98 protein-coding genes and 1 pseudogene (1 of these 99 cut by a window edge) are annotated in these 115,343 nt (G+C 35.5%); 73 read left to right on the plus strand and 26 right to left on the minus strand.

The genetic code is table 11. From position 1 onward, the window contains the following. Positions 1-86 precede the first annotated feature (86 nt). From EZ449_RS03530 to EZ449_RS03635, 23 genes are all read left to right on the plus strand, one after another. Positions 87-422 carry a hypothetical protein gene (locus EZ449_RS03530; protein ID WP_131556581.1) on the plus strand — a complete coding sequence of 112 codons (336 nt, stop codon included), beginning with the start codon at positions 87-89 and terminating at the stop codon, positions 420-422. A gap of 12 nt (positions 423-434) precedes the next feature. Next, positions 435-845, plus strand: a complete 411-nt coding sequence (locus tag EZ449_RS03535; protein ID WP_131556582.1) for an energy transducer TonB — start codon at positions 435-437, stop codon at positions 843-845. Positions 846-857: 12 nt separating this feature from the next. Beyond that, entirely contained in the window at positions 858-1,412 is a 555-nt protein-coding gene (locus EZ449_RS03540; protein ID WP_131556583.1) for a hypothetical protein, read from the plus strand. 108 nt (positions 1,413-1,520) lie between these two features. After that, positions 1,521-1,733: a hypothetical protein gene (locus tag EZ449_RS03545; protein ID WP_131556584.1), complete on the plus strand. Its 213-nt coding sequence runs from the start codon at positions 1,521-1,523 to the stop codon at positions 1,731-1,733. 2 nt (positions 1,734-1,735) lie between these two features. Further along, positions 1,736-3,049: a hypothetical protein gene (locus EZ449_RS03550; protein ID WP_131556585.1), complete on the plus strand. Its 1,314-nt coding sequence runs from the start codon at positions 1,736-1,738 to the stop codon at positions 3,047-3,049. Between the two features lie 849 nt (positions 3,050-3,898). After that, positions 3,899-5,137, plus strand: coding sequence for a hypothetical protein (locus tag EZ449_RS03555; protein WP_131556586.1), 1,239 nt, complete (start codon positions 3,899-3,901; stop codon positions 5,135-5,137). Positions 5,138-5,290: 153 nt separating this feature from the next. Further along, positions 5,291-5,734: a hypothetical protein gene (locus EZ449_RS03560; protein WP_131556587.1), complete on the plus strand. Its 444-nt coding sequence runs from the start codon at positions 5,291-5,293 to the stop codon at positions 5,732-5,734. Between the two features lie 12 nt (positions 5,735-5,746). Then, a complete protein-coding gene (locus tag EZ449_RS03565; protein ID WP_225872216.1) occupies positions 5,747-6,595 on the plus strand; it encodes a VanW family protein in 849 nt (282 codons plus the stop codon). Between the two features lie 265 nt (positions 6,596-6,860). Then, positions 6,861-7,841 carry a hypothetical protein gene (locus EZ449_RS03570; protein WP_131556588.1) on the plus strand — a complete coding sequence of 327 codons (981 nt, stop codon included), beginning with the start codon at positions 6,861-6,863 and terminating at the stop codon, positions 7,839-7,841. Positions 7,842-7,847: 6 nt separating this feature from the next. Further along, complete coding sequence (locus EZ449_RS03575; protein ID WP_131556589.1) at positions 7,848-8,291, plus strand: hypothetical protein; 444 nt, start codon at positions 7,848-7,850, stop codon at positions 8,289-8,291. Positions 8,292-8,482: 191 nt separating this feature from the next. Then, complete coding sequence (locus EZ449_RS03580) at positions 8,483-8,704, plus strand: hypothetical protein (protein ID WP_131556590.1); 222 nt, start codon at positions 8,483-8,485, stop codon at positions 8,702-8,704. Positions 8,705-9,124: 420 nt separating this feature from the next. Then, complete coding sequence (locus tag EZ449_RS03585) at positions 9,125-10,363, plus strand: ATP-binding protein (protein WP_131556591.1); 1,239 nt, start codon at positions 9,125-9,127, stop codon at positions 10,361-10,363. Positions 10,364-10,528: 165 nt separating this feature from the next. Further along, positions 10,529-11,035, plus strand: coding sequence for a hypothetical protein (locus EZ449_RS03590; RefSeq protein ID WP_131556592.1), 507 nt, complete (start codon positions 10,529-10,531; stop codon positions 11,033-11,035). A 51-nt stretch (positions 11,036-11,086) separates the two neighbouring features. Further along, positions 11,087-11,632: a hypothetical protein gene (locus tag EZ449_RS03595; protein ID WP_131556593.1), complete on the plus strand. Its 546-nt coding sequence runs from the start codon at positions 11,087-11,089 to the stop codon at positions 11,630-11,632. 46 nt (positions 11,633-11,678) lie between these two features. Further along, entirely contained in the window at positions 11,679-12,212 is a 534-nt protein-coding gene (locus EZ449_RS03600; RefSeq protein WP_131556594.1) for an SMI1/KNR4 family protein, read from the plus strand. 214 nt (positions 12,213-12,426) lie between these two features. Next, positions 12,427-12,594 carry a hypothetical protein gene (locus tag EZ449_RS22570; protein WP_165499686.1) on the plus strand — a complete coding sequence of 56 codons (168 nt, stop codon included), beginning with the start codon at positions 12,427-12,429 and terminating at the stop codon, positions 12,592-12,594. After that, on the plus strand, positions 12,588-13,706 hold the full coding sequence (locus EZ449_RS03605; RefSeq protein ID WP_131556595.1) for an outer membrane protein assembly factor BamB family protein: 1,119 nt from the start codon (positions 12,588-12,590) through the stop codon (positions 13,704-13,706). The genes EZ449_RS22570 and EZ449_RS03605 overlap by 7 nt, the downstream gene beginning before the upstream one ends. Before the next feature lie 412 nt (positions 13,707-14,118). Next, the gene (locus tag EZ449_RS03610) at positions 14,119-14,385 is read left to right on the plus strand and encodes a hypothetical protein (RefSeq protein WP_131556596.1); all 267 of its coding nucleotides are present in this window, start codon (positions 14,119-14,121) and stop codon (positions 14,383-14,385) included. After that, a complete protein-coding gene (locus EZ449_RS03615; protein ID WP_131556597.1) occupies positions 14,382-14,663 on the plus strand; it encodes a hypothetical protein in 282 nt (93 codons plus the stop codon). Before EZ449_RS03610 ends, EZ449_RS03615 begins: the two co-directional genes overlap by 4 nt. A gap of 29 nt (positions 14,664-14,692) precedes the next feature. Further along, positions 14,693-15,163 (plus strand): hypothetical protein, encoded by a 471-nt coding sequence (locus tag EZ449_RS03620; RefSeq protein ID WP_165499687.1) that lies wholly within the window; start codon positions 14,693-14,695, stop codon positions 15,161-15,163. Further along, positions 15,160-15,585, plus strand: coding sequence for a hypothetical protein (locus EZ449_RS03625; protein ID WP_131556599.1), 426 nt, complete (start codon positions 15,160-15,162; stop codon positions 15,583-15,585). The genes EZ449_RS03620 and EZ449_RS03625 overlap by 4 nt, the downstream gene beginning before the upstream one ends. A 28-nt stretch (positions 15,586-15,613) precedes the next feature. Further along, a complete protein-coding gene (locus EZ449_RS03630; RefSeq protein WP_131556600.1) occupies positions 15,614-16,066 on the plus strand; it encodes a hypothetical protein in 453 nt (150 codons plus the stop codon). A 528-nt stretch (positions 16,067-16,594) separates the two neighbouring features. Further along, entirely contained in the window at positions 16,595-16,768 is a 174-nt protein-coding gene (locus tag EZ449_RS03635) for a histone H1 (RefSeq protein WP_131556601.1), read from the plus strand. 78 nt (positions 16,769-16,846) lie between these two features. Here EZ449_RS03635 and EZ449_RS03640 read toward each other — a convergent pair whose 3' ends face one another. Then, positions 16,847-17,944, minus strand: a complete 1,098-nt coding sequence (locus EZ449_RS03640; protein ID WP_131556602.1) for an AI-2E family transporter — start codon at positions 17,942-17,944, stop codon at positions 16,847-16,849. Positions 17,945-18,306: 362 nt separating this feature from the next. Between EZ449_RS03640 and EZ449_RS03645 the strand changes: the two genes are divergently transcribed. The 5 genes from EZ449_RS03645 to EZ449_RS03665 all read left to right on the plus strand — a co-directional run bounded on the left by EZ449_RS03645 (position 18,307) and on the right by EZ449_RS03665 (position 26,662). Then, positions 18,307-19,470, plus strand: a complete 1,164-nt coding sequence (locus EZ449_RS03645) for a hypothetical protein (RefSeq protein ID WP_131556603.1) — start codon at positions 18,307-18,309, stop codon at positions 19,468-19,470. Positions 19,471-21,192: 1,722 nt separating this feature from the next. Beyond that, positions 21,193-22,863, plus strand: a complete 1,671-nt coding sequence (locus tag EZ449_RS03650; RefSeq protein WP_205942936.1) for an arylsulfatase — start codon at positions 21,193-21,195, stop codon at positions 22,861-22,863. Between the two features lie 110 nt (positions 22,864-22,973). Further along, entirely contained in the window at positions 22,974-24,689 is a 1,716-nt protein-coding gene (locus EZ449_RS03655; protein WP_131556604.1) for an arylsulfatase, read from the plus strand. A gap of 14 nt (positions 24,690-24,703) precedes the next feature. Beyond that, complete coding sequence (locus EZ449_RS03660; protein ID WP_131556605.1) at positions 24,704-25,543, plus strand: alpha/beta hydrolase; 840 nt, start codon at positions 24,704-24,706, stop codon at positions 25,541-25,543. Positions 25,544-25,657: 114 nt separating this feature from the next. Next, on the plus strand, positions 25,658-26,662 hold the full coding sequence (locus EZ449_RS03665) for an LLM class flavin-dependent oxidoreductase (protein ID WP_131556606.1): 1,005 nt from the start codon (positions 25,658-25,660) through the stop codon (positions 26,660-26,662). A gap of 66 nt (positions 26,663-26,728) precedes the next feature. Here the strand turns inward: EZ449_RS03665 and EZ449_RS03670 are convergent, their stop codons facing one another. Next, positions 26,729-30,046, minus strand: coding sequence for a patatin-like phospholipase family protein (locus tag EZ449_RS03670; RefSeq protein ID WP_131556607.1), 3,318 nt, complete (start codon positions 30,044-30,046; stop codon positions 26,729-26,731). Between the two features lie 344 nt (positions 30,047-30,390). Between EZ449_RS03670 and EZ449_RS03675 the strand changes: the two genes are divergently transcribed. After that, the gene (locus tag EZ449_RS03675; protein WP_225872217.1) at positions 30,391-30,843 is read left to right on the plus strand and encodes a VOC family protein; all 453 of its coding nucleotides are present in this window, start codon (positions 30,391-30,393) and stop codon (positions 30,841-30,843) included. Between the two features lie 66 nt (positions 30,844-30,909). After that, the gene (locus tag EZ449_RS03680; protein ID WP_131556608.1) at positions 30,910-32,055 is read left to right on the plus strand and encodes a serine hydrolase domain-containing protein; all 1,146 of its coding nucleotides are present in this window, start codon (positions 30,910-30,912) and stop codon (positions 32,053-32,055) included. Between the two features lie 94 nt (positions 32,056-32,149). Here EZ449_RS03680 and EZ449_RS03685 read toward each other — a convergent pair whose 3' ends face one another. After that, positions 32,150-32,371 (minus strand): DUF3606 domain-containing protein, encoded by a 222-nt coding sequence (locus tag EZ449_RS03685; protein ID WP_131556609.1) that lies wholly within the window; start codon positions 32,369-32,371, stop codon positions 32,150-32,152. 206 nt (positions 32,372-32,577) lie between these two features. Here EZ449_RS03685 and EZ449_RS03690 point away from each other — a divergent pair, with 206 nt between their 5' ends. From EZ449_RS03690 to EZ449_RS03710, 5 genes are all read left to right on the plus strand, one after another. Continuing rightward, positions 32,578-32,751 carry a DUF3606 domain-containing protein gene (locus EZ449_RS03690; protein WP_205942937.1) on the plus strand — a complete coding sequence of 58 codons (174 nt, stop codon included), beginning with the start codon at positions 32,578-32,580 and terminating at the stop codon, positions 32,749-32,751. Between the two features lie 12 nt (positions 32,752-32,763). Then, a complete protein-coding gene (gene ligD, locus EZ449_RS03695; RefSeq protein WP_131556610.1) occupies positions 32,764-35,463 on the plus strand; it encodes a DNA ligase D in 2,700 nt (899 codons plus the stop codon). A gap of 50 nt (positions 35,464-35,513) precedes the next feature. Further along, entirely contained in the window at positions 35,514-35,810 is a 297-nt protein-coding gene (locus tag EZ449_RS03700; RefSeq protein WP_131556611.1) for a Dabb family protein, read from the plus strand. Between the two features lie 168 nt (positions 35,811-35,978). Next, positions 35,979-36,176 (plus strand): hypothetical protein, encoded by a 198-nt coding sequence (locus EZ449_RS03705; RefSeq protein WP_131556612.1) that lies wholly within the window; start codon positions 35,979-35,981, stop codon positions 36,174-36,176. 28 nt (positions 36,177-36,204) lie between these two features. Further along, positions 36,205-36,594, plus strand: a complete 390-nt coding sequence (locus EZ449_RS03710) for an RICIN domain-containing protein (RefSeq protein ID WP_205942938.1) — start codon at positions 36,205-36,207, stop codon at positions 36,592-36,594. Between the two features lie 179 nt (positions 36,595-36,773). Here EZ449_RS03710 and EZ449_RS03715 read toward each other — a convergent pair whose 3' ends face one another. Together EZ449_RS03715 and EZ449_RS23445 are read right to left on the minus strand one after the other, a co-directional pair. Continuing rightward, a complete protein-coding gene (locus EZ449_RS03715) occupies positions 36,774-38,864 on the minus strand; it encodes a TonB-dependent siderophore receptor (RefSeq protein ID WP_394347119.1) in 2,091 nt (696 codons plus the stop codon). Next, positions 38,841-39,164, minus strand: a pseudogene (locus EZ449_RS23445) (carboxypeptidase-like regulatory domain-containing protein); the annotation flags it as partial. The pseudogene EZ449_RS23445 and the gene EZ449_RS03715, both read right to left, overlap by 24 nt. A gap of 174 nt (positions 39,165-39,338) precedes the next feature. On the opposite strand from EZ449_RS23445, the gene EZ449_RS03720 reads away from it, so the two are divergent. Further along, on the plus strand, positions 39,339-40,499 hold the full coding sequence (locus EZ449_RS03720) for a DUF3095 domain-containing protein (protein ID WP_131556614.1): 1,161 nt from the start codon (positions 39,339-39,341) through the stop codon (positions 40,497-40,499). Positions 40,500-40,519: 20 nt separating this feature from the next. On the opposite strand, the gene EZ449_RS03725 is transcribed toward EZ449_RS03720, so the two are convergent. The 3 genes from EZ449_RS03725 to EZ449_RS03735 all read right to left on the minus strand — a co-directional run bounded on the left by EZ449_RS03725 (position 40,520) and on the right by EZ449_RS03735 (position 42,029). Continuing rightward, complete coding sequence (locus EZ449_RS03725; RefSeq protein ID WP_131556615.1) at positions 40,520-41,461, minus strand: cation diffusion facilitator family transporter; 942 nt, start codon at positions 41,459-41,461, stop codon at positions 40,520-40,522. A gap of 28 nt (positions 41,462-41,489) precedes the next feature. Beyond that, positions 41,490-41,696 carry a hypothetical protein gene (locus EZ449_RS03730; protein WP_131556616.1) on the minus strand — a complete coding sequence of 69 codons (207 nt, stop codon included), beginning with the start codon at positions 41,694-41,696 and terminating at the stop codon, positions 41,490-41,492. A 147-nt stretch (positions 41,697-41,843) separates the two neighbouring features. Beyond that, positions 41,844-42,029, minus strand: coding sequence for a hypothetical protein (locus tag EZ449_RS03735; protein WP_131556617.1), 186 nt, complete (start codon positions 42,027-42,029; stop codon positions 41,844-41,846). Between the two features lie 129 nt (positions 42,030-42,158). On the opposite strand from EZ449_RS03735, the gene EZ449_RS03740 reads away from it, so the two are divergent. Beyond that, positions 42,159-42,374: a hypothetical protein gene (locus tag EZ449_RS03740; protein ID WP_165499688.1), complete on the plus strand. Its 216-nt coding sequence runs from the start codon at positions 42,159-42,161 to the stop codon at positions 42,372-42,374. A 304-nt stretch (positions 42,375-42,678) separates the two neighbouring features. On the opposite strand, the gene EZ449_RS03745 is transcribed toward EZ449_RS03740, so the two are convergent. Then, positions 42,679-43,767: a fatty acid desaturase family protein gene (locus EZ449_RS03745; protein ID WP_131556619.1), complete on the minus strand. Its 1,089-nt coding sequence runs from the start codon at positions 43,765-43,767 to the stop codon at positions 42,679-42,681. Positions 43,768-44,042: 275 nt separating this feature from the next. On the opposite strand from EZ449_RS03745, the gene EZ449_RS03750 reads away from it, so the two are divergent. Together EZ449_RS03750 and EZ449_RS03755 are read left to right on the plus strand one after the other, a co-directional pair. After that, positions 44,043-44,717, plus strand: coding sequence for a competence protein CoiA family protein (locus EZ449_RS03750; protein WP_225872218.1), 675 nt, complete (start codon positions 44,043-44,045; stop codon positions 44,715-44,717). A gap of 108 nt (positions 44,718-44,825) precedes the next feature. Continuing rightward, positions 44,826-45,224: a LytR/AlgR family response regulator transcription factor gene (locus EZ449_RS03755; RefSeq protein WP_165499689.1), complete on the plus strand. Its 399-nt coding sequence runs from the start codon at positions 44,826-44,828 to the stop codon at positions 45,222-45,224. A 50-nt stretch (positions 45,225-45,274) separates the two neighbouring features. Here the strand turns inward: EZ449_RS03755 and EZ449_RS03760 are convergent, their stop codons facing one another. From EZ449_RS03760 to EZ449_RS03770, 3 genes are all read right to left on the minus strand, one after another. After that, entirely contained in the window at positions 45,275-45,862 is a 588-nt protein-coding gene (locus tag EZ449_RS03760) for a DUF4142 domain-containing protein (RefSeq protein ID WP_131556621.1), read from the minus strand. A 67-nt stretch (positions 45,863-45,929) separates the two neighbouring features. Then, positions 45,930-46,130 carry a hypothetical protein gene (locus tag EZ449_RS03765; RefSeq protein ID WP_131556622.1) on the minus strand — a complete coding sequence of 67 codons (201 nt, stop codon included), beginning with the start codon at positions 46,128-46,130 and terminating at the stop codon, positions 45,930-45,932. A gap of 211 nt (positions 46,131-46,341) precedes the next feature. After that, complete coding sequence (locus EZ449_RS03770; protein ID WP_131556623.1) at positions 46,342-46,593, minus strand: hypothetical protein; 252 nt, start codon at positions 46,591-46,593, stop codon at positions 46,342-46,344. Between the two features lie 145 nt (positions 46,594-46,738). On the opposite strand from EZ449_RS03770, the gene EZ449_RS03775 reads away from it, so the two are divergent. Continuing rightward, positions 46,739-47,566, plus strand: coding sequence for an ion transporter (locus EZ449_RS03775; RefSeq protein WP_225872219.1), 828 nt, complete (start codon positions 46,739-46,741; stop codon positions 47,564-47,566). 36 nt (positions 47,567-47,602) lie between these two features. Here the strand turns inward: EZ449_RS03775 and EZ449_RS03780 are convergent, their stop codons facing one another. Then, positions 47,603-47,920 (minus strand): hypothetical protein, encoded by a 318-nt coding sequence (locus tag EZ449_RS03780; RefSeq protein ID WP_131556624.1) that lies wholly within the window; start codon positions 47,918-47,920, stop codon positions 47,603-47,605. 220 nt (positions 47,921-48,140) lie between these two features. On the opposite strand from EZ449_RS03780, the gene EZ449_RS03785 reads away from it, so the two are divergent. Together EZ449_RS03785 and EZ449_RS03790 are read left to right on the plus strand one after the other, a co-directional pair. Then, the gene (locus EZ449_RS03785) at positions 48,141-50,024 is read left to right on the plus strand and encodes a glycoside hydrolase family 97 protein (protein WP_225872228.1); all 1,884 of its coding nucleotides are present in this window, start codon (positions 48,141-48,143) and stop codon (positions 50,022-50,024) included. Between the two features lie 128 nt (positions 50,025-50,152). Next, positions 50,153-50,749 (plus strand): FMN-dependent NADH-azoreductase, encoded by a 597-nt coding sequence (locus tag EZ449_RS03790; RefSeq protein ID WP_131556626.1) that lies wholly within the window; start codon positions 50,153-50,155, stop codon positions 50,747-50,749. A gap of 49 nt (positions 50,750-50,798) precedes the next feature. On the opposite strand, the gene EZ449_RS03795 is transcribed toward EZ449_RS03790, so the two are convergent. Further along, positions 50,799-51,161, minus strand: a complete 363-nt coding sequence (locus EZ449_RS03795) for a response regulator transcription factor (RefSeq protein WP_131556627.1) — start codon at positions 51,159-51,161, stop codon at positions 50,799-50,801. A 280-nt stretch (positions 51,162-51,441) separates the two neighbouring features. Between EZ449_RS03795 and EZ449_RS03800 the strand changes: the two genes are divergently transcribed. Next, positions 51,442-51,756 carry a hypothetical protein gene (locus EZ449_RS03800; RefSeq protein ID WP_131556628.1) on the plus strand — a complete coding sequence of 105 codons (315 nt, stop codon included), beginning with the start codon at positions 51,442-51,444 and terminating at the stop codon, positions 51,754-51,756. 297 nt (positions 51,757-52,053) lie between these two features. Here EZ449_RS03800 and mnmA read toward each other — a convergent pair whose 3' ends face one another. Further along, on the minus strand, positions 52,054-53,145 hold the full coding sequence (gene mnmA / locus EZ449_RS03805) for a tRNA 2-thiouridine(34) synthase MnmA (RefSeq protein ID WP_131556629.1): 1,092 nt from the start codon (positions 53,143-53,145) through the stop codon (positions 52,054-52,056). 355 nt (positions 53,146-53,500) lie between these two features. Between mnmA and EZ449_RS03810 the strand changes: the two genes are divergently transcribed. From EZ449_RS03810 to EZ449_RS03820, 3 genes are all read left to right on the plus strand, one after another. Further along, complete coding sequence (locus EZ449_RS03810; protein ID WP_205942939.1) at positions 53,501-55,786, plus strand: GH92 family glycosyl hydrolase; 2,286 nt, start codon at positions 53,501-53,503, stop codon at positions 55,784-55,786. Between the two features lie 157 nt (positions 55,787-55,943). Continuing rightward, entirely contained in the window at positions 55,944-56,615 is a 672-nt protein-coding gene (locus EZ449_RS03815; protein WP_131556630.1) for a response regulator transcription factor, read from the plus strand. A 2-nt stretch (positions 56,616-56,617) separates the two neighbouring features. Next, positions 56,618-57,901 (plus strand): sensor histidine kinase, encoded by a 1,284-nt coding sequence (locus EZ449_RS03820; protein ID WP_131556631.1) that lies wholly within the window; start codon positions 56,618-56,620, stop codon positions 57,899-57,901. Between the two features lie 27 nt (positions 57,902-57,928). Here EZ449_RS03820 and EZ449_RS03825 read toward each other — a convergent pair whose 3' ends face one another. Then, positions 57,929-60,613, minus strand: a complete 2,685-nt coding sequence (locus EZ449_RS03825; protein WP_131556632.1) for a gliding motility-associated C-terminal domain-containing protein — start codon at positions 60,611-60,613, stop codon at positions 57,929-57,931. A 53-nt stretch (positions 60,614-60,666) separates the two neighbouring features. Further along, positions 60,667-61,383 (minus strand): hypothetical protein, encoded by a 717-nt coding sequence (locus EZ449_RS03830; RefSeq protein WP_131556633.1) that lies wholly within the window; start codon positions 61,381-61,383, stop codon positions 60,667-60,669. 312 nt (positions 61,384-61,695) lie between these two features. On the opposite strand from EZ449_RS03830, the gene EZ449_RS03835 reads away from it, so the two are divergent. Then, a complete protein-coding gene (locus tag EZ449_RS03835) occupies positions 61,696-63,891 on the plus strand; it encodes a B12-binding domain-containing radical SAM protein (RefSeq protein ID WP_131556634.1) in 2,196 nt (731 codons plus the stop codon). A 140-nt stretch (positions 63,892-64,031) separates the two neighbouring features. On the opposite strand, the gene EZ449_RS03840 is transcribed toward EZ449_RS03835, so the two are convergent. After that, complete coding sequence (locus EZ449_RS03840; RefSeq protein ID WP_131556635.1) at positions 64,032-67,259, minus strand: amidohydrolase family protein; 3,228 nt, start codon at positions 67,257-67,259, stop codon at positions 64,032-64,034. Between the two features lie 72 nt (positions 67,260-67,331). On the opposite strand from EZ449_RS03840, the gene EZ449_RS03845 reads away from it, so the two are divergent. The 8 genes from EZ449_RS03845 (at position 67,332) to rplT (ending at position 76,136) form a co-directional block, all read left to right on the plus strand. Then, positions 67,332-69,224, plus strand: coding sequence for a RecQ family ATP-dependent DNA helicase (locus EZ449_RS03845; RefSeq protein ID WP_131556636.1), 1,893 nt, complete (start codon positions 67,332-67,334; stop codon positions 69,222-69,224). Between the two features lie 93 nt (positions 69,225-69,317). Beyond that, on the plus strand, positions 69,318-70,625 hold the full coding sequence (locus EZ449_RS03850) for an MFS transporter (protein WP_131556637.1): 1,308 nt from the start codon (positions 69,318-69,320) through the stop codon (positions 70,623-70,625). A gap of 21 nt (positions 70,626-70,646) precedes the next feature. Further along, positions 70,647-71,384 (plus strand): (Fe-S)-binding protein, encoded by a 738-nt coding sequence (locus tag EZ449_RS03855; protein WP_131556638.1) that lies wholly within the window; start codon positions 70,647-70,649, stop codon positions 71,382-71,384. Between the two features lie 275 nt (positions 71,385-71,659). Beyond that, on the plus strand, positions 71,660-72,559 hold the full coding sequence (locus EZ449_RS03860; RefSeq protein WP_131556639.1) for a hypothetical protein: 900 nt from the start codon (positions 71,660-71,662) through the stop codon (positions 72,557-72,559). Between the two features lie 413 nt (positions 72,560-72,972). Continuing rightward, entirely contained in the window at positions 72,973-74,898 is a 1,926-nt protein-coding gene (thrS, locus tag EZ449_RS03865; RefSeq protein WP_131556640.1) for a threonine--tRNA ligase, read from the plus strand. A gap of 16 nt (positions 74,899-74,914) precedes the next feature. After that, entirely contained in the window at positions 74,915-75,484 is a 570-nt protein-coding gene (infC, locus tag EZ449_RS03870) for a translation initiation factor IF-3 (protein WP_123206119.1), read from the plus strand. Between the two features lie 29 nt (positions 75,485-75,513). Then, a complete protein-coding gene (rpmI, locus tag EZ449_RS03875; protein ID WP_131556641.1) occupies positions 75,514-75,714 on the plus strand; it encodes a 50S ribosomal protein L35 in 201 nt (66 codons plus the stop codon). Between the two features lie 77 nt (positions 75,715-75,791). Beyond that, on the plus strand, positions 75,792-76,136 hold the full coding sequence (rplT, locus tag EZ449_RS03880; protein ID WP_029285460.1) for a 50S ribosomal protein L20: 345 nt from the start codon (positions 75,792-75,794) through the stop codon (positions 76,134-76,136). 101 nt (positions 76,137-76,237) lie between these two features. Here rplT and dnaB read toward each other — a convergent pair whose 3' ends face one another. Beyond that, complete coding sequence (gene dnaB / locus EZ449_RS03885; protein WP_131556642.1) at positions 76,238-77,800, minus strand: replicative DNA helicase; 1,563 nt, start codon at positions 77,798-77,800, stop codon at positions 76,238-76,240. A 198-nt stretch (positions 77,801-77,998) separates the two neighbouring features. Here dnaB and rlmB point away from each other — a divergent pair, with 198 nt between their 5' ends. Both rlmB and EZ449_RS03895 read left to right on the plus strand, forming a co-directional pair. Continuing rightward, positions 77,999-78,769 carry a 23S rRNA (guanosine(2251)-2'-O)-methyltransferase RlmB gene (rlmB, locus tag EZ449_RS03890; RefSeq protein ID WP_131556643.1) on the plus strand — a complete coding sequence of 257 codons (771 nt, stop codon included), beginning with the start codon at positions 77,999-78,001 and terminating at the stop codon, positions 78,767-78,769. Between the two features lie 64 nt (positions 78,770-78,833). After that, positions 78,834-79,583: a DUF5995 family protein gene (locus EZ449_RS03895; RefSeq protein ID WP_131556644.1), complete on the plus strand. Its 750-nt coding sequence runs from the start codon at positions 78,834-78,836 to the stop codon at positions 79,581-79,583. Here the strand turns inward: EZ449_RS03895 and EZ449_RS03900 are convergent. Together EZ449_RS03900 and EZ449_RS03905 are read right to left on the minus strand one after the other, a co-directional pair. Continuing rightward, positions 79,580-80,671 carry a mannose-1-phosphate guanylyltransferase gene (locus EZ449_RS03900; protein WP_131556645.1) on the minus strand — a complete coding sequence of 364 codons (1,092 nt, stop codon included), beginning with the start codon at positions 80,669-80,671 and terminating at the stop codon, positions 79,580-79,582. The genes EZ449_RS03895 and EZ449_RS03900 overlap by 4 nt on opposite strands. Positions 80,672-80,685: 14 nt before the next feature. Beyond that, positions 80,686-81,654, minus strand: a complete 969-nt coding sequence (locus EZ449_RS03905; RefSeq protein WP_131556646.1) for a KpsF/GutQ family sugar-phosphate isomerase — start codon at positions 81,652-81,654, stop codon at positions 80,686-80,688. Between the two features lie 91 nt (positions 81,655-81,745). Here EZ449_RS03905 and recQ point away from each other — a divergent pair, with 91 nt between their 5' ends. From recQ to EZ449_RS03920, 3 genes are all read left to right on the plus strand, one after another. Continuing rightward, entirely contained in the window at positions 81,746-83,935 is a 2,190-nt protein-coding gene (gene recQ / locus EZ449_RS03910) for a DNA helicase RecQ (RefSeq protein ID WP_131556719.1), read from the plus strand. 99 nt (positions 83,936-84,034) lie between these two features. Further along, entirely contained in the window at positions 84,035-84,847 is an 813-nt protein-coding gene (gene kdsA / locus EZ449_RS03915; RefSeq protein WP_131556647.1) for a 3-deoxy-8-phosphooctulonate synthase, read from the plus strand. A 2-nt stretch (positions 84,848-84,849) separates the two neighbouring features. Continuing rightward, entirely contained in the window at positions 84,850-85,566 is a 717-nt protein-coding gene (locus tag EZ449_RS03920) for a YqjF family protein (protein ID WP_131556648.1), read from the plus strand. Between the two features lie 62 nt (positions 85,567-85,628). Here the strand turns inward: EZ449_RS03920 and EZ449_RS03925 are convergent, their stop codons facing one another. From EZ449_RS03925 to EZ449_RS03940, 4 genes are read right to left on the minus strand one after another with little or no spacing between them, the layout of a single operon-like run. Continuing rightward, positions 85,629-86,450 (minus strand): amidohydrolase family protein, encoded by an 822-nt coding sequence (locus tag EZ449_RS03925; protein ID WP_131556649.1) that lies wholly within the window; start codon positions 86,448-86,450, stop codon positions 85,629-85,631. A gap of 11 nt (positions 86,451-86,461) precedes the next feature. Then, on the minus strand, positions 86,462-86,791 hold the full coding sequence (locus EZ449_RS03930; protein WP_131556650.1) for an L-rhamnose mutarotase: 330 nt from the start codon (positions 86,789-86,791) through the stop codon (positions 86,462-86,464). Next, complete coding sequence (locus EZ449_RS03935; protein ID WP_131556651.1) at positions 86,792-87,646, minus strand: fumarylacetoacetate hydrolase family protein; 855 nt, start codon at positions 87,644-87,646, stop codon at positions 86,792-86,794. Between the two features lie 30 nt (positions 87,647-87,676). Further along, on the minus strand, positions 87,677-88,441 hold the full coding sequence (locus EZ449_RS03940; protein ID WP_131556652.1) for an SDR family NAD(P)-dependent oxidoreductase: 765 nt from the start codon (positions 88,439-88,441) through the stop codon (positions 87,677-87,679). A gap of 369 nt (positions 88,442-88,810) precedes the next feature. Between EZ449_RS03940 and EZ449_RS03945 the strand changes: the two genes are divergently transcribed. The 7 genes from EZ449_RS03945 (at position 88,811) to EZ449_RS03975 (ending at position 103,703) form a co-directional block, all read left to right on the plus strand. Further along, positions 88,811-91,555: an alpha-d-galacturonidase gene (locus EZ449_RS03945; protein WP_131556653.1), complete on the plus strand. Its 2,745-nt coding sequence runs from the start codon at positions 88,811-88,813 to the stop codon at positions 91,553-91,555. Continuing rightward, positions 91,555-93,108, plus strand: coding sequence for an MGH1-like glycoside hydrolase domain-containing protein (locus EZ449_RS03950; protein WP_205942940.1), 1,554 nt, complete (start codon positions 91,555-91,557; stop codon positions 93,106-93,108). The genes EZ449_RS03945 and EZ449_RS03950 overlap by 1 nt, the downstream gene beginning before the upstream one ends. 16 nt (positions 93,109-93,124) lie before the next feature. Beyond that, positions 93,125-94,720: a glycoside hydrolase family 28 protein gene (locus tag EZ449_RS03955; protein WP_225872220.1), complete on the plus strand. Its 1,596-nt coding sequence runs from the start codon at positions 93,125-93,127 to the stop codon at positions 94,718-94,720. A gap of 2 nt (positions 94,721-94,722) precedes the next feature. Beyond that, on the plus strand, positions 94,723-97,533 hold the full coding sequence (locus EZ449_RS03960) for a glycoside hydrolase family 95 protein (RefSeq protein ID WP_131556654.1): 2,811 nt from the start codon (positions 94,723-94,725) through the stop codon (positions 97,531-97,533). A gap of 18 nt (positions 97,534-97,551) precedes the next feature. Further along, positions 97,552-101,046 carry a malectin domain-containing carbohydrate-binding protein gene (locus EZ449_RS03965; RefSeq protein ID WP_131556655.1) on the plus strand — a complete coding sequence of 1,165 codons (3,495 nt, stop codon included), beginning with the start codon at positions 97,552-97,554 and terminating at the stop codon, positions 101,044-101,046. 98 nt (positions 101,047-101,144) lie between these two features. Beyond that, positions 101,145-102,713, plus strand: coding sequence for a sodium:solute symporter (locus EZ449_RS03970; protein WP_131556656.1), 1,569 nt, complete (start codon positions 101,145-101,147; stop codon positions 102,711-102,713). 57 nt (positions 102,714-102,770) lie between these two features. Next, positions 102,771-103,703, plus strand: a complete 933-nt coding sequence (locus EZ449_RS03975) for a dihydrodipicolinate synthase family protein (protein WP_131556657.1) — start codon at positions 102,771-102,773, stop codon at positions 103,701-103,703. 247 nt (positions 103,704-103,950) lie between these two features. Here the strand turns inward: EZ449_RS03975 and EZ449_RS03980 are convergent, their stop codons facing one another. Next, positions 103,951-104,820 carry an AraC family transcriptional regulator gene (locus EZ449_RS03980; protein WP_131556658.1) on the minus strand — a complete coding sequence of 290 codons (870 nt, stop codon included), beginning with the start codon at positions 104,818-104,820 and terminating at the stop codon, positions 103,951-103,953. Positions 104,821-105,183: 363 nt separating this feature from the next. Here EZ449_RS03980 and EZ449_RS03985 point away from each other — a divergent pair, with 363 nt between their 5' ends. The 6 genes from EZ449_RS03985 to EZ449_RS04010 all read left to right on the plus strand — a co-directional run. Next, entirely contained in the window at positions 105,184-105,864 is a 681-nt protein-coding gene (locus EZ449_RS03985; protein ID WP_131556659.1) for a DUF3826 domain-containing protein, read from the plus strand. A gap of 469 nt (positions 105,865-106,333) precedes the next feature. Further along, complete coding sequence (locus EZ449_RS03990) at positions 106,334-109,489, plus strand: SusC/RagA family TonB-linked outer membrane protein (protein WP_131556660.1); 3,156 nt, start codon at positions 106,334-106,336, stop codon at positions 109,487-109,489. A 10-nt stretch (positions 109,490-109,499) separates the two neighbouring features. Then, positions 109,500-111,395 (plus strand): RagB/SusD family nutrient uptake outer membrane protein, encoded by a 1,896-nt coding sequence (locus tag EZ449_RS03995; RefSeq protein ID WP_131556661.1) that lies wholly within the window; start codon positions 109,500-109,502, stop codon positions 111,393-111,395. Positions 111,396-111,442: 47 nt separating this feature from the next. Further along, positions 111,443-112,429, plus strand: coding sequence for a hypothetical protein (locus EZ449_RS04000; protein WP_131556662.1), 987 nt, complete (start codon positions 111,443-111,445; stop codon positions 112,427-112,429). A 387-nt stretch (positions 112,430-112,816) separates the two neighbouring features. Then, entirely contained in the window at positions 112,817-114,472 is a 1,656-nt protein-coding gene (locus EZ449_RS04005) for a pectate lyase family protein (protein WP_131556663.1), read from the plus strand. 1 nt (position 114,473) lies between these two features. Further along, positions 114,474-115,343: the 5' portion of a polysaccharide lyase domain-containing protein gene (locus EZ449_RS04010; RefSeq protein ID WP_131556664.1), read on the plus strand. It continues 762 nt past the right edge of the window; 870 of the gene's 1,632 nt are visible here — the first part of the coding sequence; its start codon is at positions 114,474-114,476; its stop codon lies beyond the right edge, outside the window.

Consider the following 115,343-nt stretch of genomic DNA (forward strand, 5'->3'; position numbering starts at 1 on the left):
CAACGCAGTAAAGCGCATGGCAGGGCTGCACAAACCGATAAAATAGTGAACTTTCATTTCTAAAAAAAGAAAAATTAAATCATAACATGCACACCAAGCTAAAACCCATTTTACTGTTAAGTTTCATTCTCGTTTGCCATACTGCGTTTGCCCAATCGAAAAAACTAGTTAAAAGTTTTAAGCTTGGTGCTGTAGGTTATGGTTTGTACGAAAGCCAAAAACTCTCAAAATCTGTAACAGATACTACTTTTTACCTTGTATATCGTGTGGGCAAAGTAAAAATGGTTGCCAAAGAAATTAAAGCAGTTTACCATAAAAATTTTGGCGATACATTGGTGTCTTCAACCTATAAAATCGATAAAAATTCGATTGTTTTTTATCAAGATACTTGGAATGCTTTTTATCATCGCATTTACACGTAAAATAAAAGTGGCTTGCTAAGCTTTAAATCTAATTTAGTACCTGTGGTACAAGCACCATCGGCGCCTGTTACGGCATCACCTGTTTCTGCACCAGATTATGGTAATACAGGTCATCCAACCGAGGTAGATATTATGCCCGAATTTCCTGGTGGGATGACTGCCTTGAGAAAATACATAAGCAATAATCTTCAATATCCAGACGAGGCGCAAGAAAACGAGGTCTCGGGAACGGTTTATGCAAAGTTTGTAATTACCAAAGATGGCAGCGTTGCAAACATAGAAATAGAAAGGAAACTGGGTTACGGTTGCGACCAAGAAGTAATTAGAATTTTAAGAAGAATGCCCAAATGGAGCCCTGGAAAATTGAAAGGCAAAGCGGTTAATTACCTGTATAGGATGCCGATAAGGTTTGCTCTGCAATAAAATTAAAACATAATGGTTATACTTAAAAAGATTTTCAAGGTTTTTGTTATTCTCATTTTTGTTGTAATTGGCATCGGTCTTTTATTGGTCGCTTTTGTTTGGGGCTCGATGAAATGGAATAGACATTCGAAAGAAAAAGAAGCTATTCGTTATCAAAAAGAAGTATGCGACACCATAAAAACAGTAGACGGGAAATTTGAAATAAAGTTTTTGGATTTTAGTAAAAAAGAGCTTAATAAAATTCATTTTTACCTGCAACAAGATAAACTATTGGTAAAAGATACAGTAGTAAAAGTAGATTTTAAAAACAACACATATTCAAATAGTGTAATATTTCCATTCAAAAATTTTAACATCAACGACCGTATTATCGTAGAAATTGGTAAAAGATATTTTATTCTATCGGGTATAAAATACAAGGCTTATTACAATTACGGCATGTTTGGACCAGTGGGCAATCGCGATTGCAAAAATGAAGGTTTCGAGACCATAAATGGCGAACCGGCGGGCTTCGGGACTTTAGTGAAAGAATTTGGATTGTTAAATTATCAATTGCCGCCTTGGTAAAGGGTTATGGAAATATAAAGAATATGCTTGATAATTAATAGTTCTATTTTTGCACGATATCTGCTATGCAATTTTAACACAATCCGCATCATCATACCAAAAAGAGAAATGAAAAAACTAACGTTCATATTCACCTTAATTTTGTCTTTCGCCAACCTATTTTTTAAAGCCAGCGAATGTTACCATTACCACACTATAAAGGAGAGCAAGTTGGTGCGCTTAGCTGGTAAAAACTATTTGCAGGTCACCATAAAAGATCCAGATAATATTACTTACGTATCACAACAACGTTACCTCATAAAAAACATAAATCACCATTAACAATGGTTTTTGATGATGAAAAAGCCTTGATAGTTAGAGACAATCAATTTTATTACTTGGTGGCCAAAGAATTACCTTATGAAAAGCCAATAGTTGCTCAAAAAATATGCGTAGTTAGTCCGCTCGTTAAGGTAAAAAATAGCCGATTGATACGTTTTAATCGCAAATGGCACTACATTATACCCAACAGTTTTGTTAAGCAAGGCTTTGATGATGTGTTGTTAACCAAATTACCTACAGATTTTAAAATTGTGTACAGCATTAATCGTGATAAGGGAGCCAATTATTTAATTAAAAGCAACAAGCAGGTAGCTGGGGTAAACATCAGTATCGATTATAAAAACAATGCTTACAGCTACAATCCCATACCAAAATTAAATCCTCTTTCTACAGTTTTTACTTCAGCCCAAGATGATGTAGATGATAATTTTTTGCGAGATGACCGCAATTTCTACCTTATAAATTACGATTTGAATTTTAGAGACGTTACGAGCCAATTTATTAAAGAGAAAAAGACTGGCTTTAATAAAATGAGCATCAATTTCAATAGTTTTCACGAAGCCATTTTTAGCGATGGCAGTAATACTTTATGGATTTATTTTAAAGACGGAATTAGTTTAAGCGATGGTACCGACCCAAATTTTATGCCGATAGAGGCTAAATTTTTAAATGCTGATAACAAAATTATTGTTTACGACGGAAAATATTATACTGATGGTTGGGCAGCTGCAAACGAAGTTGATAACGTAGATTTAAGCAAGGTAAATGATAAAGCAAGTTTGGTTTTGTTACCCGACGGTCCTTATGCTGATAAATATCAATGTTATCGGATAGAAAATTACTGTTTATTGCCCGATGGTCCCTTGCCAGCTATCGATAAAATGCAAAAACTGTCTGCAATTTCATCTTATGGTTCTTCTATGCCGGCTTTGCGGGTAAGCCAAAATTTTATTTATAGGGAAGAAAACACCGATAGCATCAGTCATACGTCTGCGGTAAAATTTTTAGTAAAAGCCTATGCTTTTGATGATAAGATACTGATAGAAAATAAGCTGATAGATAATCCCGCAAACCGCGAAAAAATGGTTTTTATAGGTGCATTGGCCAATGTAATTGTGCCTTGCGATGGCGGAAGAGGACAAAATCATGCAGTAATAGTAAAATACCGCTATTTTTTTAAAAATGATAAAACCATTTATACCTATTACAGTAGCGAGAATAACTTGCAGGTTTTAAGCGATTGTAAACCAGGCGAAATTAAGGTTGATAATTTTGATGACCTACAAAAATTGGCAAAATTGATTGTGAAAAAATAGGTTAACAGCCTTTAAATTATTAAAAAATGACTAAGCCTTGGTTTATTAAACATTTTGGAGCGGTAACAGCTTTGCCCATTTTATTTTTAATAATGTGCTTAAATTTCTTAGAAATTAATTTCAGATATAACAATCAGTCGTGTTTACGAAATGGGATTGAGTTAATGGTTTTGATGGTATTCAGCTATTTCATCGTTAAAAAACTGTATAAAAAGTACCCAAAAGCAATATTGTTATATTTTGTCATTTCTCTATTCTTAGCACCAAACCTTTTCATCAGTTTTACCCATTCGTGGCTGGTAAATGCGCTTAAAAATGCTTACGAACCCAACAATGACTTTTTATGGGTTATCATTTTGCCTCTATCACTTGTTTTTGCATTGGCTTGGAGTTTTATGTTCGATTTATTTAAAAACAAATGATACTATTTCTGCTCTTCTTTATTTTGCCCTTACCGCTTCTTATTTGGCTTTTTATTAGGAGCAAAAGCCGAAGAACCAAGTGGTTTCTGGTAGATTTGTTATGGTTTTTTTTGAAAAACAAAGTTAATGCTCATCGGTTTATCCAGCCCTGCTATCCTTTCTGCCGTTTTTGTTACAAGTAAATTGAATTGACATTTAAACGGCATTCATCCTATCAGGTTTATTTAACTTAGGTTCATTCAAAAAATTCAGGTTTCTCCTCAAATTATCGGGTATAACTTAAATGGTTGCGATGTACTGAAGCCATTTCTGTTTTTCTACTTCTATCCCTATAGGGAATAGCGAATAATAATTCAATCCCAGCGAATTGTAATCGAAGTTTGTAAATTCTTAATAAATGATTTACTTGTATCATCAATTAGTATAAATGAAAAACTTATTAATATTCACCGCAGTCATTTTATTTTTTTTTAGCTCTTGTGCCCAAGAGAAAACAAAGGAGAAAACCATTGCCGATGGCCAAACCAAGCAAAATGCAATTGACCAGCTGATAGAGAATATAAATATTTTCAAGTCAATGTTAATTCATGAGAAATTCGAGCCCGAAACCATTGGTGCTAATAATCAATATCATGATTATGAAACCATTACACAAAAAGTATTTGATAGAGACCATATTACATTTTCTTATCAATACCCAAATACCCAAATTGTAATTGAGTATCCTAAATTTGATGTAGAAAATATATTGGCTAATGGATATGAGTTTACAACAGATTTTGATAATCATATTAAAGCCCCAAAAATTACACCTACAACCATTTATTATGCTGATGGAACAGTTACAAACGCAAAAGATTTAAATGTAAAACAACAAACCCAACCAATTAGCGATTATGAGTTTTACATAAAGGGATATAAGGTGATTAAAGCAATTATTTATGCTGTTGAAACTAATTTTTACAAAGAAAAAGAATACGCCATTACCAATGAGAAGCAGGTTTTGGTAACGCCACTAGGTAAAATTGAAGTGAGGACTTTTAAAAAAAATGGGATAGCCTTAAAAGTGCCCGGTTTATTAAAAGACAAGTTAAAAATTTTAGCCCAAGATAAGAGCAGCAAATATTTGAGTACGATTGGTACTTATTACGGAAATACTGAAGATTTAGATATTGAGTTAAAAATGTTTATTGATAAACTCGAAAAAGTAAAAGAACAATTAAATCAAGGTAAAATAAATTACAAAGAAGTACTTGAAAATTATTCGTGGAAGAAAGTTAGCGATGAATTAAATACAAAGAAAAAAACTCTTCTATTAGGTCAATCTTTTAGTGCCGAAATTAGTAAAGTCAAATTGATGGTATTAGATACTACTGAAACAGAACAAAAAATTTATCAACTGACATCAGTTAAACCCTTATTGAATAATGGAAGAACAAGTTTGATAGGCCAGCAGGAAAAATTTGGGTATGCTATTGCACAAGATGTCTCTAAAAAATTTGGGGTAATTGATTTGCAAGGTAATTGGCTGATTAAGCCTACTTTCTATGAATTATCATTAACTAATAGACAGAACATTTTTAGCGGTAAAAAAGAAAATGCAGACCAGTTTAATGATTATCTGTTAAATAAAGAGACTAAAATCTTAAGCGTAATAAAAGAATAGCTACATAAAGGACGCTATAATGAATAAATAACTTAAACTTCCTGCAAATTTCAATTGAAACTACAATGCCTTTTTCTTTTATCAATGATGCACATGCAGATTTTGCCGAAACTCTGGGTAGAGATGATTTTTACAAAGATTTATAATAACATTATGAATAAAATTTTTTGTTTGATATTATTAGTTTTATTAAGTGCTTGCCATCAACGAGTAGCAAAAACGGAGGGTATAAATTTTAATGAATGCAATTTTTATTATGAAAACCAAAACAAATGGATTTCTACAACTAATGATGCAAAACAGTTTTTAGAGCTAGATAGTGCATTATTAACCAACCCAACCTATGTAAAACAGTTAGACAGTACATACAGCAAAAAGGCGCAATATATTTTCATCATTGGCGGAGGATATTTTTATGCACAAGCTAAAGAAATGAAAGCGGAAATTAAGCATGACACGTTGTACATCATCTGGAATGAACCTAACGGAATGTGTCCTCCAACTGGGGAGAGAAGTCAAACCAATATGTGTTTGGAAATTGATAAGGTTTTATATCCTAATTACAAGAATTTTAAAATTGTAATATCACAGCAATAAAAGTTTACCCAATTGAAACAAAGAAAATTACTTAGTCAGCGGCACCCGTTTTTATATTTTTTGGCTGTTTGGGCAAGGCGATTAAAACGCCAATTGGAATGGGTTTTTGATGGTAAAAAATATGCAAAATCCAAAACTGATGCTAAACTAGAATTCAGAATTAAAAAACACCAATCAGTTTTACTGAAAAAGCTTGGCGAAAATAACGAGCAGCTGCAATTGAACAAAGTTACAAATCTTAAAATTGCTGCAGCGAAAATTAATGGTATCATTATTAAACCTGGCGAAACATTTTCTTATTGTAAATTGGTGGGTTTGCCTACCAAAAAGAAAGGTTATCTATTGGGAATGGAGCTATCATTCGGCGAAGCAAAAGCAGGCATTGGTGGCGGAATTTGCCAAATTTCTAACCTTATCCATTGGTTGGTTATTCACAGTCCGTTAACGGTTACCGAACGCCGCCACCATTCTTTCGACCCTTTCCCCGATGATGGCAGAGTTTTGCCTTTCGGCAGTGGTGCAACTGTTTTTTACAATTATATCGATTATCAGTTTATAAACAACACCGAGCATAATTTCCAAATCAATTTATGGTTTACCGATAAGTGTTTGGAGGGCGAATTGCGAATAGATACCGAATTGGATTATGCTTATCACGTAATAGAAAAAGAACATCAGTTTTTAAAAATAAACGGACAGTTTTATCGCAAGAATGAAATTTGGAGAGATAAACTACTCAAGTTTGAGGGCGGTAAAATCGTTGCAACAGAGCTGATAATGAAGAATTTTGCAAGGGTTACTTATGAGCCAGAAAATTATGAGGAAGTAGATGGCGAAACCAATAAGAACCTCACCCTTTGAAAGTCTGTGGTTTTGGCTTGCACAATGCATCCTCCGCCGTGGCGGAAGGAAAAAAGACTGTACCTCAAACCTATAGGTTTAACCTACTTACCAAATCACTCTCTTTCAGTAGAGGAATAGTATAAAAAATGCCTGACTACCATCCTTAACAAGGTGAGGTTAGGTTGAGGTTTTTTAACGAATTGTAACCCAAACCCAGCGAATTGTAATTGGTGTAAATTGTTGTTAAGCGAAATTGTATGTTTATATAAAACATCGCAATTTTATGAAAACAAAAATATTTATTTGGGCAGTTTTCTTAGTTTCTGGATTTATCAGCAAACTTTATGCACAAGATTTCTATCCTGGAAATTTGCGTTCTATTGTTTATACCGATAAAAATAATGAAATTAAAATAAACGATTTTTACGTTAATAAAAAAGGCTTCTTGTGGTTAAACGATAGCACTTATGCTAAAAAAGATTTGTCAGAATTAATACAAGTCACTTCAAAAAATACCGATAAATTTCTAGAGGTTCGGGTAGATTATTATCTCAAAAACAACAATTTGGAACGTTTTATTAATCGTACCGCAAACAGGGGCTTGGATAAAACTGGTGTTGATAAATTTGAAAAAACCGATAAAGAACATTATTATAAAATTGAAGTAAAGAGAGGAGTTTTATTTGATAACAGAAAATACAATTTAATTGGTTTTACGCAACGCGATGAGGTAAATGTGGCAAAGCAAGCAACAAATAAAAAGCCCGAAAATAAGTTTGATTACAATTCAAGTTATCCTTTCCAAAATACAAGTTGGTATCTAGACACAAAAAAGGTTGATATTAAAAATAAATATGAAGATAAAAGCAAGTACATCATCTCGCTTGCAGAAGATAAAACTTCCGATGTTAAAATTGAGTTTTTGGATGATACTAATTTTAAACTAACCTTTGGGCCACCTCAAAAAAAGCAAATTTTAACGGGTAATTATAAATTATACTCGCACAATATGGGCAGTGGCTACAAAGGGGTTTATTTGAGCATAAATAATCCACCAAAAAAGCCTAAAACCAAACCTGGATATAAAGAAGCAGAATTGATAATTAATTATGCTGACACCCCAAAAAATACTGAAAACTACTTTAGATTTTGGCTTGGCTCTTTTGATTTTGAGTTAAAATTAGAAAACGGAAATCGCATTAGTTTAACCCGAGATGCGTACAATAATCCGCCAATTGACCTTGCTCCAGCTTCTATTAACTAACTGAAAATGAAGAAATTAGATCTTGAATATTTCTGTGGATTGATGTTGCTACTGTCGTTTTCAACAACTGTTAAGGCTAGCGAATGTTATGAAAATGGAACCAGCTCAACATTTAAAATCTTGAAAAAGAATGATGGAGTTTACTATCAATTTACCCAGAAAGACCAAAATGGTTTCAGCTATGTTAAACAGCAAAATGTGCTGCTAAATTATATTGATGTTTCAACTTATAAAGCCTTGGGCGAAGATGAAAGAACTTTGATGTTTAGCGATAAAAACGGTTTTTACATCCTCCCAAAATTAGAACAGTACGATAAACAATCTGTTACTTATTTTAAAATTTTAAATGCAAATGCCAATCAGAAACAAATTAATGGCAGGCTATTTTTAATTAACGGCAAATGGAACTATTTAAACGCCTACGGAAAACAAGTTACCAAAATCGTTTAAATGAGCTGCCCCCAAACATCACTAATATTAAAAGTTATAGTAGTGGGTTTTATGTAAAAAGCGATAAAAACGTTTTTGTAATTAGTATTGATGATGCTTCATCGCCAAAATATAAAGTTGAGATTGTACCCGGTTTAAACCCTGCGACAACAGTTTATTATGCTTGTAACGAACTATAAAATGAAGATTATTTGGCAGATGTTAACCATTTTTATTCTATCAGGAGACAAGGAGATTTTAATGACCTCACACCACAAATTTTGGCTTTAGGTTTAAAAACCAACATGAACAAGCTAAAGCTTATCGATGCAAACTCTCCATTTTGGCATTTAAATGGGCAACTGCTTAAAAAAAGGGAGGGCACTTCAATTGAGGGCAGAAATCCACTAACTGGCTTTATTATCAAACTTTGAGAGCTTACAAATGTGTGTGCTATATAAAACTGAATGGGAATAGTCGAGTTTAAAAGGTTGTAATAATTTAAAACTAGGCTAATTTTTGATGGGTTTTCGACATTGGCTCAACATCCTCCGCTGCCGCGAATAGGAGCGAACAAAAAAAAGCTATTTCTTTTAATAAGACAGAGGCTTTCAACGAATAATAACTCAACCTCAACGGATTGTAATTGGTTTAATAAATTTCTTCAGGAAATCTTAATTGATAATAAAAACCAAAACTTGCTATAGTTTTGCATTAAATATTTGCGAACTACATCGATATCGAAAATTATAGAATGCCCGATTTATGAGGTTGTTAATAAATTATGGGAGTTTCAAATTATCGAAACTTGCAATTTTATCAAGTTTCGATAATTTATTATCTATCTTTATCTAATGGAAAACTTCACGGAGCGAAAGGAGTATGTTAGCAAACTACTCTCTTATAAAGATAAAGACTTAATAAAAGTTGTTAGTGGCTTGCGCAGGTCTGGTAAATCTACTTTGCTAGAATTGTATCGTGAAGTTTTACTAAAGCTTGGAGTAGGAAAACGACAAATTCAATTCTACAATTTTGAATTGCCCGAAAATTTTGTAGGCAAAAATTGGGACGATATTTACTTTGATATTAAAAAAAAACTGCAAGTTGATAAACTGAACTATATTTTCTTAGATGAGGTTCAAAATATTCCACTTTTTGAAAAATTAGTAGATGGACTTTTCGCCACTAAAAATGTGGATGTTTACATTACAGGGTCAAACGCTTTTTTGTTGAGCAGTGAATTGGCTACATTATTAAGCGGTCGATACGTCGAAATTTCTATTTTACCCTTTTCTTTCAATGAATATTTAGTAGCAAGAAGAATTGATACAAGTAACAAATATTTAAATTACGAGCTTTTATTTTTCGACTACGTAAATGAAACCTCATTACCAAAAGGGGTTGAGTTACGTGAGGGTGGATATGATAAAATTTATGAGTATTTAGAAGCCATTTATGCAACCATCATTGAAAAAGATATTACACAACGCCATCAGATAAACGACAAGAGAGCATTTGGAAATATCGTAAAATTTATAGCATCTAACGTGGGGAATGCACTATCTCCAAATAACATTTCAAACACTTTGAAACAAGATGGACAAACTATCCATCACGCCACTGTTGAAAGATATTTGGAATATCTGACAGCTAGTTTCGTGTTTTACAAAGTTAACCGCTTCGATTTGAAAGGGAGAAAGCAACTAGCAACACAAGAAAAGTATTATTTGGTGGATATGGGTTTGATGAACATTTTTGCTGGCAAAGAACGCACCACCGACAGAGGACATATTTTAGAAAATATTGTATACTTAGAATTGCTTAGGAGAGGTAATAAAATATGGACAGGCACGAGTAGAAACAGCGAAGTGGACTTTGTTTGCAAAACCAAAACAGGCGATATCGAATATTATCAAGTTACTTGGCAAATGGCAAACGAAAAGACAGTAGAACGTGAGTTGGGAGCATTAGAAAAAATCAATGATAACTATCCAAAATTTCTACTCACTACAGATGGGTTTACCCAAAGTAGAAGTGGGGTAAGACATTTAAATGTTTTTAATTGGTTGCTTGATACGATTGAAGAAGTTTAATAGCTGGCTAAAACAACGGTCATCTTTTTTAACGAATAATAATTCAAGCCCAACGGATTGTAATTGGTTTAATAAATTACATCAGGAAATCTTATTTTTAATTATTGCTCAGAGTAACTACAAAGCTTTGCGAATAACCCATTAAACATTTAAATCAATTCACTTATGACTTTTGAATTTTCGGATGAAGACGGTTTTATATCCGTTGTAAATACAAACAAATATCAAGGCTTTGTAGATGATGATTGGCAATTTGACCAGTTGCTCAATCATTTTGTGAACCAAATGAATGACCACAATATAATTGTTTGGGCAAGCAATGAAGATGGTGGCAACGAATGGAAAATTGATGTTTTAAACCAGCCATCATCAAATAAAGAATTTAGTAATTTTAGCTTTCCTATTAGCGTAACAAATGGCAGTTTATATCTGGTTTCTTATAATGATTTAACCATGGCTGCACAATTTGAAGATGAAGTTCTTCCGTCAAAATATAATGCTCATCTTAAAATTGACTTATCAAATGGTTTGTACAACGTTACTGTGAGGCAAATGTTTAACCCTAAAAACCTAGATTATGAAGCGGAGATGGTTCATTTTGAACTCATTTTTATTTTGACAACTGAAGCTGCCGAGCAAAAAGCAAACAACGTGTTTTGGTATACAGCGTAAGACCTTTGGTATTAAACTGCTAAATAAATTTATCCAACTAGAAATGATAATATGGAAGACAGAACAATAGCATTGATGACAAAATATCTTGATGGAGATTATAAAGTTTCGCCAATGGCACCGCAAAAATCGACAATTCAAGATATTAAAAACGTAGAAAAAGAATTAGACATCAATTTTCCAGATGAATATATTGCCCATTTACTGGGTGAAAATGATGAGGTTTTAGGCAGCAGAGGGATATTTATAGAAGTTAAGGAAGAAATTTGGAGAAGACCAAAACTTTACGATGTTGCGCCGTTTTGGAGTTTTTTATATGGTTTCCATACGTTTACAGCTTTTAAACAAAGTGAGGATTGGATGAACCTTGAATTTGTTGGTAAAAACTTTTTTGCAGATACTGGGATAAAAGCGGTGCCAATTTTAAAAATTTTAACTGATGCAGATGTGTATTGTGTTGGCGAAAACAAGCAAATTTTAAAATACAATCACGAAGAAAATTTAGTAGAAGATACAAATATGAATTTTTGGGAAATCTTTGAATTTGAATTAAAAGAATTAAGAGATAGAAAAGAATTAAAATTGAAGCAAAAATAAAATAACATACCTCTAAACGTGATGCTAACCTTTAAGAACCAATGTTATGCTAACCATTAAATCTAGTTCCGAAATTATAAATGAATTGCTTTCTGATAAACAAGCAATAAGGAATTTCCCCAAATCCTTAACTTTTCCTTTCAACAAATTATACATTGATTTAACAACTCAAATTAGCACTACCGAAATTTCATCAGAGTGTATTTTGTTTGATAGTGTAGCAGCAGTTAATGAAACCAAAGAATTTGTTGACCCAGATTATTGGATAGAAAATTATCCCAAAGCCGACATCGATAAATTTTGGGTTTTTGCACAAAACGGTCAAGGCGACCTTTGGCTTTTTGACAGGGAGGATAACATTTATTTTTACGACCATAATCAGGCGCAAATGGCTGATGAAAACTTTTTAAACCTCGATTTAAATTTCGAAAAATGGTTGCGATTTGCTGATTTAAACAGACAATTAGACCAAATTTATGATATTGAAAATGAAATTGATGAAGAACTAAAAGTGGAATACAAAACGAAACTCAATGAGTTAAGCAAAGCTTTGTTAGCTAAGTATCCATTCGATATTTAAACTGATGTTAAAGCCTTGACGTTTGCTTTAGGTTAACAGATTATCAATTGGATGGTTAATTAATAAAGAAGCTCAGGAAGCCATTGTTAGAAATTACCAAAACGAAGTTGCAAAACTGCTTAAACAAGAAAAAGCGACTATAAAAATTGGTTTATGTTATGCTGCTCCTTTACAGAAATCTGATGGAGACACAGAAATTGCAAGAGTTACGGCCATGGTTTCGGCATTTAATAAGGAGCGAGGAAACTTGGGCAATATTCAGGCGCCGCTGGGTGTAATCTATGATTTCGTAAAATATCAATCAGACCCGAATACTTGGCATTTGGCCGATTTTAGTCAAAGTATTCCGTACGATTATAAACTAAATAAAGACAGATGGTAAGATTTGCATTTCTTTTGCTGCTAAGTTTAGCTTTAATTTCTTGTGCTAACAAAGATGAAAAACCCAAGAACATATTGTATTTAACCACAAGCGCCAATGATGTTTACGCTTTTAACATAGCTAACAAAAAGTTATTATGGCATGCCGATGCTTTTGATAAAGTAGAAAATGACGAGTTAAATTTTTTCACGCTTGATGATAAATACTTAACCAAAACCTATTTAGATGGCGTTATTATTCAATATGATAAAACCAATGGCAACAAAGTTTGGGAATTGAAAGACACCGTTGCTGCTGATGTCGATTTATATAATTATGATTTTAATGAGGTTGCTTTTCGTTTGTTTTATCAATATCCGTTGGTGGTAAAGGGTAATATTATTTTTGGCAACAGCCACGGAGAAATAAAATCGATAAACCTAAAAACCAAAAAGGTAAATTGGGTTTACCATAATCCGAATACAATATATTGCAGCCCCGTAGTAATAAACAACTTGGTGTACGTAAATCTTAATGGCAGTATGATTGCGCTTGATATTAGAAACGGCAAAAAAGTATCGGCAGTAAATTATGATGATAATGAGCCTGTTACTAACGAAGTGCTTGTAGATGGTGGCAATATATTTACGCTTAGTCAATACAATTTATTGTCTGTTATGTCGCCTCAATACAATTTGTTATGGGAATATAAAGCTGATACAACTTCTCAAAGTATTACTCACAACATGTTAATTACCGATGATGCAGTTTATTTTGGTGGTTCTACTTTGTTTGCTGTAAATAAAAAAGATGGTAAACTGCTTTGGAAAACTGAGATGTATAAAGAAAATGGCCGATTGCTTTCTATTGCACAATGTGATGATGGCGTAATTGTAAGCAAAAGTAACGAATTGCTAAAAATTGATGACGATGGCAAAATCATCGCTCGTAAAAAATTGGCTGTAGAGGCCTATGGCTTACTTTATAAATGCAATGATAGGTATTATTACGTTTGCCAAAATGGAGTGATGTACAGTATAGATAAAGATTTGCATCAAGATGAAGTTTTTTACAAGGGCGTAAATATAGACCCAGAACACAGGGTGGATAACACCTATATGTATGCGGACTAAAATAGTGATTATATGTTTTAATGGATGGCAATTTTAGTATGTACGCTTTAGTTTGCCTAACCAAGAAGCACCTAATTCGGTTTTTTAAACCCGACAAAAATGGAAATACTTTTTGTTATACTTACACTCATTAGCTGTAAATGCTTTAACAAAAAGATTGAAATGTATGGTGGGACTGTTGAAACCCATAAGCACAGAACCTTGCTTTTCATAAAAGAAAAATTGAGAATTGTAGTCCAAATTCGAGCGTACTGATGGCTCCAATAATTACAAACCCCAATCAATAATCGACATAAATATTACGAATAATAACTCAAACCCAGCGTTCCGATAGCTATCGGAAAGTAAATGGAGTAAACATTAACAGGCCTCAAATTGTAATTTAGGTAACATCAATTAAAAACTATAGACCATGAAATACACTTTTTTAATATTCGCAAGTTTAATTTCTTTTGCAACATTTGCCCAAAAGAAACCAACGAAAAAAAGTTTACCACCCCCAAGTATCATGCCGCCGCCAGCTATAGTAAGGGAGAAAGAGCAGTTACAAGATATCAGAAATCCATTTGCTGATGAAATTTCTTTCAGCTGGAAAAATTTACCAGATACCCTCACAACCATTACCACTAAAGATATTTTCGAAAAAACCTACACCTTTCGCAATTATGGTAAAATGTGAGGGTGAGCACCGTTTATCCAGGAAGTGATTTTAAATACAAAAAGCCAAATAAGGGAGAAGTTGAGCTGGCGCAAACCTTAAAGATAAATTACAAAGATTATAAAAATGTAACCATAACCGGCAACAGCATCAAGCTTGTGAGCGATGATGGTAAAGAGACGGTAAATCTGCAAATTACCAAAAAAGGCAATCAGTTGGTTAGCCTAAAAGAAGCTGGCTCGAGCAAAACTTTTGTGGTAACTGAAAGATATGCAGGCGAACCTACTATCGGATTTTAATTATATTCTTTTTAAAGCAATTAATCATTATGGAAAAATTACTTTTTAGCTCCTTAAATGGCTTAAAATATTTTCTCATCAGTATTTTACTTATTTCATGTTCGCAGTTAAATCAATCTCAACCCATGGAAAAAATACAATATATCTCCATTACATCTTGGGGTGGCGAACGTGGCTATCATCGTTCGCTACAAATTACATCAGATAGTTTATTTTATGAGTTTGGTTCTGCTGTAGATACTGTTAATAATATAAATATCAAGAAAATTAATAGTCATTATAAATTGGAAGATTTTATTGCTGTTAATGAATTGATTAACTTCTCTAAAATGCAAAGTGGTGAAAGCAGACAGCCAGTAGATGGAACTGATACTGAAATCACAATTAAAACCGATACTACCGAGTTTAAAGTAACTAACGCTGGAAATAATAACTTATGGCATAGTGTTATGGAAAAAATGAATGCCATTATTGAAAAAGAATTTAAAAAAGAGATATGAAATTTTTATGCACGATTTTGATTTTATGCTTTGCCATCCCTGCATTTTCACAAACAGGGAAACTGTTTAAGGGAACAATTAACAATTCGAAAATAACATTGTATTTGCAAGGTATGGATGAGGGCACACATGTCGATAAAATTTTGGGTGGCTATAAATACGATAGCCAAAGACAATACATTTTGCTTAACGGATATGCAAATAACAAAGGCAATATTGTTTTGGTAGAACAGGCAAGCCCTAATTTTTCGGGAGTGTTTTTGGGTGCGATAACAGGAAGTCAAATTAAAGGAAAATGGTTAAGCGCCGACCAAACAAAAAATTATCCTTTTCAACTGCAAGTAATTAAGGCAACCCAATCGCAAAAGGAGCTGTTTGATAAGGCCATCATCAAAAAAGCAAATGAATTTAGCGGCTATTAAAACTGGGTTAATTATAAGATAGATGATTATGAAAAAGTACATCGCATTATGTCTGATCACAATTTTCGTTTTTTGCGCATGTAAGCCAAAAGCTAAACCTGTAAAAGTTATGATGGACAAACAGGATAAAATAATTGAGCAGCAATTAATTGGTGAGTGGGCAGTAGTTTCCTCTTGGAAGGATAGCGTTTTAACTTTCAAAAATAAACTCGATAAAACTTATAAACAAGAAATTTTTCCAAGTTACAATACTATATTATTTAATGCTAAAACAGGTGTGATTAATGTAGAAACTTATGGCGAATTTGGTTGCGGAATGGCTGCGGTTCAAAACTTAAATATGAAACCTATAAAATGGTCTGTTACTAATTCAAAGCTGCATTTAAAAGGAATTTATAGCGATTATTCTGGCGAAAATAGTATCGACAGTTTTTATAAAATAAATAGAACCAATGAGGTGTTGACGTTAACTAAAATATAAATAGGTGGGTGACTAAAAACATTAAATACTTATAAAATGAAACTTAAAATATTATCGATTTTCTGTTCTATTTCGCTTGCTGTTTTGCATTAATTTTCTTCCTTAATAAATACGTGGTAAATATCCGTCCCCATAAAATTACCACAATTGGGCTCTGGCTTTTAACAGTACTAACTGTTTCAGGTAGCTTTATAATTGCCAGTGGCGATAATATTTATTACCTGGTCAGGCCATTTGATATCGAAACCAAATCGGCAGGCATTCGGTTTATTTGGGATAATTTTTAGCGAATTGTTGGTTGTCATTTGATGAACATTTGTATTAATATTAGGGAAACCAACGATAAATAAAAAATGATCATTTATAATTTGAATACTTTTCCTCTAACAATTCTAAAACCATTATAAAAAAAAAGTTTAAAAAACGTTTCTACTGCACCGGGATAGGGAATTTAATTTATATTCGCAGCTTGTATTCTTTTGAAAAGCAGAAGAACCAATCAATTTTTAATAATTAAAAAGAGAAAAAATGGAAAAGTTTGAAAAACTGAAAGAGGTTGTAGCAGGTATCGAAGCTGATGCAGCAAAGTTTTACGATGCTGGTAATGCAGCAGCTGGCACACGTGTTAGAAAAGCAATGCAAGATTTGAAAGTACTTGCACAAGAAATCAGAGCGGAAGTTACTGAAAAGAAAAACGCATAAAAACAGTTTGACTGTTTTGGGAGGATGAGCCCTGACTATGGTCAGGGCTTTTCTGTTTTTTACATATTTATTTAACGATTATATCTTTTCGGATAGCGCTGGCTTTTTTCTACGCAAGCGTTTCAACTGGCCCATGTGCTCTGTTGGGATATTATCTCCTAAGAGTTTTCCCCAAGGTTTCAGCCCGTCAATCCTATCGAAAACAATTTTAAGTACAGCAATAAAGGGAATAGATAAGAACATACCTGGTACGCCCCATAATGCGGCGCCAAGTAACACGATTACAATTGATATGAGCGCATTGATCTGAACTTTTGAGGATACTATTCTAGGTACAAGAATGTTATTGTCGATAAATTGAATTAGTGCATAAGCTGCGATAATTAATAACTGAGTTGTAAAACCATCCTGTGTTAAGGTGGCCATAAGTACAGGAAGCGCAATAGCAATAATTCCGCCAATGTATGGAAGCAGGTTAAGTATTGCGCCTATAACCCCAATTAATATTGCATTTTGAACACCTAAAATCAATAGGGCCGAAGAATTTAAAACAGCAACAATTCCTGTTTCGATCAATAATCCAACAATATAACTTTGAATAGCGGCCTTGGTTTCTGATAAAATTTCACCAACCTTTTTTTGGTTCTCCTCAGAAAAAACCTCATAAAGAAAATTAAGGATCAGCGTTTTATACAGCATAATCAGAAACGTATAAACTGGAATAAGGAATATTACACTTAAAACGCCTAAAGCACCGCTTAAGGTTTGGCCGATTATGGCTTTACTATTATTAGCGGCCTCATTTACCATTTGAACCTGTTTTTGGGTACTAATACCAAATGTTTGTTCGAGCCACTGCTGAATAATAACCAGCAATTCAGAAAGTTTTTGCTTCATTGCTTCAACGTTATCAAAGAAATGCGCAATCTGTGCAGAAAGAAAGTAAGCTAATCCAGCTACAATAAGTATCGCAATAATCATTGAAAGTAGAATAGAAACAATTTTTGGCAAATGGCGCTCGAGCCTAGTAGATAGTGGATTAAGCAATATCGCGATTAATGATGCGAATGCAAGTGGAACCAGTACATCCCTAAGCACACTTAAAATATAAATAGAGATAACAAGGCCAAGCAAAATTATAGGCGCCTTTATAAAAAATGGGTAGTTTTTATTCATGATCAATAAATGGTTCAGCTGCTAACAAAAAATGAAGCATAAAGTTCTATTTTTTTTCCAATAATAAAATATGACTTCCACTTCGAAATAAAAAAATAACTATTAAAAATCTCAAATGTTGAATTTGATTTCTTGATAAAATTCACTCATTCAATTTATAATTCCACTGATGAAATTTTATAGAACTCAATATTTTAACGAATTAGATGTTTGGGGAATAAAATTTAGATAAAATGATGTAATTTTTAGTTCATTTGTAGAATCAGCGTAAAAAGATAGTGACACAGGTTTAATCTAGTAGGTAATTTCCCGCAACTGTTATATTTGATATCTCAGAGCTTAGTTATTTCCTCGAAAAATTTATGAATTCAATCATTTGCGCAAAAGAAGTCGCAGAAACGACTAATAATCGTTTTGAGCGAGAAGTTTATGAGTTTTTGCGGGAATGGATTTTGAATCATGAAGATAGAATCTTACTTCAGTTCGACCAACCAGTGGATGAATATTTGGTAAATGATGCCTTGCGAGATTTTTTCCTTAATACACAACATCCAATTCAGAAATTATTAACAAATCCTTTTATTGCTAGCCATTTAGGTCGGTGTGTTGAAAGTGTTTATTTTGATCCAATCAGTGGAGATCCATTATTGGCAGCCACAGAACAGCGGATTTATAATCTGGCTCGTAGGATGGATAGTCAACAAATGCATGTACCATTTCGATCGGTTCATCCCAATAAACAAACTGAAGCTGGAGACACTGCAAACATCAGCACTTATCCGCCAAATTCAGAAGAAATTCGTTACAATAGCGGTAATCATTTTACCAGCCGACCTGCAAACACGAATGTTTTCGATGAAAATAGCAAGCGATGTGTTGCTAAATCAGATGGCAATTTGCATGTACTATTTAAACGTGGTTTTTTAGAGGAGCGATTACATGATATAAAATCTCTTACAGCCGAACTACACGATTCGGGTGAAACAGACTTACAGTTTTTTGTAATCTACAGTAGGCATTCATTCGAGGAAGGGCATTTTGGTACTTCTCTTGTAGTAATGGATCCAGCAACTCCCGACTATCCAAAACGTGTAATGGTTTGTGATACATTGCTAAAGGATTTACCTCATCATCCGCGTTGGTGGAATCATTTTATAGCAGAATATTCTAATGTATTTGGCGATGCAATCTCAGAGATTGTGGAAGATCTATCGCACCCGCTGCAAAAAGTTAATATAAAAGGCGATGATCCTTTTCGACATGATTGGGATTGCCCTTACTACGCAGCAAGTATGGCAAATGCGCTTGCCGATTTAGTTAAGAACAATTCGATACTCTTATTAACTGGAAGCGTAGTTGATATTCATGATGCGATGAAAGATTTAATGGAAGACTACTATCATCCAAATAGAGAAATTAAAACGAGAGCTGTTATTCAGCAAGTTAACAGACTAAAACGTTGGAAAAGTGGCCGTGAAGTTATTATGGATTTAGTATCGGAGATGAGCAACAAGGCCCGTTGGTAAATATGAATAGATTGAATAATTGTGATGTAAAACTTTATCGTTCACTGGCGAAAAAGCAAAATCGCTATTTAACAAATTAAAAATTCTGATCCTCATCCAATCTCAGAGGTCGATACTTTTGATCTATTGCCCCAATTTTATTGATCCATCAAATAAATAGGTCTAATAAAGATCTAGTCCAAAAATATTTTCATCCCTAATTGCCATTTGATGCGATTTTTACTCTTAGAATATTTTCTTTGAATTAATTTTGAGCTTTTTAAATTTGGCTACCACTATTGTTTTCACCAAAAAAAATTTTTTTACGATTTAATATTCATTTTAAGAGTATTATCTGCTATTCGGCACGTTAATCTTATTTTTTTCTGATAAAAAGTTGAGTTAAGTCATATAAATACTAATTATTTGAAAAGTTACTTGTATTGTTTTAAAATTTATTATAATAATAGTTAGTTTTGTAATAGTCATTCAAGTTATCCTTATATCCCTATTATCATGTTACCAATATCCCCAATTGTTAATACATGCCCCGCATGTCCGAAATGTAAAAACCAAGAAACCAGTAGGGTTCCAAGAGGGTTTATTTTTAAAACTATTTTGCCTTGGATCTCTATAAAGCGTTTTAAGTGCTATCGCTGCTTTAATAAGTTTTACATCATGTAAAGCAGAAAACAACTATTTATAGGTATTATCAGTGAGAATATTAAATAAGAATACTTGCGATGTTGATGCGTACTTAGCGTTAATCAATTGTTTCGTCTAAAGATTGAATTAATTCATCTGCGTTGGTGAAGTGTTATTATAGAAAAGGAGATAGTTTTAAGCTATCTCCTTCTTTTTTTTCAGAGATTAAAACCCCGAAAATTAAAGGTCTGCAATCCTGTAGAGCCATATAATTTTAAATCTAAATCGTCCCGTTGATTTAATTTTATGTAAATGTACAAATACAACAGCGAGTTATTATGATATGTTTAGCCCTTTTTTGTTTAAATTGATAAATGTCAATATTATAAACGTAATTATCTGATAATGAGTTATTATTTGGCGTTATTATTCTGATTCAGTTTAATATTTCAGTTATTGTTTTTTTTGTTAAAATTGATACACTACTGGATAATGCAATTATTCAAATCTAATAAATCGCTAGATTGTATATATTGATCTACAAGGCTATGGAGGTGTAGCATTAACATCATTATCTAATTCGTTGGTTTACCAACTACCCAACGATTGCTCATGCATTTATAACATTTGTATCGTTTAAATTCAAGAAAGAAGAGCAATTTTTTCATCAAGAATGTACGAGGAATACGTTCAACGTCTGAATAATCTCCCTTACCACAAGGACATAACCGTACCTGATTATTGATAGCTGTTAAATGGCTTTGATTGTTTTGCATGCGTAGTTGCTAATCTTAAGAAGTTAAGGATAGGGACGACCTTTGATTAAATTTAAAGAATTAAAAATTATTTTGAAATAAGTAGTAAGTAAAATGTGAAGTTTCAATCTAAATATGTAAACCTAGCATCATCATCTAAACCTATGAGTTGTTGCATCGGTTTAAATTGCTATTTCGTTGTTCGTTTTGCCAGTTAAGATCTTCCCAGATTCTAATTCATAAATCATATTCATTATGAATTCTCAGTTTAAAATTCGAATTTAGATTTTAGTCAATCGATATTTTGTTACTGCAATAATGAAATATTCCAAATCATCCTTTTATGAAAATGAATTCCAAAAAACTTACTGCATTTGCAGCAATTATATTTTTTTTTCTATCGAGCTTTTCTATTATCTTAATTAATGTTAAAAGGGATAAACCGAAAACTGCTAATAAAAAGCCCAATATTTTGCTCATTATGGCCGATGATATGGGCTATTCGGATATTGGCTGTTATGGAAGTGAAATCAAGACGCCAAACCTCGATAGATTAGCCCAGAAAGGAATTCGATTTAAGGAGTTTTATAATGGCGCAAGATGTTGCCCAACTCGAGCATCGTTAATTACAGGTTTGTACCCGCATCAAACAGGTATTGGGCATATGAGTAATGATCCTGAAGATAGCACGGCCTTTAATTATGGCACGCCGGCGTATCAAGGTTATCTAAATAAAAAGTGTGTTACCATTGCTGAAGTCTTAAAGTCTTCGGGGTATGAAACCTTAATGTCGGGAAAGTGGCATTTAGGTTATCATGGAAAGGAGAAATGGCCACTGCAACGAGGCTTCGATAAATACTATGGAATTTTAGCTGGCGCAACCAATTATTTTAATCCATCGGGGGCGAGGGGATTAACCTTAATGGATGAAGTTGCAGAACCAACGGGCCAGAACTATTACACAACTGATGCCTTTACAGATTATGCAATACAATTTATCAAGGAAAATCGGCAGCAAAACACCAAACCATTTTTTATGTATTTGTCTTACACCAGTCCTCATTGGCCTTTAAATGCATTTAAAACCGATATTGATAAATACCGTGGTAAATATAAAATGGGTTGGAACAAACTGAGAACAGAGCGTTTTGCCCAGATGAAGAAAATGGGTATTATCGATCAGAATGTGAAATTGAGTTTGCAAGATGGTGCAGATTGGGATAAACTTAGTGATGAACAAAAAGATGAAATGGATTATCGAATGGCGATTTATGCAGCCCAAATAGATAGAATGGACCAAAATATCGGTAGGGTTTTAAGTGAGCTAGAAAAATCAGGGCAGTTGGATAATACCTTAATTATGTTTTTATCAGATAACGGTGCCTGCGCTGAGGGTGGAAACTTAGGAATGGGCTTAAAGGAAAACCTAGGAACTAAAAAGGGTTATGCATTAAGCTACGGTCAATCGTGGGCCAATGCGTCGAATACGCCATTCCGAAAATTTAAACATTGGGTTAATGAGGGTGGCATTAGCACGCCACTCATTGTTTCTTGGCCAAAATCAATAGCAAAAAGCCTAAATGGAAAATTTGCCAATCAATATGGTTTTCTGCCAGATATTATGGCGACCCTAATAGATGTTGCTGGAGCGAAATACCCAACAACTTATCAGGGAAACAACATTATGGCACTCGAGGGCAAAAGTTTAGTTCCGGCAATTTTGGGTAAAGAGCAAACGATTCATCAAGAGCCGATATTTTGGGAACACGAGGGAAATTCCGCAGTTCGTTTAGGTAATTTTAAATTGGTAAAGGAATTTAAGAATGTTAATACAGACCGATGGGAACTGTACGATCTTGCTAAAGACCGTTCTGAAGTAAATAACCTTGCGACTCTAATACCCAAAAAAGTAAAAGAACTTTCCCAAGCATATGGTAAATGGGCTAAAATGGTTGGTGTTTTACCTTACGATGAAGTGCTTAAATTTAGAAAGAATAAGCAAAAAAAGGAATAACTGCTCCACAAATCAAAATCGTAATTAAATAACTTTTTTGTGAAAATTGCAGTTGTTAAAACGATTTAGTTATTTTCGTTAAATGTATGATGAGATACTTATTCCTTAAAATGAAATCAAAAAAAATATTCCTATCACTTGCCATTCTATCAGGATCAGCACTAATTATCTTAAGTGCCTTTGATAAGATTACAACAAAAAAAAATACTGAAGTTAAGCCAGAACGACCAAATATCGTAGTTATTTTGGCTGATGATTTGGGTTTTTCTGATGCTGGCTGTTACGGTGGAGAAATTCGAACTCCCAATTTAGACTTCCTTGCAAATAATGGTTTGCGCTATAGGGAGTTTTACAATACCTCGAGGTGTTGTCCAACAAGGGCCTCATTACTAACAGGTTTATACAACCAACAGGCTGGAATTGGTAAAATGACTGAAGCAGAAGATGAGCCTGGTTATATTGGCAGATTGGCTGATAACTCCGTAACTATTGCTGAGGTTTTAAAAACAGCTGGTTACAATACAGCTATGTCTGGTAAGTGGCATGTTTCAAATACTATTGTCCAAAAAAATCCAAAAGAGCAATTGGATTGGCTTAATCATGAAAAAGATTATGGAGATTTCTCTCCAATTAGTCAATATCCAACAAGCCGTGGCTTTGATAAATTTTTTGGCACCATTTGGGGTGTTGTAGATTTTTTTGATCCATTTAGTTTGGTTAACGGAACAAAGCCAATTAAAACAGTTCCCAAAGATTACTATCAAACCGACGCCATTAACGATACAGCAGTTGCTTATATTAATTCGTGGAAAAAAACCAACAAGCCATTTTTTCTTTACGTTTCTCAAAATGCACCACACTGGCCATTACAGGCAAAGCCAGAAGATATTGCAAAATATAAAGATACTTACAAAGGTGGTTGGGATGTTATCAGAGAGGCGAGGTATAAGAAAATGGTTAAACTAGGACTTATAGATTCAAATACTACAAAACTTTCTAAGCCAATTGATCGAAACACCACTTGGGCAAATAATCCCGATAAAGTTTGGGATGCCGAAGCTATGGCCGTACATGCTGCTATGATTGATAGAATGGATCAAGGTATTGGAAGAATTATTGATGCATTGCGTAAAACTGGAAAGTTAGATAATACCATAATTGTTTTCCTATCAGATAATGGCGCCAGTCCTGAAAATGCAGCTGCTTACGGACCAGGTTTCGATCGTCCAAGCGAAACACGAACAGGATCTCCGATTATTTATGCAACAAAGAAACAAGCAATACCTGGCCCTCAAACCACCTATAGTTCAATTGGTAGGGTGTGGGCAAATGTAGCGAATACGCCTTATCGTTACGCAAAAGAGCAATCTTTTGAAGGTGGAATTCATACACCTATGATCGCGTTTTGGCCAAAAGGGATAAAAGCTAAAAAGGGAGGTTACAGTAATCAGGTCGGTCATGTAATGGATTTTATGAAAACTTTTGTTGATTTGGCTGGAGCAAAATATCCAACAAACTTTAGAGGAAAGGATATTCTCCCTACAACAGGTATAAGTTTAGTTCCATCTTTTGATGGTAAACAAAATGCGGGGCACACAAATTTATTTAATGAGCATTTTGGTGCACGATATGCGAGATCTGGAAGTTGGAAATTAGTCTCGCTTAGTGGCGATACCACTTGGCATTTATACGATCTATCCAAAGATAAATCTGAAGTAAATGATCTTGCCGGCCAAAATCCCGAAAAAGTTAAGGCACTCGAAAGTTTATGGAAACAATGGGCAAACACTAACCAAGTGTTTCCAAAACCCGGGGCAAAGAAATAATTTAACTATCAAGAATGAAAAGATACCTATTTTTAGCAGCATTTTTATTTTGCTGTCTTACTTCCTTTAATACTGTATTTGCGGCAACAGTTGATACTGTTTTAACTCAAAGCAAGATAATGAGGAAAGATATTAAGGCTGTAGTGATAAAGCCTGCAAGTTACAGCGCTGATAAAAAATTCCCTACACTTTATCTTTTACATGGTGCTGGTGGAAAATATTCAGAATGGTTAAATAAAACACCAGATAGGGAAACTGTGAAACGCTTATCCGATGCCTATGGAATTGTAGTGGTTTGCCCCGATGGAGGAGCTACAAGTTGGTATTTTGATAGCCCAGAAGATTCTACTTATCAATATGAAACTTATATAACATTCGAATTGGTGGCTTATATCGATAGCCATTACTCAACTATAAAAGATCGAACGGCTAGGGCTATAACTGGTTTAAGTATGGGTGGCCATGGTGGATTATACTTAGGTTTTCGACATCAAGACGTTTTTGGTGCCTGCGGAAGTATGAGTGGAGGTGTAGATATCCGACCATTTCCAGAGAACTGGGATATTTCAAAGCGTTTAGGTAAATATAGCGAACATCCAGATCGTTGGGAAACAAACACAGTAATAAACTTAACACACCTTTTAACACCAAATAAGCTGGCTATCATTATAGATTGCGGAAACAATGACTTCTTTTATAAAGTAAATGTTGATTTACATGACAAACTGCTAGATAGAAATATTCCACACGATTTTATTATTAGACCAGGTGGTCATACTTGGGAGTATTGGGACAATGCCATCAATTATCAAATGTTGTTCTTTAGCAGGTATTTTAATAGGTCAAAATCGTAGTAATGTCATTCTAATCTTTTAGTGTTGGCTAAAGGTCATTTGTAGAAAGATAAGGTGAATTTAGATTTTCAAAGGATATTTTTGTGGCAATAGATTATAAAATCTTATTTATCCATGGAAATCTCCTCATTAAAAAACATACCTTACTCCGTACTCGATCTCGCAACTGTTTTAGATGGATATACTGCTGCCGATACTTTTAAAACTAGTCTTGAGTTGGCTCAACAATCTGATGCTTTAGGCTATACACGTTATTGGTTTGCCGAGCACCACAATATGGCTGGAGTTGCCAGTTCTGCACCATCATTATTAATCGGTTTTATTGCTGGCGGAACGACCAGGATTAGAGTAGGTTCTGGTGGTATCATGTTACCAAATCATGCTCCACTAATTGTAGCAGAGCAATTTGGTACATTGGCATCGCTATATCCAAACCGAATAGATTTAGGTTTGGGTAGAGCGCCTGGAACTGATCAGGTAACGGCAATGGCGATAAGAGGAGAGAATTTTAATTCTGCACATAGTTTTCCGCGAGATGTAGATAGGTTACACCAGTTGTTTTCGGTTGATAATCGATATTCGACCGTTAGGGCAATTCCGGGCGAGGGGTTAACTATTCCAATCTGGATATTAGGTTCTAGTACCGATAGCGCAAGATTGGCAGCAGAAAAAGGCTTACCCTATGCCTTTGCAAGTCATTTTGCGCCCGCTTATTTCGAACAAGCAATATCCATTTATCGCAATAATTTTAAACCCTCTCAATTTCTAGAAGAACCTTACGTTATGGCATGCGTAAATGTAGTTGCTGCCGATACCGATGCAGAAGCAGAACGTTTATCGAGTTCGGTAAAACGTATGTTTTTAGGGGTAATAACAGGAAAAAGAGAATTGCTAAAACCAGCCGTTGAAAACATTAATCAGCATTGGGATCAGTTAGAAAAAGAAGCTGTTGAACAAATGTTATATTATTCTTTCATTGGTGGCAAGGATACGATTAAGCAAAATTTAGAAGAATTTGTTTCTAAATATGGTGTTAATGAAATTATGAGTACATCTCATATTTATAATCACCAGGCAAAATTACATTCTAATAAACTTTTTGCCGAGGTTATGAATTAATGTAATCTCGCTAATCATCATTAATCAGAATGGAACCTAAAAATGTATAAATTCGGTTCCATTCCTTTAGGTTATTTGATGGATATCCTTTATCGATTGATAGCCAAGCTTACGGTAACTTTCGAATTGCGCTTCATCAAAAAATTGATCTCCTGTTGATTGCTGCGGAAATTTATCATTGGCCAGGTAATATTGGCGGATATCTACACTTTCCTTGCCTGTTAGAGCCGTTTTAACATAAATTATTTTTCCCGATGGTATTTCATCGCCGGGGTATCTAACTGTACCTTCAACCGTATGGCTTTCTACAAAACCAGTATCCTTATTTTTTTCGATAATCTTTGTCAGGTTTATTTTAATCTCTACACCAAAATCTATCCTACAGCGACGAATTGCATTTGCCAAACCCTCACATGTTGCTTGCACATCCTCTTCAGCATCGCAAAGCAAAATGTAACTACATCTTCTACGCACCAGCTCATAAATACCCATGTTGTCAAAATGGCCACCATCAGAGAGGCAAACGTAATCCTTATTAATATCTGATTTTCCAATCATATCATAAATTAAATATGCTAATCCGGAAGTTGGATCAGATCTTTTCCATCTACCTAGTCTTGTATTTCCAATCCATCGGCCCAAGCGAACATTAAAAATGGTAAGCAAGAAAGCTGTTGGTGCCGATGAATGGTAGCCCATGTTTGGATTTACGGCTGCTCCAGAAACGGCCATTGCAGTACCCAGAGTTGGTCCGTCTGGTTCCGAAAAATCTTTGGTGGGCCGGTAACCATATTGAAATATTCCATTCCTGGTATCAGCTGCGGAACGTGTCGAACTGAAGTCGTAACCACAGTAAAGTGGCGAAAAGGTAAATGATTCTGCCTTGCGATCTTGTCTGTCCAACTCCGATACCGTAGAAGCATTTAGCGCTGTATTTAAAATTGGATATGGCCCTTCGTAACCATTTCCTGCTGTTAATGAAGCTATTTTAATATCATCCTGATTATCGAAACCTGTAAAATTATTGGCTGTACTTTCCCTGTCTGTTCTTCTTCTAGTGGCACCAAGATAAGCCCTAGTTAGCCTATTTCGATAAAAATGATGCAGGCTAAATTCATTTACACCAAGGCGATAACTGAAAAACATGGTGATGACGAATAAGGCGATAGTCAAGATAAAATACCTTAATTGTTGCTCCTCATCAGAATGTTCATGCATTCCAATCAGTTTTCTAAAAGCATCGAGTGCTGTTGAACCGAGTAGTAAAAAGCCAATCATAAATAAGTATGGTGCAAAGCGTATAAATATTTCAGTAAAATTTAGTCCGCTATTTTGCTTGCTTTCGGCGGTGGATTTTGATTTAAAGGCTAGCTTTACAGCTACGCCAATAATTGCCCCCCAGCCACCAAATATTGCTGGTACCAAAACTGAATATTTTGAGTAATAGTAGCTCAAGGCATCGGGCAGAACTAGTGCCCCTGCTGTTATAATAATCCAAATTAAGATGAATCTGTGAATTACTGCACCCAATCTGCCCCACCATTCCCTTCTTTCATCTGGAAATAAGTTTCCCATTAATAACATTCTGATGATTACACTAAGGGTGTAAGTTTCTAATATCAAAGGTAGTCCCAAAATGAAAATTAATTTTTGCGGTAAATATTGGATCACAGTACTAACTTCCTTTAACATTGACATTATTTGCCAGCAAATGGTAAGCAAAAATGCACCAAAGCAACTTGCTGCGGCAGATGAGATAAATACCCAAAGCCAAAACCAGGCTTGTTGGTTGGCAAACCTACTTCTTAAATAATATCGACCGAAAAAAGCTAGGATTAACATTGCGATTAAAGCTGCCAACGCTGTCGGATAAATGATGGTATTTTTATCAAAACTTGCTGAGTTTAAAAAGGGTAACTCGCTTTTCATCCATGCGCTAATTAAAAAGCTCGATGCTGCGGCCCAAAATAAGAGTAAGGCTGGCATGTATTTGCTCGAACCGAATTTGTATTTACTTGGTGGTGCATATTCTCGATCGTATAGGCGCATTCCTGATGAAGTAATGGCAGCACCGATGCATAAGATTAGAAATGTCCACCAGAAGAGTTGTTGAAAATGAAAGTTATTGGTGAAACTGATATTGTTCCAAAATTCGAAAACCAGTGCAATTGCCGATAACATCGAACAGAGCAATAGTACTAAAATGGCCTGATTAATTAAAGTGTTTCTTAACCAGGTTAATCCCATGGTCCAAGAATCAGCAGACATGATCCCTGTATTTGGCGAAAGGTAATTGCTATACATCCTTAACCACCTAATTGGGCGAACTTCTTCTGCCATTGGATCGGCAGATTCCCTAGAATTTAAAAGCAAGCTTAATTGATCTATTGAACCTACTCTTTTGAGCCAGGAAATAAACCATGAACCGATGTAGCCACCACCAGATACCGTAGAAATAAAATCGTAAGAATGCAGTTGTTTCATTTCCGATAATTTTTGCAATACACCAAGGTTAAATGTAGCAGATCGAATTCCACCTCCGGAAAATGCAATTCCCCTTAACTTCATTTGTTTGGCCCGTTCTAGCGGATCGGAAATATCATTAATCTTTTTTGCAGCTAAAGCAGAGAGGTTTTCTGGTAAAAATTTCCTCAGTGTTCTTGACTTATCAACCTCATCCAATTCTTGATTAAGTAAGCTTTCAAATGGAACGGCAACTTCCTCTAATTCTAAAGCAGCCATCAATTTCTTTTCATCTTCTAAAAACTCAATGGCTTTCGCTTTTCTATCCTTAGTAGGGTTGTTCCACCATTTGGTATAACTTATTTCGTTTCGAATGTATTTATCTTCCTTTTTCTCCTTAAAACGGGTAGCTCCATTTCCCCAAACCTGATATAATCTTTGATTATAGGCGTTTGCTTTTTCTGCTCCTAGTGCCAAAATAACTAACAAGGGCATATACTCTAAGGCATTTGTAAGCGCTGTTCTGTGCTGTGGATATTGATATAATATTTTTCTAAAATGTTGTCGCCAGGCATAAGGATTATCGGGAGTATTTAAATTTTCATTTTTTACTACCTGTTTATTTGTCGTAACCGACTGATCTTCTAATTCATACACCTCGATTATTACCTTAATCTTCGAGAAGAAAAACGATACCACAACATCTTCATTCTGTGGACAATTCCACATCAGTACATTTATACGTTTAATAACACCAATGTTAACAGATTTGGCCTTGTAAGGTTCCGAATTTAGATCTAGAAGATTAATGGAAACCTGAGTAGAACTGATGTTGGTTTCCAAGCCGATTAATTTGCAAACATCTTGATAAACGCATAGAAATGAAACCGCATGCGAGCTTAGATCGGTAAAAATATCCATAATTATTTTAGATAGGAGATGATGAATAACCAGTTAAGAATGGATTTCCGAGATAAATATTTTACAGCTAACTGGTATTGCGATAATTTCGGCAGATTAAAAAGTAGAACTTAGTTTTAGTTCCTCGTTTGTTATAGTTAAAGCTAATAAACAAAAACGGAATAACGAAATGATTTTTTTGATCAATAAATTGTTAATCAGTATTTTACATTGTTTGTAAACTGGTGAACAATTTGCCATACAGCGAAAGTGAGGATATTGCCTATCTCCTAAATTATATTAATGTTTTAAGTAAAATATCTAAATCATTTGCAGTTCTTGCATTATAAAGCTGATATTTAAGCATGAGAAAAATATTCCTATTGGCTGTAATTCTAATTTTTTCACTTTTTTTTAAAAAATCCATGGCACAAAATACTCCGGCAGTATTAAATCATATTGCAGTTTATGTAATTGATTTAAATAAATCGACCACATTTTATGAAAGTGTTTTCAATCTTAAAATAATTCCTGAACCTTTTAAGGATGGCAAACATACTTGGTTCTCTTTGGGTAGTGCTGGTGCGCTGCATCTTATCCAAGGCGCTAAAAGCAATCTAGTTTTCGATCGCAATGACCATCTATGTTTTAGTGTCCCATCAATCGATGATTTTATTAAAAAATTACAGGTTAAGGCAATCAGTTTTGAGGATTGGGGCGGAAAAGTAGGTGCAATTAATCATCGGGTAGATGGTGTTAAGCAGATTTATTTTAAGGATCCTGATGGGCATTGGCTGGAGGTTAACGACGCGAAGTAAATTTTTTACTACGCATAAACTTCTTCGTTAATCAAAGCTTATATTTAAATCTTATCCCATTGTTTTATGAAAGTTTACCTTTTGAAGTCTTATCTCCTCCCTGTTTTATTCATTTTAACTACAGGATTTGCACAAGCACAGCAAGAGCAGGCCGAAGCCGATTTCAAATCTATTATGCAAAAGTTTAGTGCCGTTGGTACCTCGGTTGCAATCGTAAAAAAAGGTAAAATTATTTACACTCACTCTTTCGGGGCCAAAGATCTAGACAATAAAACTCCACTTACCGATCAAGACATCTTTAGAATTGCATCCATATCAAAATCATTTTCTGCTACCTCAATTATGCAATTGGTAGAAGCTGGCAAACTTTCGGTTGATGATGATTTTGGTGATTTGGTGGGTTTTAAAATTAGAAATCCAAAATTTCCTGATCAAAAAATAACCTTAAAAATGGCGCTCTCGCATACTTCCAGTTTAAATGATTCTCAGGGTTATTTAAATCTTGATTTAATTAATCCAGAAAAAAACCCAAACTGGGCTAAGTGTTATAATGATTATGCACCAGGGAGTAAGTTTAATTATTGCAACCTCAACTTTAACCTAATCGGTACCATTATAGAAAAAAAATCTGGTGAGCGTTTCGATAATTATGTAAAAAATCATGTGCTTAAACCACTTGGACTTTATGGTGGTTATTGCATTGATTCTTTAGACAGCACTCGTTTTGCAAAGCTATACGAATACCATACCGATACAAAGAATTTTACAATTGCATCGGCTGCTTATGCACCCCGCAGAACTGAAATCGAAAATTATGTAATGGGATATAGTACACCCATTTTTTCACCTACAGGTGGTATGAAGATTTCGGCAACAGATTTGGCAAAGTATATGATCATGCACATGAATTACGGCACCTCAAATGGTGTGAGAATTATATCAAAAAAAAGTTCCAAACAAATGCAAACAGCACTTTCACCAGATGAGGGTTACGGTTTTGCAATTCGCAGTGCCAATAATTTTATTCCAGGTGTTAAATTAAAAGGCCACACAGGTTCTGCGTATGGCCTTTATAGTACAATGTTTTTTAATCCAAAAGAAAAGTTTGGTATTGTTGTTATAACAAATGGGATAAATGCGACTTATACCGATGACTTTCCTGATTTTAGCAGGGCAGCAGTAAATAGTTTATACCAAAATTTTATTAAATAAAATACCCATGCCTTAATTATTGGCAATGGATTTCAAATCAAACAGTCTTAGTATTGTAGTAGTTCAGTTTCAAACTAAACCTTATATTACATTACTATTGATTCGCAAATTGTTGATAATAGCTTCCAGACTTTATTTTCTCTAAGCTTAAATATTCTTTTAATCTAGAAAATTCCATGCTTTGAACAGCTTTTATAGCTGATTTTAATTTTTCGCTTGTTACACCAAGCCTTGTAGCCCAGTAATTACGATCTTGTTCATCAGCAATTTCGATAAATTCTTTTCTGGCGTTCATTGAGGTTAGTTGCTGTTCCATAAGTTTATATATTGGCTGTTCTATACAACAATTATTTAAGCAATTTAGTTTTGTTGCTTTTAAGTTTTTTTAAAATAAATAAATGAGGTAAAAAAAAATTATAATTTAAATATTTAGCTGAAAGGTTTTAATATCCGTTTACATAACGGCTGTTAAAACCTTTTTTGCTATCAAACTGTTTTAAAAGCGTTATAATCAAAATAATTATGGATGATAAACAAAAAACAGGTGGTGCTGATCGATCTCGAATCAACATCAATGAGGCCTATGAATTAGATTATTGGTCAGAAAAATTCGGTATCAGTAAAGATAAACTTAAAGCAGCAGTTCAGGTTGTTGGCACATCAGCAGTAGGTGTAGAGGATTATCTAAAAAAGTAAATCGATTAAGATATGAGTCTGGAAAAGTATGTTGCTAAGCGAGATTTCTCTAAAACAGCCGAACCGAAGGCAGGAAAGAGTAAAAATGATAATAAATTGCTTTTTGTAATTCAAAAACATGATGCATCCCGGTTACACTATGATTTTAGGCTTGAGATGGATGGTGTCTTAAAAAGCTGGGCAGTTCCGAAAGGTCCATCAACTGATCCGAAAACCAAACGCTTAGCCATGATGGTTGAAGACCATCCTTTCGATTATAGAGATTTTGAGGGAATCATTCCAAAAGGAGAGTATGGTGGAGGAACGGTAATCGTTTGGGATGAGGGAACTTACGAGCCTATTGAAAAAATAAAAGGTAAAAAGGCCCAAGAAAAACATTTACTTAATCAATTAAATGATGGCTCTTTAAAAATTATTCTTCACGGAGAAAAACTTAAGGGAGAATTTGCGCTTGTTAAAACTCATGGAATGGGTGAAAATGGTTGGTTGCTTATCAAGCATAAGGATGATTTTTCATCAATGAAAGATATTACCAAGCTCGATAAATCGGTACGTTCTCAAAAAACAATTGAGCAGATGGAAAAGACATCTGAGAAGGTTTGGATAGAAGGTAAGGAACAAGACATTAAAGCACCCAAGAAAAAACTAGAAAAAAAAAGTAAAAATGAACTTGTACAAGTTGGAGGGGAAACCGAAATCAATACCAAGATTTTACTCAAGAACGCCCCAAAATCTCCCATACCGAAAGGGATTAAACCAATGCTTGCCACATTAGTAGATGAACCCTTTGATGATGATGAGTGGCAATATGAAGTGAAGTGGGATGGTTACCGTGCCCTTGCTTTTCTAGATAAGCAAAAAGTTGAACTGCTTTCTCGAAACAACAAATCATTTAACGAGAAATTTTACCCCATTTACGATTTATTAAAAGAATGGAAAATTAATGCGGTATTAGATGGCGAAATTCTGGTATTGAATGAGAAAGGGATTTCAAAGTTTGGTTCACTCCAAAATTGGCGTAGCGAAGCTGATGGCGAATTGGTTTTCTATGTTTTTGATTTACTTTGGTACGATGGTAAAAATTTAATGGAGCTTCCATTGTTTCAACGCCAAGCCATTTTAAATGAAATTCTCCCAACGGAGGATGATCGCGTGCGTGTGGGTAAAGCTTTTAAGGCTAGTGGAATCGATTTTTTTGCCGCTGCTGAAAAAATGGGTTTAGAGGGAATTATCGCAAAAAAAATTAACAGTACTTATGTGCCAGATAGAAGATCAAAAGAATGGCTAAAAGTAAAAGTCCACAAGCGGCAGGAAGTGGTTATCGCTGGTTTTACCAAAAATGATGATACCTCAAAATCTTTTAGTTCATTATTGCTTGGTGTTTACGAAAAGGGAAAATTACAATATGTAGGTAAAGTTGGAACTGGTTTTTCTGATAAATTACAAAAATCTATGCTGGAGCAATTCAAACCTCTTATTAAACAAGAAAGCCCTTTTGATGAAATTCCCGACGTTAATAAGCCATCGCGATTTAGGCCAAATCCGCCAAAGGCAAAAGCAACTTGGCTAAAGCCAGAATTAGTGTGTGAAGTTGCATTTACAGAGGTTACTGATGATGGAGTTTTTCGTCATCCATCTTTTCAAGGAATGAGAGAAGATAAAAAATCGAAAGATGTTGTTAGGGAAGTGGAAGCCTCAACCGATAAGATTGTTGAGGTTAAAGCTGACAAAGAAGATGTTCATGCAGCTGCGATAAAACCCCCGAAAGGAACAGAACCCAAAACACTGTTAAATCCCAAAGATGAAACTCAGGTTAGAAAAATAAAAGGACATGATTTAAAGTTTACCAACTTGAGTAAAATTTATTGGCCAGAGGATAAGGTTAGCAAAAGAGATATGTTTAATTATTATTATCAGGTTGCCGAATACATTCTTCCATACTTAAAAGATCGGCCTCAATCGCTCAATAGATTTCCGGGCGGTATTCATGGACCAAGCTTTTATCAAAAAGATGTAAAAGGAAAAGCGCCAGATTGGGCGAAAACATTTCCTTATGAAAATGGCGAGGGAGAAAAAAAGGAATACTTGGTTGGAACTGATGAGGCTTCCTTGCTTTGGATGGCTAGTTTGGGCTGTATTGAGATGAATCCTTGGTTCAGCAGAATTCAAAGTCCCGATAATCCTGATTATTGTGTAATAGATTTAGATCCTGATAAACATACTTTTGATCAAGTGGTAGAGGCTGCTTTAGAAACCAAAAAAGTGTTAGATGCTATAGAAGTTCCGAGTTTTTGTAAAACGTCTGGATCTACTGGAATGCACATTTATATTCCGCTAAATGCAAAATACACTTACGATCAAAGTCAAATGTTTGCGAAAATTGTAGTTAATCTTGTCCATCAGCAAATTCCCGATTATACATCCTTAGAACGGATGATTTCAGCTCGTAAAGGAAAAATGTATTTAGATTTTTTGCAAAATAGGCCAGGGGCAACAATTGCGGGTCCTTATTCTTTAAGACCTAAAATAGGTGCAACAGTTTCTATGCCTTTGCATTGGGATGAAGTTAAGCCTGGATTAAAAATGAAAGATTTTAATATTTTTAACGCCATCGAAAGATTAAGGGCTGAAGGCGATTTATTTAAAGGCGTTTTAGGAAAAGGAATCGATTTAAAAAAGGCAATTAGTAAAGCAAAAACCATTTTTGGATAAATTACTCTGATCTTTTATGGCTTTGATTATATTTGAAAAAAAATATAAAAATGATAGCTCACCACGTTTTATTCTGGCTTAAGGCCGATACCACCGAAGATCAAAAAGTTGCTTTCCGCAAGAGTTTGCAAACATTAGAAAATATCGAAGTTGTAAAAACTTTTCACGTAGGTACGCCAGCCCAAATCGAGCGTGCTGTTGTAGATACTACCTACACTTTCAGCCTAGTATTGTTTTTTGAAGATATGGATGCTCATGATATTTACCAAGTTCACCCTTTACATAAAGCCTTTCTAGATGAATTTAGGATTTACTTTGAAAAGGTTGTGATTTACGACGCAAATTAAATTATAATATTTCTAAAAAAGCTGAATTTTGATTCAGCTTTTTTTATGATAAATAATTGGATAACAATAGTTAAAACCACCCGAATCGTACTTATTTGTAAGTATTTTGTATTTCATTAAAACCAAACAATTTTCCATTGCGTAAATATTTACCTAACCGCAAAACTCATGGAAAAGCTAACAAAATTTATCAAGAGAAGTTCTATAAATAAAATTCAGTTAGAGAACATTCGCATAGGAGATTTCGTTTCGGACGAATATGGAAAAAGTGGCAAAGTAGATAATATTGAAAAGGTACATTGCCATAGAGAATTACATTACTATTTTCATTTAGGCAAATCTGGAACAATTTTAATCATTCTGTAATTGCTAAATAATTGGTTATATTAGGTTTATGAAGATTAAGTTATTAATAATTGCATTGGTGTTTTCGATTTTCCAAACGGCTTCTGCACAGAAATTTAAAGGAAACTTCGCCATAAAAAACGTGCAAAATGGTATGCTTTTACGTATTAAGGATGCAAGTAATAAAAACGGAACACCGTTAGTTGCTTACGATCCCCAGAACTGGAAATGCATGACCTGGAATTTTATCTCAGCAGATAGCAATACCTACCAATTAAAGAATTTATTTACTGGCAAAACCTTTCAGCCAAAACAAGGAGAGGAGATTAAATTATTGGAAGAGCAACCCATTATCTTGGGTAATGATAAACAGCAATATACGTTTGAGGCTGCTGGAAAAGATATTTACTTCATTAAACTTAAAGGAACAAGTCTCTAACTTACTCCAGCCGATAAAAATGGAGCAACTAATTCTGACATTATCTTGGCTAAAAAAACGAAAACCAAAGAACAGCTTTGGTCTATTTATGAACAAGCCCCAACCATGTAATAACACATTATAAAATTAAACCCCGAATCATGTTTTAAGTGAATCGGGGTTTTTTTATGTCGATTTATCTAGAACTTATAAGAGAGCGTTGTTAAGAATTGTCGAGGAGCAATCGGGTTCACACTGTAATTCTCGTGAACAAAATAATTCAGTTCATTGGTAATGTTAGATACTTTGGCAAGAATGGAGAACTTATTCCAATTATACCCTGCAGAAAAATCTAGGGTGGTAAACGCACCTAATGGAATCAATCTTAATGATGCTGCATTTTTAGCGTCGTTCCATCCACCATTACGTTTTCCAGTATAAAATGCTGATGTTCCTAGTTTCAAACCTTTAACAGCTCCACTTTGGAAAGTGTAGAATAGAGTTGCATTTGCAGTATTTTTAGTCGTTCCTACTAAGCGTACATTTTCAATCATCCCAGTTACATCAGCTGTATTGGTGTAGCGCATGTAGTTATAGCTGTAGCCCATTAAAAAATTTAATCCTTTCGCTAAATTACCTGTTATATCCGCCTCAAAACCATCGCTGGTGGTCTCGCCGTTCAATTGTCTAAAAACTGAACTTGTAGTTCCATCAGGTAAAATAGCAGCTTGTGATATGTTACCATTAATAATTTTATAGTATGTTAAGTTGGCCGTTAATTTACCACCAAAGAAATCATTTTTTACGCCAACCTCATATTGATCAACCATTGATGGAGCCAATGCTTGGCTATTAACATCAATACCAGAGTTAGGGATGAAGTTATTCGCATAACTTACATACATAGAAATGGTTTTTAATGGTTGATAAATCAATCCGACTTTTGGAGAAAAAGCATCATCAAATTTGGTAGCTCCTGGCGCAACAACGCCACTTTCCAAATTTAATGCCTGCGAGCTCGCAGTTTTTTGATCGGTATATCGTACACCAGCCAATACCTTAAACTGTTCAGTAACCTCAATCAAATCCTGAACAAAAGCACCATATCTGTAAACTGGAGCTAGCGTTTGGGTAATAGCAAAAGCTTCTGGCATTACACCAGAACCATAATAGGTGTTAGGATCGAATAAGTTTACATTGCCATAGTTTAGCGCTGTGATGTATGTGCCATTGGGATTTTTACCATAAGCAAAAGCATTACTGGTAACTCTCGATTGATCAGCATCTACCCCAACTAATAAAGTGTGCTTAATACGGCCAGTATTAAAACTGCCATTTAAGTTAATTTGTTGGTTATAGGTATATTCCTGACTTATCGTTCTAGCTAAGTTTCTTGATGCAACTCCAGATGAGTTTGCCTGAATACGCTCAGATCCATAATAATTACGATTATAAGATTGAAATGAACCCAACGCATTTAGCTTCCAGTTTTCATTAAATTTATGCGTTAAGTTTGCTTGTGCAGTTGCCGTATTGGTTTTGTTATAAGCCCAAGGAGTATTGATGAATTTTTCACGCCCATAATCAATTATCTGGCTATTTACCGATCCTACACCAAAATCTGGCGTGTAATCGCTTTTTAAATAATCACCCTGAACCAATACTTCTGTTTGCTCGCTTATTTTATATAATAATGATGGATTAACATAAAACCTTTTTGATTTTACAAAATCTCTGAAACTACCAGCATCTTCGTAAGTACCAATGGCTCTGAACGCTAATTTGTTTGAAATCGGACCATAAATATCAACAGTAGGTTTGTATTGACTATTGCTTCCAGTTCTCATTAACACTTCACCACCATACTCAAATTTTGGTTTTTTGGTTACCATGTTTACCACTGCACCACCACTAACACCACCATAAAGTAATGCTGCGCTTCCTTTTAAAACCTCTACCGATTCTAATGTACTTGCTTCAGGGCTTCCTCCGATGGTAGTTCTAGCACCGTTTTTAAAAACATTGTTCGATCCCAGGCTGTAGCCTCTTGCATAGAAATTTTCGCCAACCGAACCACGATTTGCACCTAATGCTACACCGTTAACATTCTTCATAATGTCGCCCAGGCTGTTAGCTTGTTGATCAGCAATTACCTGAGTGCCAATAATTTGAACGGCTTGAGGAAGATCTCTTGGCGCAATTGCAATTTTACCAAGGTTAATTGGCTTGCTATTAGGTGTTTTATATCCATTAATTGCTACTTCATCAAGTTGAGAGGTAGATTGAGCCAGTGCAAATGAGATTTCTGCATTTTGTCCGGCAATTACTGATACTTCTTTTTCTTGAGTAGAAACGCCAATTGCAGAAGTTTTAATAAAATATGTTCCTGGAGATACATTCTTGATTAAGAAATTTCCTTTCTCGTCTGTTTGAGTTATTTTTTTTGTGTTCTTTAAACCAACGCTAACATATGATGCTGGATTTCCGTCGCTTGTTTTAACAGTTCCTGATACTGAACCGTTTTTTGATTGTGCTTGAGCATATCCTGTTAGGGTTAGGATAACAACCAATACATTGAAAAGTAGGGTAATTTTTCTCGCCATTTTTATTTAGATTAATTCTTATTAGGCGCAAAAGAAAGGTAATTATATCAGATTAACAAATTATTTTTAATTATTCTAAATAAGATTAACGGCAAATACCACCAGTTGTAAATATTAAAATCAATCCTTTACGTATATTGAAGCATATTTTATTGATAAGCGATGTCGCAAAGCCAAGATCATTTTTATTCTAATCTTCCCATTCAAAAAATTCCTTTGCATCGATTATTGATTCAGGCTAAATTTTTCATTGATGTTCCGAGCGACTGGCATGTTATCATCACCGATATAAAAAGTTCAACTGTAGCTGTAAGTGCTGGTTTGCACGAAAATGTAAACCTTATTGCCACTGGAAGTATCGTAACTGTTTTGAACATTGCATTTAAGGCAAATATTGCTGTTCCATTCTTTTTTGGTGGCGATGGAGCAACTTTTATTGTTCCCACCAGTATTGTAAGTGATGCTATGAAAGCATTAATTCTCTACAGAAACAATACCTTGCAAAATTTTAATATCGATTTAAGAGCTGGAATTATTGCTGTTGAGGATATTTATAAAAATGGTCATGCACTCCGCATTAGCAGATTTAGTAGTTCTGAAATATTTTCAATTCCTATTGTTTTAGGTGATGGACTTGATTATGCCGAAAAGATAATTAAGGGCGATGATTACTTGTTATCTGGACATGATCAGGCAAGTGAAGAAATTGATTTAAGTGGAATGCAATGCCGATGGGATAAAATTGAGCCTCCAGAAAATAGCGAGGAGGTAGTAACTTTAATTGTGATTGCCAAAGATTGCACTAAGCAGCCTGAAATATTTAGTAGGGTAATTCGCCACTTGGATGAAATTTATGGAGCGCCAGAAAAAAGGCAACCAATTTCTATCCCGAAACTGATTTTTAGGACCAGCTTTAATAATCTAGGAAAGGAGATGAGGCATAGGCTGGGTGAAGTTAAGTTTTTTGAATTGATTAAAACTTGGGTGATTAATGCATATGGTTACATATATTTTCGAACCGATAGCGGTAAAAAATATCTAAAGCAGTTGGTCGAAATGTCTGATACCTTGGTTATTGATGGCAGAATTAATACTGTGATTACCGGAACTGAAAAACAACGTTTATCATTACAAAATGCATTGAATATTTTGGAGGATGAGGGCGAGATTGTGTATGCACTTTATGTAAGTAAAGAATCTGTAATGTCTTGTTATGTTAGAGATTTAGAGGATGATCATATCCATTTTGTAGATGGGGCAGAGGGTGGCTACACAAAAGCCGCTAGTGTTTTAAAACTAAAGCTAAAGAAAATGGCACAATAATTTTTACCGAAGAATATATATTATTGTAGATAAATATCTTCCGATTTATCGCGTTCAGAAATATTAACAGATTGTGGTTGAATAATTACGAATTTTATTACATCATATTCTGCCTTAATTTTATTCCTCAACCGATCTATGGCCTGAGTTAAATTTTCTGTATTTAACTTTGCCTCAAATGTTAAAATCATTACTAAAAGAACTTCCTTTGGCGATTGATAAGTTGATAAAATGCTTTTGACTTCAATTACATCATCGTCACTTTCCACCAATTCCTTTAATTTCTTTTGTGTTTCTGGAGTTAAACCTTCGCCCATTAATAGGCTTCTACTTTCTCTGGCTAGTATAAACGAAACGAAAATTAATAAAATGCCCACCAAAACCGATGCCAATCCATCAAGAAACGGCATATTTATATTGTGGCTTAAAACCATCAGTATAAATACAATAAGTAAGCCGAGTACAGCTGCTCCGTCTTCGAATAATACAAGAAAGCCCGATGGATCCTTACTTTTGATGATAGCTTTCCACCATGATAAACCTTTTCTGGTTTTATCAAATTCTTTAATGGCAATAATTAATGAAGCACCCTCAAAAACAAAAGACATCGCTAAAACAGCGTAGTTCCAACCCGGATTTACCAAGGTTTCTGGATGACGGATGTGTTCAACACCTTGCGAAATTGAAACTACTCCACCTAAACCAAAAATCATGATGGAAACTATAAAAGACCAGAAATACAGCTCTTTACCATAACCAAATGGGCGATATTTATCGGGCGGTTTGATACTTCGTTTTAATCCATATAAAAGTAGGAGTTGATTACTCGTATCAACGGTAGAATGAATTCCCTCCGCAATCATCGAAGAACTATTAGTAAAAGCTCCAGCAATGAATTTAGTAATTGCAATTAAAAGGTTTGCCGCTAAAGCACTGTAAATGGATTTATTGGCTCTTGCCATATTTAAGAAAGGTTAAAAAATTCAATTCTTACACAACTATCGATGGTTGAAATAATTGATTCTTTAACAGATTACTTAAGACAAAATCATATTTACGGTATTCGTAAGCCATTGCCATTTTACTCAATTTACCAAGTTCTTCAGCCTCGTTTGGGGTTAACATTTGCATTGAAGAAAGTAATGCAATTCTGTTGATTGTCAATTTGTAATTTGCGTCAGTTAAGATGGTTTCCATTATGTTATGTCAAATTTGATTTTCAAAAATCATCAATAGAACACATTATGCCTATTAAAAGTTTTAAACTGATGTGGAAACTTTTTATGCGCTCTAAAACTACTTACATAAGCATGTTTGGCTAATCGTTAATTAAAAGGGTAATCATTAAATCCTGGCTTTTTTAGTGATGATGTGTTCGCCATTGATCAATAGGAAATAAAAACAATCTTCGCTGGGATACTTAAAAACTATAATTCTGAATACCAAGCCTTTTTTAATTCCGAAAGTAACTTCATCGCCAATTTCTATGGAGTTAAGTTCGCTAGAAGTTGTACGATCTGTAATTCTCATATATGGCGAACATTATATTTTGCAGTAGGTTTTAAAAAACTATTAAATATTGCATATCTGATCCAACTTGATTACTAATAAATGTTAAAACTTTTTTATTCATAAAGGGGTTGAATCTGTATGAAAAACATGATAAGTATTTTAAAGGAAACAGCATTAGCTGATGATATAAAGGATGTAGAACAGGTTAGTGAAAATAGATTAAAGATTGTTTTGAACAAAGATGCCGATGTACATCGCATTGTTAGAAAGGTAAATGAAATTGACTCGGAATTTTGGAAAACCAGGGAGCCGATAAGTATGGAATACGTTTTTGAAGATGGAACTTCTGCAACGCTAGCTTAAGAATAAAGGTTTCATCCGCCTACCTAAAGCATTCTTTGTAGGAATGTAGCAAACTTTATTACAAATCTTTTGTCTTTAATACATAGGAAGAATAACTTATTAGTTTAGTTATTTGTAATGTTTGGGAGCTTGCAAATACAAAAGGTAGTCATTTACTTGGCTACCTTTTTTTATACCTTAAAATATGGATGATAGAACGGAATTGATATTGGGAATAATTTTTTTATTGGCTGGGATCTTTGTCTTTTACATCATCTTCAAATCTGATAGAAAAGATAGCCTTAAGTAATTTACATTTTATAAGTTATTGTTTTATAGCTGGTTGTCCCATTTTCTTCAATATTAGAAAGTGCGATTTCAGCGCAGTGAAAAATGTCGGGCTTTCATGATATGGAATATTATATTCCAAAGCTGTCTGTTTAACAATCTTCGAGATTTTTCCGTAATGAATGTGGCAGATTTTGGGGAAAAGATGATGTTCGATTTGCCTATTTAAACCACCAAGAAAGAAAGCTGCAAAAGGGCAATGCGTTGCAAAATTTGCTGTAGTTCGCATCTGGTGTTCTGCCCAAGCTTCTTCCATATTTCCGTGTTGATTAGGTGATGGAAAAATTGTTCCCTCAACTACATGCGCAAGTTGAAAAACTAGCCCCATGGTTAAGCCCTGTGCCAAATGCAAAACGATAAAGCCAATAATCACGTGCCACCATGGAATCGAAATAGTTAAAATTGGAACCGCCAGAAATAAAAAATAATAAAGAAATTTATAGAAGAACAAATTAAAATATTCAATCTTTGGGTGTTTATTTTGGCATGCACCAACACTTGCCTGAAAGAATTTTTTGTAATCTTTTCTAAAAATCCATGATAGAGATGCAAGGCTGTAAAGCGGAAATGCATACCATTGTTGAAAGCGTTGATAGGGTTTTAATTCATCCTTCTCAGCTATTCTAATTAAGCCAGGAGCAACCTCAATATCCTCATCATGCCCCGGAATATTGGTGTAAGTATGGTGAACAACATTGTGCGTAATATTCCAAACGTAAGGATTTGCACCAACCATGTGAAAGATAAAACTTAAACTGCTATTAACCGATTTACTGGAAGAAAAAGATCCATGTATCGCATCGTGGCAGATATTGAAACCAATAAAAGCACTCGTTACACCAAGCAGAATTGCCATTAAGATTAAAACTAACGTTCCTTGGAAAACAAAAAGTATCGAAAAATATAATCCTACAAAAATTGTTAAAAATAGAATAGCCTTAAACCACATTGCTTTATTGGCATGTGTACTTAAATCTTGTTCCTTAAAGCTCATTTGGACTCTCTTTCTAACTTCACCGTAAAAAGATGTTCCGGTAGAACATGGGAATTTTGCTTTTGATTTCATGGGGTTTATCTTCTTCTTCTCATTTTCGCGGACCAAAACTCCAGGATCAATAAGTCATTCTCTTAATTGCGCAAAGTACGCTTAGTTATTGTATAAACGTAATTAATAAGGAATTGGTTTCTTTTAGCTATTAAAAGAGAGGGAATTATGAGGCAATATCAAATTTTAATAAATATTTAAAAGTTGTTTTCTGACTAAAAATTTTAGCTTAAATTTGCCGAGCCCTAATTATAATTTATAGAATACCTTAAAAAGGTGGTTGATTTTCAGCATTGATGAGCAGTGAAGTAGAAAAAAATTATCCCTTAATTGATTTTAATGAAACTAATAGTTCCTTAAAAAGGGAGTTCTACAGAAAAGAATCAGCATGGCATCGAGATTGGAAACTAGCTTTTCCGCCATCATTTAGGGAAATTGGTTTTGTAGATGCTGCCAAAGGCGATTTTCATCGAGCTGATATATTTACACCATCTGGCTATACAATCGAATTTCAAAATTCTCCAATTACCTTGGCAGAATTGCAGAGTAGAGAAGCATTTTATCCAAATTTGATTTGGGTGTTAAATGGAAAAAAATTTAAGGGCTTCAGAGTGCTCAAGCATCTACCAGATGTTGACGATCCAAAGTTGAGGGATTATGAATTTTGTCAATCAGATCATCTTTCTATGCTCAGAAAAGCTGATGTGCAGCAAGGCTTATTAAATTCAAAAATCCTTAATTTTTATCATCCTGAATTAAAGGGAATAGCGTTTACCTCACACTACTATTCATTTTGTTGGAAAAAGCCACACAGTGTTTGGTATCAGGCAACCGCACCAATCATTGTAGATCTTGGCGGACACTTTTTGTACGAATTAAAGCAGCGCAAGCAGGTTTCTGGTAATTATGCATACCTAAAAATTTTAAGCAGAAAAACATTTATCGATCGTTATACACCTCCAGAATTTTAGATACGATATAATCATTATCCATTTTTGAGCGGGCATATTTTTAAATCTTTAAGTTGTGCTATTTAATTTTGGCTTAGCATTTGCTTAATGTTAAGGAAATATACCTTAATGAAGCGCTTATACTCCGATTTTTTTAAATGTGCAATTGTAGATGATGATCAATTAAGTATTGACGTCCTCAAAAAATTTATAAGTCAGATTCCCGAATTCCGCACCGTTTTCACTTATACAAATCCAGCGCAAGCAATTAATGATATATCTATAAACGATAAGATTGATTTTTTATTTTTAGATATACAGATGGATATTTCGGGCCTAGATGTAGCAAAGGTGCTTAGGGATAAAGTTCGTTACCTAATATTTGTAACAGGGCACGAAGAATATGCCATAGATGCTTTTAGCGTAAATTGCGATAAGTTTTTAGTGAAACCCGTGTCTTATGAGAAACTTTTAACGGCTGTTGAAGAAATTTTTGCAAAAGAACGTAGGCAGGCCGGATTGGTATAAAAAAAAGGACTTCCGCATAGCGAAAATCCTTTAAATAATTAATATGGTTCTTATTTCATACTGTCGCTGATCTTGTTGATCATTACCAAATGACCTTGAACAGTAGGTGAAGTTTTGGTGGCGAATGCTTTCAGGTCTGCATCTGCGCCATTCTTAGATTCATCTTCCATTAACTTTAGCGTAGCCTTATGTCCGCTAACCATGGCATCAACATAAGCTTTATCAAAATCAGCACCAGTTTTTTTGCTCAGATCATCCATTATTTTTTTATGCTCTTCATCAACAGTGCTAGGTAAGGTTATATTCTTTTTGGCGGAAATGTCCATCAATTCGGTATTCGCCATGCCATGATCCTTTACCATCATGCTAGCAAAATCCTTAACCTGTTGATTAGTTCCTTTTTCAAGCGCCATTTTTCCTAGTTCTACTTCGGCCATTCCCCCTACAGCTGCTTGAGTAGCGAATTTGGCATCTGCTTCATCAACAGCAATCCCACCAGTTGCAGCCAGATTTGTGGTTGTATCCTTAGCAAGATTTAAGCTATCTGCACTTTCTTTTGCATCTTTCGAACCACCACTACAGGCTTGAAATGTTAATGCCGATAATGAGACGGCCATTAAATAAATTAACTTTTTCATATAAATTGGTTTTTGTTGTATGGGTATAACAACAGATTATATGAAACAGTTTAAGGATTTTAACAACTTATAACTTTACCTTTTTTGCTTTTAGTTCTGCTTTTTCGGGTAATTGAATGGATAGGATTAGGTCGATGCTTTCTGAATTGACCTCATAATCGGCAGCAATTTTTTCCCACTTCTTTAACTCGAGCTGTAAGGTTTCAATTTCCTTACCCAAAAATTCTATTTTATTTTGTATCGATTTTTTAACGTTTGTATTTGCCATAGATCAAAATTAAGGTTTGATTAGCATATTCTTCAAACGCTAGATGTATGCATGGTTGCTTTAAAATGTTATCGGCTAACTTTCAAGTAGTTTGATTCTCGTAAAACTTTCAACATTGGTTGAAAACCTTAACGATTAAAGCCAGGCCTAATTACAAGTAAGGGAAATGTAGTAAAAGTGAACATCATAAATCAATGGCTAATTATTAGAATTAGTTCATCTCAAACCATTTTGGAATAGGAATATAGTTTTCATTCCAAACCACCTTCCCCTCATTATCAGTATATCCTGCAGATATAAGTTCAATTCTAGGTTCTTTTTCGACAATCTCTTTTTTAAACTGATAAGCATCTATTGATAAGTAATGGAAGAGTTTTTCTTGTTCTTCTTCATTATCTGTCAGTAGGATTAACGCTTTCTCTCCCGTTTTTAATGTATGTATAAATGTTCCCTTAACTTTCATAATTCCTTTAGTTTAAGACAAAATTTTTACCATTAAGTTTTACCCATTTAATTTGAACAAAACAATAATATTTACCCTCTGTTACAAATAACTAACTAACGAGAAATCCTTAACCATAAAAGCTACCTTTAATTATAAAAATTAAATGATGGAATCACCTACACCAAAAGATTGGCGTTTTAAGCTGCATGAAATTATTTACGAATCTAATACACCAGCAGGAAAGGCATTCGATGTAGGCTTGTTGATTGCCATTTTTGCCAGTATTATTGTGGTCATGTTAGATAGTGTGATTAGCATCCATTTGAAATATGGCAAGCTATTTAATATTATGGAGTGGATTTTTGCCGCACTTTTCACCGTTGAATATATTTTAAGGTTAATCAGTATTCGAAAACCAATAAAATATGTAATCAGTCCGCTTGGGATTATAGATTTAATCGCATTGCTTCCATCATACCTCAGTATTTTCTTTATTGGTGCACAATCGCTATTGGTTTTTAGGGCTTTGAGATTGTTAAGGGTTTTCAGGATTTTTAAACTCGGACAGTTTTTAACCGAGATTAATTTCTTAACGCAAGCATTGAAGAATAGCTTAAGAAAGATCAGTATATTTTTGCTAACCGTACTCACCATAACCGTAATATTAGGTTCGATAATGTATCTGGTTGAGCAGCGGGAAAATGGATTTTCTAATATTCCAGAAAGTATTTATTGGGCAATTGTAACCATTACAACGGTTGGTTATGGCGATATTTCTCCTGTTACACCAATAGGCAAATTCGTAGCCTCGGTAGTCATGCTAATCGGTTACGCCATCATTGCAGTGCCCACCGGAATTATTACGCATGATATCGCACTAGCTGCAAGGCAGAAAAAAGAGCTGCCAGAATCTTGTCCAAGTTGTAGTAGAGAGGGACATGATAGTGATGCGCTGTTTTGCAAATATTGTGGAGCGCCTTTGTTTAGATAGATTTACCTGCTCCACGTTTAATGGAGCCTGTAAATTTTATAGCATTTCGCCATCTACTTTATCATAAGCATTTGGATCATTATCCAATTCCTCCACATCAGATTCATTGTATTCTTGATCCTCAACAGACTCATCGTTTGTTTCTGCTGATTCATCATCATCCTCCTCATCGTCTGGACCACCAATTTCCTCATTAAGCTGTGTTCCTTCGCCATCTGCAAACGGTATTTCATCTTCTGTATATTCTTCACTTTCTTTAGCAGGGTGCCCATCTGGTGCATTTCCATTAGCTCGGCCCACTTGAAATTGCGCTATATTTTGAATTTCCTCTTGATTGTTTTCTTGATTTTCCATGATATAAGTTTTTATTAAAGAACAGGATGAAACTTGATAAGGTTTAAAAAACTTTGCTATATCAAAAACAGTCATTAACTTCAACAAAGTAAATCGATTTAGTTTTACCCGTTTAAATCGAGATAACCTAACATATCATCAACCTAAATCAGAATGAAAAAAAAAAATTTTACTAATTATTCTAACATTTCTTGCTTTTAGCAAGGCTTTTAGTGCTACTATAGATTTATCATCACCAGATAATCGAATAAAAATTTCAGTTAACGTGAAAGATAAAATAGGTTATGCTGTAAGTTTTAATGGAAACCCGTTAATCGCCAATTCCTATCTTCAGCTTAACCTCGATCAACTTCAACTAGGTGCAAATGCAAAGCTGCTTAAAAAGACGATTTCAACTGTAAATACTACCTCCAATCCAATTGTTCCATTAAAAAATGCAACGGTTGTTAATCATTATAACCTGTTGAGGCTAGATTTTAAAGGCGATTTTAGCATTGAATTTAGAGCATATAACGATGGAATTGCTTATCGATTCATCACCAATAAAAAAGATTCGATTATTGTGAACAGTGAAGATGTTCATATTGGTTTCAATGATCCTGTTAAAACGGCTTACTTGGAGACAGGTGGTTTTAAAACATCTTATGAAATCCTTTATCGTCAGAATGACTTAGCAAAAGTGAACAAGGATAAGATGAGCGTTCTGCCAATCTTATTTGATACGGGGAAATATAAAGCATTATTCTCCGAAGCTGATCTTTACGATTATCCATGTCTTTTTGTAAAAGCAACCAATGAAAAAACCATCGATGCTACATTTCCAAAAGCTCCATTGGCATTCGGCGAAGATGGCGATAGAAGTAAGAAGATTTTAAATGAAGCTGATTATATTGCTAAAACAGCTGGTAAAAGATCATTTCCATGGCGCTTTTTGGTTATTACTGATAACGATGTGCAATTGGCGGCAAATCAAATGGTTTATAAATTAAGCACTCCAAACCAATTACAAGATACCAAATGGATTAAGCCAGGGCAAGTAACCTGGGAATGGTGGCACAATGCTTATGTTTATGGTGTAGATTTTAAGTCGGGCTACAATCAGGATACGTATAAATATTACATCGATTTTGCCTCTAAATTTGGTATCCCGTATATTATTATGGATGAAGGTTGGGCAAAAACTACGCTTAATCCTTTTGAGCCAAATCCAACCATCAATCTGCAAGAATTGATCGCCTACGGGAAACAAAAAAATGTGAAGATTGTACTTTGGTTCACTTGGCTTGCTGTCGAAAATAATTTTAATGTTTTCGAGACTTTAGAAAAATGGGGCATTGCAGGAGTGAAAATCGATTTTATGGATAGGAGCGACCAATGGATGGTAAACTACTATACTCGAGTAGCAAAGGAAGCCGCTAAGCATCACATCTTGGTCGATTTTCATGGCGCTTTCAAGCCAGCAGGTTTAGAGGTTGCTTATCCAAATGTGCTATCTTACGAGGGTGTAATTGGCATGGAACAAAATATTGGTGGTGGTTTGGCTACTCCAAATAATAATTTATTCTTACCATTTTTAAGAAATGCAGTCGGTCCGATGGATTACACCCCAGGAGCCATGCGTTCTGCCCATAAACAGGATTATAAACCTAGCTGGGTAAATACCATGAGTATTGGTACGAGAGCGCATCAATTGGCCATGTATATTGTTTTCGAAAGTGGCTTTCAAATGTTGGCAGATAATCCATTCAACTATTTAAGAGAACCCGAAACTACTTCATTCATTACCAGTGTGCCGGTAACTTGGGATGAAACCAAAATTTTATCTGCGAGCGTTGGCGAATACATTGTAACCGCTAAACGCAAAGGCGAAAAATGGTTTGTTGGGGCGATGGGTAATGATCAAAAACACGATTTAAAAATAGAAACAAGCTTTTTGAAAGCTGGACAGAATTATCAGATCACACTTATTAAGGATGGTATTAATGCCGATTTCCAAGCTATGGACTTTAAACGTATTGTAAAGCCAATTAAAGCTGGCGAAACAATAGATATTAATATGGTTAAAGATGGAGGTTTTGTAGCTGTAATTGAACCATCTAAATAAGACCTAAAGGATGTTTTTCATAATATTTTCATTACTACTATACCAAAGGATAGCGCTATCCTTTGGTATAGTAGTAACTTATTGATAGCTGTTAAGCTTAGTTTTGCCAGACCATAAAAGGCAAAAACATGAAAATATTACATCTTATATCTAGTCCGAGAGGGGCTGTTTCTTTCAGCATTAAATTGGGTAATGCAATTGTAGAAAAATTAGTTACTGCAAATCCAAATAGTACCATTACCACACACGATCTTACCTCGTCTCCATTCCCACATTTAGAGGAAGTACATTTAAATTCTTTTTACACGCCCTTAGAAAACTTTACGCCTGAATTAACGGAAGCAGTAAAACATTCAAACGAAGCTATTGCCGAATTGATGGACGCAGATGTGATTGTAATTGGTGTTCCACTTTATAATTTCGGAATCCACTCTACATTAAAAGCATGGATTGATCACATTGCCCGTGCCGGACAAACGTTTAGCTATTCAGGAAATGGACCTGAGGGTTTGGTTAAAGGTAAAAAAGTTTATTTGGCAATCTCATCAGGTGGCGTTTATTCTGAGGGACCAATGAAATCTTATGATTTTACAGAACCTTATTTGCGAGCAGTATTAGGTTTCTTAGGAATGGTTGATATGAAAGCTTTTAGGGTGGAGGGTGTTAACATGCCAGATTTGAAAGACCAAGCTTTAGAAAAAGCAATCGAAAGTATAGTGCTTTAGTTATAATTTATACAGCGGATAAAATTTCCGCTGTAGAAATTTATAGAATTTAATTAGGTAAATATTTTTCTACTCTACTGGCAAAATCATTCAAATCAAATGGTTTATTAATGAAATCTTCAGCATCGCATTTAGCTTTAACCGCATTTAAATGATTGTTGGCCGACATCATCATCACGGGAATAGCATGAGTTTTTACATTTCTTTTTAATAGATTACAAATATCTAACCCATTTCCATCCGGAAGCATAATATCTAAAATTACCATATCTGGAATATGCTCGTTCATTTGCATCCAAAAATCGCTGGTATTACAGCATGCTTTTACATCGTAATGTTCTTCAATTAATAAAAATTCAATTATTTCTCTGATGTTAGGATTGTCTTCAACTACATAAATGCACTTTTTCATATGCTCCTCCTTTTATATTAGGATAACTCCTCTAGCAGTCAGATGTTTAAGATAGTTGTTCACATTTATGGAGTTATTAACGCAGTAGGATGCACTTGTCATACTTTTCTACAATTTTATTTAAGGGTAAAAAAAATCGCTAAATAAATTTTGATACTAAATTTTTTAGTATAGATTTGCCTTTAGAGAGACAAGAATACACTATCAAAGATGTATTTATTTGATTATTTTAAACAAATAGGCTATGGCTACGTTTGTTTGCTGATATATTTATTTTTCTATGACCGTAACCGTTTTAGCCATATTTGAGACCGATTTTAGACCAGATCAATCACTAGGAAAGATCATGAACGAGCGACTGAGAATTGCTGCTGCAGATTTACAAGATATTCATTTGCAGTCGTTACAATCTATCGGTCAGCGTAATGATGATTTAGTAGTGTACATTAGTTATAACCCAAAATATACAATTAGGTGGCGTGTAGTTAATGATGTGCCAGAAGATGTAGAAAACTTTGTTGCGCAAGCTTGTGGTAACTTAGGCTATATCCATTGGAAAACTTCGTCTATAAACGTGTTCAAGGGAAATGAATAATCCTTAGAGTTGGCTATTTTGAAAACCTCGCATTTTGAGGTTTTTTTTATTTACAAGTTTTGGTAACGAATTTTAATAAATTGATTTATAGAATTATAGCTATTTTTTTGCTACCTTGAAATAAAAAAATATGGAGCTATTAGCCGAAGTTGTTTTATTCCTCCTCGAAATTTCAGTAGCTGCTTTTAGAAAGAGTAGGTGATTTTATCTCTTTTGAGAGATTCCTTTATCCAAAAAATGCTTTTAAAAAAGAAAACCCCAGTTAATAACTGAGGTTTATATGTTGAGTGAAATTCTTTAAACCAAAAAGCCACCGCCTAATAAATCGTTTCCTTCGTAAAAAACGGCAGATTGGCCAGGTGCTATTGCAGAAACATTGTGATCAAACACCACACGCATTCTATCTTTTTCTTGAACAATTGTACTTAACATACCGGCATCCTTATAACGGATCTTCGTAATTACGTCATTCATTGGTTCTTCAATACTCGCATATTTAACCAAGTTAATATTGCGAACCATGGCTTCCTTACGTTCCAGTTCTTCGGCTTTACCCAAAACAACAGTATTGCTTTCTGGTAAGATTTGAGTAACAAACATTGGCTCGCCAAATGCAATACCTAAACCCTTACGTTGCCCAATGGTGTAAAACGGATAACCTTTATGTTGACCAACGATCATTCCATTGCTTAAAATGAAATTACCACCAGCAACCTTATCTTCCAAATCTTCAACTTTATGTTTTAAAAATGCTCTGTAATCGTTATCAGGAACAAAGCAGATCTCGTAACTTTCAGATTTTTTTGCCAATTCCTCTTGTCCCATATCCAAAGCCATCTGTCTAATTTCGGCTTTTGCAAAACTGCCTAACGGAAATTTTGTACGGGAAAGATTCTCTTGAGACACACCCCAAAGCACATAAGATTGGTCTTTATTTTCATCCTTGCCTTTAGAAATTACATAACGGCCGCTATCTTGTTGGCGTACATTAGCATAATGACCAGTAGCAATAAACTCGCAATCTAATTTGTTGGCACGTTTTAATAAAGCTTCCCATTTAATGTGCGTATTACACAATACACAAGGATTTGGCGTTCTTCCGGCAAGGTATTCATCTACGAAATTATCGATTACATAATCTCCAAATTCATCGCGGATATCTAAAATGTAGTGAGGGAAACCATAATTTACGGCGAGTGTACGGGCATCGTTAATGCTATCTAGCGAACAACAACCAGTTTCCTTACTGATACCACCAGAGGTTGCATAATCCCAAGTTTTCATGGTTAAGCCAATAACCTCATAACCTTGCTCGTGCAACATTACAGCCGCTACCGAACTATCAACCCCGCCACTCATGGCAACCAGAATTCTACCGTGTTTACTCATTTTAAAATTATTGGATGCAAAAATAAGGTTTATTTAGCTGAAATTATTTAAAGCAAGTCAGTTACTTGTAAAAACGAGGTTTATAAATTCTTGCTTTTGTTGAGTTTCTTGCAAATTTTAAGTTAATTAAACCTGATCGAGAGCGGTTCCCGTTCTTGTCGGGATTAGCAAAGAGCAGGAGTGAAGCAACTGAAAAGTACTGCAATTGCTTTCTAAAAAATAATCCAATCCGCATTAGATTAAGCTATTGTATTTTTTTAGTTGGTTAAACGATTTAGTTGGAGAATTTTTACAGATTTGCGATTAAATTAATACCTTAGAATTTTCAAAAAAATAAGCTAAATTTTTAACTGATATGATTAAAAAAGTTGTTCTGCCTTGTCTTTTGCTTTCATCCCTAATGGCTGCGGCCCAGCAAAATCTTGTGCAGTATGTTAAGCCGATTATCGGTACTTCTAAAATGGGACATACTTACCCAGGTGCCACTGTTCCATTTGGTGCGGTTCAATTAAGTCCAGAAACGGATACTTTATCTTACGAAGTAAATGGAAAATACAACGGCGATGTTTATAAATATTGCGCTGGTTATAAGTTCGAGGATAAAACAATTACAGGTTTTAGTCATACTCATTTCAGCGGAACTGGTCATTCAGATTTGGGCGATTTTCTAATTATGCCAACCCAAGGAAAATTGCAGTTAAATCCGGGTACAGCTTCAGATCCAAAAGGTGGATATCGTTCTGCTTTCTCGCATGCAAATGAAAAAGTAGAAGCTGGCTACTACAAGGTGAAGCTTGAGGATGATAACATTACTGCAGAATTAACGGCTACCACCAGAGTTGGAATGCATCAATACACTTTTCCAAAATCAGATAAATCGCATATTATTTTAGATTTGATGGCAGGGATTTACAACTACGAAGACAAAACCGTTTGGACTTATGTTCGTGTTGTTAACGATACATTGGTTACGGGTTATCGCCAAACCAATGGATGGGGAAGAACCAGAACGGTTTATTTTGCCATGAGTTTTTCAAAGGCTTTTAAGAGTTACGGGCGTAAAAGCTACGATGCTAAACAGGCTTACAGAGGATTTTGGGGCAAGTTTAACCAAGATCAAAACTTCCCGGAAATTGCCGGTAAAAAGTTAAAAATGTATTTTGATTTTGATACTCAAGAAGGAGAAAAAGTTAAGATCAAGTTTGCTTTATCGCCAGTTAGCCAAGAAAATGCACTACAAAATATGCGTACAGAGATTTCTGGATGGGACTTTGAAAAAGTAAAAGCCCAAGCTCAATCGGGCTGGAATAAGGAATTAAACAAAATACAGGTTACCACTTCTAACGATAACAAAATTAATTTTTACACGGCCTTATACCATGCTTTTATCAATCCAACAACCTATACGGATGTAAATGGCGAATATAAAGGTTTAGATCAGGGCATCCATAAAGCGGATGGTTTTACCAATTATACCACTTTCTCTTTGTGGGATACTTATCGGGCTTTGCATCCATTCTTTAACATTATGCAACCAAGTCGAAGTAACGATATGGTGAAATCGATGATGGCGCATTATGATCAGAGTAGCCTGCACATGCTGCCTATTTGGTCGCATTATGCAAACGATAATTGGTGTATGAGTGGCTACCATAGTGTTTCCGTTTTGGCTGATGCTATTATTAAAGGCACCTATAATGGCGATGCAAATAAAGCTTTGGATGCCTGCGTAACAACGGCCAAACACCGCGATTACGAGGGGATTGGTTATTACATTGATAAGGGTTACATTCCTGCCGAAAAGAGTGGGGTATCGGTTTCGAATACGTTAGAATATGCTTATGATGATTGGGCGATAGCACAATTAGCTAAAAAACTTAATCGCATGGATGTTTATGATGAATTTATTAAACGTTCTGGTAACTGGAAAAATAATTACGATACTGCTTCAGGCTTTATGCGCCCACGCTTAGCTGATGGTACTTTTAAGAAAACATTCGATCCTAAAGACACTGAAGGACAAGGATTTATCGAGGGAAACAGCTGGAATTATAGTTTCTTTGTTCCGCATGATCCGGCTTCATTAATTGAAGTAATGGGTGGCAGAAAGAAATTTGCAGCTCGATTGGATTCCTTATTCAGTATGCATTTACCTGATGAATTTTTTGCACATACAGAAGATATTACTCGTGAAGGTATTATTGGTGGCTATGTTCATGGGAATGAGCCGGCGCACCATGTAGCTTATCTTTACAATTGGACTGATGAAGTTTATAAAGGTCAGGCTCAAATTCGCCACATTTTAAATATGCAATATAAACCTACTGCTGATGGTTTGGGTGGAAATGATGATTGCGGACAAATGAGTGCTTGGTATATGTTTTCTTCGATGGGATTTTATCCTGTTGCTCCAGGTTCTGACGTATATTCGTTAGGAAGTCCATTAGTTAATAATGCGGTGATTAATCTAGAAAACGGTAAAACATTTACAGTAGAAGCAATTAAACAAAGTGATAAAAATGTTTATGTTCAAAAAGTAATGTTGAATGGAAAAGAGATTACAAATCATCAAATTAAACATTCAGATATTACAAATGGAGGAAAGCTTACTTTTTATATGAGCGCTAAACCTAAAAAATAATATTACGAATCATCCCGATTGGTATATTTAACCGCTGGCAATTGTCGGCGGTTTTTTTTTTGCCCAGTTTTTACAGTTTTCTTTCAGATTTAATCTAAAAGATTATAACAAATTAAATTATTCCTCTCCAGTTGAAATAATTGTTAACTTAAACACAATGAAAATCCTGATAGTAGAAGATGAGTATCAATTATTAGAAAGCATGAAAGCTTACTTTGCTGAGGCTGGAACAATATGCGAAACAGCATCAAACTATGCTATGGCATCAGAAAAGATTGCATTGTATGATTATGATTGCATATTGTTAGATCTTGGACTTCCAGATGGTGAGGGGCTCGATCTGGTGAGGAAAATTAGATCGCTTAAAAAGAAAGATGGGATCTTAATTATCTCTGCAAGACACTCTCTCGATGATAAATTAAATGGTTTGGACCTTGGAGCTGATGATTATTTAGTGAAACCCTTTCATTTATCGGAGTTAAAAGCTCGGGTTACGGCAATTGTTCGTCGTAAAAATTTTGATGGCACCAATGAGATCTTATTTAATGAATTAACAGTTGATCTCAGTTCGATGAAAACTGCAGTTAATAAAATTCCTGTTGTTTTAACTAAAAAAGAATACGATCTATTGATTTACTTTTTATCTAACAAAGGAAAAGTAGTTTCCAAAAATGCTATGGCAGAGCATTTATGGGGCGATGAAATGGATATCGCCGATGATTTCGATTTCATTTACACACATGTTAAAAATTTGCGAAAAAAACTTGTAGAAGCAGGTGCGTTAGATTATTTGAAATCGGTTTATGGTATTGGTTACAAGTTTGGATAAATATGAAATTAGCAAGTAAATATAATCGAGTTAATTTGATTACATCTCTGGTAGTTTTGTTATTTACAGGGGTTATTTATTATGTTGTAATCCATTTTATATTAACCGAAAAATTAGATAGGGATCTTGGGGTAGAGGAAGATGAGATTAAACAATATGTAAAAACTTATCAGCAATTGCCACTTCCGGCAAGTTACCTCGATCAACAAATATATTATCGTCCATTAACAGGAAATGTAACTGAAACCAGGGATTTTAAGTATACAACTTTCTATAATCCGAAAGATAAAGAGATGGAACCTGGGAGGAGCTTGGTTACAATTGTCTTCCTGAAAAATAAACCGTACGAGGTAAATATCACAAAATCGCGTGTAGAGTCTGAAGATTTGGTCAGAATTATTTTGCTTATCACACTGGGCGTAACTGGAATACTCTTAATCAGCCTGATATTAATTAACCGTTTCGCATTGACAAGGCTATGGAAACCATTTTACAAAATCTTGTTACAGATGAAAGATTTTAATCTCACTAAAATGAATGAGATCACTTACAGTAAATCAGATATAGATGAATTTAACGAATTAAATGAGTCGGCAAATTTAATGGCTTCTCGCGTAAAACAGGATTATAAGGATTTAAGGAACTTTACAGACAACGCATCACACGAAATGATGACACCTTTAGCCATTATAAATTCTAAACTGGATACTTTGCTTCAGAATGGACCTTTTACTGAAGAACAGGGAATTATACTGGATGACATTTACAAGGCTACAGGAAGATTATCAAGACTTAACCAAGGACTACTTTTGTTAACCAAAATCGAAAATAATCTTGTTCCCGATATTCAGGTTATAGCCCTTAATGAGTTATTAGAAGAAAAAGTTCGGCTTTTCAAAGAACTAGCAGAAAATGAGAAGATTACTTTTCATTTAAATTTGGCTGCCGTAAAAGTGAATATGAGCAAATACTTGGCAGATGTTCTACTTAATAATTTATTGAGTAATGCCATTAAATACAATTTCAAAGGTGGCCAAATTTGGATTGTTTTAGATCAAGATTCCATACAGATATCAAATACAGGAAATGACGGTGAAATGGATTTAAACCTATTCAGCCGATTTGCTAAATCTGCTAATTCAGAAGGGATGGGCCTTGGTTTAGCTATTACGAAACAAATTTGTAGCCTTTATAACTTTTCTTTAAGCTATAAATTTGAAACGCAAAAACATTGGTTCTCGATTTTATTTAAAAATAGCGATAAAGCCAAAGTATTGCATCGTTGAATGAATATCTGAATAACAAATGAGGGATTATTTAATTATTGTAACTGATCCTTTAAGTATTTGGTTGGTACTTTTTGTTTCAATGGAATAATAGTAAACACCAACTGGAACAATATTTCCTTTTGTCTTCCCATCCCAAAAAGGATTGTTTCCATTCGATGTATAAATAATATTTCCGAACCGATTGTATATTATAATTTTTGCATTAGGATCACTTTCCAATCCACTTATTTGCCATATATCGTTAATATTATCACCATTTGGACTGAACGCATTTGGAATTAATATATCCTTACAGTACTGAACAACTTTGTAGGTCACGTTTTTGGTGCATCCATTTATATCTTCAACAGTTAGAACATAGTTACCTGCCTTATTTACTTCAAAAAACGGGATCTTAGTTTTTTCTCCATTCCAGGTGTAGAATGCAAAACCACTTTCAGCTTCAAGAGTAACTTTCTCTTTAGCAATAACACAAATTCTCTGCTCATCAGGTGACGATAAATTTATAGGGTCACCTACAATCACTTCTATTTCATCGCTTTGTTTTGTGCAGCCAGATGTACTTGTGAAATTCACATAAAATAAACCATTTCGATTAACTTTTATACTAGCAGTTCTTTCTCCCGTGCTCCAAAGAAAATCTGATCCACTCTGGTTTGGGTTAGCCGTTAGCGTAACTTCCTCACCAGCACAAAGCACTTTGTTTGTGGTACGATTTACAGCAACAGTTGGAACCAGATTAAACCTGATATTTCTTCCCAAAGAATTACTATTACAATTATCATCATTTAAGAATGAAACAACGTATAACCCTGATTTTGTTGTTGTAATAATGTTTTGATTTGCAAATTCCATCAATTCACCCCCATCTTTAAACCATTTTGTTTTATAATTTAAAGGATTAACAACTGAGATTTCTGCTGTCTCGCCAATGCAATAAGCAGTTTTTCCTAAAGAAAATATAGGGGTAGGTAAATTTATTTGATTGATTTTTACGGATTTTGATGTTTCAAAATAGCCATCACAGTTACTAACCTGTACATTATAAATTCCTGAAACTGCAATATTGTAGCTGTTTTGATTGGCATTTGGAATCTCTGCTCCATCTTTTATCCATTTATATTTATAGCCAGTTACTAATTTTGTTTGTAAACTATAGGAAGTTCCTTGGCAAATATTTACCTCATCTGGGTAATTAAATACAATCTCTGGAGTTGTATTGTTTTTTATTATGATGGGTAGTGATTCCAGAATGATATTTTCGCATAGCGCAGTTATTTTTAAAGTATACACTCCAGATTCTTTTAGCTCCACATTTGGTTTTCCTATCCAATCATTAATTTCAGTACCATCTTTAAACCATTGAAAAAGTAATTGATTGTGAAGGGAGGTTGGGATTCTAGGCGATAACTTTATAGTTTGGTTACCACAGGTTTCAAAAACTATTTCGGGTTTATTATAGCCATTTGATGGTGGTTTTTCATAGTAGAAATCACTATACTTTACTTTTGAATAGTAATCTTGGTCTAATGTGAGGTATATTTTCTTAATGCCATTTTCAGATGCTAGCCATAAAATTTTCTCGCACATGGTGTTATAATGGATTCCAGAGGGAATTTCTTTGGATATTGTAATATAGGTGTCGATACAAAGAGAATTAATTTTTAAATTAATTAAAGATGGATGTTTAGTAAATTTAACGCGATCTAAATTATCTGGACTCGAATAAAACTCATTAAAAATTGATGCTGGAGTATAATATAATCCCCTATCTGTGGCTGCAAAAACAAAATTTTGTTTAGCTATTGAGGTTAGTGCATATGATTCCTCCAAGTCGTTTATCTTTTCATCTGCGATAATTTTCTTTATCTCCATACCTGTACACGATAGCATATTTCTTGCAAATAACCCTTCATCAGTTCCCCAAATGTTGTAAAATATTTGCCATCCCGAAGTAACTAAAAATGCCTGTTGCCAATGGTGGGCAAATAATGTGCAATTTATTTTAGATGGATAAGGAGCTCGATCCGGTAATGCTGAAACATACGATGTGAAAGCTTTGTAGTTTAGTGTTGCATGATCATTAACAAAACATTGGCCCATAGGATACAGATGTTGAAAATCTACTGATTTGAAGCCAGCATTTGTAATATGCCAATCGGGTTCATTTACTAAAGGTTGATTTGTGTATGATTGTTGTTCTGTAACTGATAAATTGCCACGATAGATTTTATACATGTGCTTGTTAGTCGCAATTGCTAAATAATCATCATTTGGATTATATGGATAGGCAGGTGTATATTCTACATTTCTTTTAGAACTTATTATTGAAATATCGTTAATTCGACTTACTTCAGGGTAATTAACTTTTAGCTCGTGTTTTATTCCATTTTTAAAATGAACAATTATATCAGGTTTAACTAGAAAATACATTTCTGACTCATTAAAGCCAGTTAATTCGGCAATATTTAAGCCACTAGTTTGTGCGTAAATACTGAAATTAACATCACTATCTTTTTTATAATACACAGTCCCAGCTGGTGTTAATGCCCAAACTGTATGGTCCTCAACAGAAACAAATACTTGTTTAAAAGCTTGGTTATCTAGAAAAGATTCGCCCACTTTTAAATTTAACTGTCCTTTTAAAATGATCGGAACTATTAAAAGATAAGTAAGTAGAGAGATACGATAAATTAGCTTGATAATCATATATACAATTATACTTTAAAAAGCTGCAATGAAAAACCAATTTTGGTAAAAAATTACAAATAAACATTTGGCATAATTTCCCATGCCCAAGGTTTCTTAAAGGTTTTAAAAGTCCTCAATTGAGAAAAGTACAACACTTCACTGGTTTTTCTGTTGGCCACATCTCTTCTGTGTAAATTACCAACTGTGGTAAATAACTCGCGGGTTTTGAAATCGTAAACCCTCTCCGTCATGTCGCCTGTGTTTTGGTTGAAATATAGGTTTATCGCACTGGTTAAAAACCAATCTCTGTTTTCAAATTTAAAAGTATAACCCATTTCCCAACGCCATTCTGCGCCTCCTTGAAAGCGTAAATACAATTGTTGGTCTTTAATCCCGATTTGGTTAAGCGGATCGCCGAGTTTTCCGCCCTCTTGAGAACGTAAAATAAAATCGTTGTTTTGTGTAGATAGGTGATAAGCTCCTGATAATTTATCTTTAAAAAATAAAGCTAAAATTCGTGGTTTCTGTGTTTCCTTTATAATTTCGCTATTGTTATCTCCGTAGGTTCTGGTCTCGTCTGTGATTTTATTTGATTCAAAAATCACGGCTAAGTCATCAGTGCCGTCACTATTTAAATCGCCGTTTGCAGTTTCAATTACTGTCCAATTATTGGGTGTAAGCTGCTCAATTGAAGTTCCTTGTGATTTTATTTTTGGAAATAAAAACGTTTTTTGAGCAAAGCTGATTTGCGCCAAGAGCATCAAAAAAAGGGAATAGAAAGCTTTCATTAAGTAAAAACGGTGTTGATGTATGTTTAGAACGTTTTGATTAGCGTTTTAGTTTAGCGGGCATTGTCATTCTGAGGTACGAAGAATCTCATGCCATAGAACACTGCTGCAAATACTTCACTACTGAACCAAATGGTGATTTAAGGTTAAGCACTGCTAATCGGTTACAGATTATTAATCCTCGGTCTATGTTCTCATAGACAGAAATAAAATTTGTCGAATGGTCTGTGATGACACAGACCACGGAATTATGATTTATATTAAATCCATAAGTCTTAAAATTCCCTTACTTTTGCAGAAAATAAATTCCTTTTGAAAACCGAAATCTTCGCCATTACGCCGCCATTTACCCAACTGAATACTCCGTATCCGGCTACAGCGTATATAAAAGGTTTCCTGAACACTAAAAATATCTCCTCCGCACAAGCTGATTTGGGTATTGAAGTGATTTTGGAATTGTTCTCTAAAAAAGGTTTAAATAACTTATTTAAAGTTGATAATCAAAAACCTAAAAGCGATAATGCTAAGCGAATTTTGGCTTTAAAAGATGAATACCTCAAAACGATTGATGCTGTAATTGCTTTCTTGCAAGGGAAAAACCCAACATTAGCACTTCAAATTTGCGGTGATGACTTTCTTCCGCAGGCATCTCGCTTTGCACAGCTAGAAGAATTAGATTGGGCTTTCGGCGCAATGGGAACGCAGGATAAAGCGAAACATTTGGCAACGCTTTACCTGGAAGATATTTCAGATTACATTGTAGAATGCATAGACGAAAATTTCGGTTTTAGCCGATATGCCGAACGTTTAGGTAGAAGCGCAAATTCTTTTGATGAGCTTTATAATGCTTTAAACCAGGAACCAACGTACATTGATAAAATCTTAATTTCTGTTTTAAAAGAAAAAATCGAAACGATTCAACCCAAACTGTTTTTGATTTCCGTTCCTTTCCCTGGGAATTTATACAGCGCTTTTCGTTGTGCGCAATGGGTAAAAGCCAATCATCCTGAAATAAAAATTTCTATGGGTGGCGGTTTCCCAAATACCGAGTTACGCTCATTATCCGATAAACGTGTTTTCGAATTTTTTGATTTCATCACTTTGGATGACGGAGAATTGCCAATTGATTTGCTCATTCAAAACATCAGCGGAGCTTTACCAAAGGAAATGCAGATGTATAAAAGAACTTTTCTTTTGGAAAATGGAGAAGTTGTTTACAAGAACGATTCATTTAGAAAAGATTATAAACAAGCAGATGTCGGAACTCCTGATTATGATGGTTTACTCTTGGATAAATACATTTCGGTAATTGAAATTGTAAACCCAATGCATCGCATGTGGAGCGACGGACGTTGGAACAAACTCACAATGGCGCATGGTTGTTATTGGGGTAAATGCACTTTCTGCGATATTTCTTTAGATTACATTAAGGTTTACGAACCCGTTCAGGCCAGGCAAATTGTTGATAGAATTGAAGATTTGTACGAGAAAACTGGTCAGAATGGTTTTCATTTTGTAGATGAAGCTGCACCACCTGCTTTGATGCGTGAAGTTGCTTTGGAAATCATCCGCAGGAAATTGGCCGTAACCTGGTGGACGAATATTCGTTTCGAGAAAAGTTTTACTGCCGATTTATGTTTGCTGCTAAAAGCATCGGGCTGTATCGCCGTTTCAGGTGGATTGGAAGTAGCATCCGATAGGTTATTGAAACTAATTGATAAAGGCGTTACGGTAGAGCAGGTAGCAAAAGTGACCAAGAACTTTACTTCAGTAGGCATTATGGTTCATGCTTATTTGATGTATGGTTACCCCACACAAACTATTCAGGAAACAGTCGATAGTTTAGAAATGGTTCGTCAGTTATTTGAGGCTGGTGTATTACAATCAGGTTTTTGGCACCAATTCGCCATGACTGCTCATAGTCCTGTAGGTATGTATCCTGAGAGATTCGGGGTGGTTAAGGAATCGGAAAGCATCGGTACTTTTGCCAATAACGACATCAATTACATCGACAAAACAGGTATCGACCATAATAAATTCAGCTACGGATTGAAGAAATCTCTATTCAATTTTATGCATGGAATCTGTTTTGATTTCGAATTGCAGGATTGGTTCGATTTTAAAATCCCGAGAACCAAAATTCAATCTGATTTTATTGAAAAGGCTTTGAATGATGATGATAATTTCAATACTAAGCCAACTGCAAAAGTGGTTTGGATAGGAGGAAAGCCATCAGCTGAATCTTTTACGAAATCGAAAAAAGGTAATACATGGGAAATGGCTTCACTAACTTTTCACGATAAACGAGAAAGTTTTACTGTTCAAACCAATAAAAGTGAGGGTGAGTGGTTGGTTTCAATTTTGGAGAAAATTCATATTTCAAAAGAAAAGGTTTACACTTTTGCTGAAGTTAAGGCAGATTTTGAAACCGAAATGGAGAATTTCGAATTGTTCTGGTACTCCAAACCAATTAATACGCTAAGGGAATTTGGATTGTTGGTTTTATGATTATTTCGCTTATCGACATGCTGAATTAATTTCAGCATCTTAATATCGAATATTAAACTAACCATATAAGGAATGTAAGAAAATATAAGACTTTGAGCTTAAATGAAACCTTACATTTCTTATATGGTAGAATAAATTATTTAATCACAATGTGGAACTGTAAAAGTCCATGTTTCTGATTCCCCATCTGGAACGATATATCCATTGCCTCTTGCGGTTTCAAACCACAATTTACCACGAAGTTTTTCTCTTGTTCCAACTTCATTCATCGTTGCGCTGTCATACAAACGGCCATTAATCATCACATATTTAATCTTTTCCGAATTACGAATATCATCTAAAGGATTTGCATCCATAATTACTAAATCTGCTAATTTTCCAACTTCTAATGAACCGATTTCTTTATCCATTCCTAAATAATGTGCGCCATTAACAGTTGCATTTCGAATAGCTTGCAATGGAGAAAACCCTCCCTGAACAAACATCCAAAGTTCCCAATGTGCACCTAGACCCTGAATCTGTCCATGAGCACCAAGGTTCGCTTTTGTACCGCCGTCAGCTATTTGTTTGGTTGCTTTTGCAATATCAATGTGATTGTAATCGCTATATTCTGAAGTGGTTCTGCGTCTCGCCCTTGCATCGATAATCGAACGCGGCGTGTAAGTCATTAACTTTTCATTTTCCCACACATTTGTTCTATCGTACCAATAATTTTCGCCCCACTGACCGCCGTAAGCTACAATTAAAGTAGGGGTATAACCCACTGAAGTATTATTCCAAAGCGTGGTTACATCTTTATAAACCGGTAACACTGGGATGCTGTGCTCAATTCCGGTATGACCATCAGTAATCATGTTCATGTTATGGAAAAATGTTGAACCACCCTCAGGTACAACTTCCATTTTTAATTGACGAGCAGCTTCTAATATTTGCTGGCGTTGCTCCCTGCGTGGTTGATTGTAAGACTTTACAGAAAATGCACCAACCGCTTTCAATCGTTTCAAGTTTGCAAGCGCATCATCTAAACTATTAACTACAACTTTAAAATCGCCATCAGCACCATATAAAATCGAACCTGTAGAATAAACTCTTGGTCCAACCATTCGGCCCGCCTTAAGCATTTCACTTTGACTGAAAACCATTTCGGTATTGCTCGATGGGTCGTGAGAGGTTGTAACGCCGAAGGCCAAATTAGCCATGTAACTCCAATCGCTTTGTGGCGAAATTCCATCAGGGCTGGTGCGTAAATGCGCATGAACATCAACAATTCCCGGCATAATCGTTTTGCCATTCACATCAATTACTTTCGCGTTTGCCGGAATTGTTACCGCATCAGCTTTACCAATAGCGGTAATTTTATTTCCATCGGTTAAGATGGTGCCGTTTTCAATTACTTCATCACCTTTCATCGAGATAATTCTTGCACCTTTTAAGGCAACAATTCCGGTTGGCACATCGCTTTTTAAATTAAGGTTAATATCGATTGAGTTGGCTTGAGTTTTAGGTGTTGCGCCATCAAAATTAAAAGCATTATTCACGTCAATGGTGAAATATTTAGGACCTAATGTCCAATGCAAGTTTTTACTGTCTGCACTCCATTGCATATAAGTTCCGCCATCGGTTGTAACTTTTGCAACAGGAATTGCCTTATTCCCAGCCGATGCATCTTGGGCAGTTCCAACGTTAATCATCGGAGTGATGTAAACATTAAAAAGCTCATTGAAAGCTAACCATTTATTATCAGGACTAACTGCAAACTGATTGGCATACTGCGAAGTGAAGTGTGTTCTTTCGTTTGCACCGTTCAAATCAATACTTTTTAAGGCCTTTTTCCCATCAGCATAACTTTGGAAATAAATTCTGGTATCATTGTTATTGAAAGATGGCTTTATCCCGTTATCTAACACCAAACTTTTAGCACCACCAGCTGCAGGCATAATAAAAATTCCTGTTCCACGGCCATAGTTGTAACCTAAAACATCGTTTCCACTACCTTTTCTGAACACAATTTTATCGCCTTTGGTAGAATATTGAGGAGAATAGTAAAATCCTTTTTCATCGCTCAACGTAATGGTTTTGCCCGATTTTAAATCGGTTCTTTTTATCGCTCCGCGGAGTTCATCGCTCCAGGTAGTGTAGATTAAAAACTTCCCATCAGGGCTAAAATTGGGTTCGAATTCAAAATCCAAACCGTTAGTTAATCTTTCGGGTTTGCCATTTGGCAATTCCTGCTTGTAAAGAAAACCTGCAGCATTAAAAACAATAGTTTTTCCATCAGGAGATGTAGTTAATTGCCTTAACATTTTAGCCGTGAAATCATTGCTGAAAACCTGCTGTTCAAAATGTAAAGCTTGTTGAATGGTTTGTATCGTATTTGCCTGAAACGGAATTGTTGAATTAATTAAAGTGCCTATTTCTGTTTTTCTGATTTTTCCTTTCGCATAAAAGATTAAACTTTTGCTGTCTGGTGTCCATGCGAAATTTGGGTAAACACCGAATATTGCCCATGTTTCTTGCTGGTCGTGAGATAAATCTTCGTTTACAGGCCATTCTTCGCCAGTTTTAATATTTTGAACGTAAAGTGTCGATTTTAAACGAACACGTTTTACAAACGCGATTAAATTTCCATCAGGCGAAACCTGTGGACGGCAAGCACCACCTTGTTCATTAATTAATGTGGTTAATTTTCCAGTTGTTAAATCCAGCTGACGAATCGCATAAATTGTTCCGTTCGGGTCTTTACTGTATTCGAAGTTTGGCCCCGGAGTAACATCTTCACTAAAATAAACATACTTTCCATCAGGCGAAACATTAGGTTCGCCAGCATCTTGCTGGTCGTTTTTACGTTTTGTTAATTGAACACCATCACCGCCGTTTATGCTGTACATCCACATTTCACCTGCACCCAAAGAACGACTAGCCGTAAAGTGCTTACGGGCGATAATGTAATCGCTATTCGGCATCCAGGTTGCGTTATTCAACAACCTGAAACTTTCTTTAGTAACTTGTTTTTTGCCCGAACCATCGCGGTTCATTATCCAAATATTATCGCCACCACTTTTATCGCTGGTGTAAGAAATATATTTTCCATCGGGGCTAAACCTTGGTTGCACATCGTAAGCAATACCTCCGCTAATCAACTTCGCCTGGCCACCCGAAATCGGCATGGTGTAAATATCACCCAACAAATCAAAAACTATTTCCTGGCCATCGGCACTTACATCAAGGTTCATCCAAGTACCCTCATCTGTATTTAAAGTGAAGTTTTTGGTTGTACCTTGAAATTTTTCTACGTCCCATTTTTTTTCTTGGGCGTTTGAAGTAAAAAATAAAAGAGAAAGCGCAGATAGAAAATAGAGTTGTTTCATCTAAATGTTGATTAATTGAGGCGCAATTTAGCAATATCAACAGCTTTTTTATAGTTTTGACACCGCCGATTTATGACAGCAATAGAGATTTTACAAAAATATTGGGGACACCAAGCTTTCAGGCCGCTACAGCAAGATATCATAACTTCGGTTTTAGAGGGAAAAGATAGCTTGGCTCTTTTGCCAACCGGCGGAGGGAAATCAATCTGTTTTCAGTTTCCTGCTTTGGTTAAAGAGGGCATTTGCATAGTGGTTTCTCCACTAATTGCCTTGATGAAAGACCAAGTGGAAAACCTTAAATCGAAAGGTATCGAGGCTATCGCGATTTACGCTGGAATGGGTAAACGAGAAATCGATATTCTATTAGATAACTGCATTTATGGTAAAATCAAATTCCTTTATCTTTCTCCAGAACGTTTGCTGTCTGATTTGGTTCGGGTAAGAATTTCCTACATGAACGTAAATCTGATAGCTGTGGATGAAGCGCATTGTATTTCGCAATGGGGTTATGATTTTCGTCCGCCTTACTTGCAAATTTCAAAACTAAGAGAGATTCTTCCGAATGTGCCGGTTTTAGCATTGACTGCTACAGCAACTGAATTTGTTCGAAAGGATATTATCGAGAAACTGGAAATGAAACACCCTCAGGTTTTTGTTAAAAGTTTTGCTAGAGATAATTTAAGCTATGTTGTTTTCGGACAAGAAGATAAGTATAAAAAACTGATTAACATTTGCCGAAATGTTAAAGGTACAGGATTGGTTTACGTTCGTAATCGGAGAGAAACTGCAGAGGTTTCAAACTTCATTAATCGCAATCAAATCAAAGCCGATTTTTACCATGCGGGTTTGGAAAGAGACGTTCGTTTTCAAAAACAAGAAGACTGGAAGCTGAATAAAACCCGAATCATGGTGGCTACAAATGCCTTTGGGATGGGAATAGATAAAGCCGATGTTCGTTTTGTAGTACATTTAGATTTACCTGAAAGTTTAGAGGCTTATTACCAGGAAGCTGGGAGAGCTGGTCGCGATGAAAAACGAAGTTACGCAGTTTTATTGGCCAATCAATCTGATGTTTTAAGTCTAGAATCCCGTTACATCAACAGTTTCCCATCGCCCGATGAAATTAGGAAAGTCTATCATTATTTAGGAAATTATTTTCAATTGGCTTTTGGAGCAGGAGAGGGTTTAACTTTTACTTTTGATATAGCTGATTTCTGTAAACGATTTAATATTAGTGTTTTAAAAACAATTTCAGCGTTGAAATTTTTAGAACACGATGGTTACATTACTTTATCTGAAAGTGTTTTTCTGCCATCAAGGCTGATGTTTATTGTCGGACATGAAGATGTATATCGTTTCCAAATTGAAAACAAAGCTTATGATGGCGTAATCAAAACCATTCTTCGCTCTTATGGCGGTGCATTTGATGGTTTCGTTAAAATAAATGAAGCAGATTTGGCAAAGAAAATTGGTGTCTCATTTAAGGATATTATCGCTTTGCTAAACAAATTGCAGTCGATAGAAATGCTTACCTACATCCAACAAACCGACCAACCGCAATTGCAATATGTTCGTCCGCGAATTGATATGGACCACTTTGATTTGGATGTGAAGTATTTAGAATTGAGAAAAGAAATTCTAGTGAAACAAATAAATGCTGTTGTTGCATACACAACCTCAAATAAATGTCGCAGTATTCAATTACTAAACTATTTTGATGAACATAATGCTACTAAATGTGGTGTTTGCGATGTTTGTCTGGCCGAGAAAAGACAAGAAAACGAACAGCAAATGGGCGACGAAGTTGAATTTGAAATTGTTTCGTTACTTCAACAGCAGCCTTTAAGTTTAGATGATTTGGTAGACAATATAAAAAATGGTGTTGAAAATGAAAGGATAGACGCTATTCGTGAATTATTAGATGCTGGCAAAATAAAAACTGATGGGAAGAAATATTATCTTTAGCGGGTAAAAAGATAAAACTGTTTAAATTGGTTATTCCATTTTTACGGTTAACCTATTCACCGCATCAAACAGTTAACCTCCTTTAAATTATCCATGATAGAAAAAGACAATAAGAAAACCATTCGTTCTTGGGCTTTCTTCGATTGGGCAAACTCTGCCTATAATTTAGTTATCACATCAACAATTTTTCCAGTTTATTACGTTGCCATTACCACCACAAAGGAACATGGCGATGAAGTAACCTTTTTTGGTAAAACATTTATAAATACTGTTCTTTCTAATTATGCGCTGGCAGTTGCTTATTTGATTATGGTAGTTTTACTGCCAATACTATCTTCTTATGCCGATGCTACAGGCAAAAAAAAATTCTTCATGAAATTGTTTACTTACATAGGCTCTTTTGCCTGTATGGGGTTGTTTTTCTTAAAATTAGAAACTTTAGAGGTCGGGATTATTTGCTTTGTATTAGCCGCAATGGGCTATGTTGGCGGTGTTATGTTTAACAATGCATATCTGCCCATAATTGCCTCAACCGCTAATCAGGATAGAGTAAGTGCTCAAGGATTTTCATACGGTTATATCGGCAGCGTTATTTTGCAATTAATCTGTTTTGTTTTTGTGCTAAAACCCGAACTTTTCGGTATCACCGATAAATCATTACCCGCTCAAATATCATTTTTATTAGTTGGTATTTGGTGGTTTATATTTGCGCAAATTCCTTTTAAGGCATTACCAAAAGATGTACCGAAAGAAAGTTCAATAGGCAAGAGGATTATAAAAAGCAGTTTTAGCGAATTTGCAAAAGTTTGGAATCAGCTAAAACAAATGAAGTTCTTAAAAACTTATTTAACTGCTTTTTTCTTTTACTCAATGGGTGTACAAACCATTATGCTTGCAGCAGCAAGTTTTGGTGCAAAGGTTTTGAAATTAGAATCGGGTAGTTTAATTGCAGTTATTTTAATTATTCAATTGGTTGCAATTTTAGGCGCTTGGCTAATGTCTCTTTTAGCCAAAAAATTGGGTAACATTAACGTTTTAATAATTGTAGTTTTGGTTTGGGTAGGATGCTGTATTTATGGATACTTTATAACTAATGCTATTCAATTTTATGCATTAGCCGCAATTGTTGGCTTAATTATGGGTGGAATACAATCTCTGTCGCGTTCTACTTATTCTAAACACATTCCAGAAAACACAACTGATACTGCATCGTTTTTTAGTTTTTATGATGCGACTGAGAAATTAGCCATCGTTATCGGCCTATTTAGTTTTGCTTTTATAGAGGGACTTACTCATAATATGCGTCAATCAATCATCGCTTTGGCATCATTTTTTATAGTCGGATTAGTGTTTTTGGTAATCTTAAGAAAAATCGAGCTCAAAGAATCGCTAAAATCGTAAGTTTGTAGCCTGAAGAATATTATGAAAGTAGAATTATTTGTACCCTGTTTTGTAGACCAATTGTATCCCGAAACCGCTTTTAATACTTTGAGATTATTGGAAAAATCTGGCTGTAAGGTAGAATACAACTCGAAACAAACTTGTTGCGGTCAGCCGGCCTATAACGCAGGTTATTGGGATGAGGCAAAAGAGATAGGTACAAAATTCTTAAACGATTTCTCAGAGAACACCTATGTGGTTGCACCTTCTGCATCATGTGTGGGCATGGTAAAGGGTGGTTTTAATGATTTATTTACCAATACCATCGTTCATAATAAGTGCCGTACTTTACAATCAAATATTTGGGAGCTATCTGATTTTCTGGTTAATGTAGCCAAAAAGGATTATTTCGGAGCCGAATTGGAGGGCAAGGCAGTTTACCACGATTCTTGCAGCGCACTTCGCGAATGCAAAATAAAAGATGAACCCCGCCAATTGCTATCTAAAGTTCATGGTTTAGAAATGCTCGAAATGGAAGATACCGATATGTGTTGCGGTTTCGGTGGTACATTCGCTGTGAAATTCGATGCCATTTCATCAGCCATGGCAGAGCAAAAAGTTAATCATGCTTTGGCACAAAATGCCGATTATATCATCTCAACTGATTTATCTTGTCTTTTACATCTTCAAGGTTATATCGATAAAAACAATCTTCCAATTAAAACTATGCATATTGCCGATGTTTTGTGCAACGGCTGGCTAGAAAGTACAGAATATTAAAACCCCGACCCAAAAGGGGAGAATCAATTGTAAAAAATAAATTACACTTAACTCTTTTGCCATTTAAAAATACCTTTCAGGTGATATGGGATTAATCTTTAACACTTTTTAACACAGTTAGCGTTTTATCTGCAATACCTTTGTTAAACCTTTTTTAACCTTTCCTATCTAAACAACAAAACATTGATTAAATGGAACCATCATGATTTACCGAAAATTAAGTTTAAAATAAATCATGGTTGCTTCATTACAATTGAAAATCAAACTATAAAAAAATGAAAAAAATAACCTTCGCTTTATTAGGAGTTTTATCTATCGCATCGGTAGCAAATGCACAAAAGAAAACTTCAGGAGCAATACAATTTGAAAACACTATCGATCCTGCGGCTATGGCGGCAGCCAGTGGAATTCAAATTCCAGATCAAATGAAAGCAAGAATGCCATCTTCAAGTAAGTCTAATTTCGAATTGCTTTTCACTGCTACTAATGCAAGTTACATGCCTGTTGAAGAAGTTGAAGATAGCAATGGTGCAGGTGGCGGCGGCGGTGGAATGGGTCGTATGATGATGCGTTTTGGCGGCGGTGGTGGAAATCGTGAGTATTATTACGTCTTTGCAGATAAAAGCCTTACCGAAGTTTTTGATCTAAACGATACAACCTATTACATGCCTAGCAAACTTACCTTATCTACTTCAGGTCCAATTGGTTCGATGAGAATGGGTGGCGGAAATCCGAACGACACAGCTAAAGCAAAACCTGTTGCTCCACCTAAAATTGAAATTGTAAAAACTGATTCAACCAAGCAAATTCTAGGTTTTACTTGTCACCAAGCGATTGTGAAATCTACAAGAGCGATCAAAATTTTAGATATGGATAAAAATGTAGTGGAAGAAACCAAAATCTGGTACACAAAAGATTTAGGTTTCGATTTTTCTCCAAATCCAAATATGTGGACAGAGGGTGCGGTTTTAGCCATTGAGGGTAGAGGAAATAGTTCAATAGCGAAAAGCATTGAGTATAGAAATGTAAGTGCAAAGGATGTTACTGCACCAAAAAAAGCTAAATTAATTACAGCAGAGGAATATAAAACTAAAATGGACAACATGATGAAACGTTTTAGACAAAATAGACCTGCTGGTGGCGGTACGCAAATCAGAACTTTCGGTACAAATTAATTTAATTTATTTCATTAAAGCCTGCTTATTTACACAATGAGCAGGCTTTTTTTTGTAGAGAAATTTTAGTGGTTCTTGGCGGAGGATAGTCCTGCTGTTGTTCCAAATCCTCACCCGATGAAAAATCGGGCTCCGGGTTTTCCACGCCCATCAGGTCTATTTAACTTTGGTTATTTGCCACTTTTAAAGTTAGCATCCCCTCAATAGTAAAATATCTATAAGTACTTTTAAAATCTCAATTAGTTATCACCATAAATTTGTAGGTAAAAACCAATGCCCGTCAAAAGCTTTCGAATAAATTTCTTATCTTCGCAGCAATTAAGAATCACTTTGTATGTGATTTAGAACTAACATTTTTTTTTAAACCGTTCCAAAATTTCAATAAAAGAATTAGGAACAAATCATAGTTGTAGATGATTAATATTACTTTACCTGACGGCTCCGTTCGTCAGTACGAAAAGGGCACTTCTGCCCATCAAATTGCATTGTCAATTTCCGAAGGTTTAGCTCGTAACGTATTAGCCGCAGAGGTTAATGGCGAAGTGTGGGATTCAACACGCCAAATCGAAGCAGATTCATCAGTAAAATTGTTAACTTGGAATGATGCTGCCGGAAAATCGACTTTTTGGCATTCATCAGCACATTTAATGGCCGAAGCTTTAGAAGCGCTTTATCCAGGCACAAAGTTCGGAATCGGACCCGCAATTGAAACAGGGTTTTATTACGATGTAGATTTTGGCGAAAAGGAATTTTCTTCTGATGATTTCAAAGCCATTGAAACAAAAATGGTGGAGTTGGCTAAGCAGAAACAAATCTTCACTCGCGAAAGTGTAAGCAAAGCTGATGCAATAAAATATTTTACCGAAAAAGGTGATGAGTATAAACTGGATTTAATTGATGGTTTGGAAGATGGAAAAATCACTTTTTACACTCAAGGTGAGTTTACCGATTTATGCCGTGGTCCGCACATTCCGAACACTGGTTTTGTAAAAGCTGTAAAACTAATGAATGTTGCAGGAGCATATTGGCGTGGAGATGAAACCAAGAAACAGTTAACGCGTATATATGGCGTAACTTTCCCTAAGGCAAGCGAGCTTACCGAATATCTTTTAATGATTGAAGAGGCCAAAAAACGTGACCATAGAAAACTAGGTAAAGAGTTGGAATTGTTCATGTTCTCAGAAAAAGTTGGTGCAGGCTTACCCATGTGGCTGCCAAAAGGAACTGCCTTACGCGAACGCTTGGTTAACTTTTTAACTAAGGCACAATCAAAATCAGGATACGAACAAGTAGTAACTCCACATATTGGAAATAAAAATCTGTATGTAACTTCTGGTCACTGGGAAAAATATGGTAAGGATTCTTTTCAACCGATAAAAACGCCACAAGAGGGAGAAGAGTTTTTCTTAAAGCCGATGAATTGCCCACATCACTGTGAAATGTATAAATTCAAACCACGTTCTTATAAAGATCTTCCGGTTCGTTTTGCAGAGTTTGGTACAGTATATCGTTACGAACAAAGTGGCGAATTACATGGTTTAACTCGTGTTCGTGGGTTTACTCAAGATGATGCGCATTTGTTTTGTATGCCAGAGCAAGTAAAGGAAGAGTTTAAAAAAGTGATTGATTTAGTGCTTTATGTATTTAAATCTTTAGGCTTCGATGATTATACTGCACAAATCTCTTTACGCGATCCAGAAAATAAATCGAAATACATTGGTTCTGATGAAAACTGGAAACTAGCAGAAAGCGCAATTGTAGAAGCTGCTGCAGAAAAAGGATTGAAAACAGTAGTAGAATTAGGAGAAGCTGCATTTTATGGGCCGAAGCTAGATTTTATGGTTAGAGATGCATTGGGTAGAAAATGGCAGCTGGGTACAATCCAAGTTGATTATAATTTACCTGAACGTTTCGAACTTGAATATACTGGAAGTGATAATTTAAAACACCGTCCAGTAATGATTCACCGTGCGCCATTTGGCTCATTGGAAAGATTTGTGGCTGTTTTGATTGAGCATTGTGCAGGGAATTTCCCTTTATGGTTAAGTCCAGAGCAATTTATTATTCTTCCTATTTCAGAAAAATATGAAGAATATGCAAAAAAAGTTTTAGATGAGCTAAATAATTCCGATATTCGCGGGCTGATTGACTTTAGGGATGAGAAAATCGGACGTAAAATCCGTGATGCTGAAGTTAAAAAGATCCCATATATGCTCATTATCGGTGATAAAGAGATGGCTGAAGGAAAAGTTTCAGTTCGTAAACATGGCGAGGGAGATTTAGGCGAAATGACGTTGGAGGAATTCAACAATTTATTAATAAAAGAAATTACAGTTTAAATTAAATAGTACACATTTGGCATTAGGAAGACCAGGATTTAACAGGGGACCACGTCCACCTTTTAAGAAAAAAGAAGCAGAGCATAACATTAATCAGTATATTAAATCGCCCGAAGTGCGTTTAGCTGGCGATAATGTTGAACCAGGGATTTATCCTTTGGCAAAAGCTTTGGCACTTGCTGATGAACTGGAATTGGATTTGGTAGAAATTTCTCCAAATGCAGTGCCGCCAGTTTGTAGGATTATTGATTACAGTAAGTTTGTTTACGAGCAGAAGAAAAAGCAGAAAGAGATTAAATCAAACGCTAAACAAACTGTAATTAAGGAGATTCGTTTCGGTCCTAATACCAACGACCACGATTTCCAATTTAAATTAAAACATGCAGTAAGCTTTTTAGAGAGCGGTGAGAAAGTTAGAGCTTACGTGCATTTTAAGGGTAGAGCAATTGTTTACAAAGAACAGGGAGAAATTTTATTGTTAAAGTTTGCCCAAGCTTTGGAAGACGTAGGAAAAGTAGAGTTGTTGCCTAAGTTAGAAGGTAAGCGTATGTTCCTAACTGTTGCGCCTAAAGTAGCAAAAAAATAAAAATAGGTTTATAAATTTAAAAACAGGTTATGCCAAAAATGAAAACCAATTCCAGTGCTAAAAAGCGTTTTTCGCTTACTGGAACCGGTAAAATCAAGAGAAACAACGCATACAAAAGTCACATCTTAACAAAGATGAGTACTAAACGTAAACGTGCGCTTGGAAATGCTAGCATGGTAAGTGCTGCAGATTTAGGTAACGTTAAACGTATGCTTTGCATCGGAAAGTAATTTATTAATTTCACCAGGTATCAGGCTTTAAGTTTCCGTATTAAACGGAACGCCGCTTGCCAAAAAACAACAACAACATGCCACGTTCGGTAAACGCAGTAGCTTCGAGAAGAAGACGGAAAAAAGTCCTTAACATGGCCAAAGGCTATTGGGGCGCAAGAAGTAAAGTTTTTACGGTTGCAAAAAACACAGTAGAAAAAGGTTTGCAATATGCATACCGTGACCGTAAGGTTAAGAAAAGAGAATTCCGCGGATTATGGATCCAACGTATTAATGCAGGTGCTCGTCAGCATGGTATTTCTTACTCTCAATTAATCGGTAAACTAGCTTCAAAAGAAATCGGTTTAAACCGTAAAGTATTGGCTGATTTAGCAATGAATCACCCAGAAGCTTTCAAAGCTGTAATTGATGCAGTAAAATAGAAATTTTCGCCTCGGCGATTATGATATTAAAAAGGGAACCAATTTGGTTCCCTTTTTTTGTGTACTGTTTTTTTGTAATCGTTGTAATGGATATCTAAATCCTAAAATGGTGGTTCATCATCATTATAATCATCCATTTTTGATGGACGAATAATAACGTTACTTTGTTTCTCAAAATCTTGTGATGGATACATTCCAGCAGATGGATCAGCAGTGAATGAAGTTGGTGCGGTAAAATCTTCTTCCAAATCTGTAAATTTAACGAACTTACCAATAAATCGAAGTGGTACAATTCCAGTTTCACCATTACGGTGTTTTGCAATAATTACCTCACCAATACCCGCCTGAGATCTTCCTTGTTCATCTTCAGTAATACCATAATATTCTGGGCGATAAAGGAAAAGTACCATATCCGCATCTTGCTCAATTGATCCCGATTCACGTAAATCGGATAACATAGGTCTTTTACCTTGTAAACCTGGTCTGCTTTCCACCGCACGACTTAACTGCGATAGTGCCAAAACAGGTACGTCTAATTCCTTAGCTACAGATTTCAATGCTCTCGAAATACTTCCAATTTCTTGCTCACGGTTACCACCACCTTTGCCACCTTCTCCTTTGCCATGCATCAATTGAAGGTAATCGACAATGACCAATTGAATATCGTATTGAGATTTTAATCTTCTACATTTTGCCCTGAACTCAAAAATATTTAATGCAGGTGTATCGTCTATAAGTAATGGGGCCTCGGTTAAACGCCCAATTTTGCTATGCAGCTGTTGCCATTCCCATTCTTGCAGGTTTCCTTTTCTAATTTTCTCTTGTTCAATTTCTGCCTCACCCGATATCAAACGATTCACTAACTGAACCGAAGACATCTCGAGAGAGAAAACTACTGTAGGCTTCTGAAAATCTACGGTAGCATTTCTTGCACAAGTTAGTACGAAAGCAGTTTTACCCATCGCCGGACGAGCAGCGATAATTACCAAATCTTGTTTTTGCCAACCACCAGTAATTCTATCTAAGCCTGTAAAGCCCGTCGGAACACCAGTTAAACCATCTGTTTTAGTACGAAGTTCTTCAAGCGTTGCTAAAGATTGTTTAATGATATCGTCCATCTTCTGTGTATCTCTACGCAAATTGTTCTGTGCAATATCAAATAAACCTTTCTCGGCATGGTCCAACAAATCAAAAATATCTGTAGTATCTTCGTAAGCGCTAGTAATAATATCAGTAGAAATCCTAATTAATTCTCTTTGAATATATTTTTGGGAAATAATTCGGGCATGATATTCAATATTTGCTGCAGAGGCAACACGGTTTGTTAAGTTTGTAATGTAATAAGCGCCACCTACAATTTCCAAAGTGCCCATTTGGCGTAATTCAGAAGTTACAGTTAAAATATCTACAGGCTTGGATTTTTCGAACAACATGTGTATCGCTGCAAAAATCTTTTGATGTGCTTCATGATAAAAAACCTCTGGCTTCAAAATATCAATAACTGCAGATAGCGCATCTTTTTCTAGCATTAGTGCACCTAAAACAGCTTCTTCTAAATCCAATGCCTGTGGAGGCAATTTACCCATAGAATTTACAGTGGTGTTTAATCGTGCTTTTCGGGATGATATGCCGCTCTTTCCGCCTTGTTCGTTATCGATACTCATTTAACAAAAGTAGTTAAATTTTGCCCCGATTGTTTTAACAAGTTACTAGCAGTTTGTTAACAAATTGATGCCTAAAGCAATTAATTTTTTTCGCTTTTTATAATGCTTACCTTTTTTAAACAATTAAATGTTAATAAGAATGAGATAGATTAGGGCTAAAGCATTTATTTGAATACTTTTGCCTAACAATTTCAAAACATGGATAATTTTAGAAGACCGCAACGCGTAAAAGAAAATAATGAGTTCGTATTTGGCATAAGAGCCGTAATCGAGGCTGTAAAGGCTGGAAGAGATATAGAAACGATTTATCAACAACGTGGATTAGGTGGTGAGTTATTTCTAGAATTAAAGGCCCTTTTGAAAGATACCTTAATCCCATTAAATTCTGTACCGATTGAAAAATTGAACAGAATGTCTCAAAAAAATCATCAAGGTGTTATTGCGGTAATTTCTCCAATTACTTATCAAAATATTGAGGATATTGTTCCTGCAATTTTTGAAAAAGGAGAAGTGCCATTAATTTTGGTTTTGGATAGTGTTACAGATGTTCGCAATATGGGTGCAATAGCTCGTACAGCAGCTTGTGTTGGTGTACATGCAATCGTTGTTCCTTTAAAAAATGCAGCTCAGATAAATGCCGATGCGATTAAAACATCTGCCGGAGCACTATTTAGTATTCCAATTTGTAGGCATTCAAATCTGCATAAAACCTGTCTTTTTTTACAAGAAAGCGGCTTGCAAATTGTGGCATGTACCGAAAAAACCAACGATTTAATTTACGCTCCAGATTACACCATGCCAACGGCGATTGTTATGGGTTCGGAGGATGAAGGTATTTCAAATGAATTACTCCGTGTTGCCGATCGTTTAGCAAAAATTCCAATGTCAGGGAAAATCGAATCCTTAAACGTATCTGTTTCTGCTGGTGTTATTCTTTATGAGGCTGTAAGACAGCGAACTACAGCTTAATTATTTTTCTATTGCTTCTTCTTCTAAAATATAATTATGTATTTTTATTTTGAAGTAAACGCTTATGCAACCTGCTAAAACAATAACCGAGGTAATTTCTAGGTTAGATGAAATTATAAATTTCTGTATTGCTAAAAAATCTCGATTGGGATATTTTGCATGCCTGTATCGTAAAATGACCGTTGCGGTACAGAAAGGAATTAATGACGGGCTTTTTGCAGATGGAGCTCGAATGGAAAAGCTTGATGTAATTTTTGCCAATCGTTACATTGATGCATACTATTGTCAATCTCAGCGAACACCCACCACTTCATCGTGGAAAGCCGCTTTCGATGCTGTCGCGATACCATATACCGTTATTCAACATTTGCTTTTGGGGATGAATGCACATATTAACCTAGATCTTGGAGTTGCAGCGGCAGAAACAAGTAGGGGAATAGACATTCAATTAATGAAAAAGGATTTCGATCTCATCAATGATATCATTGGAAGTCTAATCAACATCGTTCAAAAGGATTTAGAGGAAATTTGTTTTCCAATGAAGATGCTTCAATATGTTGATAATAAAAGCAAGGAATCTGTGATCAATTTTAGCATCACCGCTGCAAGAAATACAGCTTGGGTAAATGCAGTTGGGCTTTCAACTGTTCTTCCAAATATGTATAATCCATACATTAAAACCTTAGATGCTAAGATTGCAGTAGTTGCCCGTAATATTATAAATCCTAACTTTTCTCAAGGATTAATTTTGAGAACAGTTAGGACATTTGAGCCAAAGGATGTTGGCCAGGTTATTAAATTTTTGAAAGACTAAATAAATTTATTGCCAAATCGAGATTTAACCTCGGCAACAAACTCCTTAACTTTCTGCTCCTCATTTCTTGGGCAAATCATCAACATATTGTTGTTTTCTACAACGATATAATCGTGCAATCCATTTAAAATAACCAATTTATCTTTAGGAACATTAACCATACAGTTAGATGAATCGAACATGATAACTTGCTCAGATGGGATAACAGCATTGCCTACATAATCCTTTTCAGCCATTTCGTAGATTGAGGCCCAGGTACCTAAATCAGACCAGCCAAACTCTGCTGGAAGAACGTACACATTATCTGCTTTCTCCATAATTCCAAAGTCGATGGAGATATTGGTACATTGGAAATAAGCATTATTGATAAAATCTTTTTCACCAGCCTTATTCAGTTCAGATCTACCAACGTTAAATATCTCATACATATCTGGTAAATGCTTCTCGAATGCTTTTAGTATAGACTTTGCAGACCAAATGAATATTCCAGCATTCCAGAGAAAATCGCCACTTTGCATAAACGACTTAGCTAATTCTAAATTTGGTTTCTCTGTAAAGGTTTTAACCTTATGAAGATCTGTATCTGTATTTAAAACATAATCAGTGTGTTGAATATATCCATAGCCTGTATCAGGGCGATTTGGTTTTATGCCCAAAGTGATCAAACAGTCATTTTTAGAAGCGGCATCCAGCGATTGCGCTATTGAATCTATAAAACCTGGAACATTTGCTATGGTATGGTCAGATGGAGCCACAACAATAGTTGCATTAGGATTTAGCTCATAGATTTTTAAGCTTCCATAAGCAACACAAGGAGCTGTATTTCTCATTAAAGGCTCAGCCAAAATTTGGTTATCACTCATTAAAGGTAATTGCTCCTTGATAAGATCAGAGTAGATCTCATTTGTAACAATAAAAATGTTTTCTGGAGGACAAATACTTAAAAACCTTTCATAGGTACTTTGGATTAGCGTTTTGCCAACACCAAAAAAATCGATAAACTGTTTAGGGTATTCTGTTCTGCTTACAGGCCAGAAACGGCTGCCAACACCGCCAGCCATAATAAGTGCGTAATAATCTTTATTCATTTCAAGTTTTAAAACTACACTATTCCCTCATTAAGGAGGTCGTGTAAATGGATGATGCCAAAGTAAGTATTTTGTTCTAGAACTAACAACTGTGTAATGTTATTTTGCTTAATTATGTGAAGTGCATCTACAGCAAGTGCATCATATTGTATACTTTTTGGATTTTTGCCCATAATATCCTCAGCCTTTAAACCAGCAATAGAATTATGGTTTTCGAGCATTCTTCTAATATCACCATCGGTAACTACACCTACAACATTATTTTTATCATCTACAACAGCTACTGCACCCAAACGGTTTTTGCTAATTTCTATCAGTACATCCTTAACTGAGGCTGTTGGACTGATTGAAGGCTTTTCATTCGAACTTGCCAAGTCTTTAGCTTTGAGGTATAATTTTTTTCCTAACGATCCACCTGGGTGGTATTTTGCGAAATCTGATTCATTAAAATCCCTACATTCCAATAAACAGATAGCAAGCGCATCGCCCAATGCTAATTGAGCTGTTGTACTTGTGGTTGGCGCTAAATTATGTGGACAAGCCTCCTTTTCGAAAGAAGTATTTAAAATTAGGTCGGCCTGTTCTGCTAAATAAGATCCCAGTTCGCCAACCATACCAATAAGTTTATTTCCTGCAACCTTTAGCAAGGGTATTAATACTTTAATTTCTGGAGTATTGCCACTCTTTGAAAGGCATATGATCACATCATTTCTTTGGATCATCCCCAAATCCCCGTGTATCGCATCAGCAGCATGCATAAATATTGCAGGTGTTCCAGTTGAATTAAAAGTTGCAACTATTTTTTGGGCGATGATTGCACTTTTGCCAATTCCAGTAACAATTACTCTTCCTTCAGACCGTAAAATAGTAGATACGACCTTTTCAAAATCATCGTTAATATTTTTTGCAACATTTAATATTGCAGCTGCTTCAAGCGCTAATGTGCTTATGGCTGATTGGATTATATATTTTTTACTTTTCAAAGAGAAAATAATTGTTGGTGGATACTTGAAATTCTTGTAAAATTATGTTATTTTGGATACAAAAATAGCATCGCATATTTTATTACACAAAATGGACGTGAAAAAGTCGTTATTTGATAACCTGCAAAATTTCTTCGGGTTTGATAATTTCAAAGGTGATCAGGAGTCGATCATAACAAATATTTTAGAGGGCAATAATACTTTTGTTATTATGCCAACGGGCGGAGGGAAGTCTATTTGCTATCAACTGCCAGCTTTAATGAGCGAAGGAACAGCTATTGTTATTTCTCCGCTAATTGCATTAATGAAAAACCAGGTAGATCAATTAAGAGCTTTTGGTGGAAATGATAGTATTGCCCATTTTCTTAACTCATCCTTAAATAAATCCGAAATTACTCAAGTTAAATCTGACCTGCTAAGTGGTCATACTAAATTATTATATGTTGCTCCAGAATCTTTAGCCAAACAAGAAAATATAGAATTTTTAAATTTGATTAAAATTTCTTTTGTAGCTGTTGATGAAGCACATTGTATCTCGGAATGGGGGCATGATTTTAGACCAGAATACAGAAAAATTAAGCAAGTAATTGCTGGCTTGGGCGATAATATTCCAATTATTGCCTTAACTGCAACAGCTACACCTAAGGTTCAACAAGATATTGTTAAGAACCTGGGAATGATGGAGGCAACATTATTCAAATCATCATTTAACAGGCCGAATTTATTTTATGAAATCCGCCCTAAAAAGGATATCACTAAGGAAATTATCAAATACATTAAATCTAATCCTGGTAAATCAGGAATCATCTATTGCCTTAGCCGTAAAAAGGTTGAGGAAGTAGCAGAAGCTTTAAACCTAAACGGTATTAGTGCATTACCATATCATGCAGGTTTAGACCCTAAAGTTCGAGCTGAGACACAAGATAGGTTTTTGATGGAAGATGCTGAAGTAATTGTAGCTACCATTGCTTTCGGTATGGGAATCGATAAACCAGATGTTCGTTTTGTTATCCATCATGATGTGCCAAAAAGCATGGAGGGTTATTATCAGGAAACAGGTAGAGCTGGGCGTGATGGTGGTGAGGGTATTTGCATTGCTTTTTATGCTCAGAAAGATGTAGATAAGCTTGCTAAGTTTATGAAAGATAAACCAGTTTCAGAACGGGAAATTGGTACTCAGATATTAAAAGAAGTTATAGATTATGCAGAATCAGGCGTTTGTCGCCGTAAGCAAATTCTTCATTACTTCGGAGAAAACTTCAACGAAACTGGTTGTAATTGCATGTGCGATAATTGCAAGAAACCCAAAAAGCAGTTTGATGCCGAAAATCAATTGGTTACAACCTTAAGGTTTATCGAAAAAACAGGGGAGAAATTTGATGACGCACATTTGTTAAATGTATTTCTAGGTTTGGAAACTGCTCAAACCATCGCTTATGAACATAGTAAATTTCCAGAATTTGGTATTGGCAAGCAAGATGGAGAATTGATGTGGAAATCGGTTATTCGACAAGCTGTACTAAATAATTACCTTTTTAAGGATATTGATAATTATGGTTTATTAAAATTAACCAAGCAAGGAAGAGATTTTATTATCAACCCATATAGCTTGAAGTTTATTTTAAACGAGCCTATTGAAACTGGTGTTGATGATGACGATGATGATGTAAAACAAGGTACCGGCGCATTAGACACGCATCTTTTATCAATGCTTAAAGATTTACGTAAGAAAATTGCTAAACAAAAAAGTGTGCCGCCTTTTGTGGTTTTCCAAGATCCATCTTTGGAGGAAATGTGTACGCATTATCCAATTACGATGGAAGAACTTCGTCAGATTTCTGGCGTTGGTTCGGGTAAAGCAATGAAATTTGGGTCGACGTTTATTGAATTGATTAAAAAATATGTTGAGGATAATGACATTGAGCGACCAATTGACTTGATTATAAAAACTCAGGCCAATAAATCTCAGATGAAAGTTTCCATCATTCAAAATATCGACAGACAAATTGGTTTAGAAGATATCGCAGATTCGAAAGGCATTACTTACGAGGAAATTTTGAAAGAGGTTGAGTCAATCGTTAATTCGGGAACAAAACTTAATTTAAACTATTTCATTGATGAAGTAATTGATGATGACAGACAGGATGAAGTTTTCGATTATTTTAGAGCTGCAGAAAGTGATTCAATCGACGAAGCACTTAACGAGCTTGGCGAAACCGACTATACTCGCGAAGAAATCCAATTAATGCGAATTAAATTCATGTCAGAACTAGGAAACTAGTGTTTGATGTAAGATGGTAAATGTAAGATGGATGATGTGGCTTAATACTCATATTGTTCTTTCCATTTACCATCATCCATTTTACATAATCCATATTAAATGCTTAATTATTTAGATAAAATAAAAAATACTGATTCTGGAAATTTCTTTTTAATGGCTGGTCCGTGTGCAATTGAGGGTGAAGATATCGCTATGAGAATTGCTGAAAAGATTATTTCGATTACTGATAAACTTAAAATTCCATATATTTTCAAAGGCTCTTATCGCAAGGCAAACAGGAGCAAAGGCAGTTCTTTTACTGGTATTGGCGATGAAAAAGCATTGCGAATTTTAGAACGAATTGGTCGTGAATTTGGTGTACCAACCGTTACAGATATTCACGAAAGTAGCGAGGCTGCAATGGCAGCTGCTTACGTAGATGTATTACAGATCCCTGCTTTTTTATGCCGCCAAACTGATTTATTGATTGCTGCTGCCGAAACTGGTAAAGTGGTTAACGTAAAAAAAGGTCAGTTTCTTTCTGCAGGTTCTATGAAATTTGCAGTAGAAAAAGTTAAAGAAGCTGGTAACGACAAAGTGATTTTAACAGATAGAGGAAACACATTCGGTTACCAGGATTTGATTGTTGATTACCGTGGTTTACCAGAAATGCAAAGTTTTGGTGTACCTGTGGTGATGGATTGTACACATTCCTTGCAACAACCGAATCAAAGTAGCGGCGTTACTGGTGGTAAGCCTGAGTTAATTCTAACGATTGCGAAAGCCGCAATTGCTGTTGGAGCAGATGGTTTATTCATCGAAACACATCCTGACCCAGCAAATGCAAAATCTGATGGTGCCAATATGTTGCATTTAGATTTGTTAGAGGAAACTTTGACTAAGCTAATTCGTATTAGACAAGCAATATTGTAATTTTGGGAAATTCAAAAGTATTCCTCACAGCCGAATGGCGGAAACTAGCCTTAGCCCAATATGCGGTTGATGCTGAAATTCTTAGAAAATATTTACCACCACATACAGAATTGGATGATTGGCAAGGTAAATATTATGTGAGCCTCGTTGGTTTTATGTTTGTTGATGTGAAATTACGAGGCTTCAACATCCCCTTACATACCAATTTCGAAGAAGTAAATCTTCGTTTTTACGTTAAGTACAAGGATGGCGATGAATGGAAACGAGGCGTAGTTTTTATCAAAGAAATTGTGCCACTGCCTGCCATTACTTTTGTCGCGAATACCATTTACAAAGAAAACTACCAAACATTACCAATGAAACATGTTTGGATAGAGCAGGAGCATCAAATTGAAGTTGATTATCTGTGGAAAAACAGAATCTGGAATAAATTTTCAGTTATTGCATCATCAAAGGCAGAAGAGATTTTGGTGGGTAGCGAAGAAGAATTTATCACTGAACATTATTGGGGTTATACTAAAATTGGCGTAAATAGAACTTCAGAATATGGTGTAGAACATCCACGTTGGGAAGTTTATCCAATTAAGGAATATAAAATTGATGTCGATTTTGGTGAGAATTATGGAAGTGACTTTGTTTTCTTAAACAATGCGAAACCTGATTCAGTTATGCTTGCAGAGGGGTCTGAAATTAGGGTTATGAAAGGCAAGAAGTTTTAATCCCAGGGGGAAAAAAATTAACATTTCGCTACGCTACAGATCATCAAAACCTTTTAAGTTGATTATAAATTATAAAATGCCTTTGCATTATCTCCAAAAATCAGATTCCTTTCTTCCCCGGTAAATCTTTCAGCATACTTACTAACCAAATTAAACCAGTCTTGATATGGCCTACTGATAAGCATAACCGGCCAATCGCTTCCATACATTACTCTATTAGCTCCAAAATTGTCAAAAATAACATCAAAGCAATTAAAGAGCTCTAGTTCTTTCCAATTTTTCCAATCTGCTTCTCCTAATAATCCAGAAACCTTACAATAAACATTTGGGTTTTGCGCAAGCGTTTTGATATTCTCTGTCCAGGTTTTTAAATCCTGAGATTTTACATCAGGCTTGCCACAATGATCTAAAACAAATGGTTGATCAGGAATTTGATCAACCATTTTTATGATATGCTCCAGTTGATTATGGTAACAAAGGAGATCGTAAGAATATCCATAATCTTTGAGCTGCATTATGCCAGAAATAAAATCCTTATCCAAAATGAAAGCTGCGTTTTCAGCCTGTAGAACATGTCGCCAGCCTTTTATTTTTTTAAAGTTATTCCAATAATTTAAGCGGCCAGTTAAATTTGGATTTTTAAGATCTATCCAGCCAACTATTCCTTTTATAATTTCATTTTGCTCCGCCAAGGTTAAGAGAAACTCATTCTCCTCTTCCGATTGGCTGGCCTGAACGGCTACGCATCCAGAAATTTTAAAGTCGTTATAAACACGCATTAAATTTTTCGGAGTGAAATCCTTTTGAATGGTGCTCATCTCATCGGTAATCCAATTATCTCTAATTGGGTCGAAATTCCAGAAATGCACATGCGTGTCAATCATTGAAAAATGGGTTATAGTTTAAAAATTTGATCCATCAGTTGCCACTTTTCTCCCGCTTTGGCACCTGGTAATGCTTGTTGATATTTCCACATTAAGGTTTCCCACTCTTGCACTTTGGCGTTTTCGAAATCTGCTGATGATTTGGCTTCAAAAGAAAAATTAGCACTAACATCCATGATCATCAATAAACGATTTCCAGATAAATAAATCTCCATGTTTAAAATCCCTGATGAAATAATGCTTTCTAAAACTTCTGGCCAAACGGCTTTATGGTGTTGCTTATATTCATCAATAAGCTTCTCGTCATCGATTAAATCGAGGGTTAAACAATACCTTCTCATTTAATTTTCGCTATATGCCTTAACGTTTTGCTTGCTAGATCCTAAGCCATCAATTCCAAGTTCTACTACATCGCCAGCTTTTAAATACCATGGTTCAGGTTTTTGACCTAATCCGACGCCTGCTGGAGTCCCGGTTGTAATAACATCGCCCGGTAGAAGTGTCATGAATTGACTGATGTAAGAAACCATGAAAGGCACATTAAAAATTAGATTGGCTGTATTTCCATCTTGTAGGCTTTTTCCATTTACGGTTAACCAAAGGCGAAGATTATGTACATCGGCAATTTCATCTTGTGTGGCAATAAATGGTCCGATTGGTGCGAAAGTATCACAGCTTTTGCCTTTTACCCATTGGCCGTTTCTTTCTATTTGAAACTCACGTTCACTGTAATCGTTATGCAAAACGTAACCTGCAATATGTTCTAAAGCATTTTCTTCTGAAACATAGTTTGCTTTTTTACCAATTACGATCGCCAATTCTACTTCCCAATCTGTTTTTTTACTATTTTTTGGAATTACTAAATTATCATTCGGACCAACAATTGCCGATGTTGCCTTGAAAAACAAAATTGGTTCTGTAGGAATTGCTGCGTTTGTTTCTGCCGCGTGATCTTTATAATTTAGACCAACACAAATAATTTTAGATGGCCGAGCTAAAGCTGCACCCAAGCGAACATTTTGATCAACTTCGGGCAATTCTATTGATTCAATCGCTTTTTTTAGGTTTTCTAATCCATCACCACCGAAAAATTCCTCGTTGTAATCAGTTACCAATGAGGAAACATCATAGTATTTATCATTTATAATTACACCTGGTTTTTCAAATCCAGGCGTACCAAATCTTATTAATTTCATTTTAAAATTCTTTATCGTAATTTAAATTTATTAGTTATTCAAAGTGGTAAAACCGCCATCAATAGGGTAGTCGCAGCCAGTTATAAAAGATGCTTCATCGCTACATAAATACAAAGCTAGCGCACCAATTTCTTCTGGTTTAGCCATTCTGCCGATGGGTTGGGTTTTTGATAATTTTTCAAACATCTCATCAATGTTATCAGGATAGTTTTTCTGCAAAAATCCATCAACAAAAGGCGTATGTACCCTTGCTGGCGAAATAGAATTACAACGAATATTTTCTCCAATATAATCTTTTGCAACACTCATGGTCATGGCTTTTACGGCGCCTTTTGCAGTGCTGTAGGCAAAGCGATCGGGCAAGCCAATTAGTGCTGCAATAGAAGCCATGTTAACGATTACTCCACCACCAGCTGAGCGAATTTGAGGAATTGCCGCATACAAACAATTGTAAACACCTTTAACATTTACCCGCATAATTCGATCGAAATCTGATTCTTCAGTGGTATCAGCTTTACCAATATGAGCAATTCCAGCATTGTTCACCAAAATATTAATCTGTCCAATTTGATTGAAGATATCCTTAACGGCTTGATGATCAGAAACATCGCAAGCGTAACTAAAGGCAGTTCCTCCAGCAGATTCAATTTCTGATAAAGCTGAAGCAGCTTGTTCTATTCCCAGTTCGATAATGTGCACTTCGGCGCCTTGTTTAGCCAAAATTGTTGCTATAGCTTTCCCAATCCCACTTCCTCCACCTGTAACAACTGCTTTTTTATTGGTTAATGAAAACATGTATATAATTTAAATGATGATAGATTTAAGTAATGAATATATGGATAAAAATTCTTTTAAGTATTCTCGTCAACTATAATCTGGGCGGAAAATGGTTATTTTAAGCATTACCTTAACTTATAATTGATTAGAATATTGATACAAATAAAATAAATATAGTTGATTAAAAATTTTATCTTCTTACCTAAATATTCACAGATATTATCATTAGCCGATTTGATCACCCAAATCCACTTTACATTGCAGGAATTTTACAAACGCAACACTGTATATTACTTATATTTGAATAATATTTTTATATTTAAATATTATTTTAACCAAATATTCTTACAGGCCTATCTTAAAAGCTTGTTGTTAGAACCCAATTGAATGAGAAATTTTCTGATTTATATTTTCCTGTTTTTTTCAACTATAACAATTTCCAAGGCTGCAGATCTGGTACCGAAAACTAAAATTATTTATGTTTCTTCTCAGGGTGGACAACGTGTTGGCTATGGAGTTAAACGTTTAATGGAAAGTTTAATAAAGGCCGGTTACCAAATTAAATTCACTGTTATTGATTATAATGAGAAAGTGCCAAAAGGCACCAAAGGTATTGTAATTGCAACAGTTAATGATAAAATCTTATCATCACAACTGCCCATTTCCATTAAAAAAAATGCATCTAGTGCTGGTAAAGAGGGCTTTTCTATTTCTTACGATGTGGATGGAAACTTATATATAATAGGTGCAGATAATTCTGGAGCCTTATATGGCTGTATAGACTTAACAGATAAAATTGCTGAAAATAAAACGCTTCCAACTCAACTTTCCATCACGGATCACCCAGAAATGGTTTTAAGGGGAACTTGTATCGGCTTGCAAAAACCCGATTATCTGCCTGGGCATGATGTTTACGAATACCCTTACACACCAGAAACCTTTCCATGGCTTTATGATAAGGCTTTGTGGATAAAGTATTTGGACATGATGGTGGAAAATCGCTACAATTCCCTTTATCTATGGAATGGCCACCCATTTTCATCGTTGTTAAGACTTAAAGATTATCCTTACGCGGTTGAGGTAGATGATGCGACACTAAAAAAGAACGAAGAGATATTCCAATTTTTAACACACGAGGCTGATAAACGTGGAATTTGGGTAATTCAGATGTTTTACAATATTATCATTCCTAAACCTTTTGCAGATCAACATGGACTAAAAACGCAAGATCGAAACCGTCCAATTATTCCTTTAATTGCTGATTATACCAAGAAATCTATTGCTGCATTTGTTGAGAAATATCCAAACGTTGGTTTAATGGTTGCCCTTGGCGAAGCGATGGAAGGTGTTGGTCAAGATGATATTGATTGGTTTACCAAAACGATTATTCCGGGTGTGAAAGATGGATTGAAAGCCGCAGGAATTAAAGAAGAGCCGCCAATTGTGCTTAGAGCGCACGATACAGATGCACCAGCGGTGATGAAAGCTGCTTTGCCCTTGTATAAAAATCTTTATACCGAAAATAAATTTAATGGAGAAGCATTAACCACTTATGCTCCCCGTGGAGCTTGGGCAGAGCTAAACAGAAAACTGGCTGCTATTGGTACGGTAAATATTTCTAACGTACACATTTTAGCAAATTTAGAGCCTTTTAGATATGGCTCTGCAGATTTTATTCAGAAATCGGTTCAGGCGATGAATAAAATTTACGGTGCAAAAGGACTTCATTTATACCCTCAAGCAAGTTATTGGGATTGGCCTTATGCTGCAGATGATGTAAAGGGTAGATTGTTAGAGGTAGATCGCGATTGGATTTGGTATAAGGAATGGGCGAGATATTCTTGGAATTCGCAAAGAGATCGATCACAGGAAATTAACTATTGGGGAAAGCAACTTGCAGATAAATATGGATCCAGTTTAACTGATGGTAAGGCAATTTTAAATGCCTATGAAGAATCGGGTGAGATTTCACCGAAACTTTTGCGCAGGTATGGAATTACAGATGGCAATCGCCAAACACTTACTTTAGGGATGTTAATGACGCAGTTAATTAACCCTTTCCGATATGGAGTATTTACCTTGATGTACGAATCGGAAGCCCCTGAGGGAGAAATGATTATAGATTACGCCGAAAAGGAACGGAAAAAGCAAGGCCATGTTGGCGAAACCCCTGTACAAATTGCCAAGGAAGTTGTAGATCATGGCAAAAAAGCACTGGCTTCTATCAATGAGGTAAAGGCAACCAAGGATACGGCGGAGTTTAACCGACTTAAAAATGATATGTATTGCTATGATGAAATGGCAAATTTCTATGCTGAAAAAGTTAAATCGGCACTTTGGATATTGCGTTACAAATACTCTAATAAGGTTTCAGATTTGGAGCAGGCCATCCCTTTTCTGCAGAAAAGTGTAGATCATTATGCCAAATTGGTTAAGTTAACAGAAAGCAGTTATTTGTATGCCAACAGTATGCAAACCAAACAAAGAAAAATTCCGATGCGTGGCGTTGATAAAACGTTCATCCACTGGAAAGAAATGTTGCCTGTGTTTACAAAAGAATTAAACCATTTTAAGCGAAGCATAGATTCCTTGAAATCGATAAAGGGCGATGCAATAGTGAAAATAAAGTCTTATAAACTTGCTGAGGTAACTGTTTTAAATGTGGTTGGAAAATATATTATTGATAAAAATGTAACAGTTTTTGCTGATACAACTAATCAAATTAAAGAAGTTGCAACAGAATTAATAGGTTTAAAAGGAATTAAATTAGCTAAGGATAAACAGTTAAAAGCTGGAACAGAAATTAAGTTCAGCACCCAGTATCCTGTAAAATTGTTAGTTGGTTTCTTCAACCAGAAAGATCCTAAGTACCTTGCGCCACCGCAGTTGGAAAATGATGCCAGCGCAAACAATTACGGTCAGTCTGAAATAAAGATTTCCAATGCAATTGTTGTAGATGGTTTTCCGCCTGCAAACGTTCATGCTTACTCGTTCCCGGCTGGTACGCACACCTTGAATTTAGGAAAGGGTGAGTGTTTAGTTTTAGGTTTTATTAGTGATAAACAGGATTTAAGAATATTTAATGCAGGTTTGGATGGTCGTGGAAAAGATATAGATTGGTTATTTGAATAATGATAAACACAAGAAAAATATTAGCAACAGCAGCTTTGTTAGCGATAGCAACATTTGGCTTTGCGCAACAGAAATCTATTTTAGGCACAGAGAAACTAAAAAAATATGTGGAGTATTTTAATTCGATAGATACTGAAGCTGTAAAAAACTATATACCAAATGCAGAAGCTTTTAATTGGCTGGCAGATCAAGCGCCACTTTTCGAATGCCCTGATTCTGTTTTAGAACAAAATTACTATTATCGCTGGTGGACTTACAGAAAACATCTCGTTAAAACACCAGAGGGATTTATTTTTACAGAATTTATCGAACCCGTTAAACATGCTGGTAAATACAATTCCATCAGCTGTGCTTTAGGGCATCATATTTATGAAGGCAGGTGGCTAAAAGACAATAGCTATTTAAAGGACTATATTAAATTCTGGCTTTACAAGGCCGATGTTGGCCAAACGAAGCAACGTTTCCATCAATTTAGCAGTTGGGTAGATGATGCCGTTTATCAGAATTATCTGGTTAAACCTGATCAAGCTTTTCTAAAAGAAATTCTGCCAGCGTTGGATAAGGATTATGAAAAATGGGAAAAGGAAAGACAATTAAAAAATGGTTTATTCTGGCAGAATGATGTAAAGGACGGCATGGAAGAATCGATTAGCGGCTCCAGAAAGGACCAAAATCAACGACCAACCATTAACAGTTACATGTATGGAAACGCTGTAGCTTTAAGTAAAATTGCCACATTATTTAATGATCAGGATTTAGTCTCCAAATATAATATCAAGGCTTTGGCGATTAAAAAACTGGTTCAGGATAGTTTGTGGAATGCTTCATCGTCTTTTTTTGAAACCAGAAAAGCTAAAGGTGGTTCTGCAAATGTGCGAGAGGCAATCGGTTTTACACCTTGGGACTTCAATCTACCCGATGATAAAGCGATTTACGCAAAAGCTTGGAATCAACTTTTAGACACCGCAGGTTTTAAGGCACCGTGGGGCTTAACCACCGCAGAGCGAAGAGATTCGACTTTTAGAACGCGTGGCACCGGGCACAGTTGTGAATGGGATGGCGCACTTTGGCCGTTCGCGAGTTCGCAAACCTTAAAAGGACTATCGAACCTGCTTACCAATTACAAAAATCATGGTAAAATGAATGCCAAGGTTTTTTATAGTGAATTGCATCAATATGCTGCATCGCATATTAAAAATGGAAAGCCTTACATTGGCGAATATCAAGATGAAAAAACTGGAGAATGGTTAAAAGGCGATAACCCAAGGAGTAGTTTTTATAACCACTCTACCTTTAACGATTTAATTATTAACGATTTGATTGGACTTAAGCCGCGACAAGATAACATCCTAGAAATTTATCCATTAATTCCTAAAAATCAGTGGGATTGGTTTATACTCGATAATGTTTCCTATCATGGAAAAGTATTGACAATACTATGGGATAAGACTGGATTAAAGTACAGCAAGGGTAAAGGTTTTCATCTTTTCGTAGATGGTAAAGAAATTTATCAATCAAATAAAATGAAACCAATAAAAGTTCCAATGGACTAGTGAATAAAATAATTTAATGATGTTTAAAAAATTCAATCAAGCTTTAAAATTTTCAATTCTACTTGGTTTGTTCTTAGGAAGTGCTCTCTTGTCGAATGCTCAATCTTTTTATAATGTTTTAAAGTATGGAGCCAAAAACGACAGCAGCAAATTGGCCACAACAGCCATAAAAAATGCTATTGAAGCTGCATCAAAAGCAGGAGGTGGAACAGTTTATTTTCCTGCTGGAAAGTATTTAACTGGTGCTATTCATTTCAAAAGCAATATTACCATATTTATTGATGCTGGTGCAGAACTACATTTTAGTGATAATTTTGATGATTATTTGCCCATGGTTAAAAGCCGTTACGAGGGTGTTGATGTAACTAGTTTTTCGCCACTATTTTACGCTTACAAGGTCGAAAATATCGCGATTATTGGTAGAGGAATTATTGATGGCCACGGAAAAAAATGGTGGGATTTTGTAGAGGGTTACAAAGAGGGACAAGCCAGATCGAAGTGGCAAATCCTATTCGATGGATTGAATAAAGACATTACACTTCCTGATGATCCAAAGCAAATGCAGAGGGGATTTCTTCGTCCGCCGTTTATACAGCCCATGTTTTGCAAAAATGTTCTAATTGATGGCATTACCATTCGCAATTCTCCCTTTTGGACTGTTAATCCCGAATTTTGCGAGAACGTAAAAATCCACGCCATTACTATTAATAATCCGCATTCGCCCAATACAGACGGCATAAATCCTGAATCCTGTAAAAATGTTCATATTTCTGATAGCCATATCAGTGTTGGCGATGATTGTATTACGATCAAATCTGGCAAGGATGCGCCCGGTAGAAAAATGGCAATTCCAGCAGAAAACTATGTGATCACGAATTGTACAATGTTATCTGGTCATGGCGGCGTGGTCATCGGCAGTGAAATGTCTGGCGATGTTCGTAAAATTACCATATCAAACTGTGTTTTCGATGGAACTAATAGAGGCATTAGAATTAAAACCGCACGAGGCAGGGGTGGAGTGGTAGAAGAAATTAGGGTGAGTAATATCATCATGAAAAACATTAAGGATCAAGCTATTGTGCTCGATATGCAATATGCAAAAACAAATGTTGAGCCTGTCTCCGAACGAACGCCCAAGTTTAGAAATATCCATTTTAGTAATATTACAGGCCAAGTTAATCAAGCTGCTTACTTAAACGGATTGGAAGAAATGCCCATAGAAAATATCACCTTTAATGATATTAATTTAGAAGCCAAAACAGGCTTTTCCATTAGCAATGCTAAGAGAATTGAGTTTCATAACGTTGAGGTAAATACAGAGTTAGGGCCATCATTAAAGGCTACAAAAGTTAGTCAACTCATTGTAGATGGCTTAAAAAGTTATTCTCCTCATGCCAATTCGGCAATAGTAGATTTGAATAATGTTTCTGATGTATTTTTATACAATGCATATCCAGTTAAGGAAACGGCAACCTATTTAAGATTGAGTGGTGCAGATACAAAGAATATCTCTTTAGGGAACAACAATTTCCGAAATGTAAAGGAGGCAGTAAAGCGGGAAAAGGAGGTGGCGGAGAGCCCCGTTATTATTTCTGGCGATAAAGGACAATAAACATGGTATTGAGATTTCCATTTATAATAATCATTTGCATAGCTTGTTCTTTCTGTGTTTTAGCTCAAGAAAGTAATCAAACACTATGGTACAAAAAACCTGCAGAAAAGTGGACGGATGCGCTTCCAATTGGAAATGGAAGATTAGGTGCGATGGTTTTTGGGGGTGTAGAAAATGATCGAATCCAGTTTAATGAAGAAACACTTTGGACGGGTAAACCAAGAAATTATAATAAAAATGGCGCTTACAAATATTTGCCAGAAATAAGAAAATTACTCTTTGAGGGCAAGCAAAAGGAAGCAGAAGCATTGGCTCAAAAGGAGTTTATGGGCTTGGAAAGTGAAACGGGCCATCGTGCGAGTTGGGTTAAGGAAATGCAAGCCGGAAAAGGTATTCAAGGTAACCCAGCCTTAGCAGATTTTGATGATAAGCTTTGGAAAACATTGAATGTTCCATCTTACGACGGATGGGAAACCGTTGGTTTACCTAATTTAGATGGTGCAGTTTGGTTTAGAACAACTTTTGATGTGCCCAAAAGCTGGACTGGAAAATATTTGGTTCTTGATCTCAATAAAGTATTCGACCAAGATTTTACTTACGTTAATGGAGAATTGGTTGGAAATACTGATGGTGCAGAACCTAGAAAATATACCATTTCTGCAAAACTGATTAAACCCGGAAAGAATGTAATTGCCATTCAAGTGCTTAATTATTACGATCGTGGCGGAATTGGTGGCTATAAGGATGTAAAGAAAAAAATTGGCATTTATCCGGTAGGTTCGAATGTAGATCAGGGAATTTCATTGGTTAAACCTTGGAAATATAAAATTCAAAATAGCACTCCGCCTGCCGTTGCGCAATATCAAGCAAGTTATCAGCCTTTTGGCGATTTAAATTTGCAGTTCCTCAATCATGCCGGCACAAGTAATTACCGAAGATCGCTAGATTTAAGCACAGCTACAGTAAAAACCACTTATTCGCTCAAGGGTATCAATTTTACCAGAACCTATTTTGCGAGCCAACCAAATCAGGCAGTTGTTATTCATTTAACGGCGAGTAAAACGGGTTCGATAACTTTTAATGCGGCACTTTCGAGTCTGCATCAAAGTTCTATCCTTAAAACCTTAGGAAACAGTACAATCTCGTTAGTTGTGCAAGTAAAAAATGGCGTTTTAAGAGGGGAAAGTAGGTTAGCCGCCATTGTTAAAAATGGATCTATAAAAATTATAAACAATAAGATAAGCATTAGCAAAGCCGATGAAGTGACTTTGTTTTTAACTGCAGGTACTAATTTTATCAATGCTGACGATGTTTCTGGAAATCCTGCATTGGCAAATACTAAGGCGTTGAGTAGTTTAAAAGGAAAAAGTTATGCTGAAATCAGAAAAAATCATCTTCAAGAATACCAATCTTACTACAATAAATTTAAGGTAGATTTTGGACATTCGGTAAATGAAAACCTCCCAACAGATGAAAGATTAAATAAATTTGATTTTTCGAATGATGCTGCTTTTGCTGCCTTATACATGCAATATGGCAGGTATTTGTTAATCTCAAGCTCGCGACTTGGCACTCAGCCCGCAAATTTACAAGGGATTTGGAATGATTTATTAACCCCGCCTTGGGGAAGTAAATACACCACAAATATTAATTTAGAAATGAATTATTGGCCAACTGAAATCCTGAATCTTTCTGCATTAAACGAGCCTTTATTTAGCAAGATTAAAGGTTTGGCAAAAAGTGGAACCGAAACCGCTAAACAATATTATAATGCAAATGGTTGGGTTTTACATCACAACACCGATTTATGGAACGGAACTGCCCCAATCAATGCATCAAACCATGGCATTTGGGTTACGGGTGGAGCTTGGTTAAGTCAACATTTGTGGGAACATTACCAATTTAGCAAAGACCAAAGTTTTCTTAAAAACGAAGCTTATCCATTAATGAAACAAGCCGCATTATTTTTTGAAGATTTTTTGGTTAAGGATCCTATAACGGGTTGGTTAATTAGTACGCCATCAAATTCTCCAGAAAATGGTGGTTTGGTAGCCGGACCAACCATGGATCACCAAATGATTAGATCGCTTTTTAGGAATTGTATTGAAGCGGCAGCAATTTTAAATGTTGATGAAAGCTTTAGGAAATCGCTCGAGGAGAAAGAGAAAAACGTTGCGCCAAATCAAATAGGGAAGCATGGTCAGTTACAAGAATGGTTAGAAGATAAAGATGATACGACCAACAAACATCGTCATGTTTCGCATTTATGGGGTGTTTTTCCAGGAAATGATATTACTTGGGATCAAGATTCGAAAATGATGAATGCCGCTAAGCAATCGTTACTTTATCGTGGTGATGATGCTACAGGCTGGAGTTTGGCTTGGAAAATTAATTTCTGGGCAAGGTTTAAAGATGGTGATCATGCCATGAAACTGATCAAATTATTGTTGAAACCAGCTGGCACCGGAGCAGGATCTTATGTGAATTTGTTTGATGCTCATCCACCATTCCAAATTGATGGAAATTTTGGCGGGGCTGCAGGTATTGCAGAAATGATCGTTCAAAGTCATCAAGGTTATATCGATATTCTTCCAGCTTTACCATCTACAATTCCTGACGGAAAAATTAGCGGACTTAGAGCTCGAGGAGGTTTTGAATTGGATTTGAGCTGGAATAAAGGTGTGTTAACCTCGCTAAATGTAAAATCAAATGTTGGGGGGATTTGTAAGATTCACTATAAAAATTTAGTGATTTCAATCCAAACAAAGGCTGGCGAAAGCTATAAATTGAATGGAGATTTGAAATTGCAATGATGACCAGGGCTAAACATTATGAAAGATAAAAAAAAACTATTAATCATTTTTTTTCTGTTTTTAATATCCAATACTTACGCTCAAATCCGTAAAGATATTTCATTAAATGCAAATTGGGTAACCATCGCCGATGAGAAAAACAATAAAGCTTTTGATGGTTTTCAGGCCGGAAAATATAATTTAACTTCTTGGAAAAAGGTAACTGTTCCCCACAATTGGGATCAATATGAGGGTTATCAAAGAAAACTTCATGGCAATAAACATGGCTACGCATGGTATAGGCACACATTTAAAAGTAACGAACTTAAAACTGGAAAACGGTTTTTTCTATATTTTGAGGGTGTGGGTTCATACGCCACCGTTTGGTTAAATGGAAAACAAGTTGGTTATCACGCAGGCGGAAGAACAACTTTTACCTTAGATGTAACCAATGTTATCAAACTAAAAAATCAAATAAATATATTAGCAGTTCGGGCAGATCATCCCGCAAATATTCAGGATTTACCTTGGGTAGATGGTGGCTGTTCTACGGAGCGAGGTTTCTCGGAGGGTTCTCAGCCCATGGGGATTTTTCGTCCGGTTCATTTAATTGTAACCAACGAAACAAGAATACAGCCTTTTGGGGTTCACGTTTGGAATGACAATAAGATTTCAGAGAAATCAGCTGTTTTAAACATTGAAACCACGGTTAAAAACTACAGTTCGAAGCCTAAAACAATCACGATTTTAAGTCAATTGCTTCAAGCAGATGGAAAAATAATTAAGCAATTAAATCGAATAATGAATATTCCTGTTGGTAAGGAAATCAATGTTTCACAAAAAACCGATGAAGTACTAAATCCGAAATTGTGGTCGTTAGAAAGCCCTTATCTCTATACTTTAAAATCTTCTATAATTGAGAATGGCAAAGTAGTCGATGAAGTAAAAACACCTTATGGAATTCGTTGGGTAAGTTGGCCAATCGGCGAGCAGGCAAACCAAAAAGTGTTTCTATTGAATGGAAAGCCTGTTTTTATCAATGGTATCGCAGAATATGAACATTTAATTGGGCAAAGTCATGCCTTTACAAACGAGCAAGTTTCTTCAAGGGTAAGGCAAATTAAGTCTGCAGGTTTCAATGCTTTTCGCGATGCGCACCAACCTCATAATTTATTGTATTCTGATTATTGGGATAAAGAAGGGATCTTATGCTGGACCCAAATGGCCGCACATATTTGGTACGATACCCCAGAATTTAGAAACAACTTCAAAACGTTATTAACCGATTGGGTTAAAGAGAGACGCAATAGCCCTGCGGTGGTTTTATGGGGTTTGGAAAATGAAAGTACCTTGCCAGAGGATTTTGCGAAAGAATGTACAGAGCTGATTAGAAAACTAGATCCTACTGCATCATCACAAAGGAAAGTAACCACTTGTAACGGTGGCAAGGGAACAGATTGGGACGTACCTCAAAATTGGACCGGAACTTATGGCGGCAATCCACTAACCTACGGAGAGGATTTGCAAAGGCAGGTTTTGGTAGGAGAGTATGGAGCGTGGCGGACTATCGATTTGCATAATGTTGATGCAAACGGTAAGGGTTTTACCGAAAACAAAATGACCTATTTAATGGAAACAAAAGTTCGGTTAGCAGAGACGGTAAAGGATAAAACTGCTGGTCATTTTTTCTGGTTGTATAGTTCGCATGATAATCCAGGTCGTGTTCAAGGTGGCGAGGGTTTGAGAGATTTAGATAGGATTGGGCCTGTAAATTATAAAGGCATGTTTACCCCTTGGGAAGAACCAACGGATGTTTTTTATATGTTTAGGGCAAATTATGCGCCAAAAACTGCCGAGCCAATGGTTTATATTGTTTCGCATACTTGGCCAAATCGTTGGAATAAACCGGGCATAAAAGATAGTATCGTAGTTTATTCCAATTGTGATGAAGTAGAGCTGTTTAACGATATTGATGGACAATCTTTAGGTAAACAAAAACGTGGCGCAATTGGAACGCATTTCCAATGGGATAAGCCAAATATTAAATACAACTTGCTTTATGCCGTTGCTTATGTAAATGGAAAAGTGGTTGCGAAAGATCAGATTATTTTAAATTCGCTTCCTCAATCGCCTAATTTTAAAAAGTTATATGGTTCTGATCTCAATGTTTCTAAGCCTCAACCCAACTACAATTACATTTACCGCTTAAACTGTGGCGGACCAGCATATACTGATCATTTTGGGGAAATCTGGAATGCCGATCAACAATTAGATTCCAATAAAAATCATTATGGATCAAGCTCGTGGACGGATGCTTTTCCAGGTGTCCCAGCTTTTTTTGCTAGTCAACGGCGAACTTTTAGTCCAATAAGTGGAACTGAAGATTGGAAGTTATTTCAAACATTTAGATATGGTAGAGATCAATTGAAATTTAATTTCCCAATTTCTAAGGATGGTGAATACTTAGTTGAAATGTACTTTATTGAGCCTTGGATAGGAATTGGTGGAGGGATGAATGCTGAAAAAATGCGTTTGTTTGATGTTGCGATTAATCATCTTACTGTAATTAAGGATTTAGATATTTGGAAAGAAGCTGGTACAAATAAGGTTTTGAAAAAAACGATAAAAGTTTATGCTAAAGCTGGACAACTCGTTGTTTCTTTTCCGCAGATTAAAGTAGGTCAGGCCGTGATTTCGGCAATTGCAGTAGCAAGTTTAGATCAGGATTTAAAGGTTGGTGATCAAAATAATTCAATCATTAGCCTTTTTGGTGGAAAACAATCATGGGCGAAAAGTTGGTTAGATATTGGCGATAAACAATTTGCCAATGAAACGCAGGAATTTACTAATCTTCCTCCAAATTTATATGGTGCCGAATGGATTCAGTCGCCTAAAAATGGCACAGATGTCGAATTGAAATTCAATGTAAATGTAGAGGCCGATGTTTTTATTGCCTTAAACCAAGGAGTCGAAAAACCTAATGACTTTGAAGATACCATGACGCAAATAGAAAATAGCGCAGGGGAGAAGTACAATGTTTTTAGGAAACGTTTTAAAAAGAACGATCAAGTGATTTTAAGAGCAGGAATTGCTTTGGTTGCGGTAATTCCACCGAGTAATTTAGAGCCAGCCTACGATTTGAAAACCGTAACTAGCTACAAAGCTACCGATGCGATTTTAAAAGGCGATCATATTGTAAAAGAAGATCTATTGGGTAAACAACGAGTAATTTTTAAAGAAAATAGTGGCGATGTTTTAGAGTGGAATATTGGGGTTGGCGTTGCTGATGCCTATTCACTTACCATTAAATACCATAATCCTTTTGAGCAAACACTCAAAGGTAAAATTGAGTTTTTATCGGCAGATGGAACCTTAATGAAAACTGAGCAAGCAGAGTTTGCGCCAACCAAAACAGGCAAATGGAATTACCTAAATACCAATACGGGCAGCATGATAAATGCTGGAAGTTACAGGGTTAGGTTAGTGGCCACGGAAGCTAAAGGTTTGGCTATCGATGCGTTGGATGTTCAATAAGATAAGATGGTATAAGATGTAGCCAAAATCTTATATTAATACTGATATTTAGACATGCATATTTGTTTTAACCAAATTAATAAACGAGCCAATAAGTAATGAAAGGTCTTCCTGTAATTGATCTTGCAATAATCTTCATTTACCTTATTGGAATGATATTAGTTGGTTTTTATTTTTCTAGGAAAAATAAAAATTCCGAGCAATTTACAAAGGCTTCGGGCCTTATCCCTGGATGGGCGATAGGTTTATCTATTTATGCAACATTTTTAAGCAGCAATACTTTTTTGGGTGTTCCGGGCAAGGCATTTGGTAGCAATTGGAACGCTTTTGTTTTCAGCATTTCTATGCCTTTAGCCGCATGGGTGGCATCGAAATATTTTGTTCCATTTTACAGAAATACAGGTGAAATATCGGCCTATACGCATTTAGAAAAACGTTTTGGTGCTTGGGCAAGGGTGTATGCAGTGATCTGTTTTTTGCTTACACAATTGGCCAGAATGGGCTCTATCTTTTTCGGTATTGCGCTAAGCTTGCAGGCTTTAACTGGCTATTCCATGCAAATGATTATGGTGGTAATGGGAGTCTGTATTATCATTTATACGGTTTTGGGCGGAATTGAAGCGGTAATATGGACTGAAGTTGTGCAGGCCGTGGTTAAAACACTGGGTGCCTTACTTATCCTGTATTTAATTGTTACGAATATGCCGGGAGGCGTTTCAAAAATCGTAGAAATTGGTAAGTCTGCAGATAAATTTAGCTTAGGAAGTTTTAAGCTCGATTTTGTGGGATCTTCATTTTGGGTAGTATTGCTTTATGGGTTTTTTATCAACCTGAATAATTTTGGGATGGATCAAAACTACATCCAGAGATACCATACCGCATCTTCAAGTAAAGCGGCATCTAGGTCAATTTGGCTTTGTGTTTGGTTGTATATTCCAGCATCACTACTATTTTTTATTATAGGATCTTGTTTGTACGCTTATTATGATGTTCACCCAGAATTGGTCGCTTCCATTAAACATCAGGTTGCGGCAGAAAGGTTGCCTTTGGGAGCCACAGAAGCAGAGGTTTTGAAAATGCAAAATGCCTTACAGCCAGCAGATTACGGAGATAAAATAATGCCTCATTTTATGGTGACAAAGATTCCCATTGGTTTGGTTGGTTTAATTGTTTCTGCAATTCTATCTGCGGCCATGAGCACCATCAGTTCTGGAATGAATGCATCGGCTACGGTTTTTTCAGTTGATATTTACAAGCGATATATCAAGCCGGATGTTACCGATAAACAGAATTTGTCGCTTTTACATATTGCAACAATAGGTTTCGGCTTATTGGGAATGGTTGCCGGAATTGCCATGATTGGCGTGAAAAGCATTTTGGATCTTTGGTGGGAGCTTTCGGGGATTTTCGCAGCAGGAATGCTCGGTTTATTCTTACTCGGAATTGTGAGTAGGCAAACCAAAAATCACGAAGCAATTATTGCAACCATTATTGGTATTGTAGTAATTATTTGGATGACATTTTCTTCACTTCTTCCGCCAGAATATGAAGCTTTTAGAAATCCACTACATAAAAATATGATTATCGTGGTGGGTACATTAACCATATTCTTAACTGGAATTTTCATCACCAAAGTTAAAAACAGAAAAGTAGAGACAGCAAATTAAGATTACCAAAATCTTATCTAAAAAATATTTAAGAAATAATTTACCCTATCAAATAAAATGGAAAACTCACAAAAAGGGTTCATCCCGGTTATGCTTACGCCCTTTTTAAACAATGGTGAAATAGATTATCGGGCACTTACACAACTCACCGAGATTTATTTACAAGCTGGCTCCTCAGGTTTATTTGCGAATTGCCTTTCGAGCGAAATGTTCGAACTAACTAATAAGGAACGTATTCAAGCCATAAAATATGTCATAAAAGTGGTTGATGGTGCTGTGCCAGTTGTAGCTACAGGCACTTTCGGCGGACCAATAAGCAAACAGGCAGATTTTGTTAAACAAGTAAGCGATTGTGGGGTAGAGGCGGTTATCGCCATTACGAGTTTGCTAACGGATGAAGATGAGGCAGACAATGTATTTAATGAGCGTGTTTTTGATTTGTTGAACCAAACTGAAGATATCCCGATAGGTTTTTATGAGTGTCCTGTTCCTTACAAACGGGTTTTAAAACCAGCACAATTAGCAGATTTCGTTGCAACTGGAAGAGTTATTTACCATAAGGATACCTCATTAGACTTGGGGCAAATTAAAGAAAAATTGAGGCTTACCGATGGAAATGCTTTTGGCTTATACGACGCCTATATTGTTCACGCGGTCGAGTCGCTCAAAGCTGGATCAGCAGGTTTGTCCTGCATTCAGGGAAATTATTTTCCAGAATTAATTGTTTGGCTTTGTGATCATTACAATGATGAAAGTTTGGTTATAGAAGTAAATGCCGTTCAAAAATTTTTAATTGATAACATGGATGTGATGCATAACGTTTATCCGATAGTATCAAAATATTTTTTACAAAAAAGGGGCTTGAATATTTCCACTTTTACGAGAAGAAATGTCGGCTCCTTTACGCCAAGCATAGTTAAAGAAGTGGAGAAATTATATGGTGATTATACTGTTTTAAGGAGCGATCTAAATATTCAGGTGTTTATTTAGTTTGGCATAACTTACGAAGTCTCAAAGGCCAAAGCGCTGAAAGACTTCGTCAGTTTATATTTAGAACCCACAAAAAAAAACTTAAGAAATTTCCCCAATGCTCAGTCCAACAAAACTTCGTAAGTTGATGATCATCAAAGGCCAAAGCGCTGAAAGACTTCGTCAGTTTATATTTAGAACCCGCAAAAAAAAAACTTAAGAAATTTTGCCAATGCTTAGTCCAACAAAACTTCGTAAGTTGATGAAGCTAATTCAAATACTTCCTTTTGTAATCCAGCGGCGTCATTCCTGTTACCTTTTTAAAGTGCCTGTAAAAGTTAGATACATTATTAAAACCACAATCAAAGCAAATCATTTCTGTAGGTAACTTATTTTCTATCAGAAATCTACAAGCATGACTAACCCTAATTTCGATTAAAAAGTCGTAAAAAGTTTTCTTAGTCATGAGTTTAAAATACCTGCAGAAAGAGGTAACGCTCAAATTACTCAGCGAGGCAACTTCCTCCAAGGTAATATCATTTTTGTAATTGCTTAAAGTGTAGTTGCAAATCTTATTTATCCTTAATGTTTCCGATTCGTTAGATTGATAGAAAGTATTTTTACTGGTTACTATTGTAGCATATTCATCAGTTTCGGCCAGTGTTTTCAAAATCGAAAGGAGAATAATGATGCGATCGAGATTTGTAGCATCAATAGCAGCTCGCATTAAATCAATAAGTTTATCTTTCGCTTTTCCGCTGATAACCATTCCACTTTTGGCTTTTTCGAACAATTTCGGAATTAGATAAGCCTCTGGTAGTGTAAGCATATATTTCCCTAAGCAATCTGGCAGAAAATGAATCACCATGGCTTCGGTATTTAAATCAGGGTTGTTCTGGAAATATTCATCCTTACATCGCCAAGTATGCGGAAGATTTTCTCCCAATAAAACCATTTCATCGGGTACGAAATTGCTAATGTTATCGCCTATAAATCGAACACCTTCTCCTTTTATTACATAGTGAAGTTCTAGCTCTGGATGATAGTGCCAAATATTCCCAAAATCTGGATTTATATCGTGTCGAATACTAAAGGAACTTTGTAGCGTAATCGGAACTTTATGAAAATGAGGTTTCATTGTAATTATTGATATTTGGTTAGAGTCGGTTGCCAAATCCTACAAGCAACAGGCCTAAAGTTAAGCGGTTATAGGATAATATCCTATATAAATTTGATAAAAAGTATTAGTAATTAGTGTTTTTCTTTGTAGAGTTTTGTATATGCCCTCTTGGGCGATAACCAAATTATAAACCGGCAAATTATTTCTATATGAATTTTTTGTTTATTGATGAAAATATGAGAAGCTCAAAAAGAATAAATTCCATCCTATTTTATTATCTTCAAACGCTATAAATTCGCAACTTATTTACAGGAGAATATCAATTTATTAAGGCTGATATAAGCAATCTCCAATAAGAAACTCAATATAAAAAACAAGATCATGAAATTATCAATTTTAGCTTTGTTGTTAACGTTCTCAAGTGTTGCCACAACTTTTGCTCAAAAAATGACTGCCGAAGAGAAAGTTAAATACGTAAAAGCCATTACGGAACGGGCAGATAAGATTGTGGTGAATTTAGGAATCAATGAACCTAAAAAATCGGAAAAGGTAAGGAACATCATTCGAGATCAATACAGTAATTTAAATGATATTTATGCTGCTCGCGATTTAACCGTTAAGGATATCAAGGAAAAGAATAAGGACAATAAAGTAGAAAGAGATTCTGCAATTGCCAAAGAAAATCGTATAGTTGAAACATCTCTAAATAAACTTCATAAAAAATATATTAGTAAGCTTTCTGCCCACCTAACTACAGATCAGGTTGATTTGGTGAAGAACGGTATGACATACAATGTTCTACCAATTACCTATAAGGCTTACCAAGAAGAGGTGTTAACTTTAACAGAGGATCAGAAAAAGCAAATCTTAGTTTGGTTAACCGAAGCTCGCGAGCATGCTATGGATGCGGAATCATCAGATAAGAAACATGCTTGGTTTGGTAAATATAAGGGAAGAATAAATAACTATTTATCTGCAGCGGGCTACGATTTAAAAAAAGAAGGAATAGAGTGGGAGAAAAGACGGAAAGCCAAAGCACAATCAAATAATCCCAATCAATAAACAGTTATAAAGTTTTTGAATAAATTATTTTATTTTTTTATTTAAGAATGTTTCATTTATATATGAATTTTATTTCTATATTGTATTGCCGTTAAACTGATTAAATAATATAGATTATTAACATTTTTATTCGTGGTAATAAAGTATAGTAATTATCGCATTCGTTAATGATTTATTTCTTTTTGATTATAATTTAAGGTATTAATATACTTTCTAACCAATATAAAAGATCGAGTAACTAAAAAGAAATGAGCCATCTTCATCAAAACTCTTATTTAATTTTAGCAAATAATACCTACACGGTATTTTATGCTCAACAATTCGACTCTTATATTATATCATTATCGCCATCAAAAAAGATATTTAATAAATCACGATAGGGTAAGAGTATCCAAAACAATTTTTAAAATAGCTGCAATTGATGAATGGCTAATGAAAATGCATCAAAAAAACTAACCAAATAATAAATATGAACTTAAAATTTTTACGCAAATTATCTTGGGTATTAGTGCTCATGACAATTATCAGTACTTCGTTGTTTGCACAGCAACGACAAGTTACTGGTAAGGTTGTTGATAAAAAGGATGGCCAGCCCGTTCCTGGAGTGACCGTAGGGATACGGGGTAAAACCAATAATGTAAGCACCAATGATAAAGGTGAGTTTGCATTAGTAGCCGATCCTGCAACTGATGCCCTTGTTTTTTCATTCATTGGATTTGTACGACAGGTAGTGCCTTTGGCAGGAAAAACAAACATCACTGTAAATTTTGTAGAAGACAATACCGCATTAGACGATGTAGTGGTTATAGGTTATGGCGTTAAGAAAAAATCTGAAATTCTCGGCTCAGTTGCTACAATCACTGGTGCTGAAATTCAGGACGTTCCAGCTCCGAATTTAGCTGGTGCCATGCGAAATAGAATTGCCGGTGTTGGTGTAAGTCAAACCTCAGGTCGTCCAGGTTCGCCCATTACTTTCAACATCAGGAACTCTACAACCACCACTGCAGCTGCTGGTACTACAGATGAACCGCTCTATGTGGTAGACAATATTACCGTAACAAGAGAGGCTTTCGATAATATAGATGCTTCCATGATTGAGAATCTAACCTTTTTAAAAGATGCTTCTGCTGCAATTTATGGTGCTGCTGGAGCTAAAGGGGTTATTCTAGTAACAACAAAAAAAGGAAGGGTAGGTAAGCCAAGTATAACTTATAATGGATATCTAGGTATTTCTGATGCGATTAAAGTGCCAAAAATGTTATCTGGATATGATCATGCATTATTGTTAAATGATACATTCCGTTCTCAAGGTGCTGCTGCATCGGAATACTTTGCCCCTGAAGATTTAGATTATATCAAAACGCTAGATTATAAAAGCTGGTATGATGAAGTATGGCAACCAGCAACCACCCAAAGACATAATATAGGTATTTCTGGCGGAAGTGATAAAATTACCTTTTTCGCAGGAGGAAGTTATCAGGGTGAAAATGGAAACTATGCGGGAATGAAATTTAATAAATATTCATTCAGAAGTGGTGTAGTTGCAACAGTTGCCAACGGCTTAAAAGCAGATGTTAATTTTAACGTTGATTATGGAACGAAAGAATTACATCACAATGCGCAAGATAATGACGCACCCTTTTTTGAAAGACTTATAACTATTCCAAGATGGGTTCCAATCAGTATAGATGGAAAATACGTAAATTATACCGTTCCCGGTGTTTCTGCCGCAAATCTTAACCCACTAGCCATTTCTGAGTCTGGTTATTACAACAATGGTTCAAATAAGTCATACAGAATTAATGCTTCATTAACTTACGAACCAACTTTCTTGAAAGGGCTTGTAATTCGAGGCCAAGTTTCGCAGTCAAGTGGATCGTCAAAGAACACACAATATATACCACCTTTTACGCTATACAATTTTGTTAAAAGAGGTAATAATCAGGAATTGTTCACCAATCAATTACCTACGGCAACTGCACCTACATTTCAGCCAACAAGTGCAGCGAATTCTACTTTTACACCAGGCTTAACTGATAATAGTAGCTATCAATTTTTTCTAACACTTCAATACAATAAAACGATTGGAAAACACACTTTTAATGTCTTAGCTGGTGTTGAGCAAAGTGAAGGTAATACACAAAATTCAACTGTTCGTTATACAAATCAACTTATTCCCGGTGTAGATCAGTACTTTGCTTATGATATTAATACGCTCGTAGCATCAAACTTAGATCAAACAGCAGTTTCTAAACGTTCTGGATTCGCCCGTTTTAGTTATGATTTTAATAAAAAATACTTGGTTGAGGGGATTGCCCGTATTGATGCATCGTCTAACTTCGCATTAGGTAACCGTTGGGGTGTATCGCCAAATATTGGAGTTGGATGGGTAGTGAGTCAGGAAGATTTCTTTAAAAACAGCAGCGCATTGGGCTTTATTAATTTCTTGAAATTAAAAGCAAATGTGGGTATTACGGGAGACGATAGGGTTGGCGTTCGTTTGTGGCAAGATAGATTTCAGATTGATGTAACCAATGGATATGTTTATGGAACTTCGAATGGAAACAGTTTAAACCGTTCTCGTTTGGCTAATCCTGATATTACATGGGAAAAGAAAAGAACCATCAACGTTGGTTTGGAAACTTCTATGTTTAACAACAAGTTAGATATAAGTATTGAAGCTTTCCAAAACTATACTTATGATGGTTTCGAATTAGGAGCTAATAATCAATATCCACAATATTTCGGTACGCAGGCACCAGTGTTAAACTACCGACAACTTTATAACTGGGGATCTGAGTTCAGTATTGGCTATAAAGCTAAGCTTGCAAAAGACTGGAACCTTAGTGCAAGCATGAACTTCTCTTACGGTAACTCAGTAACAGACAGGGTTCTTTATACTGCTGGAAACTTGATTAACAATACGTTTCCTAACTTACAATTGTTCGGAACTGACCCACGTAAATATAGCTCAAGTAATTATGGTTTAACTAACCTTGGTATGTTTAGAACTCAAGGCGAAGTTGATGCTTGGATGGCGAAATATCCTAACTACAGGATCTATGATAAAATCCCACAAGCTGGCTGGTTATATTACGAAGACACCAATCAAGATGGGGTGATATCTGATAGCGATTTAGCTCCCTTATATAACAATACCAATGCATTTTTGTCTTCGGGTATCTCACTAAATTTAACGTACAAAAATTTTAGTTTGAACACCAACATCAATGCAAGATTTGGTGGTAAAATTTTCTATGATAGCAGGGCAAGAACAGCTCCATCTAAAACTAGAAATACATTAGAAATCTGGACAGATCGTTGGACACTAGATAATCCAATGGAAGGTAAATATCCTAGATTTGATGATCCATCACTAGGAATAAACTCTGATTTTTGGGCAGTTGACGGAACGATGATCCGTATAAACACCATGACTTTGAGCTATAAAGCACCTACTGCATTTGCTAATAAACTTGGTATCGGCGGTGCTAGAATACTACTAACAGGAAATAATCTTTGGACAATCGTAAATCCTTTACCTTACAAAGACCCATATACTTCAAGTGCATGGGATTATCCAATGTTGAGAACAATATCTTTAGGTTTGAGTGTTAACTTATAATTTTTGAGAAATGATTAATCAAATAAAAAATAATATAAAAAAGGCAGTAGCCATTTTAACTTTAGCTGCACTTTTGCCCGCTTGTGTAAATAAAGATGAATTTTTCTTACTACCAGATACAGGTGGTATCGATCAGGCCATATGGGATAATGATGGTTCTGTACAGCTACACCTTAACAGGGTGTACGATGTAGCAATGTATCAATTTCCATTACAGCTCGTTCCAGACCGTTATGGTGTGCATTATGCAAGCGATGAAAATTATTTCCCAGATGGGGATGCCAATGCAAAAGCTACACTTGGACTACAGGGAGTATTGGGAAATAACGATGTACGGTATGTTGGTAACACATATGGAGGTAACCCAGGAAATAATAAATATTGGGACATTGCAAGATGTAACGATGCTATTGCCAATCTACCAGGGAGCAAAATGCTTACGCCTAAAAAAAATGAATTGCTTGGGCAATATTATGCGCTAAGAGCAATAACCTATTTTGAATTAGTAAAAGTTTATGGTGGTGTTCCGCTGCCGTTAACACCACAAGGAGCTGATACTATTTACGATGAGGGTAGAAGACCGGCTAAAGAATGTTTTGCAGCAATATTAAGTGATTTGAATAATGCAATAATTCTTTTAGAGGGCTTTAATCCTGGTGATGCAGATGGAAGAGGTAAAATGACTAAATTGATAGCAACCTGTTTGAAAGCTAAGGTGCTATTATACTGGGCAAGTCCACAATTTAATCCACTAAATGACCCAAAACACCCTTACCAAGCATCAAGATGGACTGATGCTCTGACAGCAAATAAGGAAGCTTATGATATGTGTGTTTCGGCAGGAAAAAAATTAATGCCAAATTATTTGGATGTTTTTCGTGTAGAAGGTACAAGCAATACTGAAGCAATTCTTGTAAGAACCTATTCAAGCACAATACCCAATCGAGGGAATGGGACTGAACAGCGTGTTAGGCCAACCTCCGAAGGTGGAAGTCCTAGCTTTCCAAATACTTATTTTATGCCTACAACGAAAATGTTAGATGCATATCCAATGAGAGATGGAAAACCATTAAATACATCTACGGCCTTTCCTTATGATGCGACAATGTTCTGGCAAAATAGAGACCCAAGATTTGAAGCTACTTTTGCTACAAATGGATCAGTATATCCTTTAAGCGGAAACACAAATAGGAAACAGTGGACTTACAACCTTGCGGTTGGGGAAAGCAGTGGAGTTTCTGTATATGTTAAGCGTTTTTCTACGCCTACTTTAACAGCAAGTGCCTCTGTTTATAATAGTTCTATTGGTGGTGGAAGTGGTATGGATTGGATTGAGCTTAGATTTGCAGAAATCATGTTAAATTATGCCGATTGTATGAATGAAACAGGGAATATCGGGGGCGCAAAAGATTTAGTGAGACAGATTCGTGTGAGAGCAGGAGTAGTAGCAGGTGATTCAGATTACGGACTCGCATTGGCGGGAAGTACCCCCCAATTGCGTAACTTAATTCTTAATGAAAGACAAATAGAATTCGCTTTCGAAAATAAACGAAATTCAGATTTGAGGAGATCTCGTACCATGCATTTGTTAACAGGAAATATGTCTAAGCTGGAAGTCCAATTGGTAAATCCTCCAGTAGGATCAGATCAAAAAGATAAAAAAGTATTAGAAGATCCAACGGTTCCTGGAGGTACAACACTGTTCAGAGAAACATTAAATGTTAACGATAAAGCAACTTATACCAAGTATTTTAAAAATGTTGTTATAACAAATACAACTTATTTACCATACAACATACCAGAATATCATTACTTCTACACTTTTCATAATGACTTTGTAAGTTTTGGTAATAAAATTCTTCCAACAGTTGGTTGGGCCGGTAGTACATTCGATCCACTTGACTAGTAATTTAAGAATAAATGTTTCAGTTGATCTGATTAAAAAATAAAATAATGAAAACTAAATATATTTATAAGTTACTCATAGGGTTATGCGTGATTCTTTCCGCTTCTTGTAAAAAGGAATCGGCGAACATATTTAACATGTTCGATGATGTAACAGTAACCTTCAATAATAGCGATCCACGCTGCGTTACAGATTATAAAGTAATCAATGAAAAAGAAGAGGTTTGGATTGATTTTACTATAAATTCTGCTAAGGAAGATATGTATTCTTACGTTTTTGAAGTTTCTGCAGGTACAGCTCAGGCTACACGATATACGATTGCAATTACAAACCCATCTCAACGCAGAAGTTTTTCAACAATTATTAAACTTCCAAATTCAGCCTTTCCAGCAGCTGCAATTCGTGATGGTAAACAAAGCTATCGGATTTGCGCATTGAATGAGAAAGGAGTATTTATTGGTGATGGATATAAAAAAGTAACAGTTGATGTAAATCCAAGTTTTATGATATATGCCAACAGAGATATTTATCTACCAGATACTGTTGCTAAATCTTTACCAAGTTTCTTTTCTGTTGCTGATGCTACAGGTTACAATTACACTAGTGCGGTAGCTAATGCCGGAAAAATAGATTTTGGTATTTACAGAAAACCTGGGTCTAATTCAACAGTTCAAACTCCAACGTGGGTAGTTAATTTATATTCCCCAAGTGTTGCTACTAATCCATTAACTGTTTATGATATCAGTGGCTTCAGCCCTAAAAGAACCACAAAATTTAGTCAGCCAGTTACTGGACAGGCTAATGCGTTTCTTACTACTGCAATTTCTGGTTCATCTATAGAAATTTTGGCTAAAGCGAGAGCAATTACCTTTAACGAAACTACCCAAACTACTCCAGCTAATGGTTTGGCAGCGGGTAATGCGGTGTTTTTCCTTACACCAGAAGGCAAATATGGTATGATCTATATAAATGCAGTTACTTCTGATTTGCAGAAACGACCATTCATTAATGTAAGCATAAAATTGCAGCGATAAAATGCCTTTACAGTGGTTTAGCACTGCCACAATTTTTTTGTATAGATGGTTAGAAAAAAGGAAGCAATCATTTGCTTCCTTTTTTCATTTAAGAATGTTACATTTATATATGAAATTTATTTCTACCTTGTAACGTGGCTGTTAAAGTAAATTCGATTCACTATAATTTGTGTTGATAATTGATAATATTTTATAATAATTGGGCAACATTATCGCTTTTATAGCTTATATTTAATTACAATTTTGAAATATACTATAATTTCTAACCAAAATTTTTAACCAAAGAACAATAGAAATGAGCCACGATTTTTAAAATCTTTATTCAGATTTTTTACTAATCTATAATATTGCTTAATTTCTTTTACTTCTTTAACGAGCAAAACACAAATGAAAAAGAACTTTTTAAATCTGCTATTTTCAGCAGCATTAATGCTCTCAGCAAATTATTCATTTGCACAATATCCAAATATTCCTGCCGATGTTAAAAAATCATCAGATTCGATGATGAAGGCCGCTTATCATCAGTCAGACATCGCTTGGGAAAAAGCTAAGCCAATTATCGAAAAGGAAGCTAATCAAGGTAAGCCATATATCCCTTGGGCAGCAAGACCAAATGATTTGCCTCAATCAGAACTATTGGCTTTTCCGGGAGCAGAAGGTGGAGGCGCATATAGTTTTGGTGGTCGTGGGGGCAGAGTTATAGTGGTGAAAAACTTAAACGATAGTGGTCCGGGTTCTTTACGTGATGCTTGTGAACAAGGCGGAGCGAGAATTGTCGTTTTCAACGTATCTGGAATTATAAGAATTAAAACACCATTAATAATTCGTGCACCATATATTACTATTGAAGGTCAAACGGCTCCGGGTGATGGCGTTTGTGTCGCGGGTGAATCTGTTTGGTTAAATACGCATGATGTAATTGTTCGTTTCATGCGTTTTAGAAGAGGTGAAACTTTCGTCGGTCGACGTGATGATGCCATAGGTGGAAATCCTGTTGGGAATATTATGATTGACCACGTTTCTGCAAGTTGGGGCTTAGACGAAAACATGTCGATGTACCGCCATATGTTTAATGATAGTACAGGTAAAATCGAAGATAAATTAGCAACTGTAAACATCACCATTCAAAATTCAATTTTTGCTGAGGCGCTAGATACTTGGAACCACGCATTCGGAAGCACATTGGGTGGTGAGAATTGTACTTTTATGCGTAACCTCTGGGCAGATAACGGAGCAAGAAACCCGTCAATTGGTTGGAACGGAATTTTCAATTTTGCAAATAATGTAGTTTTCAACTGGAATAATCGTTCAACAGATGGTGGTGACTACACGGCACTGTATAATATAATGAATAACTATTATAAACCAGGGCCAGTTACTGATTTAAAGGAGCCAATAAGCTATCGAATCTTGAAACCAGAGTCAGGTCGTAGTAAATTGCCATACGTGGTTTATGGTCGTGCTTATGTAAGTGGAAATATTATCGAAGGTAATGATAAAGTAACCAAAGATAATTGGAACGGTGGTGTGCAGTTGGAGGATAAAAAAGGTGAGTTAATGAGCTTTGAAAAAGCAACTCCATATTTTGCCGCCATGCGTGTGAATAAACCTTTTCCAATGCCTAAAATTACTATTCTGCCAACATTACAAGCCAAAGAATATGTGCTTACCAACGTTGGAGCAAATTTGCCTAAAAGAGATCCTGTTGATGTTCGTGTAATTAAGCAGGTTCAAACTGGTAAAATCGATTTTATCGAGGGCGTTAAATTACCTGAAAAGGATTTTGAACACCGTCGTTTACCAAAAGATTCTTACAAACAAGGTATCATAACCGATATCAGTCAGGTTGGGGGTTATCCGGTTTACAAGGGAACACCTTACAAAGATGCTGATGATGATGGTATGCCCGATGCTTATGAATTGAAAAATGGTTTAAATCCCAAAGATGCATCAGATGCTATGAAAATTACGAAAAGTGGTTATTCAAATATCGAAGTTTACTTAAATAGTGTAGTTCCAGTTTCAACTGTAAAACCTAATTAATATGCGTAGCTGGAATTCATTTCTTAGCATAGCTGTGCTTTGTGGAATTGGCAATGTGGCTTTCGCTCAATATCCGGTAATTCCGGAGGCGATGGAAAAAAAGGCTGATTCGCTTTTGAAAAGTATTGAAGAGAAATCGGAACTTCAGTTTTTAAAAGTAAAATCCATTGTTGATGAAGAAGCAAAACATGGTAAGCCATATATTCCCTGGGCAGCTAAACCAAGTGATTTACCACAATCTAAAATGGTGGCCTTTCCTGGTGCTGAGGGTGGTGGCGCCTATTCTTTTGGCGGTCGTGGCGGCAAAGTTTATGTGGTTACAAGTCTTGAAGATGCTGGAAAAGGAACCCTACGCGAAGCTTGTGAACAAGGTGGAGCGAGAATTATTGTTTTCAATATTTCAGGAATTATCAAACTAAAAACACCATTAATTATTCGTGCACCTTATATAACTATTGCAGGACAAAGTGCGCCAGGAGATGGAGTTTGTGTAGCCGGAGAATCAGTCTGGATTAATACTCACGATGTGGTTATTCGTTACATGCGTTTTCGTCGTGGAGCAACTGATGTTACCCGAAGAGATGATGCAATTGGAGGTAATCCGGTAGGAAATATTATCATCGACCACGTTTCGGCAAGTTGGGGTTTGGATGAAAATATGTCGATTTATCGCCATGTGTACGACCCGAAAGATGGCTCAAAACCTATTAAATTGCCAACAGTAAATGTAACCATTCAAAATTCCATTTTTTCTGAGGCTTTGGATACCTACAACCATGCTTTTGGTAGTACCATTGGAGGATTAAATTCTACTTTCATGCGCAATCTTTGGGCATCAAATATTAGTCGTAATCCATCTGTAGGTATGTAT

Source organism: Pedobacter frigidisoli, from assembly GCF_004331675.1.
GTDB lineage: Bacteria > Bacteroidota > Bacteroidia > Sphingobacteriales > Sphingobacteriaceae > Pedobacter > Pedobacter frigidisoli.

What these genes read in the sequence shown, in the direction of transcription:
- EZ449_RS03530 (WP_131556581.1), top strand. Translation starts at nt 87, where the DNA reads ATGCACACCAAGCTAAAACCCATTTTACTGTTAAGTTTCATTCTCGTT.
- EZ449_RS03540 (WP_131556583.1), top strand. Translation starts at nt 858, where the DNA reads ATGGTTATACTTAAAAAGATTTTCAAGGTTTTTGTTATTCTCATTTTT.
- EZ449_RS03545 (WP_131556584.1), top strand. Translation starts at nt 1,521, where the DNA reads ATGAAAAAACTAACGTTCATATTCACCTTAATTTTGTCTTTCGCCAAC.
- EZ449_RS03550 (WP_131556585.1), top strand. Translation starts at nt 1,736, where the DNA reads ATGGTTTTTGATGATGAAAAAGCCTTGATAGTTAGAGACAATCAATTT.
- EZ449_RS03555 (WP_131556586.1), top strand. Translation starts at nt 3,899, where the DNA reads ATGAAAAACTTATTAATATTCACCGCAGTCATTTTATTTTTTTTTAGC.
- EZ449_RS03560 (WP_131556587.1), top strand. Translation starts at nt 5,291, where the DNA reads ATGAATAAAATTTTTTGTTTGATATTATTAGTTTTATTAAGTGCTTGC.
- EZ449_RS03570 (WP_131556588.1), top strand. Translation starts at nt 6,861, where the DNA reads ATGAAAACAAAAATATTTATTTGGGCAGTTTTCTTAGTTTCTGGATTT.
- EZ449_RS03575 (WP_131556589.1), top strand. Translation starts at nt 7,848, where the DNA reads ATGAAGAAATTAGATCTTGAATATTTCTGTGGATTGATGTTGCTACTG.
- EZ449_RS03585 (WP_131556591.1), top strand. Translation starts at nt 9,125, where the DNA reads ATGGAAAACTTCACGGAGCGAAAGGAGTATGTTAGCAAACTACTCTCT.
- EZ449_RS03590 (WP_131556592.1), top strand. Translation starts at nt 10,529, where the DNA reads ATGACTTTTGAATTTTCGGATGAAGACGGTTTTATATCCGTTGTAAAT.
- EZ449_RS03595 (WP_131556593.1), top strand. Translation starts at nt 11,087, where the DNA reads ATGGAAGACAGAACAATAGCATTGATGACAAAATATCTTGATGGAGAT.
- EZ449_RS03600 (WP_131556594.1), top strand. Translation starts at nt 11,679, where the DNA reads ATGCTAACCATTAAATCTAGTTCCGAAATTATAAATGAATTGCTTTCT.
- EZ449_RS22570 (WP_165499686.1), top strand. Translation starts at nt 12,427, where the DNA reads ATGGTTTCGGCATTTAATAAGGAGCGAGGAAACTTGGGCAATATTCAG.
- EZ449_RS03605 (WP_131556595.1), top strand. Translation starts at nt 12,588, where the DNA reads ATGGTAAGATTTGCATTTCTTTTGCTGCTAAGTTTAGCTTTAATTTCT.
- EZ449_RS03610 (WP_131556596.1), top strand. Translation starts at nt 14,119, where the DNA reads ATGAAATACACTTTTTTAATATTCGCAAGTTTAATTTCTTTTGCAACA.
- EZ449_RS03620 (WP_165499687.1), top strand. Translation starts at nt 14,693, where the DNA reads ATGGAAAAATTACTTTTTAGCTCCTTAAATGGCTTAAAATATTTTCTC.
- EZ449_RS03625 (WP_131556599.1), top strand. Translation starts at nt 15,160, where the DNA reads ATGAAATTTTTATGCACGATTTTGATTTTATGCTTTGCCATCCCTGCA.
- EZ449_RS03630 (WP_131556600.1), top strand. Translation starts at nt 15,614, where the DNA reads ATGAAAAAGTACATCGCATTATGTCTGATCACAATTTTCGTTTTTTGC.
- EZ449_RS03635 (WP_131556601.1), top strand. Translation starts at nt 16,595, where the DNA reads ATGGAAAAGTTTGAAAAACTGAAAGAGGTTGTAGCAGGTATCGAAGCT.
- EZ449_RS03640 (WP_131556602.1), bottom strand. Translation starts at nt 17,944, where the DNA reads ATGAATAAAAACTACCCATTTTTTATAAAGGCGCCTATAATTTTGCTT.
- EZ449_RS03645 (WP_131556603.1), top strand. Translation starts at nt 18,307, where the DNA reads ATGAATTCAATCATTTGCGCAAAAGAAGTCGCAGAAACGACTAATAAT.
- EZ449_RS03650 (WP_205942936.1), top strand. Translation starts at nt 21,193, where the DNA reads ATGAAAATGAATTCCAAAAAACTTACTGCATTTGCAGCAATTATATTT.
- EZ449_RS03655 (WP_131556604.1), top strand. Translation starts at nt 22,974, where the DNA reads ATGAAATCAAAAAAAATATTCCTATCACTTGCCATTCTATCAGGATCA.
- EZ449_RS03660 (WP_131556605.1), top strand. Translation starts at nt 24,704, where the DNA reads ATGAAAAGATACCTATTTTTAGCAGCATTTTTATTTTGCTGTCTTACT.
- EZ449_RS03665 (WP_131556606.1), top strand. Translation starts at nt 25,658, where the DNA reads ATGGAAATCTCCTCATTAAAAAACATACCTTACTCCGTACTCGATCTC.
- EZ449_RS03670 (WP_131556607.1), bottom strand. Translation starts at nt 30,046, where the DNA reads ATGGATATTTTTACCGATCTAAGCTCGCATGCGGTTTCATTTCTATGC.
- EZ449_RS03675 (WP_225872217.1), top strand. Translation starts at nt 30,391, where the DNA reads ATGAGAAAAATATTCCTATTGGCTGTAATTCTAATTTTTTCACTTTTT.
- EZ449_RS03680 (WP_131556608.1), top strand. Translation starts at nt 30,910, where the DNA reads ATGAAAGTTTACCTTTTGAAGTCTTATCTCCTCCCTGTTTTATTCATT.
- EZ449_RS03685 (WP_131556609.1), bottom strand. Translation starts at nt 32,371, where the DNA reads ATGGAACAGCAACTAACCTCAATGAACGCCAGAAAAGAATTTATCGAA.
- EZ449_RS03690 (WP_205942937.1), top strand. Translation starts at nt 32,578, where the DNA reads ATGGATGATAAACAAAAAACAGGTGGTGCTGATCGATCTCGAATCAAC.
- ligD (WP_131556610.1), top strand. Translation starts at nt 32,764, where the DNA reads ATGAGTCTGGAAAAGTATGTTGCTAAGCGAGATTTCTCTAAAACAGCC.
- EZ449_RS03700 (WP_131556611.1), top strand. Translation starts at nt 35,514, where the DNA reads ATGATAGCTCACCACGTTTTATTCTGGCTTAAGGCCGATACCACCGAA.
- EZ449_RS03705 (WP_131556612.1), top strand. Translation starts at nt 35,979, where the DNA reads ATGGAAAAGCTAACAAAATTTATCAAGAGAAGTTCTATAAATAAAATT.
- EZ449_RS03710 (WP_205942938.1), top strand. Translation starts at nt 36,205, where the DNA reads ATGAAGATTAAGTTATTAATAATTGCATTGGTGTTTTCGATTTTCCAA.
- EZ449_RS03720 (WP_131556614.1), top strand. Translation starts at nt 39,339, where the DNA reads ATGTCGCAAAGCCAAGATCATTTTTATTCTAATCTTCCCATTCAAAAA.
- EZ449_RS03725 (WP_131556615.1), bottom strand. Translation starts at nt 41,461, where the DNA reads ATGGCAAGAGCCAATAAATCCATTTACAGTGCTTTAGCGGCAAACCTT.
- EZ449_RS03730 (WP_131556616.1), bottom strand. Translation starts at nt 41,696, where the DNA reads ATGGAAACCATCTTAACTGACGCAAATTACAAATTGACAATCAACAGA.
- EZ449_RS03735 (WP_131556617.1), bottom strand. Translation starts at nt 42,029, where the DNA reads ATGAGAATTACAGATCGTACAACTTCTAGCGAACTTAACTCCATAGAA.
- EZ449_RS03740 (WP_165499688.1), top strand. Translation starts at nt 42,159, where the DNA reads ATGATAAGTATTTTAAAGGAAACAGCATTAGCTGATGATATAAAGGAT.
- EZ449_RS03745 (WP_131556619.1), bottom strand. Translation starts at nt 43,767, where the DNA reads ATGAAATCAAAAGCAAAATTCCCATGTTCTACCGGAACATCTTTTTAC.
- EZ449_RS03750 (WP_225872218.1), top strand. Translation starts at nt 44,043, where the DNA reads ATGAGCAGTGAAGTAGAAAAAAATTATCCCTTAATTGATTTTAATGAA.
- EZ449_RS03755 (WP_165499689.1), top strand. Translation starts at nt 44,826, where the DNA reads ATGAAGCGCTTATACTCCGATTTTTTTAAATGTGCAATTGTAGATGAT.
- EZ449_RS03760 (WP_131556621.1), bottom strand. Translation starts at nt 45,862, where the DNA reads ATGAAAAAGTTAATTTATTTAATGGCCGTCTCATTATCGGCATTAACA.
- EZ449_RS03765 (WP_131556622.1), bottom strand. Translation starts at nt 46,130, where the DNA reads ATGGCAAATACAAACGTTAAAAAATCGATACAAAATAAAATAGAATTT.
- EZ449_RS03770 (WP_131556623.1), bottom strand. Translation starts at nt 46,593, where the DNA reads ATGAAAGTTAAGGGAACATTTATACATACATTAAAAACGGGAGAGAAA.
- EZ449_RS03775 (WP_225872219.1), top strand. Translation starts at nt 46,739, where the DNA reads ATGATGGAATCACCTACACCAAAAGATTGGCGTTTTAAGCTGCATGAA.
- EZ449_RS03780 (WP_131556624.1), bottom strand. Translation starts at nt 47,920, where the DNA reads ATGGAAAATCAAGAAAACAATCAAGAGGAAATTCAAAATATAGCGCAA.
- EZ449_RS03790 (WP_131556626.1), top strand. Translation starts at nt 50,153, where the DNA reads ATGAAAATATTACATCTTATATCTAGTCCGAGAGGGGCTGTTTCTTTC.
- EZ449_RS03795 (WP_131556627.1), bottom strand. Translation starts at nt 51,161, where the DNA reads ATGAAAAAGTGCATTTATGTAGTTGAAGACAATCCTAACATCAGAGAA.
- EZ449_RS03800 (WP_131556628.1), top strand. Translation starts at nt 51,442, where the DNA reads ATGACCGTAACCGTTTTAGCCATATTTGAGACCGATTTTAGACCAGAT.
- mnmA (WP_131556629.1), bottom strand. Translation starts at nt 53,145, where the DNA reads ATGAGTAAACACGGTAGAATTCTGGTTGCCATGAGTGGCGGGGTTGAT.
- EZ449_RS03810 (WP_205942939.1), top strand. Translation starts at nt 53,501, where the DNA reads ATGATTAAAAAAGTTGTTCTGCCTTGTCTTTTGCTTTCATCCCTAATG.
- EZ449_RS03815 (WP_131556630.1), top strand. Translation starts at nt 55,944, where the DNA reads ATGAAAATCCTGATAGTAGAAGATGAGTATCAATTATTAGAAAGCATG.
- EZ449_RS03820 (WP_131556631.1), top strand. Translation starts at nt 56,618, where the DNA reads ATGAAATTAGCAAGTAAATATAATCGAGTTAATTTGATTACATCTCTG.
- EZ449_RS03825 (WP_131556632.1), bottom strand. Translation starts at nt 60,613, where the DNA reads ATGATTATCAAGCTAATTTATCGTATCTCTCTACTTACTTATCTTTTA.
- EZ449_RS03830 (WP_131556633.1), bottom strand. Translation starts at nt 61,383, where the DNA reads ATGAAAGCTTTCTATTCCCTTTTTTTGATGCTCTTGGCGCAAATCAGC.
- EZ449_RS03840 (WP_131556635.1), bottom strand. Translation starts at nt 67,259, where the DNA reads ATGAAACAACTCTATTTTCTATCTGCGCTTTCTCTTTTATTTTTTACT.
- EZ449_RS03845 (WP_131556636.1), top strand. Translation starts at nt 67,332, where the DNA reads ATGACAGCAATAGAGATTTTACAAAAATATTGGGGACACCAAGCTTTC.
- EZ449_RS03850 (WP_131556637.1), top strand. Translation starts at nt 69,318, where the DNA reads ATGATAGAAAAAGACAATAAGAAAACCATTCGTTCTTGGGCTTTCTTC.
- EZ449_RS03855 (WP_131556638.1), top strand. Translation starts at nt 70,647, where the DNA reads ATGAAAGTAGAATTATTTGTACCCTGTTTTGTAGACCAATTGTATCCC.
- EZ449_RS03860 (WP_131556639.1), top strand. Translation starts at nt 71,660, where the DNA reads ATGAAAAAAATAACCTTCGCTTTATTAGGAGTTTTATCTATCGCATCG.
- thrS (WP_131556640.1), top strand. Translation starts at nt 72,973, where the DNA reads ATGATTAATATTACTTTACCTGACGGCTCCGTTCGTCAGTACGAAAAG.
- rpmI (WP_131556641.1), top strand. Translation starts at nt 75,514, where the DNA reads ATGCCAAAAATGAAAACCAATTCCAGTGCTAAAAAGCGTTTTTCGCTT.
- rplT (WP_029285460.1), top strand. Translation starts at nt 75,792, where the DNA reads ATGCCACGTTCGGTAAACGCAGTAGCTTCGAGAAGAAGACGGAAAAAA.
- dnaB (WP_131556642.1), bottom strand. Translation starts at nt 77,800, where the DNA reads ATGAGTATCGATAACGAACAAGGCGGAAAGAGCGGCATATCATCCCGA.
- rlmB (WP_131556643.1), top strand. Translation starts at nt 77,999, where the DNA reads ATGGATAATTTTAGAAGACCGCAACGCGTAAAAGAAAATAATGAGTTC.
- EZ449_RS03895 (WP_131556644.1), top strand. Translation starts at nt 78,834, where the DNA reads ATGCAACCTGCTAAAACAATAACCGAGGTAATTTCTAGGTTAGATGAA.
- EZ449_RS03900 (WP_131556645.1), bottom strand. Translation starts at nt 80,671, where the DNA reads ATGAATAAAGATTATTACGCACTTATTATGGCTGGCGGTGTTGGCAGC.
- recQ (WP_131556719.1), top strand. Translation starts at nt 81,746, where the DNA reads ATGGACGTGAAAAAGTCGTTATTTGATAACCTGCAAAATTTCTTCGGG.
- kdsA (WP_131556647.1), top strand. Translation starts at nt 84,035, where the DNA reads ATGCTTAATTATTTAGATAAAATAAAAAATACTGATTCTGGAAATTTC.
- EZ449_RS03925 (WP_131556649.1), bottom strand. Translation starts at nt 86,450, where the DNA reads ATGATTGACACGCATGTGCATTTCTGGAATTTCGACCCAATTAGAGAT.
- EZ449_RS03930 (WP_131556650.1), bottom strand. Translation starts at nt 86,791, where the DNA reads ATGAGAAGGTATTGTTTAACCCTCGATTTAATCGATGACGAGAAGCTT.
- EZ449_RS03935 (WP_131556651.1), bottom strand. Translation starts at nt 87,646, where the DNA reads ATGAAATTAATAAGATTTGGTACGCCTGGATTTGAAAAACCAGGTGTA.
- EZ449_RS03940 (WP_131556652.1), bottom strand. Translation starts at nt 88,441, where the DNA reads ATGTTTTCATTAACCAATAAAAAAGCAGTTGTTACAGGTGGAGGAAGT.
- EZ449_RS03945 (WP_131556653.1), top strand. Translation starts at nt 88,811, where the DNA reads ATGAGAAATTTTCTGATTTATATTTTCCTGTTTTTTTCAACTATAACA.
- EZ449_RS03950 (WP_205942940.1), top strand. Translation starts at nt 91,555, where the DNA reads ATGATAAACACAAGAAAAATATTAGCAACAGCAGCTTTGTTAGCGATA.
- EZ449_RS03955 (WP_225872220.1), top strand. Translation starts at nt 93,125, where the DNA reads ATGATGTTTAAAAAATTCAATCAAGCTTTAAAATTTTCAATTCTACTT.
- EZ449_RS03960 (WP_131556654.1), top strand. Translation starts at nt 94,723, where the DNA reads ATGGTATTGAGATTTCCATTTATAATAATCATTTGCATAGCTTGTTCT.
- EZ449_RS03965 (WP_131556655.1), top strand. Translation starts at nt 97,552, where the DNA reads ATGAAAGATAAAAAAAAACTATTAATCATTTTTTTTCTGTTTTTAATA.
- EZ449_RS03970 (WP_131556656.1), top strand. Translation starts at nt 101,145, where the DNA reads ATGAAAGGTCTTCCTGTAATTGATCTTGCAATAATCTTCATTTACCTT.
- EZ449_RS03975 (WP_131556657.1), top strand. Translation starts at nt 102,771, where the DNA reads ATGGAAAACTCACAAAAAGGGTTCATCCCGGTTATGCTTACGCCCTTT.
- EZ449_RS03980 (WP_131556658.1), bottom strand. Translation starts at nt 104,820, where the DNA reads ATGAAACCTCATTTTCATAAAGTTCCGATTACGCTACAAAGTTCCTTT.
- EZ449_RS03985 (WP_131556659.1), top strand. Translation starts at nt 105,184, where the DNA reads ATGAAATTATCAATTTTAGCTTTGTTGTTAACGTTCTCAAGTGTTGCC.
- EZ449_RS03990 (WP_131556660.1), top strand. Translation starts at nt 106,334, where the DNA reads ATGAACTTAAAATTTTTACGCAAATTATCTTGGGTATTAGTGCTCATG.
- EZ449_RS03995 (WP_131556661.1), top strand. Translation starts at nt 109,500, where the DNA reads ATGATTAATCAAATAAAAAATAATATAAAAAAGGCAGTAGCCATTTTA.
- EZ449_RS04000 (WP_131556662.1), top strand. Translation starts at nt 111,443, where the DNA reads ATGAAAACTAAATATATTTATAAGTTACTCATAGGGTTATGCGTGATT.
- EZ449_RS04005 (WP_131556663.1), top strand. Translation starts at nt 112,817, where the DNA reads ATGAAAAAGAACTTTTTAAATCTGCTATTTTCAGCAGCATTAATGCTC.